Annotated in this window: 82 protein-coding genes and 1 pseudogene (2 of these 83 cut by a window edge); 40 read left to right on the top strand and 43 right to left on the bottom strand. The window is 73.7% G+C overall.

Annotation, left to right across the window (positions count from 1 at the left end; all coding sequences use genetic code 11):
* The 4 genes and pseudogenes from E6R62_RS06885 to E6R62_RS06865 all read right to left on the bottom strand — a co-directional run.
* A protein-coding gene (locus E6R62_RS06885; protein WP_136212397.1) for an MFS transporter crosses the window boundary here: on the bottom strand, positions 1-1,245 show its 5' portion. The gene continues 102 nt to the left of window position 1, outside the view; 1,245 of the gene's 1,347 nt are visible here — the first part of the coding sequence; the start codon lies at positions 1,243-1,245; its stop codon lies beyond the left edge, outside the window.
* Between the two features lie 138 nt (positions 1,246-1,383).
* On the bottom strand, positions 1,384-1,584 hold the full coding sequence (locus E6R62_RS06880) for an MbtH family protein (protein ID WP_136212396.1): 201 nt from the start codon (positions 1,582-1,584) through the stop codon (positions 1,384-1,386).
* Between the two features lie 94 nt (positions 1,585-1,678).
* Positions 1,679-12,192 (bottom strand): annotated as a pseudogene (locus E6R62_RS06870) (amino acid adenylation domain-containing protein).
* 26 nt (positions 12,193-12,218) lie between these two features.
* On the bottom strand, positions 12,219-20,114 hold the full coding sequence (locus tag E6R62_RS06865) for a non-ribosomal peptide synthetase (protein WP_136212393.1): 7,896 nt from the start codon (positions 20,112-20,114) through the stop codon (positions 12,219-12,221).
* A 369-nt stretch (positions 20,115-20,483) separates the two neighbouring features.
* Here E6R62_RS06865 and E6R62_RS06860 point away from each other — a divergent pair, with 369 nt between their 5' ends.
* On the top strand, positions 20,484-21,335 hold the full coding sequence (locus tag E6R62_RS06860) for a class I SAM-dependent methyltransferase (protein ID WP_136212392.1): 852 nt from the start codon (positions 20,484-20,486) through the stop codon (positions 21,333-21,335).
* Here the strand turns inward: E6R62_RS06860 and E6R62_RS06855 are convergent.
* On the bottom strand, positions 21,286-22,554 hold the full coding sequence (locus E6R62_RS06855; protein WP_276615543.1) for an MFS transporter: 1,269 nt from the start codon (positions 22,552-22,554) through the stop codon (positions 21,286-21,288). The genes E6R62_RS06860 and E6R62_RS06855 overlap by 50 nt on opposite strands.
* A gap of 312 nt (positions 22,555-22,866) precedes the next feature.
* Between E6R62_RS06855 and E6R62_RS06850 the strand changes: the two genes are divergently transcribed.
* Positions 22,867-24,849, top strand: a complete 1,983-nt coding sequence (locus E6R62_RS06850) for an APC family permease (RefSeq protein ID WP_136212390.1) — start codon at positions 22,867-22,869, stop codon at positions 24,847-24,849.
* A 40-nt stretch (positions 24,850-24,889) separates the two neighbouring features.
* Here the strand turns inward: E6R62_RS06850 and E6R62_RS06845 are convergent, their stop codons facing one another.
* From E6R62_RS06845 to E6R62_RS06760, 17 genes are all read right to left on the bottom strand, one after another.
* The gene (locus E6R62_RS06845) at positions 24,890-25,207 is read right to left on the bottom strand and encodes a hypothetical protein (RefSeq protein WP_136212389.1); all 318 of its coding nucleotides are present in this window, start codon (positions 25,205-25,207) and stop codon (positions 24,890-24,892) included.
* A 182-nt stretch (positions 25,208-25,389) separates the two neighbouring features.
* Positions 25,390-26,124 (bottom strand): 4'-phosphopantetheinyl transferase superfamily protein, encoded by a 735-nt coding sequence (locus E6R62_RS06840; protein ID WP_136212388.1) that lies wholly within the window; start codon positions 26,122-26,124, stop codon positions 25,390-25,392.
* Positions 26,125-26,137: 13 nt separating this feature from the next.
* Complete coding sequence (locus E6R62_RS06835) at positions 26,138-27,400, bottom strand: MFS transporter (RefSeq protein ID WP_136212387.1); 1,263 nt, start codon at positions 27,398-27,400, stop codon at positions 26,138-26,140.
* A gap of 120 nt (positions 27,401-27,520) precedes the next feature.
* Positions 27,521-27,793, bottom strand: coding sequence for a hypothetical protein (locus tag E6R62_RS06830; RefSeq protein ID WP_136212386.1), 273 nt, complete (start codon positions 27,791-27,793; stop codon positions 27,521-27,523).
* Positions 27,794-27,870: 77 nt separating this feature from the next.
* Positions 27,871-29,196 (bottom strand): glutamate synthase-related protein, encoded by a 1,326-nt coding sequence (locus E6R62_RS06825; protein ID WP_136212385.1) that lies wholly within the window; start codon positions 29,194-29,196, stop codon positions 27,871-27,873.
* On the bottom strand, positions 29,193-30,176 hold the full coding sequence (locus E6R62_RS06820; protein ID WP_136212384.1) for an asparagine synthetase A: 984 nt from the start codon (positions 30,174-30,176) through the stop codon (positions 29,193-29,195). The genes E6R62_RS06825 and E6R62_RS06820 overlap by 4 nt, the downstream gene beginning before the upstream one ends.
* 68 nt (positions 30,177-30,244) lie before the next feature.
* Positions 30,245-31,567 carry a methylaspartate mutase gene (locus tag E6R62_RS06815; protein WP_136212383.1) on the bottom strand — a complete coding sequence of 441 codons (1,323 nt, stop codon included), beginning with the start codon at positions 31,565-31,567 and terminating at the stop codon, positions 30,245-30,247.
* Positions 31,564-32,016 (bottom strand): cobalamin B12-binding domain-containing protein, encoded by a 453-nt coding sequence (locus tag E6R62_RS06810; RefSeq protein ID WP_240801516.1) that lies wholly within the window; start codon positions 32,014-32,016, stop codon positions 31,564-31,566. The genes E6R62_RS06815 and E6R62_RS06810 overlap by 4 nt, the downstream gene beginning before the upstream one ends.
* 164 nt (positions 32,017-32,180) lie before the next feature.
* Complete coding sequence (locus E6R62_RS06805; protein ID WP_136212382.1) at positions 32,181-32,387, bottom strand: MbtH family protein; 207 nt, start codon at positions 32,385-32,387, stop codon at positions 32,181-32,183.
* Positions 32,384-39,460 (bottom strand): non-ribosomal peptide synthetase, encoded by a 7,077-nt coding sequence (locus E6R62_RS06800; RefSeq protein ID WP_136212381.1) that lies wholly within the window; start codon positions 39,458-39,460, stop codon positions 32,384-32,386. The genes E6R62_RS06805 and E6R62_RS06800 overlap by 4 nt, the downstream gene beginning before the upstream one ends.
* Positions 39,461-39,656: 196 nt before the next feature.
* Positions 39,657-41,648, bottom strand: a complete 1,992-nt coding sequence (locus E6R62_RS06795) for an NAD-binding lipoprotein (RefSeq protein WP_306432409.1) — start codon at positions 41,646-41,648, stop codon at positions 39,657-39,659.
* A 251-nt stretch (positions 41,649-41,899) separates the two neighbouring features.
* A complete protein-coding gene (locus E6R62_RS06790; protein WP_206308668.1) occupies positions 41,900-47,131 on the bottom strand; it encodes a condensation domain-containing protein in 5,232 nt (1,743 codons plus the stop codon).
* Positions 47,132-47,135: 4 nt separating this feature from the next.
* Positions 47,136-48,968, bottom strand: a complete 1,833-nt coding sequence (locus E6R62_RS06780) for a non-ribosomal peptide synthetase (protein ID WP_136212379.1) — start codon at positions 48,966-48,968, stop codon at positions 47,136-47,138.
* Between the two features lie 5 nt (positions 48,969-48,973).
* Positions 48,974-50,014 (bottom strand): TauD/TfdA family dioxygenase, encoded by a 1,041-nt coding sequence (locus tag E6R62_RS06775; protein WP_136212378.1) that lies wholly within the window; start codon positions 50,012-50,014, stop codon positions 48,974-48,976.
* A 58-nt stretch (positions 50,015-50,072) separates the two neighbouring features.
* Positions 50,073-50,864 carry a thioesterase II family protein gene (locus E6R62_RS06770; protein WP_136212377.1) on the bottom strand — a complete coding sequence of 264 codons (792 nt, stop codon included), beginning with the start codon at positions 50,862-50,864 and terminating at the stop codon, positions 50,073-50,075.
* Entirely contained in the window at positions 50,861-57,274 is a 6,414-nt protein-coding gene (locus E6R62_RS06765; RefSeq protein ID WP_168713989.1) for a non-ribosomal peptide synthetase, read from the bottom strand. Before E6R62_RS06765 ends, E6R62_RS06770 begins: the two co-directional genes overlap by 4 nt.
* Positions 57,275-57,470: 196 nt before the next feature.
* On the bottom strand, positions 57,471-58,895 hold the full coding sequence (locus tag E6R62_RS06760; RefSeq protein WP_240801515.1) for a helix-turn-helix domain-containing protein: 1,425 nt from the start codon (positions 58,893-58,895) through the stop codon (positions 57,471-57,473).
* 287 nt (positions 58,896-59,182) lie between these two features.
* On the opposite strand from E6R62_RS06760, the gene E6R62_RS06755 reads away from it, so the two are divergent.
* Positions 59,183-59,368, top strand: coding sequence for a hypothetical protein (locus tag E6R62_RS06755; protein WP_136212375.1), 186 nt, complete (start codon positions 59,183-59,185; stop codon positions 59,366-59,368).
* Positions 59,369-59,385: 17 nt separating this feature from the next.
* Here E6R62_RS06755 and E6R62_RS06750 read toward each other — a convergent pair whose 3' ends face one another.
* A complete protein-coding gene (locus E6R62_RS06750) occupies positions 59,386-62,622 on the bottom strand; it encodes an AfsR/SARP family transcriptional regulator (RefSeq protein ID WP_206308667.1) in 3,237 nt (1,078 codons plus the stop codon).
* 277 nt (positions 62,623-62,899) lie between these two features.
* On the opposite strand from E6R62_RS06750, the gene E6R62_RS06745 reads away from it, so the two are divergent.
* Both E6R62_RS06745 and E6R62_RS06740 read left to right on the top strand, forming a co-directional pair.
* Positions 62,900-63,232, top strand: a complete 333-nt coding sequence (locus tag E6R62_RS06745; protein ID WP_136212374.1) for a nuclear transport factor 2 family protein — start codon at positions 62,900-62,902, stop codon at positions 63,230-63,232.
* A 186-nt stretch (positions 63,233-63,418) separates the two neighbouring features.
* Positions 63,419-64,864, top strand: a complete 1,446-nt coding sequence (locus E6R62_RS06740; RefSeq protein ID WP_136212373.1) for a glyceraldehyde-3-phosphate dehydrogenase — start codon at positions 63,419-63,421, stop codon at positions 64,862-64,864.
* 163 nt (positions 64,865-65,027) lie between these two features.
* Here E6R62_RS06740 and E6R62_RS06735 read toward each other — a convergent pair whose 3' ends face one another.
* The 3 genes from E6R62_RS06735 to E6R62_RS06725 all read right to left on the bottom strand — a co-directional run bounded on the left by E6R62_RS06735 (position 65,028) and on the right by E6R62_RS06725 (position 67,710).
* Complete coding sequence (locus E6R62_RS06735) at positions 65,028-65,372, bottom strand: hypothetical protein (protein ID WP_136212372.1); 345 nt, start codon at positions 65,370-65,372, stop codon at positions 65,028-65,030.
* Between the two features lie 172 nt (positions 65,373-65,544).
* Entirely contained in the window at positions 65,545-66,732 is a 1,188-nt protein-coding gene (locus E6R62_RS06730; RefSeq protein ID WP_136212371.1) for an aromatic amino acid transaminase, read from the bottom strand.
* A complete protein-coding gene (locus tag E6R62_RS06725; protein WP_240801514.1) occupies positions 66,733-67,710 on the bottom strand; it encodes a DMT family transporter in 978 nt (325 codons plus the stop codon).
* A gap of 128 nt (positions 67,711-67,838) precedes the next feature.
* Here E6R62_RS06725 and E6R62_RS06720 point away from each other — a divergent pair, with 128 nt between their 5' ends.
* The gene (locus E6R62_RS06720; RefSeq protein ID WP_136212370.1) at positions 67,839-68,306 is read left to right on the top strand and encodes an Lrp/AsnC family transcriptional regulator; all 468 of its coding nucleotides are present in this window, start codon (positions 67,839-67,841) and stop codon (positions 68,304-68,306) included.
* An 11-nt stretch (positions 68,307-68,317) separates the two neighbouring features.
* Here the strand turns inward: E6R62_RS06720 and E6R62_RS06715 are convergent, their stop codons facing one another.
* On the bottom strand, positions 68,318-70,981 hold the full coding sequence (locus E6R62_RS06715; RefSeq protein WP_136212485.1) for a SpoIIE family protein phosphatase/ATP-binding protein: 2,664 nt from the start codon (positions 70,979-70,981) through the stop codon (positions 68,318-68,320).
* 203 nt (positions 70,982-71,184) lie between these two features.
* Between E6R62_RS06715 and E6R62_RS06710 the strand changes: the two genes are divergently transcribed.
* The gene (locus E6R62_RS06710; protein WP_136212369.1) at positions 71,185-72,522 is read left to right on the top strand and encodes an MFS transporter; all 1,338 of its coding nucleotides are present in this window, start codon (positions 71,185-71,187) and stop codon (positions 72,520-72,522) included.
* Positions 72,523-72,586: 64 nt separating this feature from the next.
* Here the strand turns inward: E6R62_RS06710 and E6R62_RS06705 are convergent, their stop codons facing one another.
* Entirely contained in the window at positions 72,587-75,187 is a 2,601-nt protein-coding gene (locus tag E6R62_RS06705; RefSeq protein WP_168713988.1) for a YfhO family protein, read from the bottom strand.
* A 163-nt stretch (positions 75,188-75,350) separates the two neighbouring features.
* Positions 75,351-76,091, bottom strand: a complete 741-nt coding sequence (locus tag E6R62_RS06700; protein ID WP_136212367.1) for a DUF72 domain-containing protein — start codon at positions 76,089-76,091, stop codon at positions 75,351-75,353.
* A gap of 265 nt (positions 76,092-76,356) precedes the next feature.
* Here E6R62_RS06700 and dnaK point away from each other — a divergent pair, with 265 nt between their 5' ends.
* From dnaK to E6R62_RS40240, 4 genes are all read left to right on the top strand, one after another.
* Positions 76,357-78,246 carry a molecular chaperone DnaK gene (gene dnaK / locus E6R62_RS06695; protein ID WP_136212366.1) on the top strand — a complete coding sequence of 630 codons (1,890 nt, stop codon included), beginning with the start codon at positions 76,357-76,359 and terminating at the stop codon, positions 78,244-78,246.
* Positions 78,243-78,851 (top strand): nucleotide exchange factor GrpE, encoded by a 609-nt coding sequence (gene grpE / locus E6R62_RS06690; protein WP_136212365.1) that lies wholly within the window; start codon positions 78,243-78,245, stop codon positions 78,849-78,851. The genes dnaK and grpE overlap by 4 nt, the downstream gene beginning before the upstream one ends.
* 123 nt (positions 78,852-78,974) lie before the next feature.
* Positions 78,975-79,517 carry a hypothetical protein gene (locus tag E6R62_RS06685; RefSeq protein WP_136212364.1) on the top strand — a complete coding sequence of 181 codons (543 nt, stop codon included), beginning with the start codon at positions 78,975-78,977 and terminating at the stop codon, positions 79,515-79,517.
* A 1-nt stretch (position 79,518) separates the two neighbouring features.
* Positions 79,519-80,136: a hypothetical protein gene (locus tag E6R62_RS40240; protein ID WP_206308666.1), complete on the top strand. Its 618-nt coding sequence runs from the start codon at positions 79,519-79,521 to the stop codon at positions 80,134-80,136.
* A 152-nt stretch (positions 80,137-80,288) separates the two neighbouring features.
* Here the strand turns inward: E6R62_RS40240 and E6R62_RS06675 are convergent, their stop codons facing one another.
* From E6R62_RS06675 to E6R62_RS06665, 3 genes are all read right to left on the bottom strand, one after another.
* A complete protein-coding gene (locus E6R62_RS06675) occupies positions 80,289-81,308 on the bottom strand; it encodes an SDR family oxidoreductase (protein WP_136212363.1) in 1,020 nt (339 codons plus the stop codon).
* On the bottom strand, positions 81,305-81,523 hold the full coding sequence (locus E6R62_RS40690) for a CDGSH iron-sulfur domain-containing protein (RefSeq protein WP_240801529.1): 219 nt from the start codon (positions 81,521-81,523) through the stop codon (positions 81,305-81,307). The genes E6R62_RS06675 and E6R62_RS40690 overlap by 4 nt, the downstream gene beginning before the upstream one ends.
* Positions 81,524-81,733: 210 nt before the next feature.
* A complete protein-coding gene (locus E6R62_RS06665; protein ID WP_136212361.1) occupies positions 81,734-81,967 on the bottom strand; it encodes a hypothetical protein in 234 nt (77 codons plus the stop codon).
* Positions 81,968-82,121: 154 nt separating this feature from the next.
* On the opposite strand from E6R62_RS06665, the gene E6R62_RS06660 reads away from it, so the two are divergent.
* The 4 genes from E6R62_RS06660 to E6R62_RS06645 all read left to right on the top strand — a co-directional run bounded on the left by E6R62_RS06660 (position 82,122) and on the right by E6R62_RS06645 (position 85,661).
* The gene (locus tag E6R62_RS06660) at positions 82,122-83,402 is read left to right on the top strand and encodes a cytochrome P450 (protein ID WP_136212360.1); all 1,281 of its coding nucleotides are present in this window, start codon (positions 82,122-82,124) and stop codon (positions 83,400-83,402) included.
* Positions 83,403-83,436: 34 nt separating this feature from the next.
* Complete coding sequence (locus tag E6R62_RS06655; protein WP_136212359.1) at positions 83,437-83,760, top strand: plasmid stabilization protein; 324 nt, start codon at positions 83,437-83,439, stop codon at positions 83,758-83,760.
* Between the two features lie 123 nt (positions 83,761-83,883).
* Complete coding sequence (locus E6R62_RS06650; RefSeq protein WP_136212358.1) at positions 83,884-84,615, top strand: HAD family hydrolase; 732 nt, start codon at positions 83,884-83,886, stop codon at positions 84,613-84,615.
* Positions 84,612-85,661, top strand: a complete 1,050-nt coding sequence (locus E6R62_RS06645) for an NAD-dependent epimerase/dehydratase family protein (protein ID WP_136212357.1) — start codon at positions 84,612-84,614, stop codon at positions 85,659-85,661. The genes E6R62_RS06650 and E6R62_RS06645 overlap by 4 nt, the downstream gene beginning before the upstream one ends.
* 15 nt (positions 85,662-85,676) lie before the next feature.
* Here E6R62_RS06645 and E6R62_RS06640 read toward each other — a convergent pair whose 3' ends face one another.
* A complete protein-coding gene (locus tag E6R62_RS06640) occupies positions 85,677-86,861 on the bottom strand; it encodes a zinc-dependent alcohol dehydrogenase (protein ID WP_136212356.1) in 1,185 nt (394 codons plus the stop codon).
* 136 nt (positions 86,862-86,997) lie between these two features.
* Between E6R62_RS06640 and E6R62_RS06635 the strand changes: the two genes are divergently transcribed.
* The 4 genes from E6R62_RS06635 to E6R62_RS06620 all read left to right on the top strand — a co-directional run bounded on the left by E6R62_RS06635 (position 86,998) and on the right by E6R62_RS06620 (position 90,417).
* Positions 86,998-87,738 (top strand): HemK2/MTQ2 family protein methyltransferase, encoded by a 741-nt coding sequence (locus E6R62_RS06635; RefSeq protein WP_136212355.1) that lies wholly within the window; start codon positions 86,998-87,000, stop codon positions 87,736-87,738.
* Entirely contained in the window at positions 87,735-88,748 is a 1,014-nt protein-coding gene (locus E6R62_RS06630) for an iron-containing redox enzyme family protein (protein WP_136212354.1), read from the top strand. The genes E6R62_RS06635 and E6R62_RS06630 overlap by 4 nt, the downstream gene beginning before the upstream one ends.
* A 63-nt stretch (positions 88,749-88,811) precedes the next feature.
* Complete coding sequence (locus E6R62_RS06625) at positions 88,812-89,657, top strand: class II glutamine amidotransferase (protein ID WP_136212353.1); 846 nt, start codon at positions 88,812-88,814, stop codon at positions 89,655-89,657.
* 217 nt (positions 89,658-89,874) lie between these two features.
* Positions 89,875-90,417 carry an isochorismatase family cysteine hydrolase gene (locus E6R62_RS06620; protein WP_136212352.1) on the top strand — a complete coding sequence of 181 codons (543 nt, stop codon included), beginning with the start codon at positions 89,875-89,877 and terminating at the stop codon, positions 90,415-90,417.
* A gap of 60 nt (positions 90,418-90,477) precedes the next feature.
* On the opposite strand, the gene E6R62_RS06615 is transcribed toward E6R62_RS06620, so the two are convergent.
* Positions 90,478-90,999: a DUF1360 domain-containing protein gene (locus E6R62_RS06615; protein ID WP_136212351.1), complete on the bottom strand. Its 522-nt coding sequence runs from the start codon at positions 90,997-90,999 to the stop codon at positions 90,478-90,480.
* A 195-nt stretch (positions 91,000-91,194) separates the two neighbouring features.
* On the opposite strand from E6R62_RS06615, the gene E6R62_RS06610 reads away from it, so the two are divergent.
* On the top strand, positions 91,195-92,679 hold the full coding sequence (locus tag E6R62_RS06610; protein WP_136212350.1) for an MFS transporter: 1,485 nt from the start codon (positions 91,195-91,197) through the stop codon (positions 92,677-92,679).
* Positions 92,680-93,319: 640 nt separating this feature from the next.
* Here E6R62_RS06610 and E6R62_RS06605 read toward each other — a convergent pair.
* Together E6R62_RS06605 and E6R62_RS06600 are read right to left on the bottom strand one after the other, a co-directional pair.
* Positions 93,320-93,859 (bottom strand): DUF6328 family protein, encoded by a 540-nt coding sequence (locus E6R62_RS06605; protein ID WP_136212349.1) that lies wholly within the window; start codon positions 93,857-93,859, stop codon positions 93,320-93,322.
* Positions 93,860-93,949: 90 nt separating this feature from the next.
* Positions 93,950-94,123 carry a CsbD family protein gene (locus E6R62_RS06600; RefSeq protein WP_136212348.1) on the bottom strand — a complete coding sequence of 58 codons (174 nt, stop codon included), beginning with the start codon at positions 94,121-94,123 and terminating at the stop codon, positions 93,950-93,952.
* Positions 94,124-94,237: 114 nt separating this feature from the next.
* Between E6R62_RS06600 and E6R62_RS06595 the strand changes: the two genes are divergently transcribed.
* Complete coding sequence (locus E6R62_RS06595; RefSeq protein WP_136212347.1) at positions 94,238-95,332, top strand: glutamate--cysteine ligase; 1,095 nt, start codon at positions 94,238-94,240, stop codon at positions 95,330-95,332.
* An 83-nt stretch (positions 95,333-95,415) separates the two neighbouring features.
* On the opposite strand, the gene E6R62_RS06590 is transcribed toward E6R62_RS06595, so the two are convergent.
* Entirely contained in the window at positions 95,416-95,808 is a 393-nt protein-coding gene (locus E6R62_RS06590; protein WP_136212346.1) for a DUF5997 family protein, read from the bottom strand.
* 57 nt (positions 95,809-95,865) lie between these two features.
* Here E6R62_RS06590 and E6R62_RS06585 point away from each other — a divergent pair, with 57 nt between their 5' ends.
* The 7 genes from E6R62_RS06585 to E6R62_RS06555 all read left to right on the top strand — a co-directional run bounded on the left by E6R62_RS06585 (position 95,866) and on the right by E6R62_RS06555 (position 102,099).
* Entirely contained in the window at positions 95,866-96,660 is a 795-nt protein-coding gene (locus tag E6R62_RS06585; RefSeq protein WP_136212345.1) for a LysR substrate-binding domain-containing protein, read from the top strand.
* Positions 96,661-96,702: 42 nt separating this feature from the next.
* Positions 96,703-97,329, top strand: coding sequence for an alpha-ketoglutarate-dependent dioxygenase AlkB (locus E6R62_RS06580; protein ID WP_136212344.1), 627 nt, complete (start codon positions 96,703-96,705; stop codon positions 97,327-97,329).
* A 618-nt stretch (positions 97,330-97,947) separates the two neighbouring features.
* Positions 97,948-98,901 carry a hypothetical protein gene (locus tag E6R62_RS06575; protein WP_240801512.1) on the top strand — a complete coding sequence of 318 codons (954 nt, stop codon included), beginning with the start codon at positions 97,948-97,950 and terminating at the stop codon, positions 98,899-98,901.
* Positions 98,902-98,933: 32 nt separating this feature from the next.
* The gene (locus E6R62_RS06570; protein ID WP_136212343.1) at positions 98,934-99,368 is read left to right on the top strand and encodes a VOC family protein; all 435 of its coding nucleotides are present in this window, start codon (positions 98,934-98,936) and stop codon (positions 99,366-99,368) included.
* 144 nt (positions 99,369-99,512) lie between these two features.
* Positions 99,513-100,721 (top strand): T4 RnlA family RNA ligase, encoded by a 1,209-nt coding sequence (locus E6R62_RS06565; protein ID WP_136212342.1) that lies wholly within the window; start codon positions 99,513-99,515, stop codon positions 100,719-100,721.
* 5 nt (positions 100,722-100,726) lie between these two features.
* Positions 100,727-101,716, top strand: coding sequence for an AAA family ATPase (locus E6R62_RS06560; protein ID WP_240801511.1), 990 nt, complete (start codon positions 100,727-100,729; stop codon positions 101,714-101,716).
* Between the two features lie 23 nt (positions 101,717-101,739).
* Positions 101,740-102,099, top strand: coding sequence for an NTP pyrophosphohydrolase (locus tag E6R62_RS06555; protein ID WP_206308665.1), 360 nt, complete (start codon positions 101,740-101,742; stop codon positions 102,097-102,099).
* A 102-nt stretch (positions 102,100-102,201) separates the two neighbouring features.
* Here E6R62_RS06555 and E6R62_RS06550 read toward each other — a convergent pair whose 3' ends face one another.
* Positions 102,202-102,726: a hypothetical protein gene (locus E6R62_RS06550; protein ID WP_136212341.1), complete on the bottom strand. Its 525-nt coding sequence runs from the start codon at positions 102,724-102,726 to the stop codon at positions 102,202-102,204.
* A 322-nt stretch (positions 102,727-103,048) separates the two neighbouring features.
* On the opposite strand from E6R62_RS06550, the gene E6R62_RS06545 reads away from it, so the two are divergent.
* A complete protein-coding gene (locus tag E6R62_RS06545) occupies positions 103,049-103,285 on the top strand; it encodes a DUF397 domain-containing protein (protein WP_206308674.1) in 237 nt (78 codons plus the stop codon).
* Between the two features lie 90 nt (positions 103,286-103,375).
* Entirely contained in the window at positions 103,376-104,326 is a 951-nt protein-coding gene (locus tag E6R62_RS06540) for a helix-turn-helix transcriptional regulator (protein ID WP_136212338.1), read from the top strand.
* A 114-nt stretch (positions 104,327-104,440) separates the two neighbouring features.
* On the opposite strand, the gene E6R62_RS06535 is transcribed toward E6R62_RS06540, so the two are convergent.
* Complete coding sequence (locus E6R62_RS06535) at positions 104,441-105,316, bottom strand: NAD(P)H-binding protein (protein ID WP_136212336.1); 876 nt, start codon at positions 105,314-105,316, stop codon at positions 104,441-104,443.
* A gap of 85 nt (positions 105,317-105,401) precedes the next feature.
* Positions 105,402-106,250: an SAM-dependent methyltransferase gene (locus tag E6R62_RS06530; protein WP_136212334.1), complete on the bottom strand. Its 849-nt coding sequence runs from the start codon at positions 106,248-106,250 to the stop codon at positions 105,402-105,404.
* A gap of 157 nt (positions 106,251-106,407) precedes the next feature.
* On the opposite strand from E6R62_RS06530, the gene E6R62_RS06525 reads away from it, so the two are divergent.
* Positions 106,408-106,785, top strand: coding sequence for a YbjQ family protein (locus E6R62_RS06525; RefSeq protein WP_136212332.1), 378 nt, complete (start codon positions 106,408-106,410; stop codon positions 106,783-106,785).
* A gap of 185 nt (positions 106,786-106,970) precedes the next feature.
* A complete protein-coding gene (locus tag E6R62_RS06520; RefSeq protein WP_136212330.1) occupies positions 106,971-107,609 on the top strand; it encodes a bifunctional 2-polyprenyl-6-hydroxyphenol methylase/3-demethylubiquinol 3-O-methyltransferase UbiG in 639 nt (212 codons plus the stop codon).
* 224 nt (positions 107,610-107,833) lie between these two features.
* On the opposite strand, the gene E6R62_RS06515 is transcribed toward E6R62_RS06520, so the two are convergent.
* A complete protein-coding gene (locus E6R62_RS06515; RefSeq protein ID WP_136212328.1) occupies positions 107,834-108,781 on the bottom strand; it encodes a DMT family transporter in 948 nt (315 codons plus the stop codon).
* Positions 108,782-108,810: 29 nt separating this feature from the next.
* Here E6R62_RS06515 and E6R62_RS06510 point away from each other — a divergent pair, with 29 nt between their 5' ends.
* The 7 genes from E6R62_RS06510 (at position 108,811) to E6R62_RS06485 (ending at position 113,731) form a co-directional block, all read left to right on the top strand.
* Positions 108,811-110,340 (top strand): PLP-dependent aminotransferase family protein, encoded by a 1,530-nt coding sequence (locus tag E6R62_RS06510; protein ID WP_136212326.1) that lies wholly within the window; start codon positions 108,811-108,813, stop codon positions 110,338-110,340.
* Positions 110,341-110,437: 97 nt separating this feature from the next.
* Positions 110,438-111,052 carry a MerR family transcriptional regulator gene (locus E6R62_RS06505; RefSeq protein ID WP_306432407.1) on the top strand — a complete coding sequence of 205 codons (615 nt, stop codon included), beginning with the start codon at positions 110,438-110,440 and terminating at the stop codon, positions 111,050-111,052.
* The gene (locus tag E6R62_RS42025) at positions 111,049-111,183 is read left to right on the top strand and encodes a hypothetical protein (protein ID WP_306432406.1); all 135 of its coding nucleotides are present in this window, start codon (positions 111,049-111,051) and stop codon (positions 111,181-111,183) included. The genes E6R62_RS06505 and E6R62_RS42025 overlap by 4 nt, the downstream gene beginning before the upstream one ends.
* Positions 111,180-112,046: a hypothetical protein gene (locus tag E6R62_RS06500; RefSeq protein ID WP_136212324.1), complete on the top strand. Its 867-nt coding sequence runs from the start codon at positions 111,180-111,182 to the stop codon at positions 112,044-112,046. Before E6R62_RS42025 ends, E6R62_RS06500 begins: the two co-directional genes overlap by 4 nt.
* Before the next feature lie 89 nt (positions 112,047-112,135).
* Positions 112,136-112,534, top strand: coding sequence for a glycosyltransferase (locus tag E6R62_RS06495; protein ID WP_136212322.1), 399 nt, complete (start codon positions 112,136-112,138; stop codon positions 112,532-112,534).
* A gap of 52 nt (positions 112,535-112,586) precedes the next feature.
* Positions 112,587-113,072, top strand: coding sequence for an LAETG motif-containing sortase-dependent surface protein (locus E6R62_RS06490; RefSeq protein ID WP_136212320.1), 486 nt, complete (start codon positions 112,587-112,589; stop codon positions 113,070-113,072).
* A gap of 8 nt (positions 113,073-113,080) precedes the next feature.
* Positions 113,081-113,731 carry an RNA polymerase sigma factor gene (locus E6R62_RS06485; RefSeq protein ID WP_136212318.1) on the top strand — a complete coding sequence of 217 codons (651 nt, stop codon included), beginning with the start codon at positions 113,081-113,083 and terminating at the stop codon, positions 113,729-113,731.
* A 37-nt stretch (positions 113,732-113,768) separates the two neighbouring features.
* On the opposite strand, the gene E6R62_RS06480 is transcribed toward E6R62_RS06485, so the two are convergent.
* Positions 113,769-114,128, bottom strand: coding sequence for a hypothetical protein (locus E6R62_RS06480; RefSeq protein ID WP_136212316.1), 360 nt, complete (start codon positions 114,126-114,128; stop codon positions 113,769-113,771).
* A gap of 155 nt (positions 114,129-114,283) precedes the next feature.
* Entirely contained in the window at positions 114,284-114,748 is a 465-nt protein-coding gene (locus E6R62_RS06475; protein ID WP_136212314.1) for a MarR family winged helix-turn-helix transcriptional regulator, read from the bottom strand.
* A gap of 190 nt (positions 114,749-114,938) precedes the next feature.
* Here E6R62_RS06475 and E6R62_RS06470 point away from each other — a divergent pair, with 190 nt between their 5' ends.
* Positions 114,939-115,343 carry the beginning of an MFS transporter gene (locus tag E6R62_RS06470; protein WP_136212312.1) on the top strand. The gene runs 813 nt beyond the window's last position, so the window shows 405 of its 1,218 coding nt (coding positions 1-405); the start codon lies at positions 114,939-114,941; the stop codon falls past the right edge of the window.

Here is a 115,343-nt window from a genome sequence, read left to right as displayed (position 1 = left end):
CACCAACGGCGCCAGCGTGACCCCCAGGTAGACCGCCCCGGTCGCCACCAGCGACCAGGTAAGCCCCCAGTGGTCCAGCAGCACTCCCGCCCCGAGCATGCCGAGCGGGGTGGCCGCGAGGGCGCACGCGACGAGCAGGCCGAAGACCCGCCCGCGCACGTCCCGTGGAACCCGCTCGTACGCCACCGACATCATCAGCGGCCCGACGACCCCCGATCCGATCCCGGAGAGAGCCAGCAGCGCCAGCAGCACCCCCGGCGCCGGCTCGGCCGCCAGGGCGGCGCACCGCACCGCGCCCACCAGCACGAAGGCGGCCACGAACAGGGCCCGACGCGGGGCGCGGTGGCCGATCCAGCCGAAGAGGGCCGCGCCCAGCAGGGCGCCCGCCCCGATCGCCGTGACCATCGCCCCGAACAGGGAGCTGCTGTGCAGCACGCGCGTGCCGTACGCCGGGTAGAGCACTCCGTTCAGCGCTCCGTCGAGCGCGTTGGTGACCAGCAGGACGGTCGTCATGGCCCGCAACAGCCGGTCGTCGCGCAACCGCGTCCAGCCCGTGCGCAGGTCCCGCAGATACGAGGACGCCCCCCGGCCCCCGTCGTCGGTCGCCGCCGCCGGGCGGCCCCCGCGGGCGGCCGGTACCAGCAGGGCCACGAGCAGGGCGCAGACCAGCATCGCCGCCACGTCCGCGCACAGGGTCCGTACCGGCCCGACGGCGGCGATGAGCAACCCCGCCAGCGGGGCGCCCGTCATCATGCCGATCCGGCGGGCTCCCTCGACGGCGCTGGTCGCCCGCTCCGCCGTGACGCGGGCGCTCTCCATCGCCCCGGTCAGCAGGAGTTGCTTCCCGGTGTCGGCGGGCCCGCGCGCCGCGCCCACGACGAAGACCAGGCAGACCAGGGCGGGCAGCGGCAGCGCGTCCCGGGCGTGCAGCAGCGGGACGAGGGCCAGGGCCGCGGCGGTCAGCACGTCCGCGCCGGTGCTGACGGCCCGCGCGGGCAGCCGGTCCACGACGGGGCCGGCGAGCACGGCCGAGCACAGCAGCCCCAGCATCTCCGCCGCGGCCACCAGCCCGGTGCGGGCGCCGCTGCCGGTGCTGTGCAGGACGAACCAGGGCACGGCGATCAGCGTCATCGCGATGCCCAGGGAGGAGACGCCGGAGACGGCCACCAGGGTGAGCAGGGGAAGCAGCCGCCTCGGCGACTGGGCGGATTCGGCCGGGGGCTCGGCCGGCGTGGGCGGATTCATGGCGTTCTTCGGTCCTTCCTTCGCGCGCCGCGGCGCCCGGGTCCCGGGGTGACGGGGAGCCGGGCGCCGCGGTGTCCGCCGGTCGGCGGAGCAGTGGGACACCGGATCGGTGGGTCGGTGGGTCGGTGGGGCGGGTGGTCAGCCGGCCGTGGCCGCACGCACGCTGCGCGGGCGCATGTCGGTCCACACGCGGTCGATGTGCGCCAGGCACTCGTCCTTGCCGCCCTGGAAGCCCTGCGCGTGCCAACCGAGCGGGACGGGACGGTCTGCCTCCCAGAGGGAGTACTGCTCCTCGTCGTTGGCCACCACGAGGAACTGCTGGGTCGTCGAGTCGTTCATGGCTGTTTCTCCTTGTACGCGGGCACGGCGGGTGCCGTGCGGGTTCGTGAACGGGACAGGTGTTCGGGACAGGTGTGAGGCGATTCGGATCAGATCAGAGGGGCAGGACCCCGCCGAGGGCCCGGGCCACCACGTCGGCGTGCGGGGGGTCCATCACGGTGTGGTGGTTGCCCGGGACCACGGCGTGGCGCAGGGCTCCGCCGGTGCGCGGGCGCCAGGGTTCCGGGTCCACCAGCGGGGTGGCGAGTTCGTCGTGGACCTCGGCCACCGTCCACAGATGGACGTCCGTGTCCAGGACGGCTTCGGTGCGGTACGCCGCCGACGCGGCGCCGTTGGCCTCCGCGACCCGCAGCAGGCGGCGCAGTGCCTCCGAGGCCGAACCTCGGGGGAGGCTGCCGTCCTCGCGACCGCGCCGGACCAGCGCGTCGAGGAGGGCGTCCTCGTCGAGCCCGCGTGCCTCGCCGGCGTCGAGCCCGGCGGCGATCCCGTACCTGAGCAGGTCCGGATCGCCCGCCGTGGCGTCCGCCCGGGGCACGGGACCGGGAGCGGCCGTGTCGACGAGGCCGAGGAAGGCCACGGTCTCCCCGGCGGCTTCGAGGCGGGCCGCCATCTCGAAGGCGACCGTACCGCCGAAGGACCAACCGGCCAGCAAGTAGGGGCCGCTCGGCACCTCCTCCCGTACGGCGGCGAGGTAGCGCTCGGCCATCTCCTCGACCCGCTCCAGCGGCGCGTCCGGGGTGTTGTAGCCGACCGACTCCAGCCCCAGGACCCGCCGGTCGCCGGCGGGGGCGGCGGCCAGGCCGCGCACCAGGTCCCGGTAGCAGACGACGTCACCGCCGCGCGGGTGCACCAGGATCAGCGGAGGTCGCGCCGGGTCCCCCTCGGCGAGCGGGACCAGCAGCCGGGCGGCCGCCGCGGCCGCCTCCGGGAGCGCCTCGCAGAGCAGTTCCACGGTGCGTCGGCGGAACAGCAGGTTCAGCGGCAGCTCCACCCCGAACTCCCTTTGCACGGCGCCCATCAGTGTGAAGGCCTTGAGGGAATGGCCGCCCAGGTCGAAGAAGTCGTCGCGGACACCGATCGGCGCCACTTCGAGGACCTCCTCCCACAACCGCGCCATCCGCAGTTCCACCGCGTCGCGCGGCGCCACCCGCGGCGTCCGGTCCGCCGTCGCCGCCGTGGCCGAAGGAGTGGGCAGGGCCCGCCGGTCGAGCTTGCCGTTGGGGGTGAGCGGCAGCCGCTCCAGCGCGCTCAGCACCCTCGGGACCATGTACTCGGGCAGTTCCTCGCGCAGGAAGTCGCCGAGCGCCCGCAGGTCGCCCTCGGCGTCCCGCCAGGTCACGTAACCGGCGAGCACCGCGTCGACGCCTTCGCCGTGCACGGCCACGGCCGCCGCCAGCACCAGCGGGTGACCGGCCAGCGCGGCCTCGATCTCGCCGAGCTCGATGCGGTGGCCGCGCACCTTGACCTGGCCGTCGGCCCGGCCCCGGTACTCCAGGTCCCCGTCGGGGAGCCGGCGCACCAGGTCTCCCGTGCGGTACAGCCGGCCGCCCGGTGTGTACGGGTCGGGGACGAAGCGGTCGGCGGTCAGTGCGGGCCGGCCGTGGTAGCCGCGGGCCACCCCGTCCCCCGCGATGAACAGCTCGCCGAACACGCCGACCGGAACCGGCCGCATCCGCTCGTCCAGAACGTACAGCCGGGTGTTGGCGAGCGCCGAGCCGATGGGCACCGCCCCCTCGCCCGCCGGGCCCGACAGCTCGTGGGCCGTGGACCAGACCGTCGTCTCGGTGGGCCCGTAGACGTTCCACACCGTGCCCAGGGCCGCGCGCATCCGCTCGGCGAGCGCCGACGGCAGCGCTTCGCCGCCGCACAGCGCCCGCACCGCCGGGGCGCGCCAACCCGTCTCCATCAGCTGGTGCCAGGTGGCCGGGGTGGCCTGCACGACGGTGGCGGCGCAGGCGTGCAGTTCCCTGCCCAGCAGGACTCCATCCCGTGCCGTCTCCCGGTCCACGACCCGCACGGCGGCGCCGGCGGCGAGCGGTACCAGCAGCTCCAGCACGGCGATGTCGAAGGAAGCCGTGGTGACCGCGGCCACCGTGTCCCCCGGGGCGAGGGCCAGCCGGCGCGTCATGTCCCGGGCGAAGTTCGCCAGGGCGCGGTGGGGCACCATGACCCCCTTGGGGCGACCGGTCGACCCGGAGGTGTAGATGGCGTAGGCGAGGTGCTCCGGGTGGAGCGCGGCCGGCGCGGGGGCGCCGACGGGGCCGGCCGCGCCTTCGGTCGCGAGGAGCGCCTCCAGGTCGACCACCCGCACCCCGTCGGGCGTCCGGAGCCGGGCGGCGGCGTCGCCGGAGACCACCAGCACCCGCGCCCCGCTGTCGGACAGCATGTACTCGACCCGGTCGGCCGGGTACTCCGGGTCCACCGGCACGTAGGTCCCGCCCGAGCGCAGTACGCCCAGGAGGGCCGCGGGCAACAGCACCGAGCGCTCCACGCAGACCGCCACGGCGGAGTCCGGACCGACCCCGAGCCGGGTCAGTTCCCCGGCCAGCCGCCCGGCGGCCGCCCACAGGCCGCCGTAGTCCAGGCTCCGCAGGCCGTCGTCGACCGCGGGCGCGGCGGGAGTGCGCGCGGCCCGCTCCCCGACGAGTTCGTGCAGCGGCCGGTCCGCCCCCGCCTCGGCGGTGTCGTTCCACTCGTGCAGGACCCGCTGCTCCTCGGCGTCGCCGAGCAGGGCCAGCGAGCCGACCGGCGCGTCCGGTGCGTCCGCCGCGGCGGTGAGCAGTTCCAGCAGGGCGTCCGTCATCCGGGCGATGGTCTGCCGGTCGTAGAGGTCGGTGGCGAACACCGCCTCCCCGTGCAGCTCGCCGTCCTCCTCGGAGAAGTACAGCGACAGGTCGAACTTCGAGGCGCCGCTCGCCAGGGCGAGGGGTTCCGCGGCCAGACCCGGCAGCGCCGGCGGGGCCGCGGCCTCCTCGTTCAGCACCAGCATCACCTGGAACAGGGGGTTGCGGCTGAGGTCGCGCTCGGTTGGGCCTCCTCCACCAGCCGCTCGAAGGGGACGTCCTGATGGGCGTAGGCCCCCAGGCAGGTCTCGCGGGCCCGGCCGATCAGCGTCGCGAATCCCGGATCGCCGGACAGGTCGGTGCGCAGGACCAGGTTGTTCACGAAGAAGCCGACGAGCGGCTCCAGTTCGCTGCGGTCGCGGCCCGCGATGGGTGAGCCCACGGCCACGTCCAGGCAGCCCGACCAGCGCGAGAGGAGTGCCTGGAAGCCGGCCAGCAGCACCATGAAGAGGGTGGCGTCGTGCCGGCGGCCCAGCGTGCGCAGCCGCTCCAGCAGCGGAGCGGGCACGGTGAAGGGCAACTGGTCGCCGCGCCCGGAAGGGGTGGACGGCCGGACCCGGTCGGTGGGCAGGTCCAGGGGGGCGGACCCGGCCAGGCGCCCGCGCCAGTAGTCGAGCTGCCGCGCCAGCAGGTCGCCGGTCAGCCGCTGCCGCTGCCAGGCCGCGAACGCGCCGTAGGAGACGGCCAGTTCGGGGAGCGGTTCGGCGTCGGCCTCGGTCCGCGCACGGTAGGCGGCGAAGAACTCCTGCCAGAAGACCGCGACGGACCAGCCGTCGAAGGCGATGTGGTGGGCGACGATCACCAGCAGGTGCTCCCGCTCGGCGACCCGGACGAGCCGGGCCCTCAGCAGGGGTGCGGCGGCCAGGTCGAAGGGCCGGCCCGCGTCGGCCGCGGCCAGTTCGAGCGCGCGCTCCTCGGCCGTCCGCGCCGGGTCCTGCCCGGCGGCCCGGGCGGGGTCCGCCGTGGTGAGGTCGGTGAACTCCGGGGAGAACACCTCCGGCGGCTCCACGACGAGGCGCGCGTCCTCCACACCGCCCCCGCCGGCTTCGATCCGGGAGCGCAGCACTTCCTGGCGGGTGACGACGTCCCTCAGCGCCCCCAGGGCCGCGGCGGTGTCGAGCGTCCCGCTCAGCCGCATCGCCCCCGGCATGTTGTAGTCGGGCCGGCCGGGCTGCAGTCGGTCCAGGAGCCACAGGCGCTGCTGTCCGAAGGAGAGCGGTCCCGGCCCGGCGGCGGGCGCCGGGATCGCGGGCTCACCGCTGTCGCCCAGGCCCGCCAGGGCCCGCGCCAGGTCCCCCGCGACGGGGTGGCGGAACAGCAACTGCACGGGGATCTCCAGTCCCAGCAGGGTCCGCAGCCGCGAGATGGCCCGCGTGGCCCGCAGGGAATGGCCGCCGCGTTCGAAGAAGTGGTCGCGCATGCCCACGGGGCCGTCGTCGAGTACCTCCTGCCACACCTCGGCGACCGTCCGCTCCAGCGCGGTGCGCGGGGCGAGGTACGCCCGGGCCGGCCCACCCGTGCCGCGCTCCGGCGCGGGCAGCACCCGGCGGTCCACCTTGCCGTTGGGCGTCAGCGGGAGGGCGTCGAGCGCGACGAGCACCGAGGGCACCAGGGCGGCCGGGAGCACCTCGCGCACCGCGTCCAGCACGGCCCCCGGTTCGCCGGCGCTCCCAGGTTCGAACACCACGTACGCCACGAGCGCCTGGTCGGCGCCCTCGCCGTGGGCGGCGGCGACGGCGCGGGCCACGTCCGGGTGACGCAGCAGGGCGGCCTCCACCTCGCCCAGTTCGATCCGGTGCCCCCGGACCTTGACCTGGTTGTCCCGGCGGCCGTGGAACTCCAGGACCCCGTCGGAGCGCAGTCGCGCCAGGTCTCCCGTCCGGTACATGCGCGCACCGGGCGGACCGTAGGGGTCCGGCGGGTAGGCCTCGGCGGTGCGGCCCGGGTCACCCAGGTAGCCGCGGGCGACTCCCCGGCCGGCGATGAACAGTTCGCCGATCGCCCCGCGCGGGAGCGGTTCGAGCCGCTCGCCGAGGACGAGGACGCGGGCACCCGGCAGCGGGCGGCCGATGGGGATGCGGCCGCTGTCGATGTCGGCGTCCGTCACGACGTGGTAGGTGGTCGTGTTGGTGCATTCGGTCGGGCCGTACTGGTTGACCAGCCGCAGCCGTCCGGCCGGGCCCAGCGCGCGGGCCGCCCGGGCCAGTCCGGCCGTCAGCGCCTCGCCCGTGGTCATCACCAGCCGCAGGTCCGGGCAGGGCTCGGGGACGGCCTCGACCAGTGGGGCCAGCATCGAGGGCACGATCGACAGCAGCGCGGAGACCCGCTCGGCGCGCAGCAGCCGGGCCAGGGCGTCCGGGTCCGCGGCCTCGTCCTGCGAGGCCAGGACGACCCGCCCGCCGGTGGTGAGCGGGGCGAACAGGTCACGGACCGAGGGGTCGAAGGTGAGCGCGGTGCGGGCGAGCACGGTGTCCCCGGCGCCTATCGCGAAGGTGGCGGTCAGCGCCGCGAGGTAGCCGGTGATCGCGGCGTGCGGGACGGCGACGCCCTTGGGCCTGCCGGTCGATCCCGAGGTGTACAGCAGGTAGGCCAGGTGGTCCGGTCCGGCGAGGGCCGGCAGGTCCGCCGCGTCCGGGTCGTCCGCGTCGGCGGCGCCGTCCGTCGCCGACACCTCGTCCAGTTCCAGTACGGGCACGGAGTCCGGCAGTCGGGGCGTCACCTCCTCGGGCAGCCCGCCGGTCAGGAGCAGCCGGGCCCCGCTGTCCGCCAGTACCGTACGGATCCGCTCGGCCGGGTGGCCCGGGTCGACGGGGACGTACGCGCCGCCCGCCTTGAGCACGGCCAGCACGGCCACGACCATGCGGGTGTCGCGGCCGGTCATCACCGCGACCGTGGTCTCCGGGCCGATGCCGCTGTCCCGCAGCCTGCGGGCCAGCCGGTTGGCCGCCGCGTTGAGCCCGGCATAACTGGTGGAGCGTCCCGCGCAGCTCACCGCGGTCGCGGTGGGCCGCAGCCGGGCCTGCTCCTCGACCAGGGAGTGCAGGGTCGTCGCCGGGGCGTTGGTCTGCGGGGCGGCGGGGGAGTCCTCGCCGAGGAGGGCCGCCCGTTCGCCCACCGACAGCACATCCAGCCGGGACAGCGGGGCGTCCGGCCGGTCGGCGGCCGAGCGCAGCAGGCGCAGGTAGTGGGCGCCGAACCGCTCGGCCGTGCCGCGGTCGAAGAGGTCGGTGGCGTAGCTCAGGGTGCCCGTCAGCCCGCCCGGGTGCTCCGTCATGGCCAGGCTGAGGTCGAACTTGGCGGTCCCGTTGGCGGTCTCGACGGTCTCCACCCGCACCCCCTCCAGCGGCAGCGCGTCCGGCTGCTCGGGGTGGAGCTGGAAGAGCACGTCGAACAGCGGGTTGCGGCTGAGGTCGCGCTCCGGCCGGAGCTCCTCCACCAGCCGGTCGAAGGGCACGTCCTGGTGCTCGTACGCCTGGAGCGCGGTCTCCCTGACCCGGCCCAGCAGCGTGCCGAAGGCGGGATCGCCCGACAGGTCGGTGCGCAGGACCAGGGTGTTGACGAAGAAGCCGATCAGCGGCTCCAGTTCGGTACGGTCGCGGCCCGCGATGGGTGAGCCCACCGCGACGTCGTACTGCCCCGTGTAGCGGGCCAGCAGCGACTGGAAGCCGGCCAGCAGCACCATGAACAGGGTGGCTCCGTGCTCCCGGGCCACGGCGCCCAGGCGTGCGGCCAGCTCGGCCGGCACCTCGAAGGACACGGTGTCGCCGGCGCCGGAGCGGCCGGCGGGACGCGGCCGGTCGGTGGGCAGTTCCAGCGGTGCGAGCCCCGCCAGCCGGGTGCGCCAGTGGGCGATGCCCCGGTCGACGGCGCCGTCGGCCAGGCGCTGCTGCTGCCAGTGCGCGAAGTCCCCGTACTGGACGCGCAGCGCGGGCAGGGCGGGCCGTTGCCCGCGGCTCAGCGCCGCGTAGGAGCGCGAGAGCTCCTGCCACAGCACCGGCATCGACCAACCGTCGCCGACGGTGTGGTGCAGGACCAGCACGAGGAGGTGCTCGTCGGCGGCCGTCCGCACCAGCCGGGCGCGCAGCAGCGGCGCCGTCGTCAGGTCGAAGGGGGCGGCCGCGTCCGCGTGCGCCAGCCCCAGGGCCCGCGAGCGGGCCTGCTCCGGGGGCAGTTCGCCGAGGTCGGTGAGCAGCGGGACGAACACCGCCGGCGGCTCGACGGCCTGTACCGGGCCCAGGGGCCCCTCGGTGATCCGTGAGCGCAGCACCTCGTGCCGTTCGACGACGGTGCGCAGGGCGTCGAGCATGGCGGCGGTGTCGAGGTCGCCGTGCAGTCGGGTGACGACGGGGATGTTGTAGTCGGGACGTCCCGGTTGCAACTGGTCGAGGAACCAGAGGCGTTGCTGGGCGAAGGACAGCGGCGCCGGTGCGCCGGCGGGGCGCGGTGCGATCACGTCGGCGGCGGTGTCCGCCGGGTCCGCCTGCGCGCCCTCGCCGCGCGCCGGATCGAGGGCCGCGGCGAACGCTTCGAGCACCGGGTTCTCGAACAGCAGCCGCAGGGGGACGGCCCTGCCGAGTCGACCGCCGAGCCGGGACACCACCCGGGTGGCGCGCAGTGAGTGGCCGCCCAGGTCGAAGAAGTCGTCGTGGCGCCCGATGCGGTCGCGCCCGAGCACCTCGCCCCAGACCTCGGCGACGAGCTCCTCGGTGGCGGAGGCGGGAGCGGTGAACCCGGCCCGCCGCACGTGCCCTTCGGGCGGAGCGGGCAGCGCCCGGCGGTCCAGCTTCCCGTTCGGGGTCACCGGCAGGGCGTCCAGCACCACGATCGCGGCCGGGAGCATGTAGGCGGGAAGACGTGCGGCCAGGGCGCGGTGCAGGTCGTCGGGATCGGCGCAGGCGCCCGGCGCGGCCACCACGTACGCGACGAGCCGCTGCTCGCCGCAGGCGTCCGCGCGCACGACGACGGCGGCCTGCCCGACCTGTGCGACGCGCAGCAACTCGGCCTCGATCTCCCCGGGCTCGATGCGGAACCCGCGGATCTTGACCTGCTGGTCGGCCCGTCCCAGGTAGTCGACGGTGCCGTCGGGGAGGCGCCTGGCGAGGTCGCCGGTGCGGTACATGCGGGCGCCGGGCGGCCCGTACGGGTCGACGGCGAACTGGCGGGCGGTCAGCCCCGGCCGCCCCAGGTAGCCGCGGGCCAGGCCGGTGCCGCCGACGCACAGTTCACCGACCGCGCCCTCGGGTACCGGACGGCCCCTCTCGTCGAGCACGTACAGCCGGGTGTCGTCCAGCGGCGTGCCGATCGGGACGCGCCCGTCGACCCCGCGGCCCGCGCGGGCGTCCAGGGTGTGCCGGGTGGCGAAGGTGGTGGTCTCCGTGGGGCCGTAGGCGTTGGTCAGGAGGGTGTCGGGGGCCGCGGTCAGGGCCCGGCGGAACACCTCGGGCGAGGCCGCCTCGCCGCCCGTCCACACCTCCCGGACCTCGGTGAGGAGTTCCACGCACTCCTCGACGACCAGGTTGAACAGGGCGGCGGTCAGCCACAGGGTGGTGATCCCGTGCTCCCGGACGAGGTCCCTGAGGGCGGCCGTGTCGATCCGGCCGGGCGGGGCCACGACGACGGTGCCGCCGGCCAGCAGCGGCACCCACAGCTCGTACGTCGAGGCGTCGAAGGACAGCGGGGAGTGGGCGAGCACCCGGCGGTGCGCCGGTCCGAAGGCGGAGTCCCGGGCGAGCGCGGCCACATTGGCGTGGGTGACGGCGATGCCCTTGGGCTCGCCTGTCGAGCCGGAGGTGTACATGACGTATGCCAGCTGGTCCGGGACGCAGGACGCGATGTCCACGGCGGACCGGTCCGGCGCCGGCGCCGTCACGTCGAGCACCCGCACCCCGGCCGGCGCGGTCGCGACGGCCTCGTGGCCGGCCGTGGTTGGATCGGCGAGCAGTACCCGGGCGCCGGTGCGCTCCAGCATCCAGTGCAGCCGCTCGACGGGGAAGTCCGCGTTGAGGGGGACGTACGCGCCGCCCGCCTTCAGGACGGCGAGCATGGCCACCGGCACCTGCGGGGAGCGCTCCAAGAGCAGTGCCACCGCCGATTCGCGGACCACCCCGGACTCGACCAGCCGGGCCGCCAACGCGTCGGAACGCGCGTCGAGTTCGGCGTAGGTGAGCCGGTGCGTCCCGCACACGACGGCCACGGCGTCCGGGGAGGTGCGCACCCGGTCGGCGAACAGCTCGGTCAGCGTCGCCGGGGCGAGGTCGGCGCGCACGACGCCGTGCCCGGTGCCGACCAGCCGCTCGGCGGTGGCGGCGGAGGGCAGCAGCTCCGCGAGGGGGCGGCCCGGTTCGGCGGCGGCCGCGGCGAGCAGCTCCAGGTAGTGGGCGAGGACCTGTTCGGCCGTGGCCCGGTCGAACAGGTCGGTGTCGAAGACGAAGGAGCCGGTGCAGTCGTCGGCGCCCTCGGCGACGAACACGCTGATGTCGAAGAGGGAACCGCCGAAGTCGGCCGTCACCGCCTCGGCGCAGACCCCCGGCAGGCGCAGTCCGGCCGTCTCGTCCTGGGCGGACGCGAACATGACCTGCACCAGCGGGTTGCGGTCGCCGACCCGCTCGGGGCTCAGCCGCTCCACCACCCGGTCGAAGGGCACCTCCTGGTGGTCGTACGCGTCGAGGGTGACGCGGCGCACGCGCTCCAGCAACCCGTCGAAGCCGATCTCGCCCGACAGGTCGGTGCGCAGCACCAGGGTGTTGACGAAGAAGCCGATCAGCGGCTCCAGCTCGACCCGGTCGCGCCCCGCGACCGGGGTGCCCACCGCGATGTCGGTGCTGCCGCCGTACCGGCCCAAGGCGGTCTGGAAGCCGGCGAGCAGCGTCATGAACAGGGTGACGCCGTGGGCTTCGGCGAGCCGGCGCAGCCGCCGCGTCAACGACGGATCGAGGGTGAACGGCAGGCTCTGTCCGTCGCCGCTGCGACGGGTTGGACGCGGCCGGTCGGTGGGCAGCTCCAACGGTTCGAGACCGGCGAGGGAACGCTCCCAGAATCTCAACTGGCCGTCCATCAGCCCGTGTTCGAAACGCTCGCGCTGGAAGCGGGCGTACGCCTGGTAGTCGAGCGGCAGGGCCGGTGCGGGCAGCGGCCTTCCCTGGACCAGGGCGGTGTACCCGTCGGCCAGCTCCTGCCACAGCAGTCCCATGGACCAGCCGTCGGTGGCGATGTGGTGGACCACCAGCACCAGCAGGTGGTCCTCGGCGCCCAGCCGGATCAGCAGCGCGCGCAGCAGCGGGCCCCGGGCCAGGTCGAAGGGCTTGCGGACCTCCTCCAGGGCCAACCCGCGGGCCCGGAGCTCCAACTCCTCCAGCGGGCCCGCCCCCGGATCGAGGACCGGCAGCGGTACGGAGTCGGGTGCCGGCAGGACCACCGGGTGGGGCAGTCCGTCGCGCTCCTCGAACACGGTGCGCAGCGTGGCGTGGCGTTCGACCACGGCCGTCAGCGCCTGTCGCAGCGGCTCCGGGCGCAGCGTGCCGCGCATCCGCACGACCTGGGGGATCGCGTACCCGGAGCGGCCGTCGGCCATCCGGTCCGCGAGCCACATCCGCTCCTGGGCGAACGAGGCGACCGGCTCACGGGCCGGCGAACCGCTCCCGGCCGCCCCGGCGGTGCCGTCCGCCGCGGTCCCCGGGGCGGCCGACGGGTCCGTCAGCGCGGCCCGGACCCGGCTGCGCAGCAGCTCACGGGCTGCCGCGAGCCGGCTGTCGACTGCCGCCGGCACAGCCGCCGGCGAGCTCTCCTGGGTGGTCACGAGGTCTCTCCCTGGGATACGAGTGAAAGCGCTGCGTCGTCCGCCGTGGCGGCGATGTCGGCGAAGAGGGCCGTTTCGACCGCCGTGGCGAGGCCTGCGACGGTCCGGTGTTCGAAGAGGGTGCGCAGCGGCAGTTCCAGGCCGAGCGCCTGGCGCAGCCGGGCCGCGACCCGGGTGGCGCTCAGCGAGTGGCCGCCGATCGCGAAGAAGTCGTCGTGGCGTCCGATGTCCGTGCGGTCCAGGACCGCCTGCCAGACGTGCGCGACGAACTCCTCGGTCTCCCCGACGGGCGGTTCGTGCGCGGTGGGAGCGGCCGCCGACGCGGGCGCCGGCAACGCCTTGCGGTCGAGCTTGCCGTTGGGGGTGACCGGCAGCGCGTCGACCACGAGCAGCAGGGGCACCATGTACTCCGGCAGCGACCGCGCCAGTTCCGCGCGCATTCCCGCCGCGTCGAGCATCGCGCCGGCGGCCGGGACCACGTACCCGGCGAGCCTGCGCTCGCCCGGTACGTCCTCGCGGACCACCACCGCGGCGCTGCCCACCCCGGGCAGCCGGGCGAGCGAGGTCTCGATCTCGCCGAGCTCGATCCGGAAGCCGTGGATCTTCACCTGGTCGTCGGTACGGCCCAGGTACTCCACCGCGCCGTCACCGCGCCGCCGGACGATGTCGCCCGTGCGGTACATCCGGGAGCCCGCGGGTCCGAAGGGGTCCAGCGGGAAGCGCTCCGCGGTCAGTTCCGGTCGCCGCAGGTAGCCGCGGGCCAACCCGGCCCCGGCCAGGTACAGCTCGCCCGGCAGGCCCACCGGCACGGGGCGCCCCGCCGGGTCGAGGACGTAGAGCGCGGTGTTCCAGATCGGCCTGCCGATCGGCACCGGCCCCTCGTCCGCGCGCCGGCAGTCCCAGTGCGTGACGTCGACGGCCGCCTCCGTGGGCCCGTACAAGTTGTGCAGCGGCACGTCCAGTACATCGAGGAACCGGTTCTTCAGTTCCTCCGGCAGTGCCTCGCCACTGCACACCACCCGGCGCAGGGACCGGCACCGGCCGGCGCCCGGCTCCTGGGCGAAGACCGCCAGCATCGACGGCACGAAGTGCACGGTGGTGACCGCCTCGCGCCGGATCAGCTCGGCCAGGTAGGCGGGGTCCTTGTGCCCGCCGGGCTCGGCCACCACGAGCACGGCTCCCGTCAGCAGCGGCCAGAAGAACTCCCACACCGATACGTCGAAGCCGAACGGGGTCTTCTGCAGCACCCGGTCGTCGGCGCCCAGACCGTAGCGGTCCTGCATCCACAGCAGCCGGTTGACGATGGCCGCGTGTTCGACGACGACCGCCTTGGGCCGGCCCGTCGAGCCGGAGGTGTAGATCACGTACGCCGGATGCGAGGGCAGCGGTGTCCGCCCGGCGCACTCGACGCTCCCTCCGTCGGTGTCGGTGTTGTCGGTGTCGGTGTCGGCGGAGGCGTCGGGGCGCAACCGCACCGGCCCGGGGCCCGTCGGCAGCAGCGGCTCCACGTCCTCGGTGGTGATCAGCAGGACCGGCCGCGCGTCCGACAGCAGGTACGCCACCCGGTCCGCCGGGAGGGTCGGGTCGACCGGCAGGTACGCCGCGCCCGACTTCAGTACGGCCAGCAGCGCGACCACCATCTCCGTCGAGCGGTGCAACGCGACCGCCACGATCCGCTCGGGACCCGCCCCGTGCGCCCGCAGCGCCCCGGCGAGCCGCTCGGCACGCGCGTCCAACTCCGCGTACGACAGCCGCTCCTCGCGGAACACCGTCGCCGGAGCCCCCGGCGTGGCGGCCACCTGGCGCCGGAACAGGTCCACCAGCGTGGTCGCGGGCACCGGGACCGCGGTGTCGTTCCACTCCTCGATCAGCCGGTGCTGATCGGCGGAGAGCAGGTCGATCTCCCCGACCGGGGTCCCCGGCTCGTCGGCCGCGGTGACCAGCAGCCGCTCCAGCGCGTCCGCCACGCTGCGCGCGGCCCGCGCGTCCAGGACGTCGGGGCGGTGGTCCAGGTGCAGCCGCAGCCGTTCGCCCGGCAGGACGATGAGGTTGACGGTGTAGTGGGTGGCGTCCGAGCCGTCGACCTCCGTCAGCCGCACCCCGCCGACCGGCTCCCGCATCGACTCAAGGTCCAACGGGTAGTTCTCGACGACCACGGTGGTGTCGAACAGGGTGCCCAGCCCGGTGGCCCGCTGGATGTCGGCCAGCCCCAGGTGCTGGTGGTCCATCAGCCTGGCCTGCTCGTCCTGGAACCGCGTCAGCGCGGCGATCAGCGGCTCCGTCGGCCGTACCCTCATTCGGACGGGCAGGGTGTTGATCAGCAGGCCGACCAACTCCTCGATGCCGTCGAGGTCGGCCGTGCGGCCCGAGACGGTACCGCCGAAGACCACGTCGTCGCGGCCGGTCAGCCGGGACAGCAGGACCGCCCAGGCGCCCTGGACGACGCTGTTGAGGGTGATGCCCGCGGACCGGGCCCGCTCGGTGAGGCGCCCGGTCAGCCCGCGCGACAGCTCCAGCGAGATCCGCTCGGGCAGCGCGTCGAGCCGGTTCGGGTCGGCGGCCCCCAGCAGGGTGGGCTCCTCCAGGCCGGCCAGGGCGGAGCCCCAGGCGGCGGTGGCGGCGTCCCGGTCCCGGCGGGCCAGCCAGTCGAGGTAGTCCCGGTAGGGGACGCCCGCGACGGCGGCGGCCGGCTCCGAGCCGGTGGCCGCCGCGTAACCGGCGAACATGTCGCGCAGCAGGATCGCGGAGGACCAGCCGTCCCACAGGATGTGGTGGTTCGTCATCACCAGGCGGTGGCGCTCGGCGCCCAGCCGGACCAGGGTGAAGCGCACCAGCGGCGGCCGCTCCAGGTCGAAGCGGCGGCCCCGGTCGGCGGCCAGCAGTTCCGCCCACGCCCGTTCCCGCGCCTCCTCGTCCAGGTCGGAGAGGTCCGCGCTCTCCCAGGGGACGTCCACCACACCGAGGACCACCTGTACGGGCCGGTCCAGACCGCGGTCGGTGAAGGCGGCGCGCAGCGCGCTGTGGCGGGCCGGCAGGCCGCGGCAGGCCGAGGCCAGGGCCCGCGGGTCCAGGGCGCCGTCCAGGGTCAGCACGAGCTGGCCGGTGTAGGCGTCCACGCCCGTCGCGTCGTAGGAGGCGTGGAAGAACAGGCCCTCCTGCAACGGGGAGAGCGTGGTGACGTCCGTCATGGCCGGGTAGCGCTCCGCGAGCGCGTCCACCTCCGGCCGGGTCAGGCGTACCAGGGGGAAGTCGCGGGGCGCCGGCCGTCCGGCCCCGCCGGACGGCGGCGTCCAGCGGGCCAGCAGCCGCAGGGACTCCTCCCACGCGCCGGCCAGGGCCTCGGCCTCGGAGCGGTCGACCAACTCCCGCGGCCAGGTGAGGACGGCGCGGAAGGCGGGGCCCGCCGGGCCGTCCAGGGCGAGCGCGTCGATCTGCAGGCAGTGGTCGACGGGCATCGCCGGATCGCAGGCGGCGCGCAGTCCGCCCCCCTCGGCGGCGGGCCCCCAGGGGGCCTCGCCCGAGGCGTCGAACCGGCCCAGGTAGTTGAACAGGACCCGGGGCTGCGCGGCCGGGGCAAGCTCCCGCGCGGTCCCCGGGTTCAGCCGGGCCAGCAGGCCGTAGCCGGTGCCGTGGTCGGGCACGGCCGCCAGGGTGTCGTGGACCCGTCCGACCAGCTCGGCGAGGGCGTCCCCGCCGCCTTGGTGCGCCGCGGCCGGGTCGAGGGCGCGCAGGTCGAGCCGGACCGGGTACTGCGTGGTGAACCAGCCCACGGTGCGGGACAGGTCGTGTCGGCCCGTCCGGTCGTCCCGGCCGTGGCCCTCCAGGTCGAGCAGCAGGGTCCCGGGCCCGTCGCCGTCGGCGACCAGGGGGTGCCGCGCCGCCAGGGCCAGGGCCGCGAGCAGGATCTCCGCGGGGCCGGTGCGCAGGGCCGCGGGCACCACCGAGAGCAGCGGGGCGGCCACTTCCGCCGGCAGGTCCAGGGTGAGCGTGCGGGTGGAGCCGACGGTGTCGCGCACCGGGTCGGGTACCCGGTCCCACAGCGCGGGCGCCGCCGCGGGGGCGGCGGTCCCGGACTCCCCGGCCTCCGGGGCGGGGTCCAGGGTCGCCTGCCAGAAGGGGAGTTGGGCCAGCACCTCGGGGGAGTGGGCCTGGCGTCGCAGGTGCGCCGTCCAGTCGCGGAAGGAGGCGCCGACCGGGGCGAGTCGTACCGGCCGGTCCTCGGACACCGCCGACCAGGCCTCGGCGAGGTCGTCCATCAGGATCCGCCAGGACACGCCGTCCACCGCGAGGTGGTGTACGCACAGCAGCAGCCGCCCGGGCGCGCCGGCGCCGCCGAAGCGGACCGCCCGCAGCATCACCCCCGCGGCGGGGTCCAGTTCACCGGCCGCTTCGTCCCTCGCCCGCTCCGTCAGGGTGGCGCGCGCCGAGTCGTCCAGCCCGGTGGTGTCGACGCCGCGGTAGAGCCCGGCCGCGTCCACCGTCCCGGGGGCGCCGACCGAGCAGACCGTACCCTCGGGGCCCTCGGTCGTGCGCAGCCGCAGGGCCGCGTGGTGGTCGACGACCGCTTGCAGGACCCGGACCAGGCGGGCGTCGTCGGCGCCCTCGGGCAGGGCGAGCAGGACGGACTGGCTGAAGCGGCCGTAGGGGCCGGGACCGTCCAGCAGCCACCGCATGACGGGGGTCGCGGACAGTTCGCCGTACTCCTCTTCGCCGGCGGCCCCGGGGGCGCCGTCCCGGCGCTCGTTCGCGGGGTCGCCGACGGCGGCGGCGAGCGCGGCGGCGGTCTTGTGCTCGAAGACCTCGCGCAGGGTGAAGGAGTACCCGCGCGCCCGGGCCCGGCTGACCAGGCCGAGGGCGGCGATGCTGTCGCCGCCGAGCTCGAAGAAGTTGTCGTCTGGGCCCGCCGGGCAGCCGAGCACCTCGCCGATCAGAGTGCCGAGCGTCCGCTCGGCCGCGCTGTACGGGCGCTGCGGATCGGCGGTCGCGGGTGGTGCGTCCGCGGTCGTCGGGACGACGAGTGCCTTGCGGTCCACCTTGCCGCCGGGTGTCAGCGGCAGCCGGTCCAGCACCACGAAGGTGTGCGGAACCATGTAACGGGGCACTGCCTGCGCCAAGTGGGCCGCCAGCTCCGCGGGTTCCACGACGATCGCGCCGGAGGCCGGCGCCACGAAGGCGACCAGCCGTCGCCCGCCGCCCGACGCCTCGTGGACGGTGACCGAGGCCTGGCCCACCGTGGGGTGGCCGATCAGTACGCTCTCGATCTCGCCCGGCTCGATGCGGTGACCGTTGACCTTGACCTGCTGGTCCATGCGGCCGAGGAACTCCAACTGCCCCTGCGCGGACCAGCGCACGAGGTCACCGGTGCGGTACATCCGGGCCCCGGGCACCGGGGCGAAGGGGTCCGGCACGAACCGGTCGGCGGTCATCCCGGGGCGGCCCGCGTAGCCGTGGGCCAGTCCGGCGCCCGCCACGCACAACTCCCCGGCCGCGCCGGGCGGCAGCGCGCGCAACCGCGGATCGAGCACGTACGCCCGGTGGTTGACCATCGGCCGGCCGATCGGGGGCACCTGCCCGTTCGAGGGGGACACGCACCGGTGCATGGTGACGGACACCGCCGCCTCGGTCGGGCCGTAGGCGTTCCACACCTCGCGCCCGTCGCGCGCCCACCGGTCGACGGCGTCCGCCGAGGGCGCCTCCCCGCCGGTGGACAGGAAGCGCAGGGCGGGCACGGCGGCCGGATCGAGCAGGGGCAGCAGGGCCGGTGGCAGGTCGGCGACGGTGACCCGCTCCCCGGCGAGCAGCGCCTGGAGACGGTCGACGTCCGTGCGCTCCTCGTCGGTGGCGAGCACCAGCGCCGAGCCGCTCAGCAGCGCGCCGAAGACGTCGAGGACCGAGACGTCGAAGGACAGCGAGGCGAAGCCGAGGAACCGCTCGCCGGAGCCCGCGGCCGTCGCCGGGGCGACGCCGCACAGGGCCAGGTGACCGAGGACGAAGTCGGCCGCCGCGGCGTGCGGCACGAGCACGCCCTTGGGTTCACCCGTACTGCCCGAGGTGTACAGGAGGTACGCGGGGCTGTCGGGGGAGACGGCGTTGCCGGAGGAGGACGTGGCGCCCGGGCGGCGGGCGGCGGCGAGCGGTTCGCGGGGCCGCTCGCCCGTGGCCACCAGGTTCCCCAGGTCCGCCGGCAGGCAGTCGGCGACACCCGGACCCGCGACGGCCGTACGGATGTCCGCGTCCCGGACGATGTACGCGATCCGGCGCCGCGGCAGGGCGGGGTCGATCGGCACGTAGCAGCCGCCCGCCTTCAGGACGCCGAGGAGCGCCGCGACCATGGCGGGGGAGCGGCCCACGCTGACACCGACGGGCGTCCCCGGGGTCGTCGACGGGCGCAGCCGGTCGGCGATCCGTTCGGCCCACGCGTCCAGTTCGGCGTAGCCGATCCGCTCGCCGGCGCAGACCACGGCGACCGCGTCCGGGGTGCGCGCCGCCTGCTCCTCGAACAGCTCGTGCAGCAGGCGGTCCTGTGCGCTCGCGGTGCTGCCGCCGTCGCAGAGGACGGCCAGCCGCTCCTCGTCGGCGCCGGTCAGCAGGCCGAGCGAGTCGACGGGGGCCGACGGATCGGCGGCGGCCAACGCCAGCAGGAACCGGACGAACCGCTCGCGGTGGGCGGCGAGTGCCTCCGTCCCGCCCTCCGCCGCGTCCCCCTCGACCTGCACGGTGAGCGGGCTGTCCCCGCCGCGGTCGTAGACGTTGACCGAGACGTGGTCCACCGGGCCGACCGCCAGGTTGTGGGCGGTGGCGCCCGCACCGCCGAAGGAGAGCCCGTAGTCGAAGGACATCAGGTTGACCACGGCGTCCCAGGGCCGGGCCCCCGACCCGTCCGTGCCGCTGTACAGCTCCTCCACGCGGTAGCGCTGGTGCCGCAGCGCCTCCTTGACGGCCGCCGAGGTGGTGCGCACCAACTCCTCCACGGACATCGCCCCGGTGACCCGCAGGCGCAGCGGGAGCACCTTGGAGAACATCCCGGGCGTACGGCGCGCGGCGGGCGTGGTGCGCCCGGTGACGGGCAGACCCAGGACCACGTCCTCGGTGGCGCCGACGCGGTGCAGGTAGCCGGCGGCCGCCGCCATGACCAATGCCGACCAGCGGGTGCCGAACCGCCGGGCGGCGTCCCGCAGGGCGGAGGCGTCCACGGCGTCGAGATCACGACTGACCCGCACGGCCGTCCCGGTCGGGCGGGCCGGGGTGTGACCCGTGAAACTCACGGGTTCCGGGGCGTCCGCGAGCTTCGCACGCCAGAACTCCCGGTCCCGCCCGTGCTCCTCGGACCGGAGGTAGGCCTGCTCCTCCGCGACGATCGCGTCCCAGGGCGCCGCGTCCGAGCCGGGCACCGGTGCGCCCGTCGCGAGGGCGGTGTAGACCTCGGCCGTCCGGCGGGCGAGGAGGGAACCGCTCACCCCGTCGGCCACGATGTGGTGGTACGCCTGGAGCCACCGGTGGGTGTGGGGTCCCGTCCGGACGAGGAGTTGGCGCGTCACGTCCCCCGTCGCCAGGTCGATCGGCCGGGCCAGCTCGGCGCGCATCAGCGCCTCGGCCTCGGCGGCCGGGTCGGGGCGGTCGCCGACATCGGCGGTGGCGAGCCGGAAGGGCGGCCGGTCGGCGCGCGTCTGCCGTACCACGCCGTCCACTTCGGCGAACCGCATGCCGAGCGCCTCGGTCTCCGTCAGCGTGCGGCGCAGAGCCTCCTCGAAGAGCCCGACGTCCAGCGCCCCGTCGATCTCCAGGTACTCGCCGATGGTGTAGTCGCTGCGGGCGGGATCGAGCTGTTGCGCGAACCAGACGCCGGTCTGCGGCGAGGTCAGGGGCAGGAACCCGTGGTCGTGAGTGGCCATGCGGTGGTCAGTCTCCTCAGTCGGATCGGTCGATCAACGACGACGTGACGCCACTGTCCGTGACCGGTGCACGGACCTGAAAGTCCCACGAATACGCCCCTTGACAGGCCTCCGGGCCCCGCCGGCCGATCGCGGTCCCGCGAGTCCGTGACCCGGGCACACACCGGTACGCGTACGGTCCGGGCCCGGAAGCCGGCCGCCATGACGAGGGTGCATACCGACGGGGGTGCATACCGGGGCGGGGCAGATGCGACGCTCGCCACGCTCCCGGCCCGCCGCCCCCACGGCGCTTCCCGACCATCTGGCCGATACTGGGAGCAACGGGTTCAGCGGGCAGCGGGCCCGCCGGGAACGGGAGGCGGTTGCCGCATGACTCCGACCGACGGAGGAACGCCCCGACAACCCCCGGCCGCCGCCCCCGGCGCGTACGGCAAGGCGGTGTTCCAGCCCGGTCGGGCCGGCGAGGACGAGCGCATCGACCTCGGCGCGCTGGCCTACGACGACATCACCGTCGCCCGGCTGCGGTCGCTGGGCGCCGGGCCCGGCTGGAACTGCCTCGACGTGGGCGCCGGCACCGGCAGCGTGGCCCGGCGCCTGCTGGGTGAACTCGGGGTCGCCGGTGTGCTGGCCGTGGACCGTGACACCCGCTTCCTCGCCGCCCACCCGCAGCCGGGCCTCGACCTCCTGGAGGCGGACCTCGCCGACCCCGACTTCGATCCCGGGCGCTTCCACCTGGTCCACGCCCGGTTCGTACTGATGCACCTGCCCACCAGGCGCAAGGTGATGGCGCGCCTGAGCGAGCTGCTGCTCCCGGGCGGGGTGCTGGTCCTGGGCGACGCCGTCGACCCGACCTCCGACACCGCGCCCCCGAGCCCGTACACCCGGGCCGTCCAGGCCATGTGGCAGGGCCTGCACGACACCATCGGCACCGACGTCTCGTGGACGCCGCGCTACCCGCAGATGCTCCACGACCTCGGACTGGACGCCGTGGCCGCCGAGATCCATGTCCCGCCCCTCGTCCCCGGCTCCGCGATCAGCCGCTTCTGGGCCGACACCTGGGACCGCGCGCGAGAGGCCATGACCGCGACCGGACTGGTAGACGACGCGGACGTCGACGCGGCGATCCGCTACCTCGACTCGCCCGACTGCGCCGCCCTCTCGCCGGGACTGATCACCGCTTGGGGCCGCAGGCCGGGCGGCGCCGAGACCGGACCGGCCTGAGCGCCGCGCGACCGCGCGGCGAAGGTTCCCCGCCGGGCTCGCGCAGGTGCGCCCACCAGACCAGCACGGCCGCCAGGGCGACCGAGACGACCGCCGTCGACATCCCGGCATGGACGCCGAAGCGCACGGTGACGGAGCCCGCCACCAGAGCCCCGAGCGGGACACCCAGACCCGACGAGAGCATCCGGCGGGTGGTGTTCACCCGGCCCTGGAGCTCCGCCGGGGTGACCTCCTGCGAGTAGCTCATGGTGTTGACGAGAACCACGAGATAGGCCGACCCCCACAGGGCGAGGGCGACCACCGCGACCCGCCAGTCGTCGACGGACACCACGACCAGACCGAGCAACGCACCCGCCGGCAGCACCGGGAGGAGGACGCGGAAGGCGTCCATCCGGCGCCGGAGCCGGGGCAGGAGCAGTGACCCGCCGATCCCGCCCGCGCTCCACGCCGCGTAGAGGAATCCGATCCGCCCGTCCGTGCCGGGTATCCCGAGCCCGCGGTCCGCCCAGACGACCATCTGTCCGACGATCGCACCGCCGGCGAAGGACTGGAGCGTGCCGACCACGGTCATCGTGCGCAGCACACGGTGGCCTCGCAGGAACCGCAGCCCCTCACCGACGGACTCCCCGAAGCCGGCGCGGGCGGCGGCCGGCGCGCCGCGGTGCGGCCCGCGGGCCACGGCCCGCACCAACAGGGCGGAGGCGATGAAGGACACCGCGTCGACCACCACGGAGTCCGCCGGGCCCAGCAGCACCATCAGGCCGCCGGCGACCGCGGTGCCGGTTGTCCGGACGAGGGACTCCGCGCCCTGGACCAGCCCGTTGGCCCGGGCGAGGTTCTCATTGCCCACCGCCTCGGGCACGAACCCGTACCCCCCGGCGTCGAAGAAGAGGGCGAGGCAGGAGGACAGCAGCGCCACGGCGATCACCTGCGCCCCGGTCAGCACGCCGAACGCGGCGGCCACCGGGACGGTGGCCAGGCAGGCGGCGTTCAGCGTGTCCGAGGCCACCATGAGGCGGCGCCGGTCGACCCGGTCGGCCACCACCCCGGCCACCAGCCCGAAGAGGAGGTACGGCAGGGTTCCGGCCGCCGCCACGAGGGACAGCAGGAGCGGCGATCGCGTCTGCTGGTACGTCAGGACCGGCAACGCCACCGCGGTGACGGCCGAACCCAGCGCGGAGATCGTCCTGGAGAGGAGGAGAAAGCGAAAACCCCTCAGTTTCCTGAGGGGTTTCGGGGGAGGACTCGTGGGAATCGTGGGAATCGCGGGTTTCGGGGGATCATCGACGGTCTGCTGTTCCGCGCTCGAAGACATGGTGGTTTATAGGCAGACCTCGGCACGCGCCGCAACCGGTGCCCGGATCGGATTCCCGGTGGCCGGCCACGCCCGGCCGACCCGCCCCGGCCCCACGGGCGCCCCCGCCCGGGGCGCCGGGAGCGGCAGGCCGCATACTCGGTGATCGTCGCGCAGGGCGAGGCCGCGACGGCGACCGCGCCCCGCGCTCCGGGCCGGGAAGGGTTGATGGGGTACATGAAGGAAATGAACGAACTGGCCGTGCCGGAAGTGGTGGACAGCCCGGCGCTGCGACCACAACCGAGCGGAGGGCTGGCGCGGTGGTTGCTCCGCCACCGGGTACAGCCGGTCGGGCCGGCGGCCGGAGAGGGGCACAACGAGCCGCACGCCTGGTGGAAGGTGATGTGCCTGACCGGGGTCGACTACTTCTCCAGCCTGGCCTACGTACCGGCGATCGCCGCGCTCGCGGCCGGCGCTGTCTCGCCGCTGGCCACGCTGGTGATCGTCGCGCTCACCCTGCTCGGCATGCTCCCCATGTACCGGAGGGTGACGCAGGAGAGCCCGCACGGCGCCGGCTCGGTGGCGATGCTGGAGGACCTGCTGCCCTTCTGGCGCGGCAAGTTGTTCGTGCTGGTGCTGCTCGGCTTCGTCGCCACCTCGTGGGTGATCACCATCACGCTCTCGGCGGCGGACGCGTCCGTGCACGTCGTGGAGAACCCCTTCTTCCCCCAGGCGCTCCACGGCCACGAAGTGGCCATCACGGTGGCGATGCTGCTGCTCCTCGGCGGCGTGTTCCTGCTGGGGTTCAGCGAAGCGGTCAGCGTGGCCATCCCCTTGGTCGCCGTCTTCCTGCTCCTCAACGCGGTGACCATCGGTGTCGGCCTGGTCGACGTGTTCACCACCCCCGGCGCGTGGTCGGCGTGGACGGACGCCCTCGTCTCGGGCGGAGGCGGCCTCGGCGATCTGGCGGGGCCGGCGCTGCTGGCGTTCCCCCTGCTGGTCCTCGGCCTGTCCGGCTTCGAGACCGGGGTGAGCATGATGCCGCTCGTCGCCGCCGAGGGCGCCGACCCCGAGGAGCGCTTGCGGTCGCGCATCCGCAACACCCGTAAGCTCCTGACCACGGCCGCGCTCGTGATGAGCGTCTACCTGCTCGCGGCGAGTTTCGTCACCACGGTCCTCATCCCGCACAAGGAGTTCGAAGCCGGCGGCGCGGCGAACGGCCGTGCGCTGGCCTGGCTCGCCCACGAGCACGTCGGGGAAGCCTTCGGCACCGCCTACGACATCAGCACCATCCTGATCCTGTGGTTCGCGGGGGCCTCGGCGATGGCGGGCCTGATCAACATCGTGCCCCGCTACCTGCCCGACTACGGGATGGCGCCCGAGTGGGGCCGCGCGGTGCGGCCCGTCGTGTTGGTCTACACCGCCCTGTGCGTCGGCATCACCATCGCCTTCGACGCGGACGTCAACGCCCAGGCCGGCGCGTACGCCACGGGCATCCTCGCCATGATGGTCTCCGGGGCCTTCGCCGTGACCGTCTCGGCCCTGCGCCGCCGCCGGCGCGCCGCGACCGCCGGATTCGCGGTCCTGACGGCGGTCCTGCTCTACGCGCTCGTCGCCAACATCGTCGACAAGCCCGACGGCATCACCATCTCGGGGATGTTCATCGCCGGCATCGTCCTGGTGTCCCTGGTCTCCCGCGTCTCGCGCACCACCGAACTACGGGCCGACCGGATCGTCTTCGACGACACGGCGCGCCGTTTCGTCACGGACACCCTCGCCCACGACAACGCCATCAACATCATCGCCAATCGGCGCGAGGCGGGGGACCGCGCCGAGTACGCCGGGAAGGAGCGGGAACAGCGCGGCACCAACCCGGTCCCCGGGCCGGCCGACGTCCTGTTCCTGGAGATCGACGTCGTCGATCCCTCCGACTTCAGCGAGACCCTCACCGTTCGCGGTGTGGACGTCGACGGGTACCGGATCCTGCGTGCCGAGGCGCCGGCCGCGCCGAACGCCATCGCCGCGATCCTCCTCGCCCTGCGCGACACGACCGGCGTCCGGCCGCACTGCTACTTCGCCTGGGCGGAGGGCAGCCCGCTGCGGCACATGTTCCGCTACTTCCTGCTCGGCCGGGGCGACACCGCGCCCGTCACCCGCGAGATCATCCGCAAGCACGAACCCCGACCCGAGCGGCGCCCGGGCATCCACGTCGGCGACTGAGGCGAACCGGTCGGACGAGGGAGCGGACGGCCCGCCGACGTCACACCCGACGCCGGCGGAGGCGGCCGTCCGGGGCGGCGGCCTCGGGGGTCGGCTCGGCTCCGCGCAGGTGCAGGTCCCGGACCGTGGCCGCCGTCTCGCGCTGGAAGTGCTCCCAGGAGACCAGCCGCAGCCAGGTCGGGTCCGGCCGGTTGGGCACGGTGGCGCCGCGCGCCGCCCACTCCCGGGCGAGTTCGTCGAACAACGGGGCGGACCCGGCGGCGTGCGACGGCTGGCGCGGCACGAACAGGCTGCGGACGCCGTCGGCCGCAGCCCGGTGCCGCGCCGTGGTGGTGGGCGTGGAGTGCGTCGTCGTCATGCCTGCGAAAACGATTCACCCGCCCACCGGACACGCCCATCCGGGAGTGGTCGGCCCGCTCGACGGCAGAGGGCCTCGATGTCCTGCGCGAACGTCGGGAACTCGGCCCGCGCCCCGGTGGTCGCACCGCGTCCCCGTCACCGCGGGAGGTCGACCGCCCGCCCCGACGAGCCCGGAGCCGGTCACCGGTCCCGCAGGGCCACCGCGGCGCAGTGGCCGTCCGGGACCAGGGCGTCGGTCAGGGTCCACCCCGGCAGGCGGGCCGGGACCGGGCCGGAACCCACGTAGTCCGCCGCCGGATTCTCCGAGAGCCCCACCCCAAGCCCCTTGAGGTACGCCTCCTTGCGGGTCCACACCCGGGTGAAGGCCAGTGAGCGGTCCCCCGCCGGGAGGGCGGCGAGCTCCGCCGCCTCCCTCGGGTGCAGGACGTCGGCCGTCTCCGCGATCGCCTGCGGCAGGACCAGCTCCTCCACGTCCGCCCCGACCGGGGCGGTCGCGAAGGCCAGCAGGCTGATCCCCGTGCAGTGCGAGAGGGAGAAGTGCAGGGCCCCGCCCGGCAGTACCGGCCGCCCGTGTGGCTCGTCGCAGTGCGCGCAGGGCGCCCGTTCCACGACCACGTCCCGCGCCGGCATGCCCAGGTAGGCACCGAGCAGCCGGCGCAGGGCCACGTGGGCGCAGACGTAACTGTCGCGATCAGCGGCCCGGACGAACTCGGCCGCGCGGGCCAGCTCCTGGGCGTCCAGGGTGCCGGGCGCGTGCCGGGCCGCGTGCACCCGGTAGGCGGTCGTGTCCACGAGCCACAGCTGCGGACTCGCCGCCACCAACACGGCCTCGGCCGGTCGCGGTCCCGGGTCCTGTCCCGGTGCGGGGACGGACAGCGGGGTCGGTACGAGCAGGTGAGCAGTGCCCGATGTCATGGCGAGAGCCTCCTCATACGGCCGCGGGGACGGGGAGCCGCACCGGGGCGGACTCCGCTTCCTTCGCGGGGTGCCGCAGGGCCAGGACGGCCGCGAGCGGCGAGACGAACGCGATGGCCCCGCACAACAGCCAGGTGGTCTGCACGCCGAGGGCCAGGGACAGCGAGCTGAACACGGCGATGGAGATGGGGGCCGTGCCGATCCCGGCGAGGGACAGCGTCGACATCGCGGCGCCCATCCGCTCCTCGGGGGCCGACTGCTGGTAGAGCGTGACGATGGCCGGCCCGTTCAGCCCGGACAGCAGACCGACCCCGGCGGCGACCGCGGTGAGGGAGACCACCGACGGCATGAGGGCCATCACCAGGATTCCGGCGGCGAGTCCCGCACCCGTGACGACGAGCCGTACGAACATCGGGATCCGGTGCGCCATGGCGGCGCCCACCGCGCTGGAACCGAGCGCTCCCACGCTGAACGCGGCCAGGACCACACCGACCGCGCCGACTCCCCAGCCGTGTTCGGAGACCAGCAGCGGCAGCGCCACCTCGGCCGGCCAGCTGAACGCCATGTCCAGGCACAGGGCCGCCACGAACATCCAGCGCAGCCTGGGGTGGCGCGCCAACAGCCGGAAACCGTCACCGGAGCGCTTGACCAGGGAGACACCGGGCTCGGGCGTGGGGCGGACGAAGCCGTGGGTGACGTGCAGCAGGCAGCCGAGCCAGACGGCGCCGGTGACGGCTCCGACGAGCATGGCCAGCCACAGCTCCCCGACGGTGATCAGGAACGCGCCGGCCGGCGCGCCGAGGATCGGCGCGACCCGCAGCACCATGGAGTAGAGGGAATTGGCCCGGGCCAGTTGGTCCCCGCGGGCGAACATCGGCAGCAGTACGCCGGAGGCCGGACCGGCGAGGCCCAGCAGGACCCCTTCGACCAGGGCGATCACCACCAGCGGCCACAGCAGGTGGGTGGTCGCGGTGACGACCGCGCCGGCGCCGAGCACGACGACCCGGGCGGAGGTGGTCCGCAGCAGGACGAAGCGCGGGCCGAGGGTGTCCGCCACCGCCCCGCCGAAGATCAGCATGAGGGCCCGGGGGACGGTGGCGGCCAGGGTCAGCAAGGTGACCGCGCCGGTGCCGCCGAGTTGGACGGCGGTCCAGTTCATGGCGATGAGCAGCGCGAAGCTGCCGAGTTGGACGGCGGCCTGACCGCCGACCAGTGAACTCACGCGTCCCCACTCGACGGTGGGAGCCGCGGGGGGCGTCTGTACGGGGGTTTCCATGGTCGACCTGTTCTGGGTGAGGGGCGGGTGAGGGTACGCAGCCGCGTGCGCGGTTCGGGACCACGCGGGCGGTACGGGACTACGGGCGCGGTACGGGACCACGCGGGCGGGCGGCCCGGTTCAGCGGGCGCGCCGCAGGGCGACGGCGACGGCCCGTTCCGCCGCCCGGGCCAGGTCGGCGACGCGCGGCGGTCCGCCGAGGCCGCGCAGGGCGAGGTGGCCGCCGAGGTGGCCGAGGCCCGCCCGGGACAGGGCCCGTGAGGCGGCCTCGCCGGCCGCCGCGGCGCCGAAGGCGGGGGCGACCGTGACCCCGGGGAGGTCGGAGAGCCGAAACCGTGCCCGTACGACGCGGGGTCCGCGCCGGGCCGGCCGACCGCTCCGGGGCCGGGTCACGGCCCCACCCCGGACACGGCGCCGCGACCGGAGCCGGCGTCCGCCCCGGGGCCGGGCGGTCGTGACCGGGCGGCCGGTCACGACCGCCCCCCGGCCGGTACGGCCTTCGGGGCGCCGGCGGGGGCGCCGACAGCGGGGGCTCCCACGGCCGGTACGTCCTGTTCGGGGCTGCCGGGCTCCCACAGGTCCTCCGGCCCCAGGTCCGCGACCCGGTACTTGCCGACGGCGCTCACCAGGAGCCGGGTCTCCAGCGCCAGGGCCCGCGCCAGCCGGACCAGGCCCTCGCGCGGGTCCTCGTCCACCGCGAGCAGCGCCGCCCGGCCAAGGCCCACGGCGGTGGCCCCCAGCGCCAGCACCCGCACGGCCCGGCCGCCTTCCCAGATCCGGCCCGTGGCGAGCAGGTCACCGGCCGGCGGGCCGATGCGGCGCAGGCACTCCCCGAGCGGCAGCCCGACCTGGTCGAGGAAGACCGACGGAGCCCAGCCCGTGCCGCCCTCGGCGCCGTCCACCGTCACCGCGTCCGCGCCCGCCGCCCAGGCGGTGGCCGCGGCCCGCGCGATGTCCCGGCCGGGGTGGAACTTCACCCAGGTGCGGGCCAGCGGGAAGTTGTTCCGCATGAATCGCAACTGCTGGCGGACGATCTCCTCGGTGAAGGTGCCCGGGGTCGCGCACCGCAGCAGCCGTTCGCCGTCGCCCAGCAGGTCCCTTACGGTGAACCGCCCCGCCAGCCGTTCGCCTTCGCCGGCGCCGACCACCGTCATCCCGCCCAGCCCGGGCTTCGCGCCTTGGCCCACCTTCAGTTCGAAGCCGAGCCGGCCGGAGTCCCGTAGCGCCCGCGTGCCGGGGTCGCTGTAGAGGAGGTTCCACACCTCCGAGTCGGCGTCCTCGGTGGACTGCTGCACCACCACGCCGCCGACCCCGTCCGGGAGGCTGTCGCAGTACGCGGCGATCCGTTCCAGCAGGGCCGACCGCGTGCCGTCGCCGCCGCGGGAGTACCCGTGCACCGGCACCATGTTCTCGCCGATCACCATCGGGATGCCGAGCCGCGCCGCCTGCCGGCCGGCCGCCACCCCGAGGTCCCCGCTGCCCGCCCGGGTGGACCCGAACGCCGAGAGGTAGAGGGGTAGGTCCGCGGCGAAGCCACCCACGCTCGTCCGCAGGTCCACGTCCTCGAAGGAAGGCTCGCGGCCCAACTCGATCAGCTTCTCCAGCCGTCGCGGCATGAACACCGGCGGTACGAGACGCAGTTCGTCCAGCGGGTCTCCCGCCGCCCCGCGCGCCGAGGCCCCGTACAGCCGCCCGCCGTAGGAGTCCGCGGCCGGGAAGGCCTCGGCCGTGCCCGCCCGGGCCCGGGCCCGTACCGCCTGCTCGGGGAAGCCCGCCGCTTCGAGTGACCCGCTCACGGCGCGATCACCCCCGGCAGCTTGGGGTAGGCGCTGACCTGCCACAGGGCGTCGAGCCCGGTCAGGAAGCGGACCAGGCGCTGCAGGCCCATGCCGAAGCCGGCACTGGCCTCGATGCCCTCGCGGGCCAGCTCCAGGTACCAGGCGTACTTGGCCGGGTTCTCACCGCTCTCCCGCATCCGCGTGACGATCGCCGCGTAGTCGGACTCCCGCTCGCTGCCGCTGACCAGTTCGCCGTATCCGCCCTGCGCGATCAGGTCGAAGTTGCGCAGCACGCCGGGCCGTTCGGGGTCCTCCCGGTCGTAGAACCCGCGCGAGCCCTTGGGGTAGTCGTCGATGAAGAACGGGCGGTCCGCCTCCAGCGAGAGCACCTTCTCGCCCGCCCAGTCGATCTCCGCGTCCGCGCTCTGCGGGTGGCCCCGGTCGAGCAGGCGGGCCACCGCCTCCTCGTGGGTGCGGGAGTCGAACTTGCCCTGCCGCAGCTCGGTGAAGTCCCCCTCGTCGCGGCCCAGTCCGCGCAGGACGTCGCCCACCGCCGTCCACACGTGGTCCACCACGTGCGTCAGCAGGCCCGCCACGATCTCCTGCACGTCGTGGCGCGTGGCCCCGGCCATCTCCACGTCGATCTGGTGGAACTCCACCAGATGCCGGCCGGTGGAAGCCGTCTCCGGCGGCTCCACGCGCACGTTCGGTGCGATGTAGAACAGTCGCGGGAACCCCTTGAGCGAGGCCTGCTTGTACAGGATCGCGCTGGTCATCAGCTTGTACGGCTCGCCGTAGTAGTCGACGTCCAGGGCCTTGGCGCCCCGGCCGCCCGGATCGGTGACCGGGCCGACCAGCGGCGGCAGCAGTTCCACGAAGCCCTCGCCGCGCAGGAACTCGCGCGCCGCGTACAGGGCTTCCTGCTGGACCAGCATCGCGGAGCGCAACTGCGGGGAGCGCAGGTGCTCACCGAGCGGGGGAGGGGTCTGGAACTCCATGTGGACTCCTGTCGAGAACGGGACGCGTGGGGATGTGGAGGGGTGGGACGGGCCGGGCACGGGCCGGTTCACGCGGCGACCCCGTCCTCGTCGTAGCGCCGGGCCACCGCGTGGACGGCCGCGAGCAGTCCGTCCGAGGTCATCGGTGAGCGGTCGGCGCGCAGGGCGGCGGATGCGACCGGCATGGCGCCGACCGCGGACCACCGCAGCCGCCCGGCGGGGTCGACGAAGCTGCGCGAGCGTCCCGCGTTGTCCGGGTGCAGGCAGTACGGGACGTCCAACACGCCCCGCGCGAAAGCCGTGCGCAGCGAGCGCCCGAGGTCCTCGCCGAAGTCGAGGACGGCCTCCACGAAGGCCCGGGCCTCCAGGTAGACCTCGCTGTCCGTCGGGTCCCCGGTCAGGGCGGGCCGCTCGGTGAGCGCGGCGGTCGCCGCCGCCGTCTCCAGCGCCCGTACGTTCTCCCGCACCGTCGGGATGCGGTGCGCCTCCGCGGCGGTCTTCACGATCAGGCGCTGCGCCCCGGCGCGGACGGCCAACCGCGCCGAGGCCTCCAGGAGGCGGGTGGCGCCGTGGGCGGTGTGCGGGAAGACCCCCATGTAGGTGTAGAGCACGATGTGCCGGTCCACCCCGGGCGGCAGGAACTCCTCGGCCAGCCGGCCCAGGGCGCGCACCGCCTCGGTGTCCTGGGCGGGGTCGGTCTGCTGTGCGTAGCTGAGGGAGACGGACCTGATTCCATGCCGTGCGAAGAACATCCCCTCCAGCAGGCTCAGCGCCACCAGCAGCCCGGGCGGGCAGAGTTGCCCCAGCATGCAGCCGCCGAAGCTCTCCAGGTGGGGCGTGCGCGGAGGCGGGGCCAGCGCCGCCAGCAGTTCGCAGCCGCGGGCCCAGTTGTCCACGGACTCGGCGAGCGGGGTCCGCCCGTAGGGCAGGCAGTAGGAGACCGGGCCGCCCTCGGTGGCGTCCAGCCCGGCGGCGGCGAGCGCGCGGACGATGGCCTCGGGGCGGGAGGAGCCGTGGCGTACCTGGACGGGGAAGCGGGCGTCCAGGACGCCGTCGAGGAGGGAACGGGTGCGCTCGGCGCGGTGGGTGGTGATCGGGTAGCCGTTGAGCGGGGTGCCCTCGGCCAGGGCGGCCCGGGCGGCGGCGTGGGCGCCGACCCGGGTGTAGCTGTCGATGGTGAGGGTGCCGACGGTGGTGGCGACGGCGGATTTGGTCCGCTCCAGTCCGTCCCGCATCCGGCGCGGATCGCCGAAGCCCATCCGGGGCTGTACGACGAGCCGGCCGGCCGCCGCGCACGCGCCGACGAAGGCACCGAACGAGGCGGTGCCGCGGTCCGGGGCCGTGGGGAAGAGCGCGGCCACGTTCGGTGCGGCGAGCGTGGCGGCGGTCATGCGACGGCCTGCCCGCCGGTGTCGGCGCCGGCGCGGACGCGTACTTCGGCCAGGGAGCCCAGGTAGGCGCGCAGCCGCCCGACGTCGCCGTCGTCGAAGACCGCGTCGACGCCCGCGTCCAGGAGCCGGGCCCGCCGCCGCGGGTCCACCTCCCCCGCCACCCCGAGCTTCCCGCCGATGACGACGGGCGTGGTCAGCCCCGCGTCCCGGAGGGCCCGGACCGCCCCGAGGCCGTCGCGGTAGCCGTGACCGTTGACGCTGCTGACCACGACGAGGTCCGGGTCACGGTCCGCGCAGACACCGACGAGCAGCTCGTCCGGTACGCAGGGGCCCAGGTTCCGGACCCGGTGCCCGGACTCCTCCAGCAGCAGCTGGAGGTAGACGAGATTCCAGGTGTGGGAATCGGATGCCGTGCCGGTCAGCAGGATGTTCATATTCCGTCGTCGCATACGAGAAATATAGAAAGCACCGGACCCGGCGAGGGGAAGTTACGGCGGCAGTATGGAGGAAATCCGGTGGGGGTTCCGGTCGATATGGAAAACGAGAAGCCGCGGCCCGCACTGCGGGCCGCGGCTTCTCGTTCTCCTCATATCACCGATTCACTGGAACGTGCTCACGCGTACTGCGCGACCAGGCTCTTGGGGCGGATGTCCGTCCAGTTCTCCTCCACGTACGCTAGCGCGTCCGCCCGTGTCCCCTCTCCCCATACCACGTCCCAACCTGCGGGAACTTCGGCGAAGACGGGCCACAGCGCGTGCTGTCCCTCGGCGTTGACCACGACGTGGAAGGTGCCCTCGGTGTCGTCGAACGGGTTGGTCATGACAGACTCCTCAATTTTTCGGAAAGGATACGACCGATCAAAGCGAGCGGTTCCGGTTCACCCATTCTGGTATGCGGAACCCCGATCACGTGATTCTCCACGCGGCCCTCGACATAGGGAATCCAGGGCTGCGCGAGAGTGTTTTCCGTTTCCCCGTCCTCGATGGCCGCCAGGAAGAGAAGGTCGGTGGCGACCGGGCGCGGGGCGTACAGGTTCATGATTTCGGCGTGGTTGACGGAGGCGCCGATGACGGAGCGGATCTCGGCGTCGGAGAAGGCCCCGAGCACCGGGTCCTTCAGGCGGACCAGGTCGATCAGCGCGTCGACGTCGAAGGGCGCGTCCTCGGGTTCGTCCGTGGCGTCCCCGACGAGCATGTCCCGCTTCTGCGCGGGCGTCATCCGGCGGCGCACCGGTTCGGTGGGCAGCAGGTGGACGTCCATCATGGCGAGCAGATCGGTGCGCTCGCCCAGCTCCGCCAGCCGGACGGCGAGCGCGTGCGCGACGGTCCCGCCGAAGGACCAGCCCAGGAAGCGGTACGGACCGTGCGGCTGGACCTCCCGGATCAGCGGCAGGTAGTCCTCGACCATCTCCTCCACCGACTCGGGGGAGTGGCCCAGCTCGCTCAGCGCCCGCGCCTGGATCGCGTACAGCGGCTGGTCGGGCCCCAGGTGCCGGGCGAGGCCGGCGTAGGGCCAGCCCACTCCCGTACCGGGGTGGACGCAGAACAGCGGGGCCCGCGAGCCGCGCGGGTTGAGGGGGAGGAGCACCCCCATCGGGTCGAACCCGGTGGGCTCGTCGCCCAGCAGCCCCGCCACGGTCGGCGTCCGGAACAGGTCGCGGACCCCACGCTCCAGGCCCAGTACGGTCCGCATCCGGCTGACCAGGCGCACCCCGAGCAGCGAATGGCCGCCCAGACCGAAGAAGTTGTCGTCGATGCCGACCCCCTCGATGCCCAGGACCTCGGCGAACAGTCCGCACAGGATCTCCTCGCGCGGGGTGCGCGCCGGCCGTCCCGAGGGTTTCGCGGCGGGCGCGGGCGCGGGCAGGGCCTTGCGGTCGGGCTTGCCGTTGACGGTCAGCGGGATCGCGTCCAGCAGGACGGCCGCCGACGGCACCATGTGCTCGGGCAGTTCGTCCGCGGCCCAGCGCAACAGCGCGTCCTCGGTGAGGGTGTGACCGATGCGCGGGACCGCGTACGCGACGAGCCGCTTGCCGCCGGGGCCGTCCTCGAACACCACCACGGCGACCTGTCCCACCGCCGGGTGCCGGGCCAGGGTCTCCTCGATCTCACCGGGTTCGATCCGGAAGCCGCGCAGCTTCACCTGGCCGTCGGCCCGTCCGATGAACCGCAGTTCGCCGTCGGCCGTCCAGTGCACGAGGTCCCCGGTGCGGTACATGCGGCCGCCGTCGGCGCCGAAGGGGTCGGCGACGAACCGCTCCGCCGTCAGCCCGGGCCGGCCGATGTAGCCCCGGGCCACCTGGGTCCCGGCGATGTACATCTCCCCGGCGACCCCGGGCGGCACCGGGCGCAGCCGCTCGTCCAGGACGTGGACGCGGGTGTTGTCGAGCGCCGAGCCGAGGTACACCCCCCGCAGGGTGCGCCGCCCCGTGGGGAAGCGCTGTTGGTGGGAGGCGAAGGTCGTCTCCGTCGGACCGTAGGAGTGGACCACCACGGTCTCCGGGCAGTGGGTCAGGACCCGCTGGAGGGCACTGGGCGAGGCCACGTCGCCGCCCGTCCAGACCTCTTCGAGGAGTTTGAGGGTGTCCAGGCCCTCGTCGGCCATGATGTGGAAGAGGCCCATCGTGAAGTACGCGGCGGTGACGTCGTAGGTGCGGATCGTGTGGTCGAGTTCGGCGACGTCGGTCCCGTCACCCGGTGCGATGACGAGCTGCCCGCCGTTCAGCAGCGGCACCCACAGCTCGTAGGTGGAGGCGTCGAAGCCGATCGCCGAGTGGACCAGCATCCGCCGGTGGTGGGCGACGTTCCAGCACCGGTCGGTGACGAGTTCGACCACGTTGCGGTGGGTGACGCCGACGCCCTTGGGTCGGCCGGTGGAGCCGGAGGTGAACATCACGTACATCAGGGCGTCCTCGCCGACCGTGATCCCCGGGTCGGCGACGTCCGGTTCGAGGACGAGGGTGTCGACGGCCATGACCCGTACGCCGCAGACCCGTTCCCGTTCCACCGATGTCCGGCCGAGGTGCGCTTCCTGCGTGAGCAGCACCGTCGCCGCCACGTCCTCGGAGATCATGCGGACCCGCGCGTCGGGCAGCCGCGGGTCCAACGGTACGTATGCCGCACCGCACTTGAGCACCGCCAACGTCGCCACCAGCAGGTGCGGTGTGCGGTCCATCAGCACGGCCACCGCCCCGTCCCGCGCCACGCCCGCCTCGATCAGGTGGCGCGCCAGCGCGTTCGCGCGGGAGTCCAACTCGGCGAAGGTGAGGGTCTCGTCCTCGTACGAGAGCGCGATGCGGTCGGGGGTGCGCCGCGCCTGCGCCGCGAACCGTTCGTGGACCAGCCCGCACCGGGCCCGCGGGGTCGCCGTGTCGTTGTACTCGGTGACCAGGCGGAACTCCTCCTCCACGGTCAGCAGTCCCACGTCGCCGACGCGCTGCTCCGGGTCCTCGGCCACCGCCCGCAGGGTGCGGGCCAGGTGCGTCGCCAGCAGGGCCGCGGTGCCCTCGTCGTAGAGGTCCGTCGCGTACTCCAGTACGCCGACCAGCCCGCCCGGCCTGCCGTCCGCGCCCCGGGTCTCCCGCAGGGACACCGTGAGGTCGAACTTGGTGAAGCCGGAGGCCGTGCCCAGCGGCGTCCCGGCCAGCGCGGCCCCGGGCGGGGTCTGCGGCTCGGCCGGGTGGACCTGGACGATCGCCTGGACCAACGGGTGGTGGGCGGTGGAGCGCACCGGGTTCAGCCGTTCCACCACCAGATCGAACGGCACGTCCTGGTGGGCGTAGGCCGCGAGGTCGGTGTCCCGGACCCGGCGCAGCAGTTCGGAGAAGCGCGGGTCGCCGGAGGTGTCGCAGCGCAGGACCAGGGTGTTGACGAAGAAGCCGACGAGATCGGTCAGGGCCTCGTCGTCCCGGCCGGCGGTCACCGTGCCCAGCGGCAGGTCGGTGCCCGCGCCGTGCCGGGTCAGCACGGCCGCGAAGGCGGCCTGGACCACCGTGAACAGCGTGGTCCCGTGTTCCAGGGCGAGCCTCTCCAGCCGGGCGTGCGTCGCGGCGTCCAGTTCCAGGGCGGTGGCCGCGCCCCGGTGCGAGGCGTCGGCGGGGCGGGTGCGGGAGGAGGTCAGTTCCAGGACGGGCGGCGCGTCGCCGAGGGTCCGCTCCCAATAGGCGAGGTGCCCGGCGGCGGCCTCCCCCTCCAGGGCCGCGCGCTCCCACAGGGTGTAGTCGGCGTACTGCACCGGCAGCGGCTGCCAGGCGGGGGCCGACCCGGCCGACCGGGACTCGTAGGCGGCGGCCAGGTCGGCCAGCAGGGGGCCCGTGGACCAGCCGTCGGCCGCGATGTGGTGGACGAGCAGCACCAGGACCTGGGCGGGGCCCGCGTCGATCAGCGAGGCCCGGAAGGGCAGTTCACCCGCCAGGTCGAAGACGTGCCCGGCGGCCGCGTCCACCGCCGCGTCGAGCCCGGCCGGATCCGCGGTGACCAGGTCCAGCACGGGTCGGGCCGCGTCCACGACGCGCTGGTGGGGCCGGCCGTCCACGGACGGGTACACGGTGCGCAGCACCTCGTGCCGGCCCGCGACATCGGCCAGCGCCTCGGCCAGCACCGCCGGGTCCAACGGCCGTTCCAGGCGCAGCGCGAAGGGGATGGTGTAGGAGCGGCTCGGCCCCTCCAACTGGTCCACGAACCACAGCCGGCGCTGCGCGTACGACAGCGGGATCAGCTCGGGTCGTTCGGCCGCCGGTACGGGCGCCGGCGCCGGCCGCCCGGCGGGCGCCGCCTCCCGCAGCAGGCGCACCGCCAGCTCGGCCGGGGTCGGGGCGAGGAACAGGTCCCGGATGCGGGCCTCGACGCCGAGCGTGGCCCGGATGCGGTTGACGAGGCGCACCCCCATCATCGAATGTCCGCCCACCGAGAAGAAGTTCTCGTCGGGGGCCACCCGGTCGAGCCCGATCACCTCGGCGAAAAGCGTGCACAGCACAGCGGTCGCGGCCGGGTCGCCGGCCCGTGCGGTCCGGTTCGGCTCCAGCGCGCGGGCCCGCGCGAGGCGCTCCCGGCGCTCCGCCAGGTCCCGGCTCTCCTCCGCCGTGAGCAGCGCGGGCGCGGCGGCGCCGGTCGGCCCGTCGGGGTCGTCCGCCGCACGGGAGAGGGCCCGCAGGAACACATCCAGCAACAGTCGCGCGGTCGTGGCGTCGAAAAGGTCCGCCGCGTACTGCCACCACACCTCCAGTCCGCCGTCCGCGAGCTCCACGCACGAGGCGCTGAGGTCGAACTTGACCGTTTCCAGGCCGGGTTCGACGAAGCGACCGGTCAGCCCCCCGCCGAGGGTCAGGGCCGTGTCGCCCTCCTCCTGCACGGTCAGCATCACCTGGAAGAACGGGTTCACGGCCAGGCCGCGCTCCGGGTTGAGGTGCTCCACCAGCAGGTCGAAGGGGAGTTCCTGGTGGGCGTAGGCCGCCAGGTCCGCCTCCCGCGCCCGGTCCACGAGCTCCGCGTACGGGGCGCCGCCGGACACGTCGGTACGCAGGACCAGGGTGTTGACGAAGAAGCCGACGAGGTCGCAGAGCGCCTCGTCGCCGCGCCCTGCCACCGGGGTGCCGATCGCGACGTCGCTACCGGCCCCGACGGCGGCCAGGGCCAGGGCCAGGGCCGGCTGGAGGGCCATCAGCATGCTCGCTCCGCGGTCCTCCGCCAGCGCCGCCAGCCGCCGGTGCGCGCCGGCGTCCAGCCGGGCGACCAGCGTGGCGCCCTCGCCGCTCGGTTCGGCGGGCCGGGGTCGGTCGGCGTGCAGGTCGAGGACGGTGGGCATGCCGTCGAGCGCGTCCCGCCAGTGGTCCAGCGACGGGGCGGGATCGGCGAGGAGTTCCCGCTGCCACAGCGTGTAGTCCGCGTACTGCACCGGCAGCGGCTCCCACGCCGGCGCGCCGCCGGCCAGTCGGGCCGCGTAGGCCTGCCCGAGGTCGCGCAGCAGCGGAGTGACCGACCAGCCGTCGGTGGCGATGTGGTGGGTCAGCAGTGTGAGGGTGGCGGAGCCGTCGCCGGGGACGAACAGCGCCGCGCGCAGGGGCAGGTGGGCGCCGAGGTCGAAGATGCCGGCCGTGAAGCGGGCGGTCAGGAAGGCCAGTTCCGCGGGCGCGCACTCCCGTACGGTCAGCGGGATTTCGGGCGCGGCCAGGACGTGCTGGTAGGGCTCGGAGTCCACGGCCGGGTACACGGTGCGCAGCACCTCGTGCCGCTCCACCACGTCGGCGAGGGCCGCGGCGAGCGCCCGGCGGTCGGGGACGGAGTCCAGGCGAAGGACGAGCGGCAGGTTGTAGGCGGCCGACGGCCCCTCCAGGCCGGCCAGGAACCACAGGCGGCGCTGCGCGTAGGAGAGCGGGACCCGGTCCTCGGCGGGCAGCACCACACCGTCGAAGACGCGGACCGCGCCGCCGTCGGTGGTGATGTCGCTGTCGGCGGCGCCGGCGCCCACCGGCGTCTTGAGGAGTTTGCGGTCGATCTTCCCGGAGGAGGTCCGGGGGAGGGTCTCGACCAGGTTCACGGCGCTCGGCACGGCCGCCGCCGGGAGCTCGGCCCGTACACGGGAACGCAGGGCGGCCGCGGTCACCCCGGCGTCGGCGACCACGAACGCGATGAGCCGCTTGACGCCGTCGGGGGTCTCCCGCGGTACGACGGCCGCCTCCCGCACGCCCGGGTGGGAGGCGAGGACCGACTCCACGGACGCCGGGTCCACCCGGTGTCCGTTGATCTTCACCTCGTCGTCGGCGCGACCGCGGAAGCCGAGCTGCCCGTCCTCCCGTACGTGGACCAGGTCGCCGGTCCGGTAGGCGCGCCGGTCTTCCAGTGCGGCGAAGCGGGCGCCGGTCAACTCGGGCCGGCCCAGGTAGCCGTCGGCCAAGGCGCCGCCGAGCAGCCACAGTTCCCCGTCGACCACGGCGGCCCGGACTCCGGGCAGGGGCAGCCCGATCGGCACCGGACCGCCCTCGTACCGGGACAGGTCGGCGACCGTCGCCACGACGGTCGCCTCCGTGGGGCCGTAGGTGTTCAGCAGCCGCACCCGGTCCGGGTCCACGGCCCGGCACCACTGGGCGACCCGCTCGGGCAGCGCGGCCTCACCGCCGATGATCACCGTGCGGAGCGTCGGCGGCAGTTCGGCGATGCCGGCGGCGAGGGCGTGGGCCAGCTCGTGCCAGTAGGCGGTGGGCAGGTCCAGCACGGTGATGCCGTGCGCCGCGCAGCCGGCCAGCAGCCCGGGGACGTCGAGCATGTCCTCGTCGCGCAGGACGAGCGTGCCTCCGGCGCCGAGTGTCAGGAAGACCTCCTCGACGCTCGCGTCGAAGTGCAGCGGCGCGAACTGCAGGACCCGGTCCTCGGCGGTGATGCCGTACCGGACGGTGGCCCCGGCGACGAAGTGGGCCAGCGCCTCGCGCCCGATGACGACGCCGTTCGGAGTGCCCGTGGAGCCCGAGGTGTAGATCACGTAGGCGGCGCCCTCGGCCACCCCGGGCCCGGGCAGGACGAACTCCCCGTCCCCCACCCCTACGTCATCTCCCGCGCAGTCCGCGAGGATCGAGGCGTTGCGGGCCGCCGGCGCACCCGGGTCCAGGGGCAGGTACGCGGCCCCGGTCCGCAGCGCCGCGAGCAGTCCCACCACCGCGTCGACGCCCCGGGGCCGGTGCACGGCCACCAGCCGGCCCGGACCCGCTCCCGCTTCCGCCAGCTCGTCGGCGCGGAAGGCCACCGCGAGGGCGAGCTGCCCGTACGTCACCCGGCGCTCGCCGTGCACCAGCGCGACGCGCTCGGCGTCCTGGGAGGCGATCCGGTCGAGCACACCGGGTGCGGGGGTGATCGCCGGCCCGCCGTCCAGGACGGCGGAGGCGGTGGGGGCGGTCGAGGGCATCGCGGGGCCTCCAGGCGAGGGGAAGGGTGCGGAGAGGACTCCGTGGCCTCCACGCTAGGTACCCCTCGGTCCCTCGGCGGGCAGTCCCCGCGGCAGCTCCCGCGTCCGGTCCTGCCGCCCACAACTGCCGCCGGGCCGCCGCGCGCCCGCGCACGACCCGGCGGGGCCGTCGCCGTGTCTGTCGTCAGGGTCGTCGTCAGGGTCCGCCCGGCCCGGCCGGGGCCGAGGACCGTTCACCGGGCCGCGCCGGGCCCGGCAGGGCGGGGCGGGGCCCGGGTTCCGGAGCCAGCACGATGACCGAGTCCTCGGCCCCGAAGGACACGCGCTCGCGTTTGTCCGGGTTGAGCCGCACACCGTAGGAGGGACCGAGCGCGCTGTCCTCCTGGAGCCGGTACCCGATGACGCACTGCCCCCGCCGTCGCCCGGACTCCACCACCGTGGCGAAGGTGACGGGCCGCCCGCCTCGGACGAACTGCGTCGCGGGGGCCAGGTGCAGGCCGGGACCGTGGGCCGCGAACAGGGTCTCGAAGACGTCGGCGAGGGCGCGGTTCTCGGCGATCTGGGTCATCAGGAGACTGACGAGACGGCCGCCGACGATGAAGTCCGCACCGGCGCGGGCCGGGGCGAGCAGCCTGTTGCGGTCGTCCCTCATCTCGGTCACCACGGCCAGTTCGCGGCCCGAGGCCTCCTCCAGCGCCCGCAGGTGCAGCAGTGTCACCAGGGTCCGGTCGTCCCCGCAGAGCGCGCCCGCCGTCCCGTCCGCGGCGTCGTACCCGAGGACGATCACCCGGTCGAACGACAGGACACCCGACTGCTCCAGCACCCGCGGGTCGGTGATGTCCCCGTCGTGCACCCGGACCCGCAGCCGTCGCGCCGACCGTCCCCGGTGATCGGCCTCCCGGAGCGCCTCCCCGCCCTGCGCCACGACGGTCAGCACCGAACCGTGCGGCACGCTCAGGTCCAACTGGTCCAGGATCAGCGGGGCGCGCCGGTTCCAACCCAACAGCAGGACGTGCTCCGGCGTCTCGGTCACCGGATCGGGCAGCACGATCGCGTCCTCGTCGACGACGAGCGGCCGCTCCACCGGCACCGCCGTGTCGTCGTCCTCGGTGATGAGGATGACGCGGTCCTCGGCGGCCGGCACGGTGTCGGGCGCGGGGCACAGGTCGACGGCGCCGCAGGACCGCAGGACGCCGACGACGCTGGACGTGGCGTACGACAGGAGCAACTCCCCGAAGGTGCGCCCGACGAGGGCCGGTTCGCGGACCGTGTAGAACTCGTCCCCGGCGAAGTCCAGCAGTTCCTGGTGGACGAGCGACAGCCCGGGTTGCCGGGACGTCCGCGCGATCAGCCGGGCGGTGACCTCCTCGATGTTCAGCACCCGCCCGTGGCGCCCCGCGGCCAACCGCGCGGCGAGGTGGTGGCGGCCGTCGCGGACCGCCGCCACCACCGTGGGCCTGCCGCGTCCGCGTACGGCCGCCTCCAGGGAGAGCAGCGTCTTCACCACGTGCGCGTCCCCCTCCTCGCCCTCGTGGGTGAGGACCAGCACCGACCGCGCGGTCTCCGGGCTGACCAGGGCGATCACCGCGGGATCGGTGGTCACCCCGTTCCGACAGATCAGCCGGGTGCGACCGAGCCGGCCGATCGCCGTGGCGATCTCGTCCTCCATCTCCGCCTTGTCCTTCGGTCCGAGGACGGCGACGACGGCCCTGCGCTGGTTGGAGTTGGCGACGACCAGTTCGGAGACGATGGGGAAGACCTGGTCGGACCAGCCGAGCAGCACCGTGTGCCCCTCCTCCAGCACCGTCGACCGGCCGCGCCGCAGCGCCAGGACCTTGTCGTTGAGGCCGGTGGTGATCAGGCTGACGAGAGTGGAGACGAACAGCAGCGCGACCAGGGCCAGCACGACCGAGAACAGCACGTACAGCGGGTTCCCGACGGCGCCGCCGATCTTCAGGGTCTGACCGACGCTGACCCAGATCGCGACGAGCCGGCCGGGCCAGCCGCGCGGGGCGCCGGGGTCGGCCCAGACCAGCGCCGCGCTGGCGGGGACGACGATGGCCAGGCACACCAGCGTGAGCCAGCCGATCAGCACGGACGTCCCGCGGGCCATGACGGTGTCGAACCGGTACCGGACACGGGGCCACCCGGGGCCGCCGCGCTGTCGTGCCGTCCTGCGATCGGTCAACCGGGGTCCTTCGGGCAGCTCGCGACGGTTCGAACGGGAAGGGCGCCGGCCGCGGGTCGTCGGTGGTGTGTACATGCGCCACGCTAGTCGGCCCGAGGCGCCACGAAGGCGAGGGATGTTCCGGTTCCACCCATCGTGTGAGCATTCGGCGCTGTTTGCTAGTGCCCCGAGCGGTGTGAAGGCCGCGTCGGCCCGGGGGCCCGACGCCCGAAGGCGTCGGCCCCCGGGCCGCTTCCGACCAGCCCGGGTCCCTACTGCCCCACGCGCGCTCCCGCCCGGGTGCGGCGGCGCAGGGCCGGGGCGGGGGCGGCGGCCGGCGAGGTCGCCGCGAGCAGGGCCGCCAGTTTCGCCGGGGTCGGGTGACGGAAGACCTCCCGGATGGTCAGCTCCCGGCCCAGCTCCGCCCGCACCCGGTTGACCAGCCGGACCGCGAGCAGCGAATGCCCGCCCGCCTTGAAGAAGTTCGCGTCGGGGGTGACGCGCCCGTTCTCCAACACCTCCGCGAACAGCCGCAGTACGGCGGTGGTCAGGCCCTCGTCCGGCGCCGTCGGCTCCGGACGCGCCGCGGCGGCGGGGAGGTGGACCGCGGACGGCACCGCGTACTCCGGCAGCCGCTCCGCCGCCCAGGCCTGGAGTTCCGCCTCCGTCACGGCCCCCTCGGCGTGGGCGACCAAACGGCCGTCCACCGCCTCGGCCCGCGCCCCGGTCACCGCCGGGTGCCGCGACAGCACCGCCGCCACGTGCGCCGGATCGACCCGGTAGCCCCCGATCAGGGGCCGCGCCACCGGCCGCCGGTCGGCCGGGGCGGACAGGTCCCCGATCCTCAGCGACGGGTCGGCCGCGAACAGGTCCAGGGCCGCCACCAGCAGCTCCGCCAGTCGCCGCGCGCCCGAGGGACCGTAGAGGTCGGTCGCGTACTCCAGGACCCCGGACATCCCGCCGTGCGGGTTCTCCGTCAGCGCGAAGGTGAGGTCCGACTTGGCCGAGCCGGCCCGGTACGTCAGTACCTCGCCGGCCAGCGGACCGGCGTCGCCGGCCGCGGCCGGACCCGCCTGGTCGACCTGGAGCACGACCTGCACCAGCGCCTCGTGGGCGGCCGAGCGGTGCGGGTTGAGGTACTCCACCAGCCGGTCGAAGGGCAGGTCCTGGTGCTCGTACGCGGCCAGGTCCGCCTCCCGCACCCGGCCCAGGAGCTCCGCGAACGCCGGGTCGCCGGAGGTGTCGGTACGCAACACCAGGGTGTTCACGAAGAAGCCGACCAGCCCCGACAGAGCCTCGTCGGCCCGTCCCGCGACCGCCGTGCCCACCGCGAGGTCGGTGCCCGCGCCGAGCCGGGTCAGCGCGGCGACCAGCGCCGCCTGCACCACCATGAACAGGGTGGCGCCGTGCGCGTGCGCCACCCGGACCAGCCGCCGGTGGGTGTCCGGGGTCACCGCGAAACCGGTGACCGCGCCCCGGCCCGAGGGCTCGGCCGGCCGCTCCCGCTCCGTCGGCAGGTCGATCAGGGGCGGCAGGCCGGCCAGGGCGCGCTCCCAGTGGCCGAACTCCCTCTCGGTGGGCAGGGCGCGCTGCCACAGCGCGTAGTCGGCGTACTGGACCGGCAGCGGCTCCCAGCCCGGTGCGCCCCCGGCGAGCCGGGCCTCGTAGGCCGCCGCCAGGTCCGCGAGGAGCGGACCCGTCGACCAGCCGTCCGCCGCGATGTGGTGCAACAGCAGCACCAGCGTCTGCGGACCGTCCCCCTCGGGCAGGAACAACCAGGCGCGGAAGGGGAGTTCGCGGCCGAGGTCGAAGCGGTACCCGGCCGCCGCGTCGACGGCCGCCGTCACGTCCGCCGGCCGGGCCAGCTCCAACTGGGGTCGGGCGCCGGCGAGCACTTCCTGGTACGGCTCCCCGCCCTCGGCGCCGTACACGGTGCGCAGCACCTCGTGCCGGGCGGCCACGTCGGCCAGCGCCCCGGCGAGCGCCGCCGGGTCCAGTGGCCGCTCCAACCGCCGCACCAGTGCGATGTTGTAGGTGGCGGAGGGCCCCTCCAACTGGTCCGTGAACCAGAGCCGGCGCTGCGCGTACGACAGCGGGACGCGCTCGGGCCGCCGCTCCGGCGGTACCGGCGCGGGCGCGGGCCGCGCCGGCCCCGCGAGGGAGCCGAGCCGGCGGTGCAGGGCGGCCGGCGTGGGGGCCAGGAACAGGTCCCGGATGCCCGCCTCGACGCCCAGCACCGACCGGACGCGGTTGACGAGCTTGCTGGCGAGCAGGGAGTGCCCGCCGGCCTTGAAGAAGTTCTCCGCGGGGCCGACCCGGTCCCGGCCGAGCACCTCCGCGAAGAGGCCGCACAGGATCTCCTCGCGCGGGGAGAGCCCCGCCGTGCCGTGCGCCGGCTCCGGGGCCGGCCCGGAGGTCGCCGCGGCCGCGGCGGCGAGCCGGGTCCGCCGCTCGGCGATCCCCTGCCGCTCCTCCCGCGAAAGCAGCCCCAGCTCGCCGAGCCGGACGTCCGGGGAGGCGGCGAAGGCGCCCAGCGCCCGCACGTACACCTCCAGCAGCAGCCGCGCGGTGGACGCGTCGAACAGGTCCTCGGAGTACTGGACGTACACGTCCATCCCGCCGGTGCCCCCGTCCGCCTCCCGGCGCTCCGCGCAGTGGAAGCTCAGGTCGAACTTCGCGGCGCCCAGGTCGGTGCTCGTGGCCCGCCCGGCGAGCGGCCCCAGCCGCACCGCGTCGCCCGCGGCCTCCTGCACGGTCAGCATCACCTGGAAGAAGGGGTGCTCCCCGAGGGTGCGCCCGCCGTCCTCGGACAGGTGTTCCACCAGCAGGTCGAACGGCAGGTCCTGGTGGTCGAAGGCCGCGAGGTCGGCGTCACGGACCCGCTCGACCAGCTCGCCGACCGCCGGGTCGCCCGACAGATCCGCCCGCAGGACGAGGGAGTTGACGAAGCAGCCGACCAGCTCGTGCAGATCCTGGTCGGGCCGGCCGGCCACCGGTGTCCCGATCGCCAGGTCCGTGCCGGCGCCCGCGGCCGACAGGGCCGCCGCCAGGGCGGAGCGCGCCACCATGAACAGGCTCGCCCGACGGGTGCGGGCCAGCGCCGCGAGCCCCCGGTGTGCCACCGCGTCGAGCCGGGCCGTCAGGGTGGCGCCCCGCCCCGAGGGTTCGGCGGGACGCGGCCGGTCGGCCGGCAGCGCGGTACGGGTGGGCATCCCGTCCAGCGCCGTCTTCCAGTGGTCCAGCAGCGCGGACGGGTCGGCCAGCAGTTCGGCCTGCCACAGCGCGTAGTCGGCGTACTGCACCGGCAGCGGGCGCCACCGCGGTGACCGGCCCGCGCACCGGGCCTCGTACGCCTCGCCCAGATCCCGCAGCAGCGGTGCCAGGGACCATCCGTCGGTGGCGATGTGGTGGACGAGCAGGACCAGCACGCAGGTGCCGTCGCCCGGAAGGAACAGCCGGGCCCGCAGCGGGGTCCGCGCCGCCAGGTCGAAGGTTTCCCGGCCGAAGCGGGCCACCCGCTCCTCCAGGTCGGCGGGGGTGCACTCGACGGTCTCCAGCGACTCGGTCGGGGCGTCCAGGACCCGCTGGTACGGTTGCCCGCCCTCGGCCTCGTACACGGTGCGCAGCACCTCGTGCCGCTCCGCGACATCGGCCAGCGCGGCGCGGAGGGCCTCCCGCCCCGGGACGCCGTCCAGGCGCAGCACCAGCGGTGCGTTGTACGTGGCCGAGGGGCCCTCGATGCGGCCCACCAGCCACAGCGCGCGCTGCGCGGCGGACAGCGGGACGCGTTCCGGCCGGTCCGGCGCCGCGCCGAGCGCGGGCCGGGACGCCGACACCGGGCCCCGCTCCGCCAGGCGCCGGTGCAGGGCCGAGGGGGTCGGGGCGAGGAACAGGTCACGGATGCCGAGTTCCAGGCCGAGGGCGCCCCTGACGCGGTTGACCAGCTTGCCCGCGAGGAGGGAATGCCCGCCGTTGCGGAAGAAGTTGGCGTCGGCGGCCAGCTCGTCGCGGCCCAGCACCTCCGCGAACAACCCACACAGGATCTCCTCGCGGGGCGACAGGACGTCCCGCCGCGCGGGCGCCGGCGTGCCGGTCTCCGGGCGGGGCGCGGCGGCCGTCCGGGCGGGCCGCCGGGCCAGGGCGGCCGACGCCTCGGCCCCCGGCAGCCCCAGCTCCCCGAGCCGGCGCAGCGGGTCGGCGGCGAAGCCCTCCAGGGTCCGGACGTAGACCTCCAGCAGCAGCCGGGCCGTCGCCTCGTCGAAGAGGTCGGACGCGTACTGGAGGGAGATCCCCATCCCGTCCGGACGGCCGTCCGCCGTGTGCCGTTCGGCGCAATACCACGTGAGGTCGAACTTCGCGCAGTCCAGGCCGACGTCCGAGAGACGGGCGCCGACACCGCCACCGAGCGCGACCTCTCCGGCCGCCTCGCCGCCGGCCTCCACGGTGAGCATCACCTGGAAGAACGGGTGGTGCCCCAGCGCCCGCTCGGGGGCCAGGTGTTCCACCAACAGGTCGAAGGGGAGCTCCTGCTGCTCGAACGCCGCCAGGTCCGCGTCCCGGACCCGCCCCACCAGCTCCCCGACGGACGGGTCCCCCGACAGATCGGTGCGCAGGGCGAGGGAGTTGACGAAGAACCCGACCAGGTCGTACAGGTCCTCGTCCGGGCGCCCGGCGACCGGAGCGCCGATCACCACGTCCTCGCCCGCCCCGCAGGAGGACAGCGCGGCCGCCAACGCCGCACGCGCCACCATGGTCAGGCTCGCCCGCCACCCGCGGGCGAGGGCGAGCAGCCCGCCGTGCGCCGCCGCGTCGAGCCGCCCGGTCACCAGGGCCCCCCGGCCCGTGGGCTCGGCGGGCCGCGGCCGGTCGGCGGGCAGGTCGATCACCGCCGGAGCGCCGGCCAGGGCGTCCCGCCAGTGGTCGAGCTGTTCCCGGGCCAGGCTGTCCGGCTCGGCGGGGTCCCCGAGCAGCTCGTTCTGCCACAGGGTGTAGTCCGTGTACTGCACGGGCAGCGGCTCCCAGTCGGGGGCCCGCCCGCCCAGCCGGGCTTCGTAGGCCAAGGCCAGGTCGCGCAGCAGAGGACGGACGGACAGCCCGTCCGTGGCCACGTGATGGATCAACAGGACGAGGACCGGCTTCCCGTCGCCGGAGTCGAACAACCTTGCCCGCAGCGGCGGTTCGGCGGTGATGTCGATCGTCTCGCGGACGAACGCGGCCACGGCCGTGTCCCGTTCGGCCGCCGCGCACCGCACCGACACGAGTCCCGGCACGGCGGACGTGCCCAGTACCCGCTGGTACGGCTCCGCGTCCGCGCCGGCGGACAGGACGGTACGCAGCACCTCGTGCCGCTCCACCACGTCGGCGAGGGCCGCTCCGAGGGCGACGGCGTCCGGCTCCGCGTCGAGGCGCAGGACGACGGGGGCGTTGTAGGCGGCGGACGGGCCGTGCAGCCTGCCCAGGAACCACAGCCGCCGTTGGGCAAACGACAACGGGATCACGGTCATGTCCTCATCCGTCCTGGCGCACGGCGGCCGCGGCGGCGGTCGCCTCCACGAGGGTGTCGATGTGGGCGGCGAGGTCCCGCAGGCGGGGGTTGGCGTACACGGCCTTCACCGGGAGCGCGACGCGCAACTCGGCGCGGACCCGCGACACCAGCTTGATGGCGAGCAGCGAATGGCCGCCCAGTTTGAAGAAGTTGTCGTCCGGGCCGATCCGCGAGGCACCCAGGACGCTCGCCCAGACTGCGGCGATCAGCTCCTGCGAGCGGGTCATGCCCGCGGCCGCCGCGTCGGCGGGCTCGCCCACCGGGGTCGGCGCCGGGTCGGGCAGCGCGGCCCGGTCCAGCTTGCCGTTGGTGGTGGTGGGGAAGCGGTCCAGGGCCACGAAGGCCGCCGGGACCATGTAGGCGGGGAGCGCGCCGGCCAGCCGGGAGCGCAGCTCGGACGCGATGACGGAGCCGCGGTGGTAGGCGACCAGGCCGGGCGCGCCGTGGACGTCGTCCCGCAGTACGACCGCGGCCTCGGAGATCTCCGGCATCGCCGTCAACGCCGCCTCGATCTCGGGGAGTTCGATCCGGTGACCGCGCAGCTTCACCTGCCCGTCGGCCCGGCCCAGATAGGCCAGCCGGCCGCCGGGCAGGAGCCGTACGAGGTCACCCGTGCGGTACATCCGGCCGCCGTACGCGGCGCCCTCCCCGGAGTCCGCCACGAACCGCTCCGCCGTCAGCCCCGGGCGACGCCGGTAGCCGCGGCCCACCCGCGGGCCCGCCAGGTACAGCTCACCGCTCCCGCCCTCGACCACCGGGCGCAGCCCCTCGTCCAGCACCCGCATGCGCAGGCCCGGCAGGACGCTCCCGATGTGCGGCGCGTCGGCCCGGTCGACCCAGGCCGCCGTGGAGTCGACGGTGCACTCGGTGGGCCCGTACAGGTTGACCGTGCGCAGCACCCCCCGCGCGCCGCGCTCGCCGAGCCGCCGCCACAGCGCCGGGCTGATCGCCTCGCCCCCCACCAGCAGCGTCAGCGGGCGCGGGCCTCCGTCGGCGGTCAGCAGGTCGAGCAGCGGGTCGGCGTGCGAGGGCGTGATGTCCAGGTCGGTCAGGGCCCGCTCGTCGATCAGGGCGGCGAGCAGCGCGGGGTCCGCACGGGTCTCGTCGTCGATCATCACCAGCGTGTCGCCACGGCACACGCGCACCCACTGCTGTACGGAGGCGTCGAAGGACGGCGAGGCGTTCCAGCCGACCCTGCCCCCGTCGCCCACGGCGATGCCCGCGCCCTCCAACTCGGCGAGCAGCGCCGAGGCCGCGGCCCGGCCGATCTCGACGCCCTTGGGCCGGCCCGTGGAGCCGGAGGTGTAGATGACGTACGCGAGGGTGTCACCGGTCACCGGCACCGGGGCGAAGCAGCGCTCCCGGCCGTCCGGCGCGCTCAGCTCGGCCACCGGCACGACCGCCACACCCGGCGCGGGCGGTCCGTCTGCCGCGTCCGCGACGACCACCAGGTCCGCGCCCGAGTCCTCCACCAGGTAACGACGTCGTTCGGCGGGCAGCTTCGGGTCCACGGGCAGATAGGCGGCCCCCGCGGCCAGGGTGCCGATCAGCGCGGAGACCAGCGCGGCACCCCGGGGCAGGCACAGCGCGACCACGCTCTCCGGACCGATACCGCGGGCGGCGAGCCGCCCGGCGAAGCGCATCGCCTCCGCGCGCAGTTCGGCGAAGGTCAGTTCACGGTCCCCGGCCACGACGGCGGTGCGGGCGGCGGGCGCCAGCGCGAGGCGGGCCAGCAGGTCGGCGGGGGCGTCCGGCCCCTCGAAGGTACGGGGACGCTCGGGAAGCACGGCGGTCATGGTGGTCACTCCCCGACGAAAACGGTGGTGGACGGCCGGGTCTGCGGGGCGCAGTCGGCCAGCGCGACCGGCTCGCCCATCGCGACGAGGATCTTGCGGTCGCCCTTGTAGGCCTCGCGGCCGTGCGCGCTCAGGATGTTGTCCACGAGCATCAGGTCGCCCTGCTGCCAGGTCTCCCGTACGGTGACCCGGTCGTAGACGGCGTTGATCGCGTCGACCTCGGCGTCGGTGAGTCGGGAGCCGTCGCCCAGGTAGGTGTTGAACGGCAGGCCGTCCTCGCCGTACGTCTCCACGAGCACCTCGCGGATGTCCGGGTCCAGGGTGCGGCTGTTCCAGAAGGCGAAGTGGTTGAACCAGGTCTTCTCCCCGGTCACCGGGTGCGTGACGATCGCGGAGCGGCGCTGGCGGGTGATCATCGAGTCGTCCTCGTCGACCCATTCGTAGCCGACCGTGTTCTCCTCGCAGTACGCCTCGGCGACGGCCTTGTCCTGCGTCGCGAACGTCTTGTACCAGGGCAGCCCGGCCAGCTCCGAGTAGTTGCGCACGAGCAGCCAACCGGCCCGCGCGAAGCGTTCCACCAGCTCCGGCGGCAACAGACGCAGCGCCTCGCGCATGTCGCCGACGGTGGTCGCGCCGCCCTCCTCGGGGGCGATCACGCAGCCGAAGAGGAGCACGCCCGGGAAGTCGAGGGTGTAGCTGTTCTCGTTGTGGAGCCGGATCGGCTGCACCGCCGGCAGGTCGGTGGAGGAGAACACGCCCTCGCCGAAGTCGGTGCGCGGGGTGGCCTTCTCCTTGTAGCCGGCGCGCCGCTCGATCAGGGCGTCCCGGGCCGCGGCGAAGGAGGCGGCGTCCTCGACGGGCAGCCCCCGCAGCAGGACGGCGCCGCTGCGGTGCAACTCGGCCTGGATGTCGACCCGGTGGGCGGTGAGCCAGGCGATGGCGGAGGCGAGGTCGGCGCCGGCCGGGGTCCGGACGACGACGGGCTTGCCGGGCTCGCGCACCGGGTCGAAGCCGGTCGTGAGGGGTGCGTCAGCGAACGTGGTCATGAGAAGTTCCTTAGACGGTGCGGAGTCGGGAAAGTGGCGAGCGGCCCGGACGAGGGGCTCAGGCGGCGGCGGTGGCGGGCGCGCCGACCACCTCGGCCAGCACGGCGAAGAAGTCGGGCAGCTGCTGCTGGAAGTAGAAGTGGCCGCCGGGAAGGACGTACGAGGCGAACGCGTGGTCGGTGATCTGCGCCCAGCGGCCCAGGGAGGCGGCCGGCGCGACCGGGTCGGCGTCCCCGCCGATCACCGTCACCGGGCAGTCCACCCGGGCGGAGGACTCCTCGCACCGGTAGACGTCGTCGATGGCGAAGTCCGCGCGAATGGAGGGCAGGATGATCTCGCGCAGCTCCGGCTCGTCGAGGATGCCGTCGTCGGTACCGCCGCGCTGCTTGATGGCGGCCACCAGCCCGTCGTCGTCGAGCCGCTCCGGGTACACGGCGCACGGGTTGGCGAGGTAGGGGGCCCGGCAGGCGGAGGCCACCAGCGCCCGGGGGGTGCGGCCCGACGCCTGGAGGGCCCGTACGACCTCGAACGCCACCAGCGAACCCATGCTGTGTCCGAGGACCACCAGGTCGTCGGTGGTCCCGGCGGGCAGGGCGGCCACGACGGGTCCGGCCAGGTCGGCGATGTCACGCGGCAGATCCTCGGCGAAACGGGCGCCGCGACCCGGGTACTGGCCGATGAGCAGCCGTACGTCAGCCGGGAGGTACGCGCGCCATTCGGCGTAGGCGTGGGCGTTGCCGCCGGCGTGCGGGAGGACGAGCAGCGAGGTCCGCTGCGGGCCCTCGCCCGGCAGGTCCCAGACCACGTCGTCGGGTGCGGGTGTGGCGTCGGGGTACTGGTCGTGGCTCATGAGGAACTCCGTTCCTGGTCGGGGGTGCGGCGGCGCAGCGCCGGCCTGGCCCGCCGGGGCGCCGCGGGCGCCGACGCGCGCAGCGTCTCGATGCGCCGGGCGAGGGTGGCGGGTGTGGGGTGCCGGAAGACGTCGCGGAGGGTGAGGGTGACGCCGAGGGTGGTGGAGATGCGGTTGGTGAGGCGGGCGGCGAGGAGTGAGTGGCCGCCGTGGTCGAAGAAGCTGTCGTCGATCGAGAGCGCGGCCGAGGTGTTCAGCGCTTCCGTGAAGTACGTGTGGACCTGCTGCTCCAGCGGGGTGCGCGGAGTGCGTCCGCCCGCCTTCAACACCGCCTGCGGGGCGGGGAGGGCCCGCTTGTCGATCTTCCCGTTGGGGGTCAGCGGCAGCCGGTCGAGCCGGACGACGAAGGCCGGGACCATGTGGTCGGGCAGCAGGGTGCGCAGCCACAGGCGCACGTCCTGGGGGGAGAGCTCCGGGTCCGTGGCGACCACGTACGCGCTGAGCTGCGGGGTGTTGTGGTGGTCGAGGTGGGTCGACAGGGTGGCTTGGGTGATGTGGGGGTGGGTGGTGAGGGTGGTTTCGATTTCGGTGGGTTCGATGCGGAAGCCGCGGATTTTGATTTGGGTGTCGGTGCGGCCGGTGTAGTGGAGGTTGCCTTGGGTGTCCCAGTGGGCTTGGTCGCCGGTGCGGTAGAGGCGGGTGCCGGGGGGTCCGTAGGGGTTGGGGAGGAAGTGGGTTGCGGTGGTGGTGGGTTGGGTGTGGTAGCCGTGGGCGAGGCCGTGGCCGGTGAGGTAGAGCTCGCCGGTGGTGCCGGGGGGTGTGGGTTTGAGGTGGGTGTCGAGGATGTAGGCGTGTTTGTTGGTGAGGGGGCGGCCGATGGGGACGGTGGTCGGTACGTCGTTCGCGTTGTTGGTGGGTTGGATGGTGTGGGTGGTGGTGAAGCCCATGGATTCGGCGGGGCCGTAGCCGTTGGTGATGGTGAGGTGGGGGTGGGTGTGGTGGAGGTGGTGGATGTGGGTGGGGGAGGCGGGTTCGCCGCCGGTGTAGACGATGCGGGTGGTGGTGAAGGTGTCGGGGTGTTCGTCGGTGAGGTAGTTGAAGAGGCTGGAGGAGAGTTGGAGCATGGTGACGGCGTGTTGTTGGGCGAGTCGGGCGATGAGGGCGGGTTCGGGTCGTTGTCCGGGTTGGAGGACGGTGGTTCCGCCGTGGAGGAGTGCTCCCCAGAATTCGAGGCTGAAGGCGTCCCAGGAGACGGGTGAGCATTGGAGGAAGGTTTCGTCGGGGCCGAAGGTGGCGTAGGTCTGGGCGGTGAGGGTGGAGACCAGGTTTCGGTGGGAGGAGAGGATGCCCTTGGGTTTTCCGGTGGAGCCGGAGGTGAACATGACGCAGGCGGTGTCGTCGGGGGACAGTGGGATGTGGAGGTTGTCCGGGTTCCGGCCGGCGATGGTGTCTTTTTCTGTGTCTGTCGTCACGGTCGGCCAGGGGCCGTTGATGCGGGTGTGGTGGGTGGTGTCGGTGATGAGGACGGCGAGTGCGGCGTCTTGGGCGGTGGTGGTGAGGCGGGTGTCGGGGAACTCGGGGTCCAGGAGTGCGTAGCCGGCGCCGGTTTTGGTGACGGCGAGGATGGCGATGGTGAAGTCGATGCCTCGGTCGAGGAGGATTCCGGCGAGGTCGCCGCGGCGTAGGCCGGTTGCGGTGAGGTGTCGGGCGAGGCGGTTGGCGTGGGTGTTGAGTTCGGCGTAGGAGAGTTCGCGTCCTTCGAAGACGACGGCTCGGGCGTGGGGGTGGAGGCGGACTTGTTCCTCGAAGCGGTCCGTCAGGGTGTGTTCCCCGATCTCGTGGCGGACGCCGGTCCACTCCTCCAACACCTGTCGCCGCTCGACCTCACCCAACAACTCGATCTCTGACAAGGCGAGTTCCGGACCGGCCACCACCTGCTCCAGCGTCCGCCGCACCATGGAGACGATCCGCTCCACGGTGGCGTGCTCGTACAGGTCCGAGCTGTACAGCACCGCCCCGGTCAGGCCGGCGTCCTCCTGCGCGTGCAGCAGGAACTCCAAGTCGAACTTCACCGCTCCCGTCGCCAGCGGCTCCGCGGCGCCGGCCCGCACACCCACGAGCTCCGGTTCGACCGCGGGGCCGGACTCCAGCGCGAGACAGACCTGGAACAGCGGGTGCCGCGCCAGGGAACGGACCGGGTTGACCGCCTCCAGCACGAGATCGAACGGGGCGTCCTGATGCGCGAACGCGTCCAGGTCGGTGGCCCGGACCCGGGACAGCAGATCCCGGAAGGTGGGGTTGCCGGAGGTGTCGGTCCGCAAGACGAGCGTGTTGACGAAGAAGCCGACCAGGTCGGACAGGGCCTCGTCCGAGCGTCCGGCCACGGGCGACCCCAGGGGGATGTCGGTGCCGCCCCCGAGCCTGGTCAATGTCGCCGCCAGCGCCGCCTGGAGCACCATGAAGGGCGTACAACGCTCAGCCCGTGCCAGCTCGCGCACCCGCTTGAGCAACTCGGTGCCGAAGTCCACCCGGACGACTCCGCCGCGCCCGCCGGCGACGGGTGGCCGCGGCCGGTCGTGGATCAGGCCCAGTTCCTCCGGCACACCGTCCAGCGCGGTCTTCCAGTAACCGAGCTGCTCCTCCAGCGCCGGCCCTTCGAGCGCGGCGCGCTGCCACAGGGCGTAGTCGGCGTAGTCGACGGCCAGAGGGGGGAAGTCGGGAGCGTCACCGGCGACCCGGGCGGCGTAGGCCGACGACAGATCGGCGAACAGGGGGCGCAGGGACTGCCCGTCGGTGGCTATGTGGTGGAGCAGGACGAGAAGGGTGTGGCGGTCCGCGCCCGACCGGAACAGCGTGACCCGAAGCGGCAGTTCGCCGGCCAGGTCGAAGGGGTGCCCGGCGGCCGCGAGCAGCTCGGCGTCGAGGGCCTCGGGCGTGACACCGCGCACCTCGAACCAGGGCGCCTCGGTCGGCGGTGCGACGACCTGGTAGGGGGCGCCGTCGTCCACGAAGGCGAATCGGGTCCGAAGCGGCTCGTGGCGCGCCACGACGTCACCGAAGGCGGCGCGCAGCGCGGCCACGTCCAGCGCCCCCTCCAGGCGGACGGCCATCGGGACGTTGTACGAGCTGCCGCCTCCCGAGAGTCCGGCCACCAGCCACAGGCGCTGCTGGGCGAAGGACAGCGGAAGTGCCTCGGGGCGGCTCTCCGCCCGGGTGAGGGGGGCGAGCGCCGGCCGGCCGGAGCACTCGGTGATCCGGCGGGCGAGGGTGGCGGGTGTGGGGTGCCGGAAGACGTCGCGGAGGGTGAGGGTGACGCCGAGGGTGGTGGAGATGCGGTTGGTGAGGCGGGCGGCGAGGAGTGAGTGGCCGCCGTGGTCGTAGAAGCTGTCGTCGATCGAGAGCGGGGCGGGCGAGTCGAGCACCTCGCTCACGAGGGTGCGGACGATCTCTTCCAGCTCCGTACGGGGTTGACGGCCGGCGGCGATGAGCGGTGCCTCGACGGCCGGCAGGGCCCGCTTGTCGATCTTTCCGTTCGCGGTCAGCGGGAGCCGGTCGAGGACCGCGAACTGCGCGGGAACCATGTGCTCGGGCAGCCGCTCGCGGAGCCAGCGGCGCAGGACGTCCGGGCTCGGTGCGGAACCGGGCGTCGCGACGACGTACGCCGTCAGGTGCGTGTCGTGGACCAGGGTGGCTTGGGTGATGTGGGGGTGGGTGGTGAGGGTGGTTTCGATTTCGGTGGGTTCGATGCGGAAGCCGCGGATTTTGATTTGGGTGTCGGTGCGGCCGGTGTAGTGGAGGTTGCCTTGGGTGTCCCAGTGGGCTTGGTCGCCGGTGCGGTAGAGGCGGGTGCCGGGGGGTCCGTAGGGGTTGGGGAGGAAGTGGGTTGCGGTGGTGGTGGGTTGGGTGTGGTAGCCGTGGGCGAGGCCGTGGCCGGTGAGGTAGAGCTCGCCGGTGGTGCCGGGGGGTGTGGGTTTGAGGTGGGTGTCGAGGATGTAGGCGTGTTTGTTGGTGAGGGGGCGGCCGATGGGGACGGTGGTCGGTACGTCGTTCGCGTTGTTGGTGGGTTGGATGGTGTGGGTGGTGGTGAAGCCCATGGATTCGGCGGGGCCGTAGCCGTTGGTGATGGTGAGGTGGGGGTGGGTGTGGTGGAGGTGGTGGATGTGGGTGGGGGAGGCGGGTTCGCCGCCGGTGTAGACGATGCGGGTGGTGGTGAAGGTGTCGGGGTGTTCGTCGGTGAGGTAGTTGAAGAGGCTGGAGGAGAGTTGGAGCATGGTGACGGCGTGTTGTTGGGCGAGTCGGGCGATGAGGGCGGGTTCGGGTCGTTGTCCGGGTTGGAGGACGGTGGTTCCGCCGTGGAGGAGTGCTCCCCAGAATTCGAGGCTGAAGGCGTCCCAGGAGACGGGTGAGCATTGGAGGAAGGTTTCGTCGGGGCCGAAGGTGGCGTAGGTCTGGGCGGTGAGGGTGGAGACCAGGTTTCGGTGGGAGGAGAGGATGCCCTTGGGTTTTCCGGTGGAGCCGGAGGTGAACATGACGCAGGCGGTGTCGTCGGGGGACAGTGGGATGTGGAGGTTGTCCGGGTTCCGGCCGGCGATGGTGTCTTTTTCTGTGTCTGTCGTCACGGTCGGCCAGGGGCCGTTGATGCGGGTGTGGTGGGTGGTGTCGGTGATGAGGACGGCGAGTGCGGCGTCTTGGGCGGTGGTGGTGAGGCGGGTGTCGGGGAACTCGGGGTCCAGGAGTGCGTAGCCGGCGCCGGTTTTGGTGACGGCGAGGATGGCGATGGTGAAGTCGATGCCTCGGTCGAGGAGGATTCCGGCGAGGTCGCCGCGGCGTAGGCCGGTTGCGGTGAGGTGTCGGGCGAGGCGGTTGGCGTGGGTGTTGAGTTCGGCGTAGGAGAGTTCGCGTCCTTCGAAGACGACGGCTCGGGCGTGGGGGTGGAGGCGGACTTGTTCCTCGAAGCGGTCCGTCAGGGTGTGTTCCCCGATCTCGTGGCGGACGCCGGTCCACTCCTCCAACACCTGTCGCCGCTCGACCTCACCCAACAACTCGATCTCGTGCAAAGGACGGTCGAACTGATCGAGGACCTCTTCCGCGAACCGTACGAACCGGTCCTGGTGGCTCGCGACCGCCGTGATGTCGCATACCTCCGGCGCCGCGTCGAAGTCGACGCGCAGGCCACCCTCCGGCCCGAGGTCGTAGACGCCCACCGCCAAGTCCTCCACCGGACCGTTGCTCAAGTTGTGCTGCGTGGTGGGGAAACCGCAGAACCGCATGCCGGGCGTGAACGCCATGATGTTCACCAGCGGCGACGTGATCCGCCGCTCGGTCTCCGCCAGGCCCAGGTCGCGGCAGACGTCCTCGTACCGCGTCCGCTGGTGGCGCAGGCCCTGCCGGGTCTCCGCGACCGCCGAGGCCAGCAGCCCGGCCGGCGTCGCGTCCGCGCCGACCCGCAGCCGCAGCGGTACGACGTTCGACAGCATCCCCGGCGTGCGGCGGGCGAGCTCGGTACGGCGGCCGGTCACCGGAAGGCCGAGTGCCAGCTCGGGGCTTGCGCTGACCCGGTGCACATAAGCCGCCACGAGCGCGATCACCAGTATCGTCCACGGCGCTCGGTGCGCACGCGCCACTTCCTTCAACCGGTCCGCACGCGCCGGGTCCAACACGACGGTGCGCCGGACGAAGGGCAGCTCACCGGGGGCCGGCCGGCCGGTCCGTCCCTCCGCGAGGCGGGGAGTGGGCGCAAGCCCGGCGAGGTGGGTCGCCCAGTGCGCACGGTCCTGCGCCCCCTCGGGCGAGGACCGGTACGCGTCGTCTTCCGCCAGCACGTCGGCCAGCGCCCCGAAGGGACTCGGCCCCCACGGCTCCCCCGCCGAGGCCCGCTCGTACAACTCCACCAGGCGCTGGTCGAGCAGCGCCACGCCCATGCCGTCGATAGCCAGGTGGTGGAAGGCGTGGAAGTAGAACCACCGTTCCTCGCCCGCCGCGGTCGTACCCGCCCTGATCAGGACGTGCCGGGTCAGCCAGCCCGCCGCCAGGTCGAAGGGCCGGGCCAGTTCGCTCCGCATCCAGGCGTGCGCCGCCGCGGCCGGGTCCTCCTCGCCGCTGAGGTCGAGCAGCCGTAGCGACCGGTCGCCGGGCTCCGCCCACAGCTCCTGCCACAGGCCGCCGTCCTCGTCCGATCCGGTGCCCCGGATGCGCAGGACGTCCGCCTCGCGGGCCAGTCGGTCCCAGCAGCGGGCCAAGAGCCCCGGATCGAGCGCCCCCGAGATCTCCCGGTATTCACCGATGTTGTAGCGGCAGCCCGAGGTGTCGAGGCCGTGCGCCATCCAGATGTCGCGCTGCGCCGCCGACAGGGGGAGCCGCACAGCGGCCGGCCGGTGCGCGGTGCCCTGCGGGGACGCGGAGGGGGACATGCGGAGGCTCCTCGGGATCGTTGCTGCGGCGGGGTCAAGAGGCGGAGAGGTCGAGACGCGGAGAGGTCGGGAGGGGAAGAGGCGGGGAGGGGGTGTGGCGGGCGGGTCCTGACCGCGGCCCTCCTTGGGGCCGTACCTCATCCAACCCGCGGGCCGTCGGCCCCGGCGGCAGTTGCTCCGGCACTCCGGAAGCAGTTCACGCACGGGAGGCAGTCACGGCCCGCCCCCGGCACACCGCCCGCACCAGCCCGAGGACGCGGAACCGGGAGCCGCCGCCCTCGTGGGTGGCCCTGACGGCTCCGGCCAGCAGCAGCTCCCGCAGCATCCGTCCGCACTCGGGCAGGCTCCGCCCGGTCAGCGCGGTGATGTCGGCGAGCTCGAACCCGCTGCCCGGGCCTTCGCACAGGGCGCCCAGCAGCGCGGACGCGTCCTCGGGCAACCGGTCGAGCCGCAGGCAAAGCGTCCTGCGGAAGTCCTCCGCCCCTTCACCCCCGCCGAGGTGGTCGAGCAGCGCCGTCGGGTCCGCGTCGAGGCTGTGGCACAGGGCCGCGAGGTCGCACACCACCAGCCAGGACGCCGCGGCGGCCAAGGCCCCCGGATGCCCGTCGAGGCCGCGGCACACCCGTGCCGCGTACCGCAGGTCGGCCGCCCCCGGGACGAACTCCGGGCGCGTCCGGCGCAGATGCCCGAGGAAGACCCGTACGGCGGCCGGCGCCGAGGCGGGCTCGCCGGGGCCCTCGTCGGCGTCCTCGGCCGGAACCTCCAGCGGGGACAACAGGAAGATCCGCTCGCCGGGTATCCGCCACGGCTGCTCGGAGGTGACGAGCAGGCGCAGTCCCGGACAGGCGCGCAGGAGCCCGGTGAGCCGGTCGAACCGCGGCGCCCCGGCCGGTGCCCCGTCCAGCACCAGCAACACGGGTCGCTCGCCCAGCAGTTCGGCAAGATCGGCCGCCGGGTCGCCGCCGCCGTCCGTCGGCCCTTCGGGCGAGGTCGGGCACAACGCGGAGACCGCCGCGCCGACCCGCTCCGACCAGGGTCCCTCGTCCGGGCCGAGATGGTCGCGGCTCGCTCCCCGGAACGTGTGCCACAGCGCCGGCATCCCGGTCGCGTGCAGCCGGTCGGCGACCGCCAGCGCCAACCGCGTCTTGCCCATCCCCGTCAACCCCACGACGTGGACCAGCCGTTCGGATCCAGATGCCAACTCACCTGTCAGCACCGCGAGTTCCGCCTCCCGTCCCACCATCGCGTGCAGAGCGGTCGGCGGTGCGGGAGGTTCGGCCAGGCAGTGCGCGCCGGCCCGGCCCTGCTGGGCCGCGGTCTCCAGCGCCGTTCGGGCCCGGGGCCCCAGCCGCAGGGCGTCGGCCATCAGCCGGACCGTGTCGGTGCGGGGGCGTCTCGCCTTGCCCTGCTCCAAGTCGCGGATGGCCCGCACGCTGATCGTGGAGAGGTCGGCCAGTTCCCGCTGGGTGAGTCCGATCCTCAGCCGGTGCGCCCGTATCAGGGCCCCCACCTGCGAGGACCCGGGCGCTGTCGGTGTGGTCGCGGTCGCTGTCGGCACGGGCTCCGTCGGCGCGGGCTCGGTGGCTCTGGTCAGGGGCATGGCGTGCAACTGCGCGGTCATGGGCGCTCCCGGCGAAGACGGTGGGGGAACGGCGGGGCCTGAGCGGACGTGGCCTGGTTCCTGTTCCCATCGTCGGCAGCGCGCTATCCCTCGGGCATCGCGCTGCGGACGCCGGCCGCTATCACCTCCGGCATCCCCCTATCCCGGCGCGAGCGGCGCACGAGCGGCCCGTGATAACGCGGCGATAGGAGCGGGGCCGGTCCGGGGATTCCGGCTGTTCCTACGTTGGTGTCCAGAAAGAACGAAGCGCCCCGGACGGCCGGAGCGCACCGACGGAAGGAACCGACATGAGCCTCACCCACGCTCTGCGCGCCGCCCTGGTCACCGCCGCCATCGCCGGGGCCGCCGTGCTCGGCACGCAGGTCGCCCAGGCCGACAACGGCTCCACCGCGCCGGCCGGCACGACCGGCGTGACCGCCCCCCAGGCCACGCCGTCGCCCACCGCCACCGGCCAGACCAACCCCTGGGACTGACACCCGCCAGGCGGTCGTCAGACCCCGGCGGCGGTCTCCGTCGCCGGTGCGCGCACCACGATCGTCCGGGTGCCCAGCATCCGCTCGGCCTCATCGAGTTCGGGCTGCATCCGCCGCTCGCGGAAGGCCCGTACGGCACTCTCCAGCAGCTCCCGCGAGCGTGAGCGCTCGCCGGCCCCGCCGCTCGCCGCCAGCAGCCGGGCCAGATCCAGTCGGATCACCGCGGCTCCGCCCAGGTCCATGATCTGCTCCCGCACCGACAGCGCCTGGGCGTAGAAGCCCCGCGCCGCCTCGCCCCGGCCCATCTCGGCGTGCGCGGCGCCCAGATCCCGCAGCAGATGGCCCTCGCCTATCACGTCCCCGCTGTCCCGACACAGCTCCAGCACCTCGGTGAACGTCCTTACGGCGTGCTCGTGCTCACCCTGGGCCTGCTGCAACTGCCCCGCCCGGCGAAGGGTCCTGGCCTGACCGCCGGTGTAACCCACCGAACGGTAGATGCCGAGGGCCTCGTCCAGCCGGCTCTGGGCGGTCGCCGTCTGTCCGCGCCGCATCCAGATCTGCGCGCTCTGCGTCAGCACGATGGCCCGGCCCACCACGTCGCCGACCCGGTCGAAATCCCGCAGCGCCCGGTCGTACAACGACAGCGCCGACTCCTCGTCGCCCCGCATCCGCTCCAGCAGCGCCAGGTCCCGGTGACACAGGGCGAGCCCCTGGCGGTCGTCCAGTTCCCGGAACAGTCCCAGCGCCGAGGTCAGTGACGCGTGGGACTCCGCCAGCTGGCTGCGGCCGAGGTACAGCACGCCGAGCGAGCCGAGCAGGGCCGCCGTGCCGCGCGTGTTGCCGGCCGCCCGGACGGCGGCCAGGGCGAGTTCGTGCGTCCGCTCCCACTCGTCGAAGTATCCGCGCCCCTCGAACAAGGTCGTCAGGGTCGTCGCCAGGTCCCAGCACAGCTCGTGCATCTCCTGTTCGGCGGCTTGCTCGACGGCCTGGACCAGGTTCGACTGCTCGCTGTCGAGCCACTCCAGCGGGTCCACCAGCAGTTCGTCCACGCAGCTCGCCGGCGGCTCCCAACGCGGAGCGCTGCCGTGCAGGACGGTGAAGTCGCCACCGTAGATGCGCCGGTGGGCCTGCTCGGCCAGGGACATCCACCCGCCCAGCATCCGGCCGAGGGCCTGCGACTGCGCCGCCGGCTCGTCGTGGGCGGCGAGCTGCTCGCGCGCGAACACCCGGATGATCTCGTGGAAGCGGTAGCGGAACCCGCCCGTGGACTCGACACCGACGACGTCCAGCATCTGTACGTCGACCAGTGGTTCCAGCAGGTCGGAGGGGAAGGGGCGCCGGTCGTCGAGCAGGGCCCCGGCCAGCCAGCCGGGCAGCGTCGGCCCCTTCGCCAGACTCAGCAGCCGCAGCAGTCGCCGGTCCTCCGGCGCCAGCCCGTCATGGGTGAGGCAGAGGCTGGCCCGCATCGTCATCTCGCCGTGGGTGAGCTCGTCGAGCCGGTGCCGCTCATTGGCGAGGCGGTGCACCATGGACGCCAGCGTCCAGTGCGGGCGCGCCGCCAGCCGGGCCGCGACGATCCGCAGGGCGAGCGGCAGGCCGCCCACGGTCCGGATCAGCGCCTGCGCCGCCACCTCCTCGCACCGCACGCGCTCCGCGCCGACGACGCGGGCCAGCAGTTCCAGGGCGTGCTCGGTGCTCATGACGTCCAGCTCGACGCGGTGCGCCCCGGGCAGGCCGGTCAGCCGGACCCGGCTGGTGACGAGAACGGCGCACCGGTTGCTGCCGGGCAGCAGAGGCCGGATCTGGCTCTCGGAGGCGGCGTCGTCGAGCACGACCAGGACGCGGCGCGAGGCCAACAGGGTGCGGTACATCTCGGCCCGCTCGTCCTGCGAGTCGGGGATCACGGGTCCGGGGATGCCGAGCGCCCGCAGGAACCGGCCGAGGACCTCGGTTGAGGTGGCCGGGGTCCCGGTGCCGCGCAGGTCGCAGTACAACTGCCCGTCCGGGAAGCCGGTCTCGCTGAGACGGTGCGCGATATGGGTGGCCAGGGTGGACTTGCCGGTGCCGGGCTTGCCGACGATGACCGCCAGCCCGACCGCCCGGCGGCCGCCCCCGCCCAGCAGGGTTTGCCCGATGTGGCCTATCTGTTCCTCGTCGCCCACGAAGTCCGAGGTGTCGGCGGGAAGTTGCCGGGGGACCTCCTCGCGGTACGGGGAGCCCGCGGCCGGCGCGCCGGCGGCGGGAGCGGAAGCGCGGCCGTCGGGTCTCTCCCCGCCGCGCCGCGTCGCGGAGCCGTCGTCGACCGGGCCGGCGGCAGCCGCCGCGCCCCTGCCCGCGTCCCCGTATCCGTCCGTGTCACCCGTACCCGTGGCCCCGACCCGGGCCCCGCCGGCGGCGCCACCGGCCGCGCCGGGGCCCGTACCGGCGGGGGTGGAACCGTAGCCGCCGCCCGTCCCGGCCGCCGTGACCGGCGGGACCTCGCCCGACAGGATCGCGGATTCCAGGCGGCGCAGCTCCGCCCCCGGCTCCAGCCCGAGTTCCTCCACCAGCAGCTCGCGCCCGACCCGGTAGCTCTCCAGGGCTTCCGCCTGGCGGCCCGAACGGTACAGCGCCAGCATCAACTGCCCGCGCAGACGCTCCCGCAGCGGGTGCACCCGTACCAGCAGCTGTATTTCCCCCACCAGTTGGTGGTGTCGACCCAGGGCCAGCTCCAGGTCGATCCGGGTCTCCGCCGCCGTCAGCCGTTCCTCGTCCAGTTGCAGCGCCTTGCTGCGCAGCGTCTCGCTCGACACCCCGCTCAGGCAGTCGCCCTGCCACAACTCCCCGGCCGAACGGAGGAGTTCGGCGGACTCGGCCATCGCCCCCTGGCGGCCGAGGGCCCGTGCGTCCGCGACGTGGCGTGCGAACACCGCCGCGTCCACCAGGTCACCCTCGGTCTTGAGGACGTATCCGGGGGGCCGGGTCGTGATGGCCGCCGCGATCGCCGCCTTCGAGAAGAGCTTGCGCAGGCGGGACACGCAGATCTGCACCTGGGTGCGTGCGGTGTCCGGCGGCTCGTCGTCCCAGATCAGGTCCACCAGGTAGTCGGTGCTGACCACCCGGTTCGTCTCCAGCAGCAGCGCGGCGAGGATGACCTCCTGCCGACCCGGCGGTATGCGCACCGGTCCGCTCTGACCGGCGACCTGTAAGGGACCGAGGATTCGGAAAACCACCGCGTCCAAGGGGTCGGCTACGTCGCCGGGCGAAACGGTCATGAGTCTCCCAGCTGGGGGAACGCCAGAGGAACGGTGGAGCGGGAGGGTCAGTCTCCCCGAACACCTCTACGGTTGTCCATGGTGTGGAGATTTCGTGATCGTAAACCGAGGGTGAGCCGCCGCTCACGCACCGCCGGCCGTCGCCCGCGGCCCCGCGACGCGCCGGTCAGCGGCCCGCGCGCGGTGATAGGGCGGGGATAGCCGCGGGTTGCGGGCGCGGCGCACGGTGTACTCGTCGCCACCGGACGGGGTGCGGCAGGTCGAAAGGACTTCCCAGATGAACAGTCGGCACGCCGGGCGGGTTCCGCCGAGCCCCGTGGTCACCGACTCCGGAGTCGACCACGTACGCCTGGCCTACCACTACCTGGACTCGGGCGACCTCGACGGCTACGGGTCGCTCCTGCACGCGGGCCTGCTCGGCGTCGCGGAACTGGAGCGCCCCGCGATCGGGGCCCGCCACCACATCACGCGGATCGTCGCGGAAGGGGACTGTGTGGTGGCGATGGGCCGCGTCGCCCCGCAGCAGCGTGAGTTCGTGGACGTCTTCACCCTCTCCGCCGAGGGCATGCTCCGCGCCTGTCGCCGTTACTACGCCGGCGCGGTCCGCTGAGTCCCTGCCCATCGCGCGGCACCGCCGGGAGACGGGCGGTGCCGCCGGGAGCGCGCGGCGGCGCCGAAAAGCCGTACCAAGTCAGGCAAAACGGCCCGTGAGGCGCTGGCTCAGGGGCACCCGTTCGAAGGCCCGAACAGGTGGTGCGTTAGCATCTGAGCGCCGCCTAGCTCGAAAGATAAACCTGTGACTGTCAACGACGACTCGTTCACCCACTGGAAAAACCGCGAGGAGATCGCGGAGTCGATGATCCCGATCATCGGGAAGCTGCACCGCGAGCGGGACGTCACCGTCCTCCTCCACAGCCGCTCCTTGGTGAACAAGTCGGTGGTCAGCATCCTCAAGACCCACCGCTTCGCCCGGCAGATCGACGGCGAGGAGCTCTCGGTCACCGAGACGCTGCCGTTCCTCCAGGCCCTTTCCGCGCTCGATCTCGGCCCGTCCCAGATCGACATCGGCATGCTCGCCGCCGAGTACAAGTCCGATGACCGCGGTCTGTCGGTCGACGCCTTCACCGCCGAGGCCGTCGCCGGCGCCACCGGCGCCAACAAGATCGAGCGCTCCGCGTCGCGCGACGTCGTCCTCTACGGCTTCGGCCGCATCGGCCGCCTCGTCGCCCGCCTGCTCATCGAGAAGGCCGGCTCCGGCAACGGCCTGCGACTGCGCGCCATCGTCGTCCGCGGCGGCGGTGAGCAGGACCTCGTCAAGCGCGCCTCGCTGCTGCGCCGCGACTCGATCCACGGCCAGTTCCAGGGCACCATCACCGTGGACGAGGCGAACAGCACGATCGTCGCCAACGGCAACACGATCAAGGTGATCTACGCCAACGACCCCTCGGAGGTCGACTACACGGCGTACGGCATCAAGGACGCCATCCTCATCGACAACACCGGCAAGTGGCGCGACCGCGAGGGCCTCTCCAAGCACCTGCGCCCCGGTATCGAGAAGGTCGTCCTGACCGCCCCGGGCAAGGGCGACGTCCCGAACATCGTGCACGGCGTCAACCACGACACGATCAAGCCGGACGAGCAGATCCTGTCCTGCGCCTCCTGCACCACCAACGCGATCGTCCCGCCGCTGAAGGCCATGGACGACGAGTACGGCGTGCTGCGCGGCCACGTGGAGACCGTCCACTCGTTCACCAACGACCAGAACCTGCTGGACAATTACCACAAGGCGGACCGTCGCGGCCGCTCCGCGCCGCTGAACATGGTCATCACCGAGACCGGTGCCGCCTCGGCCGTCGCGAAGGCGCTGCCCGACCTGAAGGCGCCGATCACCGGCAGTTCGATCCGCGTCCCCGTCCCGGACGTCTCGATCGCCATCCTCAGCCTGCGCCTGGGCCGCGAGACCACCCGCGAAGAGGTCCTCGACTACCTCCGCGACGTCTCGCTGCACTCGCCGCTGAAGCGTCAGATCGACTTCACCACCGCGCCCGACGCCGTCTCCATGGACTTCGTCGGCTCGCGCCACTCCTCGATCGTCGACGCGGGCGCCACCAAGGTGGACGGCGACAACGCCATCCTCTACCTCTGGTACGACAACGAGTTCGGCTACTCCTGCCAGGTCATCCGCGTCGTCCAGCACGTCTCCGGGGTGGAGTACCCCACCTACCCGGCGCCGGCTGTCTGACCGCGCACGGCCGCGGCGGTCCGACCGCCGACGGCCCGCAGGGCGTCCCGTGAGGCGGGGCGGCGGACGGGGTGGCGAACGCTTCCGACAGGGAGCCCGCCGTCCCGCCGCCGTCCCGCTTTCACGTGTGCGGACCGACCGGGCGGACCGGCCCGGCGACGGGTCAGTGGACGACGCTGAAGCTGCGCCACGGCAGGCTGCCGGGAGCGGTCACGTTCGAGCTGTCGGTCGGCACGTAGATCCCCGGCGCCTTCTCGGTCTTCTGGCACCCCGGAGTCCGGTACAGGATCACGTCGAGCAGGGTGTTGTTGTACACGTGCGCCGCGCCGCGCGGCAGGCCGATGGTGTGGCAGCCCTGGACGGGGGTGTTCAGGTAGTTGATCACGACCGGGCCGTCCTCGGCGCGGAAGGCCAGGCTGCCCACGGTGGTCTTGCCCGCCGAGCAGGCGGTGGCCGTGAGCAGCAGCGCCGCCCCGGTGATGACGCCGATACGCCGGAGATGGGACATGGCTCGGTCCTCGTCTGTGCGGTGATGGCTTGCCCGTTACCGCAGCCTTGCCCGTCGCCCGCCGGGAGGCATCCGCTGCGCACCCGGTGGGATGACGGCCGAACGGGGACGGGGGCGGGTGGTGGCTTCGGGAGGGGTCCCGAAGCCACCACCCGCCCCCGAGAGGGACGGCCTACCGCACCAGCGCCGCGCCCCGGTCCTCCAGGACGCCCGCTATGCCCCGCGCGAGGCAGGGGATCCGCTCCAGTCCGATCCCCGCGATGTTCACCCGGCCGGCGGTCGTCCCGTAGATGGCGAACGTCCCGCGCAGTCGCAGCATCTGCTCGGGCGACAGCGGCAGCATCGAGAACATCCCCTTCTGCCGCGCCAACGAGGCCGCTTCGGCGTCCCGGCCGAGCGCGCACAGCTGCTCCACCAGAGCCCGCCGGTTGGCCGAGATCCGCTCCCGCATGGCGTCCAGCTCCGACCGCCAGGAGGCCTGGAGGCCGGGGTCCTCCCAAATGGCCGTCACGACCGCGGCCCCGTGCTCCGGGGGCATCGAGTACTGGGTGCGGGCCGCGTTCTGCAGGGCCGTCTCCGCGTGCCGCAGCGACTCCCGTGACGCCCCGAGGACGACGGCGCAGCCGGTGCGGTCGCTGTAGAGGCCGAAGTTCTTCGAGCAGCTGATCGCGAGGAGCATCTCCGGCACCCGCTCCGCCAGCTTCCGCGTCGCCGCCAGGTCCGCTTCGAGGCCGTCGCCGAGTCCGTGGTAGGCCAGGTCGACGAACGGCACCCAGCCGTCGCGCACGGCCAACCCCGCCAGCGCCTCCCAGGCATCGGGCGTCGGGTCGACGCCGGTCGGGTTGTGGCAGCAGCCCTGGAGCAGCACCACGTCGTCGCGGCGGGCTCGGGCCAGGTCGTCCAGCATGCCGTCCTGATCCAGCCACCGGTACGTGCGCACCGTCAGGCCGGCCGCCTCCAGGATGGGGCGGTGGTTCACGTAGGCGGGGTCGCTGATCCACACCGTCGTGCCCGGACGGGTCCGGCAGATCAGATCGGCCAGCAGGCGCAGGGCGCCGCTGCCGGCCACGGTCTGGACCGCCACGGCCCGCTCCACCGGACCGTCCGGACCGAGGACCATCGAGAGCATCGCGCGGTTGAAGCCGAGGTTCCCGGACAGTCCCCGGTACTCCTTCGAGGCGGAACGTTCCGCCAGGCGTATCTCGGCCTCGCGGACGGCCGCCATGACCGGCGTGCCGCCGCTCTCGTCGCGGTAGACCCCGAGGACGAGGTTCAACCGCTCGGGCCGTGTGTCGGCCCCGAAGGCCTCGGTGAGGTCCCACAGGGGGTCGACGGGCGGCGGGAGGAGGAGTTCGAGCATCTAGGGCAGCCTCGGGGTGACGGGGGCGGACACGGGGGCGGACAGGGGATCGGGGGCGGGGCGCCGGTTGGCGAGTACCACGCCCGCGGTGATCACGGGCACGCCGACGAGCACGCTCACCGTCGGCGACTCGTGCAGCAGGGGTACGGCCAGCAGCACGACCGCGACCGGGCTGAGGCTGCCGAAGACCGAGCTGCGCTCGGCCCCCAGCCGCCGGATGGCGAACGCGTACAGCAGGCCCGCGCACAGCCCGACCCCGAGCCCCTGCACCACCAGGAACAAGGCGATGTCACCGCCCGCGGCCGACGCCAGGCCGGTGGGCAGCACACCGGTCAGCACCAGCAGCGCCATCACGACGAACGAGGGCACGCACAGCAGCCCGATCGACCCGACCGGATCGAGCGCGACCTCCTTGAGCCCCACCGTGTACAGCGCCCACAGCCCGCTGGCCAGCAGCAGCACCCCGGCTCCCGCCAGCACGTCGGTGTCCACCGGCACCACGTAGCGCCACACGAGGGCGAGGACACCCGCCGCGATCAGCGCGAGACCCGCCGCCTGTGTGCCCCGCGGCGCGCCGCGCCCGCCGGCCATCATGAGCGCGGAGACGAACAGGGGCACCATGCCCGGTATCAGCGAGCCCACGAACGCCGCGGACGTCAGGGAACCGCCGTACATCGCGGCCAGGAAGAACGGCACGCCCGCCCCACAGACGATCTTCGCCGCGGTGGCCGGGCGCACGGCCGCGATGCTCCGGCGGCGGCGCCAGAGCGCGGGAGCCAGGACCACGACGGGTACGCCGAAGCGCAGCAGAGCGGCGTCGGCGGGCCGCAGGGACGACGTGCTCAGGGCCCGCGCGCTGAGCGCGAAGGCGGCCCAGATCGCCACCGTCGCCGCCAGGGCCAGCATGCCGCGCGCCTGGGGCGAGACGCGCGGGGCGGGCGCGGGCGCGTCCGCGGGGCGGCTTTCCGTCGTTGCCAAGGAGGTTCCTCCAGCCTGAGAGGGCCGGATTCGGCCACAAGGCAACGCTAGGGCTTCGGGCGGGGCAGGCGATTGCCAGTTCTGCCTTCCACACCTACCGTGGGGGCAGAATCTGCCAAGGAGTGACGATGGACGCGGTCGATCTCCAGATCATTCGCGAATTGCAGGCCGACGGCCGCCTGTCCAACCAGGACCTCGCCGACCGCGTGAGGCTGTCCCCGTCACCGTGTCTGCGCCGGGTGCGCCGGCTGGAGGAGGCCGGTCTCATCCGCGGCTACACCGCGATGGTCGACCAGGTCGGCTTCGGACTGCCGATCACCGTCTTCGTGCGGATACGGCTGGAGCGCCACACGGGGGAGGCGGTCCGGCTCTTCGAGGAGCACGTCGCCGGCATCGAGCACATCCAGGACTGCTACTTGATGGCCGGCAGCAGCGACTACCTGTTGCGGGTCGTCATCGAGAGCCTCCAGGCCTACGAGGCCCTCGTCCGGGACCGGATCCACGCCATCCCCGGCATCGCGTCCATCGAGTCGAGCTTCGCGTACGGCAGCGTCAAGCAGTCCCGCGTGTACCCGAGCCCGAAGTACCCGAAATGACGACGTGACGGTCACGGCCCCCCGGCGTCCGGCCCGTCCGGCAACTGCTGCTCGGACCAGATGACCTTGCCGCCCTCGGGGGTGTACCTGACGCCCCACCTGCGGCTGATCTGGGCCACCAGGAAGAGTCCGCGGCCGCCCTCGTCCGTCGTGGCGGCGTAGCGCAGGTGCGGCGAGGTGCTGCTGCTGTCGAAGACCTCGCAGGTCAGTACCCGGTCGTGCAGCAGGCGCAGCCGTACGGGGGCGGCGCCGTGCCGGATCGCGTTGGTGACGAGTTCGCTCAGCACCAGTTCCGTGCCGAAGGCGAGCTCAGACAGGCCCCACTCCTCCAGCTTCGCGACGGCGAGGGCCCGCATCCCGCCGACCGCGCTCGGCTCGAACGGCACCGCCCACTCCGCGATGCGGTCCGCGCCGAGCGCCGAAGTCCGTGCCACCAGGAGGGCCACGTCGTCGCGGGGGCGTACCGGCAGCATCGCCTTGAGCAGGGCCCGGCAGGTCTCCTCCGGCTCCCGGTCGGCATGTCCGAGCGCCGCGCGGACCAGGTCGAGCCCCTCCTCGATGTCCCGGGCCCTGTCCTCGATCAGTCCGTCGGTGTACAGCACCAGCTGGGTGCCCTCGCTCAGATCCAGTTCGGCCGACTCGAAGGGGAACCCGCCCAGCCCCAGGGGGGCGCCGGGCGGCAGTTCGGGCATCTCCACCCGGCCGTCGGGGCGGACGACGAACGGCGGGACGTGCCCGGCCCGGGCGATCGTGCAGCGTTGGGTGACCGCGTCGTACACCGCGTACAGGCAGGTGGCCCCGAGCAGGCCCGCGCCGCTGCCCGCGCCGTCCGTGCTCTGGTCGATGTACTGGACGAGGTCGTCGAGCCGGGCGAGGAGCTCGTCCGGCGGCAGGTCGAGGGAGGAGAAGTTGAGCACGGCGGTGCGCAGCCGGCCCATGGTGGCGGCGGCGTGCAGGCCGTGTCCCACGACGTCGCCCACGACGAGCGCGACGCGGCTGCCGGGTAGCGGGATCACGTCGAACCAGTCGCCGCCGACCCCGGACTGCGCGGGCTGGTAGTAGTGCGCCACCTCGACGGCGTTCTGCTCCGGCAGGTCGCGCGGCAGCAGGCTGTGCTGGAGGGTGACGGCGAGGGCGTGTTCACGGGTGTACCGGCGCGCGTTGTCGATGGTGATCCCGGCCCGGGCGACCAGTTCCTCGGCGAGCGAGACGTCCTCCTCGTCGAAGGGCTCGGGCTTGCGCGAGCGCCAGAAGTTGACCACCCCGAGCACCGTGCCCCTGGCCTTGAGGGGAGCGGTGATCAGGGAGTGGATGCCGTAGTCGATGATGGCCTGGGCCCGGGGCGGGTCCTGGGCGTACCAGCCGGGCGCGTCGGATAGGTCGGTCACCACCTCCGCCCGGCCGCTGCTGAGGCCGCGGGCCTGGGGGGTGGAGGGCAGGAAGTCGATCAGTATGCCGCGCTCGTAGAGCGGCGAGTCGTCCCGGATGCCGCTGACGGCGGTGCGGCGCAGGTCGGCCGTGGAGGTGGGCTCGTCGCCGTGCAGGACGGGCTCGGCCAAGTCGATGGTGACGAAGTCGGCGAAGCGGGGGACGGCCACGTCGGCCAGTTCCTGGGCCGTGCGTTCCACATCGAGGGTGGTTCCGACGCCGACACCGGCGTCGTACAGCAGCTTCAGACGCCTGCGGGTCGCGTCGGCGCGGGTGCTGAGGACGCGCATCTCGGTGGAGTCCCTGATGGTCACCGAGGCGCCTTCCCGGCGCCCGCGCAGCCGGGTCGGCCGCTGGTTGATCACCAGCAGGCGGTCCCCTGCCTCGTGCATCTCGTCGGTGGCCTCCCGGCCCGACTTCAGGAGCTCGCCCAAGGGCCGGTCCAGCCCCGGAAGCTCCTCGACGAGCCGGCCCTCGGCGTCCGGGGGCAGGCGCAGCAGCCGGGTGGCCTCGTCGTTGGCGAGCAGCAGCCGCCCGCTCCCGTCGGTGATCAGCACGCCCTCGCGCACGGCGTGGAGGACCGCGTCGTGGTGTTCGTACATCCGGGTCATCTCAAGCGGGCCCAGGCCGTGGGTCTGCCGCCGCAGACGCCGGCTGATCAGCGCCGATCCGGCGGTGGCCAGGCCGAGGCCCACGGCGCTGGCGCCGAGGATGACGGGGAGCTGCCGGTTCACGACGCCGGTGACGTTCTTGACCTTGAGGCCGGCGGAGACCAGGCCCACCACCTTGTGGTTCTGGTCGAAGACCGGCACCACGGCCTGGAACTCCTTGCCGAGGGGGCCGTTCACGCTTTCGGTGTGGACCTGGCCGGCGAGGGAGGGGCCGATCGTGCCGACGAACCGTTTGCCGATGCGGTCGGGCAACGGGTGCGTGTAGCGGATCCCGTTGGTGTCCATCACCACGATGAAGTCCACCTCGGCCTTGCCGCGGGTGGCTTCGGTGACGGGCTGGAGGATCTTGGAAGGATTGGGGGAGCGCAGCGCCTGCTGGAGTCCGGGGGAGTGCGCGAACGTCTCGGCGACCGCGACGGATCGGTTGCGCGCCTCGCGGTCCACGTCGTGGCGCGACTGCAGCAACAGGGCGAGGACCGCACCGGCCGCGAGCAGCACCACGATCGCCACCTGGAGGACGAATACCTGTCGGGCGACGCTACGCGGGCGATTTTTGCTCAGTGACCGCACCGACATCCCCGGCACGGGTGGCAAGGATCGGTCACGCACCCAGTTGTAGCACTGTCGGCGGCCCTCGGCGTGGTGGTCGCTCGTGCCGGGCCTCCCGAACACGCAAATTTATCTTGACGTCAAGATTCTCATCGGGCAGGCTCCCCCATGTATCTCGACATCGAGATACATGACCCGGGGGAACGGAGAATGGCATGCGGGGCGGCGCGATGACGCGTAAGGACCGACCGGGGGGCCTGTTGGCCGGGCTGCGGAGGCCGCCCGGCGGTCGGGACGCGCGGATCATGCTGCTCGCGCAGTTCCTGGACCGGTCGGGAACGGGGGTGTGGGCCGCGGCCAGTGTCCTGTACTTCACCTTCGTCGTCGGACTCGACGCCCGACAGGTCGGAATCCTGCTCGGCGCCGCCGGAGTGGCCGGCATAGCGGGCTCACCCCTCGCCGGGCACCTCGCGGGCCGGTTCCCCGTCCGCCGGCTGCTGATCGCCGCCCACCTCCTGCGCCTGGGCACGCTCTGCGCGCTGCTCGTCGTCACCCGGTACGAGCTGCTCCTGGTGGTCGTGGCCCTCACCAGCCTGGGGGACAGGGCCGCCAAGACGCTGGAGATGCTCTTCGCGACCCGCGTGGCCGGCGAACGCCGGGCCACCTACCAGGCCCTCGTCCGGAGCTCGGCGAACGCCGGCTACGCGATCGGCGCGGGCGTCGCCGCGATCGGACTCGCCCTCGGCACCCGCGAGGCCTACCAGGCCCTGATCCTGGCCAACGCGCTCTCCTTCCTCGCGGCCGCCCTCCTGGTCCGGCGCACCCGCGAGCCGCGCGACCACGGACGGGTCGCGGCGCGGACCGGTGCCCCCGCGGGCCCGCCGCCGGCCGCGTCGAGTCCGTGGCGCGACCGCGGTTACCTGGGGTTCGTGCTGCTGGACATCGCCATGAACCTGGACGACTCGATCCTCGCCGTCGGGCTGCCGCTGTGGCTGGTCACCCACACCCGCGCGCCGCACGCCCTCGTCCCGGCCTTCCTCGTCGTCAACACCGTGCTCGTCGTGCTGCTCCAGCTGCGCGTGTCGGCGAAGGTGGGTCGACCGCGCCAGGCGGCCGGAGCGGTTGCCCTGTACGGGGTCACCCTGCTCGCCTGCTGCGTGTTCCTGGCGCTGTCCACCGGAGCCGGGGCCTGGGGCGCCTCGGCCGGCCTGCTCGTCGCGGCGGTGCTCGCCACGGCGGCGGAGCTGATGCGGTCCGTCAGCTCCTGGGAGTTGGCGGTCAGCCTCGCCCCGGTCCGGGAGAGGGCGGCCTACCTGGGCGTCGCGGGGATGTCCCAGTCCGTGCAGAAGTCGGCCGGGCCGCTGCTGTTGACCGGCGCGGTGATGCCGGCCGGACCGGCGGGATGGGTGCTGCTGGGCGCGGCGGTCACGGCGCTCTCCCTCGTGCAGCGGCGCGCCGGCCTGCGCCGGCTGCGGGCGATGGAGGGCCGTACCGCCGAAGCCGAAGCCGCCGCCGATACCGCCCGGGGCGCCGCGGCGACCGTCGAGGGCGCGAGGGACCCGGCCTGAGCCGCCGTTCCCCAAGGTCGTGACGCCCGCCGCGGGAGCAGCCCCCGCGCGCGGCACCGATCGGTCAGGCCGGCCCTTCGCCCCCGAGTCGCTTGAGGCGTCCCGGCCGCCCGAACCGGCGGGCCGCGCACGCCGACAGGGCGCGTCGCCGGCCTTCCAACGGCGCCGAGGACACCGTCAGCGCGGTCACCAGCACGGCCAGGGCCACCCCGCTCACCGCGAGCCCCGCCGCCAGGCCGGGAGTACGGTACGCGCAGGTCACCCGGGTCGCCCCCGATCCCAACGGCACGGCGATCAGCCCGTCGAGCGTGCCGGGCGCCTTCGCGGTCGCCCCGTCCACCGAACACCGCCAACCCCGAACGGCGGGAACGGCCACGACGGCGGTCCCTCCCGAGGTGCGCGCCGGGAAGACGGCTTCGATCGTGTGACCGCCCGCCGTCACCCGGGTCGGGCCGGACGCCCACAGACGTGCCACCGCCGCGTCGAGGGCACCCCGGTCCAGGCAGCCCACGGGGAAGCGCGGGATGTCCTGGGCGCGGTCGCCGGTCAGCGTCAGCGCCACCTCGCCGGCGCCCGTGACGGTGCCCAGCGGCAGCAGACCGTTGTTCGTCATGGGATATGCGCCCGACAGCCGCTCGGTCGCCCCGAGCGCCTCGACGGTGCCGGAGAACCAGGGCACGTACGCGATCGCCGAACTCCCCGGGGCGCAGGAGAAGGCGAACGTGCTCCGGACGCCGCGGGGCAGCCGCCACGAGCCGTCGGCCCGGGCCCCGGCCGCCGTGCCACCCGCCGGCCGGGCGGCCGGCACGGTGTAGACCCGCGCCCCCAACACCTGCTCCTGACGGGCGAACACGGTGTCCGCGGCGGCCGCCGGCGCGCCCTGCCGCAAGGTCACCACCGGGGACGCGTCCGCCGACCGCCGGGTGAACCCGTCCGCGCCGCCGTGGTCAAGGTAGCTGCCCACGCCCATGACGGCCCGACCGACCGGATCCTCGAAGCCGACGGTGTGCCGGCCCGCCATGTACCAGCCCGCCCCCAACCCGCTCAGGGTCCGCGCGGTCCGGGCGGGCAGGTAACTGCTGTAGTAGGCGCCGCCCTGGCCGCCCAGCAGGAGCGGGTCGTTGTCGGCGAACTCGTGCGGACCGGGCTCGCTGCGCAGGTCCGGCCAACGGTTCTCCGCCCGCACCGCCCCCCGCGCCGCCAGCGACTGCGCGTCCAGCGTCCGCTTGGGCCGCCACCACTCGTCCCGGTCCCGCTGCTCGGTCACCGACACCACCGTGAACACCGTGGAGACGAACACCGTGCCGAGCAGCGCACCCGTCAGGACGATCCGCGCCGTCCGGCCGCGGCGCCGCGACAGTGACAGCAACAGGGCCAGGACCACCGCGCCGCCGGCCAGGGTCAGGGTCCAGGTGGTGGCGGTGACGTACGCGCTGGGTCCGGCCACGGCCATCACCACACCCAGCACCCCGGCGCCCGCCGTCAGCTCGCGGGGGCGCGGCCGGGCGGTCAGCGCCATCCACGCCACGGCCACCAGCATCCCGGCGAGGGTGAACGAGGCCCGGTAGGGGCCGCCGTTGGGCAGGGCCAGGCCGTGCCAGAGCAGGATCGTCGGCGTCCAGACGTAGGACAGCGCCACCAGGACGAGCAGCACGCACCAGGCGACCCGCTCCCTCCCGGGCACCCGGCGGAGGAACGGATACGCCAGGACGAGCAGCAGCGGCAGCATGCCCACCGAGATCTGGGGCGCGCTCGCGTGGAAACCGCCCGGCAGCAGATGGGCGAGGTAGTCGTGGAAGGCGGGTGGCCCCGGATAGTGGACCTCGGGTCCCGGCTGCGCCGCCCGCGAGGCCGGGAACGTCACCGTCAGCACCGGGGCGACCAGCGCCACCCCGACAGCCGTCATCGACAGGGCCCGCAGCGCGACGCGGCGCCGGACGGGCCACGGCCGCCCGTCGAGCAGCAGCCGGACCAGCAGGACCAGCGCCATCCCCAGGGTGGCCATCGCGGCGGTGTAGAAGTTGCCGGCCCAGCACACGGTCACCAGCAGCGTGCCCGACACCCAGCGCCGGCGGCGCAGACACCAGTCGTACGCGAACCCGGTCAGCGGAAGCGCCACCAACCCCCACATCCACATGGGGTCGGCGAAGCCGTTCGACACGGTCCAGCCGCTGACGCCGTAGCCCACCGCCAGAGCCGCGCGCGGCCACGGCGGGCCCGGCCGCAACCGACCCAGCCACACCGTCATCAGGGCCGTCGCCAGCCCGATGCTCAGCAGGGTGACGAGGAAGACCGGGAACTCGACCCGGTCGCGGGGGAACAGCGCGACGAGCCAGGAGAACGGATTCATCAGGTACGTGAGGAAGTCGGCGAGGAAAGGGACCCCGTACCCGCTGCCCCAGTTGAAGAGGAGGTCCCCCTCGGTCCCCCCGCGCAACAGGTCCCACAGATGGGCGTGGAACGGCACGAACTGGTTGCCCAGGTCGTTGACCGCGCGGGAGCGGGCGCCGAAGGGGTACGTGCCGTGCACGGCCATCGCCAGGCAGTAGGCCCCCATCGAGAGCGCCGCCGAGACCGCCGCGGCCACGCTCTGCGGGTCCGGTCTGCGGCGTACCCGCCGATGCTGCTCCTGGCCGGTGGTGGGAGGGGAGGTCGTCAGCACCATGGCGCCAGCCTCGCAGGTGCCGGGCGGTCCGTGTGCCGACACCACCATGACCGCCGCGCCTGCGTCCGTCCGGCGGGAGCGGACGGGTGAACGTCCGGCGCCGGCCGCTCGGACAGTCCGCGGGGCCGGGCCGCCCGGCCCGCGCACGGGACGGTTCCGCAGGTCAGGCGGGGACGGTCGCCGCGCCCACCATCCGCCGGAACGCCTCGGCGTCCTTGACGGCGGCCCCGCCCGGGTCGTTGTTGAAGTAGGCGAAGACGTCCGCCGAGGCCGGCCAGGTCTGCGTAATCCGCCCCGCCCACGAGCGCAGCGCGGCCGGCCCGTAGCGGGGCCACGGCCGCGCACGCCCCTCGTGGAACCGTACGTACCCCCAGTCGGCGGTGCGCCACAGCGGCGTCACCGGTCGCGAGTGCCGGTCCGCCCAGCACAGCGCCGCACCCCGCTCGGTGAGGACCGACCGGATCTCCTCCGTCCACCACGACTCGTGTCGAGGCTCCACCGCCACCCGCACGCCGGCCGGGAAACAGGCGAGGCAGGCGTCCAGGGACCGCGCGTCCGCGCGCAGGGTGGGCGGCAGTTGCAGGAGCACCGGCCCCAGCCGGGGCCCGAGGGCGGCGCTGTGAGTCATCAGCCGCCGCACCGGCTCCTCCGGGTCGCGCAGTCGTTTGATGTGGGTCAGGAAGCGACTCGCCTTGACGGCCATGACGAAGCCGTCAGGGGTCCGCGCGCGCCAGGCCGCGAAGGTCTCCGGGGCGGGCAGCCGGTAGAAGGCGTTGTTGTTCTCGACCGTGCCGAAACGGCGCGCGTACTCCTCCAGCCACAGGCGCTGCGGCACCCCCTGGGGGTAGAAGGTGCCCGTCCAGTCCCGGTACTGCCACCCGGACGTCCCGACCCACACGGGCATGGTCACCTCCGCTGCCGCGACGGACCGTCTGTGACGGCGCCTGCCCGGCGGGAGCCGCCCGAAACCGCCGTGCGAGCCGCCCGAAGCCGTCGGTCGGCACCGGTCCCGGGGACGCGTTGACAGGGCGTGCGGCGCCGACGTATCCAGGAGGTGAGGGTCGGCCCCGTACGCCCGGCGGCTGTCCGCGACCGTCTTGCGGGACGGGGGGAGTTCCCGTGCCGACGAGATCCGTGACCGGCCCGCGGGAACGCGAAGGGAGCGGACCATGGCCCGGTCGGTCGGCATCGACCTCGGAACGACGAACTCGGTCGTCAGCGTCCTCGAAGGCGGCGAACCCACCGTCATCCCCAACGCCGAGGGCGCCAGGACCACCCCCTCGGTCGTGGCCTTCGCCAAGGGCGGGGAGGTCCTCGTGGGCGAGGTCGCCAAGCGTCAGGCGGTCACGAACGTGGACCGCACGGCCCGTTCGGTCAAGCGGCACATGGGCGATCCGCGGTGGCGCTTCCCCGAGCACGGGGACGTGGACGGCAAGCGGTACACGGCGCAGGAGATCTCCGCGCGCGTCCTGCAGAAACTCAAGCGGGACGCGGGGGCCTACCTCGGCGAGGACGTCACCGACGCCGTGGTCACGGTCCCCGCCTACTTCAACGACGCCCAGCGCACCGCCACCAAGGAGGCCGGCGAGATCGCGGGCCTCAAGGTCCTGCGCATCGTCAACGAGCCGACGGCCGCCGCCCTCGCCTACGGCCTCGACAAGGCCACCGACCAGACGATCCTCGTCTTCGACCTCGGTGGCGGCACCTTCGACGTCTCCCTCCTGGAGATCGGCGACGGCATCGTCGAGGTCAAGGCCACCAACGGCGACACGCACCTGGGCGGCGACGACTGGGACCAGCGGATCGTCGAACACCTCGCCACGCAGTTCCGCAACGGCTACGGAATCGACCTCACCCAGGACAAGATGGCGCTCCAGCGCCTGCGCGAGGCCGCGGAGAAGGCGAAGATCGAACTTTCGTCCGCGACCGAGACGAACATCAACCTGCCCTACATCACGGCTTCCGCCGAGGGTCCCCTGCACCTGGAGGAGAAGCTCACCCGCACCGGGTTCCAGCAGCTGACCGCGGACCTGCTCGACCGCTGCAAAACCCCCTTCCACCAGGCCGTCAAGGACGCGAAGATCCAGGTCGGCGACGTGAACGAAGTCATCCTGGTCGGCGGTTCCACCCGGATGCCGGCGGTGACGGACCTGGTCCGGGAACTCACCGGCAAGGACCCGCACAAGGGCGTCAACCCGGACGAGGTCGTCGCCATCGGCGCGAGCCTGCAGGCCGGTGTGCTCAAGGGTGAGGTCAAGGACGTCCTGCTCCTCGACGTGACCCCGCTGTCCCTCGGTATCGAGACCAAGGGCGGCATCATGACCAAGCTGATCGAGCGCAACACGACCATCCCGACCAAGCGGTCCGAGACGTTCACGACGGCCGAGGACAACCAGCCGTCGGTGCAGATCCAGGTCTACCAGGGCGAGCGCGAGATCGCGGCGTACAACAAGAAGCTCGGCATGTTCGAGCTGACCGGTCTGCCGCCGGCCCCTCGCGGCGTCCCGCAGATCGAGGTCTCCTTCGACATCGACGCCAACGGCATCATGCACGTCACGGCGAAGGACCTCGGCACGGGCAAGGAACAACGGATGACCGTCACCGGCGGCTCCTCGCTGCCCAAGGACGACATCCGGCGCATGGTGCACGACGCCGAACAGCACGCCGAGGAGGACCTGCGCCGCAAGGAGGCCGCGGAGACGCGCAACCGGGCCGAGCAGCTCGTGTACCAGACGGAGAAGTTCGTCAAGGACAACGAGGACAAGGTCCCCGGTGACGTCAGGACCGAGGTCGAGGCGGCCGTCGCGGAGCTGAAGGAGAAGCTCAAAAACGAATCCGCCGAGGGCGAGGCCACCGCGGCGATCCGTACGGCCACGGAGAAGGTCGCGGCGGTCAGCCAGAAGCTCGGCCAGGCGATCTACGCCGACGCCCAGGCGGCCCAGGCCGCCGGTGGCGCGGCCGACACCGGCCGGGCCGAGGCGGACGACGGCGCGGTCGACGACGACGTGGTCGACGCGGAGATCGTCGACGACGACAAACCGAAGGGAGGCACGGCATGAACCACCCGGCCGAGCCCCCGCGACCGGAGCGCCCCGACGCCACGACGGTGGTCGTCCTGCGCGACCGGCGCGGCGCCGGGCCGCCCGCCCTCTCCCCCCGGGCTCACGGCCGCCCGGACCGCGTCGACCTCCCGGGCACACCGCCCCGGCGGGCGCCCGCGCCCGCGGGGACGTCCGAGACGGCCCGCGCGCTCGCCGAGCGCACCGCCGACCTGCAACGGGTCAAAGCCGAGTACGACAACTACCGCAAACGCGTCCGGCGTGACCGCCTCGCCGTGCGCGAGGCGGCCGTCGCCAACGTGCTGACCGGGCTGCTGCCGGTCCTCGACGCGGTGGACGCCGCCCGCGCGTGCGGCGAGGACGCCGAAGGCTTCGACTCCATCGCCCGTCTGCTCGGCTCCTGCCTGGCCGCCCTCGGGTTGGAGAGCTTCGGCGAACCCGGCGACCCCTTCGACCCCCGCGTCCACGAGGCCGTCACCTCCGCCCCCGACCCCCACCGCACCACCCCGTCCTGCGCCCGGGTCCTGCGCCCCGGTTACCGCGTCGGCGGCCGGCTGCTGCGCCCCGCCCAAGTGGCGGTGGCCGAACCGGCCTCCGGCGACTGACCTCGCGAGCGCCGGGGAGACGGAACGCCCCTGAGGCGACCGCCGGCGGGTTTGCGGTCCCCGCGGGCGGGCACGCGCCTACGACGACGCCGATGAGAAGCACGGCCCCGAGTGGAGGCCCCCATGTCGACAAGCACGCTCATCGTGATCATCGTTCTCGTGGTGGTGGTACTGATCGCCATCGCGGTCGCGGTCCGCCTGGCCTCGCGCAGACGGCACCTGAGGGAGCGGTTCGGGCCCGAGTACGACCGCACGGTGGAGGACGAGGGCGGCCGGCTGGCCGCCGAGCGTGAACTGCGCGCCCGCGAGCAGCGCCACGCGGAGCTGGACATCAAGGAACTGCCGCCGGCGCGCCGGACCCAGTACGCCGAGGAATGGCAGGGCGTCCAGGAACGCTTCGTGGACCGCCCCGAGGGGGCTGTCGCCCAGGCGGACGAATTGGTCACGCGGCTCATGAGGGAACGCGGTTACCCGACCAACGGGTTCGGCGACCAGGTGCGCGACCTCTCGGTCGAGCACGGAAGCACGCTGGAACACTACCGGGCTGCCCACGCGGTCAACGCGCGCAGCAGCGAAGGACAGGCGACGACGGAGGAGCTCCGCGGGGCGATGGTGCACTACCGCGCCCTGTTCCACGAGCTTCTCGGCGATCAAGGAGGCCGATGACATGCAGGACCGCGACGAGACGGCCGGCCGGCCCGACGAGGGCGGACTGACCACCGAGCGCCTCGCGCATCCGGGAGCAGACGAGCGGAGCACCGCCGTCTACCCGGGGGAGGCGACGGGCGACCGCAATGTCGGCCCGGGCACGGGCGTGGGCGAGGACGCGCGGGAGGACGTCGGGGAGTACGGGGTCGGGGAGTACGGGGGAGACGAGCGGCACGGAGCGGACGCGGGCGGCACGACGACGGACGACCTGCGCGGAGGCGACCGGGCGGGAGCGGACACCTCGGACACGGCGGGCGGGACGGCCGTCGGTACCGGGAACGGCACGGGCGCCGGGGGCGACAGCGGCAACGAACCGTTGCTCGCCGGCCGCGACGCGGAGGACTTCCGCACGAGGTGGAGCGAGATCCAGGGCCGCTTCGTCGACGACCCGCAGGACGCCGTGCGGTCCGCGGACACCCTCGTCGCGGAGGTGATGCAGACGCTGGCGGCCACGTTCGCCTCCCACAAGGAGGAGTTGGAAGGCCAGTGGAGCAAGGGCGAGGAAGTGGTGACGGAAGACCTGCGCATCGCGCTCCAGCGCTACCGCTCCTTCTTCAACCGCCTCCTCACGACCTGACCGCCCTCACGGTCGCCGGCCGTCCGACGGGACGGGGCACGGCCGGCGGCCGGGTGGCCCCATCGGACAACGGTCGGCCGGTGCACGAGGTGCGCCGGCCGACCGCTCGTACGCTCCTGCGGGGGGCACCCCGGGCGGGGGACGGCGGGTCCTCAGTCGCCGGCGCGGCGGGCCCAGGCGAGGGAGGCGGCCCCGGCCCCGCACAGCGTCGCCGCGGCGAGGGCGCCCCTGTGCCGGGTGGCCCACCACTGGAAGCTGTGCTGATGGGACGACGCGGCGAAGCGGCCGTGCGCCCCGAAGTCCCGCCGGGTGTCGGCCGGTTCCCACAGGTTCGCCGGCTCGTCCGCCGGGCGCGGGGTGTCCGTCTGCTGGGAGTCGAAACCCGTACGGGCCAGGTACCGGTCGAGCAGCCCCGGCGCGACGGCGTTCGCCATCAGGGTCGCCGCGGTACTGCCGCCGACCCAGTACTCCCGCCGCCGCGGATGGTCCGCCGCGTACACGATGGCCCGGGCGGCGAGTTCGGGCCGGTAGATCGGCGCCACCGGCCGCGCGCGCCGCGGCAGCCGCGACAGCACCCAGTCGAACTGCGGGGTGTCCAGGGCGGGGAGTTGCACCATCGTGGTGCGCACGCGCGTGCCCGAGGCGAGCAGTTCGCACCGCAGCGCTTCGTGCCAGCCCTGGATGGCGTGCTTGGCGCCGCAGTACGCGCTCTGCAGCGGAATGCCCCGGTAGGCGAGCGCGGAACCGGCGTGGACCAGGGTGCCGCGATCGCGCGGGAGCATCCTGCGCAGGGCCGCGTGCGTGCCGTAGACGTACCCGAGATAAGAGACCTCGGTGACCCGGCGGAACTCGTCCGGGTCGATCTCCGTGAAGGGCGCGAACACGGATGTGAAGGCGACGTTGACCCAGATGTCGAGGGGGCCGAGTTCGTCCTCCGCCCGTTGCGCGGCGGCTTCGACCGCCTCGGGGTCGGCGACGTCCGCTTCGATGGCGAGGGCCCGCGCGCCCCGTTCCTCGGCGTCCCGGACGGCGCCTTCGAGGCCCGCACCGCCGCGCGCGATCAGGGCGAGGCGGTCGCCGCGGGCCGCGAACGCCCGGACGACCGCGCGCCCCACGCCGCCGCTGGCGCCGGTGACGACCACGACCCGGCCCCGGGCGGCGGACCCGTTCATGGCCGCTCCCCTTCCCGCTCGGACCCCTCAGCGGCCTCGTCCCCGCGGGTACGCGCGCGGTGGCTGGTGTCACACCAGGGGTAGATCCGACTCCGCCGACAGGTGCACACGGCCACGACCGGGCGCTCCGAGCGGGCCGTGGAACCGTCCCGCCGGGGGCGTTCCACGGGTCCCTCGACCAGCTCGGGGCCGTCTGGCTCGGTGACGTGCCGCACCGGGGCGCCGCCGGCGGCCGTCGTCGTTCCGGACGCCCCGGACGCCCCGGACGCCGCGACCGCCCCGGACGCCCGGTCCGCCCCGGATGCGGGGCCCGCCTCGGTTACCTCGGATCGCTTCGCGTTCATACGCTCCGCCTTGCCGGTCAGCGGCCGTCGAAACCCGTCCGGCACCCGTTCGGCCGCGAGTGCCGGTGGTTTCCCTCCGGTCTACGGGCCGTCCGCCCCCCGGCCCTCCCCGCCCTCCTCCGTCCGCCCGTCCCGCGGGGAGTGCCCCTCCCCGGGCCGCCGTCGGGTCGATTCCTCCTTGCTGCGGCCGCGGGTACCGCCCTCCTGACCGGGCGCCTCGTCCACCTGCTCCTCACGCCCGATCCCGGGCCGCTGGGCCTTGTCCTCCATCCCACCGCCCCCGTCCGTGCCACCCGTCCGAGCCGTCCCGCTCATCGCCGTCCTCCTCCTCGTCGTCGCCGTCGGCGTCCTTCGCGGACGCCTCCTCGTCCCCGTCTACCCCCGGGCACCCGGCCCGCACCCCCGGCCTACGCCGAACGGCAGGAGTGCCGAGCGGCGAAGAGGGTAGGCGCCGCGTATGTTCGCTTCCGTGATCGACAGCACCGCCTCACTGCTGGCCCGCGGCTACGCATGGCTGCCGGGCCTCCAGGAGCGTGCCGGGGGAGAACCGGTCGTCACCCGGTTGATGGGCCGGCGGACGATCGTCCTCGACGGTCCGGGAGCGGTGGAGTTCTTCTACGACGAACAGCACGTCCTGCGCGAGGGCGCCCTCCCGGGCCCGGTCCTCGACACCCTGTTCGGCCGGGGCGCGGTGCACACGCTCGACGGCGACCGCCATCGCGTCCGCAAGGACCTGTTCGTCTCCCTCCTGATGTCCGAGGGCGGCATCGCCGCGCTCACCGAACGGTTCACCGCCCGCTGGCCGCGCGCCGTGGCCGGCTGGGAGGGACGCGAGGTGGTGCTCTTCGACGAGATGAGCGCCGTCCTCGCCGGAGCCGTGTGCGACTGGATGGGACTGCCCCTCTCGGAGGGGGCGGCGCGCTCGATCGGCGAGGACTGCGTGGCCGCCGTCGACGGATTCGCCACCGCCGGGCCCCGTCACTGGAAGGCCCGCCGGGCCCGGGCCCGGCAGGAGCGGGCGCTGTGCCGGGTGGTTTCGGAGCTGCGCGCGGCGGCCGCCCCCGTGCGGACCGAGGGACGGCCCCGCTCGGCCCTGGCCACGGTGGCCTGGCACCGCGACGCCGACGGGCGCCTGCTGGACCCGCGAACGGCGGCCGTGGAACTGCTCAACATCATCCGCCCCACCGTGGCCCTGTCCTGGTTCGCGGTCTTCGCCGCGCACGCCCTGCACAGCGCGCCCGTCCACCGGGACCGGCTCCTGGCGGACGACGGGACCTACGCCCGCGCCTTCGCCCACGAGGTCCGGCGCTTCTACCCGTTCGCGCCCTTCGTCGCCGGCCTCGCCGCCCGTGACCTGCGCTGGCGGGACACGCCCGTACCCGAAGGCAGCCTCCTCCTGCTCGACCTGTACGGACGCGACCACGACCCCGACGTCTGGCCGCGGCCCTGCGATTTCGACCCCTGCCGCTTCATGGGCCGGGAACCACCGCCGAACGACCTCGTGCCCCAAGGCGGCGGAGACGCCCGCACCGGGCACCGCTGCCCGGGCGAGGACATCACCGTCAGCCTGCTGTCGGCCGTCGTCACCGGCCTCGCCCAGCTGGACTGCGACGTCCCGGAGCAGGATCTGACGATCCCGCTCCACCGGCTGCCCACCCGGCCGCGCAGCGGATTCGTCATCTCCCACGCGCGCACGGCGGTCCGCGCCGACGGCGTGCCGTCCCGCAGCGTGTGGGCACCGCACCGGTAGAACCGCGAAACCTCGACGAGAAGAAGGAGCGACCATGCCCGCCGGATCCAGTCCCAAGCGCGAACGACAGTACGAGCACATCAAGGACAGCGCGCAAGAACGCGGCGAGAGCCCCGAGCGGGCCAAGGAGATCGCCGCCCGCACCGTCAACAAGGAACGCGCACGGGCGGGGGAGTCGAAGACGGCGAGCAAGACCTCCCTGGAGGACATGTCCTCGTCCGAGCGCGGCGGCCGGCATTCCCACACCGGCGCGCAGGGACCGACGTACGACCAGCTCTACCAAGAGGCGAAGCGCAAGAACCTGCACGGCCGCTCGTCCATGAACAAGGCCGAGCTGAAGGAGAAGCTGGGCAAGTGAGCCCCGGCCGCCGCCCGGGCCGCACCAGGCCCGGAACGCCCCACCCCGGCGGGACCGCCGGCCCGCGTGCGCCCCGCCCACGGGCACCGGCCGCCGCCCCGCCGGCCGTACGGGAGGAACCGCATGAACCGCGCCGCCTTGTTCGATGTCGACGGAACCCTCGCCGACACCAACCACCTGCATGTGACGGCCTGGTGGGAAGCCCTGCGCCAAGCCGGACACGACGTGCCGATGCACGCCATCCACCACGCCATCGGCCTCCCCGGGGAGGACCTGATCGCCCACCTGCTCGGCGACGACCGCGACACCGACCAGGACGACGCGTTGAAGGCCGCCCACGACACCCTCTACGGCACCTACTTCGACCGGCTGCCCGGCTTCGACTCCGCCGCCGAGCTGCTGCGCGCACTCGCCGGGCGCGGCTGGCGGGTGGTGCTGGTCACCTCGGCCGGGAGCACCGAACTGGAGGCGCTGCGGCGGGCCATCGGCGCCGACGACGCGATCACCGCCACCGCCAGCGCGGACGACGTCAGCGAGGGCAAGCCGGCGCCCGACCCGGTGCACCACGCCCTCGACCTCGTCGACGCCCCCGCCCACGCCGCCGTGTTCGTCGGCGACAGCGTGTGGGACATGAAGGCCGCGACCCGGGCCGGCGTCACCTGCGTCGGCCTGCTGTGCGGCGGCATCGCGCGCCGCGACCTCGAAGAGGCCGGGGCCCGCGAGGTGTACCGGGACCCGGCCGAGCTGCTCGCCCGTCTCGACGACAGCCCCTTCGATCAGGTCGCGCGGGAGCGGGCGGCCGAGACGCCGGCGACCTCCGGGGAGCGTCTCTCCGCGGAAAGGGGACAGGCATGACCGCGACACCCTCGTCCGGGTCCGGCGCGCCGGGCGGCGGCCTGCGCGTCGTGGTCGTCGGCGCCACCGGCAATGTCGGCACCAGCGTGGTGCGGGCCCTCCTGGACGACCCCGCCGTGGGCTCGGTCCTCGGCCTCGCGCGCCGGCTCCCCGACTGGCGGCCGGTCGGAACCGACTGGCGCCCGGTGAACATCGAACCCGGCGGCGCGGACCTGGTGCCCCTCTTCGAGGGCGCCGACGCGGTGGTCCACCTGGCCTGGAAGTTCCAGCCCACGCACGATCCGGCCGAGACCTGGCGGACCAACGTCCTCGGCGGCATCCGCGTGTTCGACGCCGTGGCCGCCGCAGGGGTCCCCGCGCTCGTCCACGCCTCCTCGGTCGGCGCGTACTCGCCCGGCCCCAAGGACCGGGCCGTGGACGAGACCTGGCCCACCCACGGCTGGCCGCAGGCCGCCTACACCCGGGAGAAGTCGTACCTGGAGCGGGTCCTGGACACCTATGAGAGCGTCCACCCCGACATCCGCGTCGTGCGGATGCGGCCCGCGTTCCTCTTCAAGCGGGAGGCCGCGTCCGAACAGCGCCGGATCTTCGCGGGCCGGCTGCTGCCCGGCCGGCTCGTCCGCCCCGGCCTGATCCCGATCGTCCCCGACCTGCCCGGACTGCGCGTGCAGGCGCTGCACACCGACGACGCGGCGACCGCCTACGCCGCCGCGGTCACCCGACCCGTACGGGGCGCCTTCAACCTCGCCTGCGACCCGCCGCTCGACGCGGCACGGCTCGCGGAGATCCTCAAGGCCCGGACCGTGCGGATGCCGGCCGCACCGGTGCGGGCCGCGCTCTCCGCCGCCTGGCGGCTGCGCGCCGTACCCGCGTCACCCGACCTGTTCGACGCGGTGTTGCGGCTCCCGCTGCTGGACAGCGCCCGGGCCCGCGCGGAACTCGGCTGGGAGCCGCGCCACACCGCGGTGGAGGCGGTCGAGGAGTTCCTCGAAGGCCTGCGCGAGGGCGCGGGAATGGCCACCGCGCCCCTCGCCCCGAAGCCCTGAATCGGGAGCCCTGAATCAGGGCTTCAGCAGGGTCTTGATCATGCCGTCCTCCTTGTCCTGGAACATGGCGTAGGCCCGGGGTGCCTCCTCCAGCGCCATGGTGTGGGTGGCGAAACCCTCGACGCCCAGCGGGTCGGAGTCCTCCAGGAGCGGCAGGATCTCGTCGACCCAGGCGCGGACATTGGCCTGCCCCATCCGGAGCTGGATCTGCTTGTCGAACATGGTCAGCAGCGGCATGGGGTCGGCCGCGCCGCCGTAGACGCCGGACACGGATACGGTGCCACCCCGCCGGACCAGGTCGATGGCGGTGTGCAGCGCGGTCAGCCGGTCCACTCCGGCGCGTTCCATCAGCGGCCTGGCCACGGCGTCCGGCAGCAGCCCCGTGAAGCGCTGTGCGGCGGCGGCCAGCGGGGCTCCGTGCGCCTCCATGCCCACCGCGTCGATGACCGAGTCCGGGCCACGGCCCCGCGTCAGGTCGCGCACGGTCTCCACCAGGTGCTTGCCCTGCTCCTTGAGGTCCAACGTGTGGACCCCGAAGGCCTTGGCCCGCGCCAGCCGGGCCGGGACCAGGTCCACCCCGATGACCAGCTCCGCTCCCTGGTGCAGGGCGATCCGGGCGGCCATCTGTCCGATCGGCCCGAGACCGAGGACGGCGACGCTGCCGCCGGGCGGGACGGCCGCGTACCGCACCGCCTGCCACGCGGTCGGCAGGACGTCGGACAGGTACACGAAACGCTCGTCCGGCGGCCCTTCGGGCACCTTCACCGGCAGCCGGTCACCGAACGGCACCCGCACGTACTCCGCCTGCCCGCCGGGCACCTGCCCGTAGAGCTTGGTGTAGCCGAACAGCGAGGCGCCCTTGTCGTACTCCCGCACCTGCGTCGTCTCGCACTGCGAGTGCAGGCCCTGGTCGCACATGAAGCAGTCGCCGCAGGACACGTTGAACGGGATGACCACCCGGTCCCCGCGCCGCAGCGTCGTCACGTCCGCGCCCACCTCCTCGACCACCCCCATCGCCTCGTGGCCGAGGATGTCGCCGGCGTCCAGGAACGGCCCGAGGACCTCGTACAGGTGCAGATCGGAGCCGCAGATCCCGGTGGACGTCACCTTGACGACGATGTCCGTCGGGTCCTTGATCACCGGATCCGGAACGGTCTCCACCCGTACGTCCCGCGTGCCCTGCCAGGTCAATGCGCGCATGGTCTTGCCTCCGTCGAAGAAGTGGACTCTGCCCTCCGCGCCTCCCCACCCCACGCGGCCGCACACCTGACGGATACGTGTGGTGTGCCCGGGACGGGGTAGCCGCCCGTTGACCGACCGACAACGGAGGTGCTGGATGTCGCTGAGCCTCGGATTCCCCCAGGCGCGTCACGAATTCGCCCGCCTGTGGACCCTTCCCGGGGTCTACGCGCCCCAGGAGGACACCTGCCTCCTGGCCGAAGCCGTACGGGACGAGGTCGCACCGGGCATGGACGTGCTGGACATCGGCGCCGGCAGCGGGGCACTGGCCCTGTACGCGGCGCGCCGGGGGGCCCGGGTGACGGCGGTGGACGTCTCCTGGCGCGCGGCCCTGACCGTACGCCTCAACGCCCTGCGGATGCGGCAGCCGATCACCGTACGCCGGGGGAGCGTGGCGACCGCCGCGGCCCTCGGCCCCTTCGACCTCGTCGTCAGCAACCCGCCCTACGTGCCCGCCCCGGACCCGGGCCTTCCCACCCGAGGGCCCGCCCGGGCCTGGGACGCGGGCCACGACGGGCGCCAGATCGTGGACCGCATCTGCGCCGGCGCCCCCGGCCTGCTCAAACCGCACGGCACCCTGCTGATCGTCCATTCCGCCCTGTGCGGCACCGAGACGACGCTGGAGCAACTGACCGCCGCCGGGATGCGGCCCGAGGTCGCCGACCGGACCCGCATCCCCTTCGGCCCGGTCCTGCGCTCCCGGCTCCCGTGGCTGCGCGAGCGGGGACTGCTGGGCCCGGAGGAGACGACCGAGGAACTGGTCGTGATCCGCGCCGTCGCGCCGGCCGCCCCCGCCCCCCGCGACGCCCAACGGCCCCTGAGGAGGATTCACCAGTGACGGCGAGCACCACCCGCGCCCACGCGTCCACCGCCCCCCGACTCCCCGTCCCGCGCGGCCCCCTCTCGGCCGCGGTGGCCGAGGCCCTGCTCGACCCGACGGCCCCGCCCCCGGACCCCGCCGCCGCACACACGGCGGACCCGTACGGGGACGACCTGCACCTGGCCCTCTACCAGCTCTACGAGCTGCACTACCGGGGCTTCGAAGGCGTCGCCGACACCCGGGAGTGGGATCCGGGACTCCTGGAGCTGCGGCGCGCCCTTGAACGGCGCTTCCTCACCGCCCTGCGCGCCGACGCCCCCGCGGGCCGCACCGTCGACGAGGCCTTCGGCGAGCTGCTGCTGGAGCCGGTCGACCACTCCGGGAGCGTCAGCGGGTACTTGGAGCGCGACGGGGAACTGCGGCACGTGCGCGAGTACGCGGCCCTGCGTTCGCTCTACCACCTCAAGGAGGCCGACCCCCACGTATGGGTCATCCCGCGCCTGCGCGGCCGGGCGAAGGCCGCCATGGTCGCCATCGAGTACGACGAGTTCGGCGCGGGGCACGCCGACCGGGTGCACGCCGAGCTGTTCGCCCGTCTGATGGCGGACCTGGGACTGAACACCGACTACGGCCACTACCTCGACGCGGCGCCGGCCGAAGCCCTCGCGATCGTGAACCTCATGTCCCTGTTCGGGCTGCACCGGGCGCTGCGCGGAGCGCTCGTCGGCCACTTCGCCTGTGTCGAGGTCACCTCCTCGCCAGGCTCCCGCCGATTGGCGGCGGCCATGCGCCGCCTGGAGGCGGGCCCCGCCGCCGAGCACTTCTACGACGAGCACGTCGAGGCCGACGCCGTCCACGAGCAGCTGGTGCGCCGCGAGGTCATCGCCGGTCTGATGGAGGACGAACCCGGCCTGGAGGGCGACATCGCCTTCGGCGCCGACGCCACCGTCCTGCTGGAGGACCGCCTCGGGGACCTGCTGCTGGACCGGTGGCGGCGGGGCGCGAGCGCGCTGCGGACGCCCCTGTGACCGCCGGGCCCGCCGCCGCCCGCCGCGTTAGGCTCGAACCATGTGCTGAAAGGGGTGCCGCCCATGTGCCGCTGGCTCGCGTACTCGGGATCACCGGTCCTGCTCGACACCGTCCTGTACCGTCCCGAGCACTCGTTGATCAACCAGAGCCTGCACTCCAGGCTGGGCGTGGAGACGACCAACGGCGACGGCTTCGGGATCGGCTGGTACAGCGAGCACGGCGACGGGACCCCGGCGGTGTTCCGTGACATCGGACCGGCCTGGAACGACCGGAACCTGCGGGAACTGGCGGCCCACGTCAGCTCGCGACTCTTCTTCGCCCACGTCCGGGCCTCGACCGGATCCGCCATTCAGCAGACCAACTGTCACCCTTTCCGGCACGGTCGGTGGCTGTGGATGCACAACGGGGCGATCACGGACTTCCACCGGCTCCAGCGGGACCTCTGCATGGCCGTCGACCCGGCCCTCTTCCCCTCCATCGAGGGCTCGACCGACTCCGAGGTCATGTTCTACCTGGCCGTCACCTTCGGTCTCGACCAGGACGTGCCCGGCGCGGTGGCCCGGATGGCCGGGCTGGTCGAACGCCTCGGCAAGGAGCACGGGGTCGACGAACCGCTCCAGATGACCATCGCCGTCAGCGACGGACACAAGCTGTGGGCGTTCCGCTACTCCAGCGGGCGCAAGTCCCGCTCGCTCTTCTACAGCAGCAGGGCCGACACCGTGCGCGAGCTCTACCCGGAGCTGCCGTATCTGCGACAGGTCTCCGACGAGACCCGCCTGGTGGTGTCCGAACCCCTCGGCGACCTGCCCGGCGTGTGGAACGAGCTCCCCGAGGCGAGCTACGTCGTCATCCCGACCGGCGAGGAAGAGGAGGAGGAGTACCTCCCCTTCATCCCCGAGCCTCCCTGAGCCCGCCGCCGGGCGGGCCCGGCGAGCCGCGCGGGCTGCGGCCGCCCGGCGGGGACCCTGCCCCCCCCGGAGTTCCGACGCCATCCCCGGGAGGCGCGAAGACGTGCTCCCGCCGGACAGTCGCGCGCGAGGGCATCGGGGCCCCTGGGATGGGTAGCAGCCGAGAGCCGGAGGCCGCCTCCGTCGGACGGCCGGCGCACGAGCGGGAGGTCGGGACATGGCAGGAAGCGCACTCGTCGTCATCGACATGATCAACCGGTACGAGCACGCCGACGCGGAGCTGCTCCTGCCCTCCGCCCGCCGGGTGGTGCCCCGCATCCAGCTCCTCCTGGAACGCGCCAGACGCGGCGGCACCCCGATCATCTACGTCAACGACAACTTCGGGCAGTGGCGCTCCCACCACGGGGAGATCCTCCAGACGGCTCTCGACGGACCGCACGCGGACCTGGTGAAGCCCTTGTTGCCCGACGAGGACTCCCTCTTCGTGCTCAAGGCCCGCCACTCGATCTTCTTCGAGACGCCACTGGGCTACCTGCTGGGACAACTGGAGGTGGACCACCTGGTGCTGTGCGGGCAGGCGACCGAACAGTGCGTGCTCTACTCCGCGCTGGACGCGCACATCCGCCACATCGACGTCACCGTCGTCCGGGACGCGGTGGCACACCTGCACCGGGACCTCGCCGACGCGGCCCTGAAGATGATGGAGACCAACATGTCCGCCCGCCTCCGCGGCGCCGACGCCGACGACCTGCCCCTCTGAGCTGCTCGGGGGGCAGGTCGCCTCCCTCGTCCCGCTCTCCTACCCGCTCCTCCCGCCGTCCTACTCCGCGTCCTGGAGCCGGCCGCGCAACAGATGCAGCAGGTCCGCACCCGTCAGCGCCGCCAGCGCACCGACCGTGAAGCGGGTGAGGGCCGGTTCGAACACGTACCCGGCGCCGAACCCGGTGGTCACCCACAGGCTCAGACAGAACGGGCAGGTCAGCAGCTCGCCCACCGCGTGTCGGGTCCCCGATCCGCGGACGTCCTCGCTCAGCTCCGCCGGCCCCGACGTACCCCGGTAGCGGGTGAAGGGGGCCCGCAGCGGGCTGGTGACGGGGTCCTTGGCAAGCGTGTGCGCCACCCAGTGCGTGGCTCCGCCGAGCAGTACGACGTCGACGGGGGACAGTCGCGGCACCGGCCGCCGCGCGGCGCGGGCCGCCGCCAAGAGCCCCGCGACACCCGCGCCATAGGCCCCCATCAGCGCGAGGTACCCCTTGAGCGGCCGTTCCTCCTCACCCGCGTAGGCCCGCTCCTCGTGGTCGGCGCGGCGCCGGACGCCGCTCAGTGCTCGGGTGGGATCCATGGGAAGACTCCTCGTCGCCGTACGTGGTGTCCGTCGACGCCTACCCGGCGGGGGCCCGCGCACGCCCGTGGCCCGAGGGCCCACTCGGACGGGCGGCCCCGTGGCATGCGGGCAGGCCGAGAAGCTCACGGCGGGTGGGGGCGGACCGACTTTACGGCGGGTTTACAGCAGGGGGCCCAGGGCAAACGCCGTGGCATGGCTGATCTTGTGGAACAGGGGACCGTCACGACCAAGGTTCCCGCGCGGCTGGACCGGCTCCCCTGGTCCCGTTGGCACTGGATGATCGTGATCGGGCTGGGAACCGTGTGGATCCTGGACGGTCTGGAAGTCACCATCGTCGGCAACATCGCCAGCCGACTCTCCGAACACGGCAGCGGTCTCGCCATCACGGACGCCCAAGTCACCGGAACGGCGGCCGCGTTGTACGTGGCCGGAGCGTGTTCCGGCGCCCTGGTCTTCGGCAGGCTGACCGACCTCTTCGGGCGCAAGAAGCTCTTCCTCGTCACGCTCGGCGTCTACCTGGCGGCGACCGCCCTGACCGCGTTCTCCTTCTCCTCCTGGTGGTTCTTCGTCTTCCGGTTCCTCACCGGATTCGGCATCGGCGGGGAGTACGCCGCGATCAACTCGGCGATCGACGAGCTGATCCCCAGCAAGTACCGCGGCCGCGTCGACCTCGTCATCAACGGCAGCTTCTGGCTCGGCGCGGTGGCCGGGTCGCTGCTGTCCGTCCTGGCCCTGGACACCGACCTCTTCCCGATCTGGCTGGGCTGGCGGCTGACCTTCGCCTTGGGCGTGGTCCTGGGTCTGGTGATCCTCCTCGTGCGCCGGCACGTACCCGAGAGCCCGCGGTGGATGTTCATCCACGGCAAGGCGACCGAGGCCGAGGAACTCGTCACCGACGTCGAGCGGCGCGTGGCGCAGGAGAAGGGCCGGCCGCTGCCCGAGGCGGGCGACGCGATCACCGTCACCCAGCGGAGCGGCACCGGCTTCGGGGAGATCGCCAAGACGATCTTCCGGTCCTATCCGCGGCGGGCCGTCCTCGGCCTGTCCCTCTTCATCGGCCAGGCCTTCCTCTACAACGCGATCACTTTCGGGTTCGGCACCATCCTGGTCCAGTTCTTCGACGTGCCGTCCGGTCACACCGGCTACTACTTCGCCGTCATCGCCTTCGGGAACTTCCTCGGACCGCTGCTGTTGGGCCGGCTCTTCGACACCGTCGGACGCCGCCCGATGATCACCGGCACCTACATCCTCTCGGGACTGCTGCTCTTCGTGACGGCGTGGCTCTTCGGCGCGGGGTACCTGAGCGCGGGAACCATGACCGCCTGCTGGTGCGTGGTGCTGTTCTTCGCCTCCGCGGGAGCCAGCTCGGCCTACCTGACCGTGAGCGAGATCTTCCCGATGGAGACGCGGGCGATGGCGATCGCCTTCTTCTACGCCGTCGGCACGGCGGCCGGGGGAATCTCCGGCCCCCTGCTCTTCGCCGACCTGACCTCCAGCGGCGTGGTGTCCGACGCGGTGATCGCCTTCTGCGTGGGGGCGACGCTGATGGTGGCGGCCGGGGTGGTGGCGGTCTTCCTCGCCGTCGCCGCCGAAGGCCGCTCGCTGGAGCAGATCGCCACCCCGCTCTCGGCCCGGACCACCCCCTCGGCCCCGGCCGCGGAACCGGCGGCCGGCTGAGCCCCCCCGCGTCCCGACACGGCCCCCGGAAGCCGCCCAGCGGACCGGGGGCCGTTCGCGTACCACGGTGACCGCCGAGCGTGGCCGCCCTCCCGGTCGCGCCTCCGAAGCCGCGCCTCCCGAGCCACACCGCCAAGCGACCCCCATGAAGCAACATGAGGCAACACGTACCCGACCGCGCGTACGAAACCATGCGGAAACCGTTCGGACCGGGTCTACTCGGAACGTCGGAACCACAGCGGGCGGTGCGGTTGGAGATCGCCTCCCCGGGCAAGCGGAGGGACGCGCGGGCCGCACCGAGTGGCGCGCACGAGACGGAAAGCCGAGGTGAGCCGTATGGACGACCGGACCACGGAGCCGCTACGCACCGGCCGGAACCCGGACGCGCCAGGGCCGGACACACCGGGCCACGACCCGAAGACCCCGCAGCCCGAGGGACCCGGCCCCACCCCGGGGCCCGGCGCCGTACCCCGCGACCCGAGGCCCGCCCGGCCCGACGAGACACCGCCCGATCCCGCCCCCGCGACGCCGCCGCCCGGTGAACGGCCGCCCGCCCAAGAGCCCCCGGACTAGATCCCCCCGTCGAAGCGGCCGAGACGGCGCCCGGGACGTCCGCGTCGGACGCCCCGGGGCCCGGGCGCTAGTCGCGCTCCGTCGTGTGCCGGTGGCGCACCCACAGCGGGAGCGCGAACCAGCACAGCAGGTACCAGGCCAACACACCCGCCACCAGCCACGGGACGAGCGCGTCGTGGGTCGCCACGCGCAGAATGAGAAGCAGCGCCGTGCACAGGGTCATCAGCAGCAGCACGATGCCCGTCATCGTGAGCCGCGAGGCCCAGGTCACCGCCTGCGGCTTGATGCGGCGGCGGAACACGATCCGATGGAAGGCGACGGGGCCGATGAGGGCGCCCGTGGCCAGCGAACCGAGGATGACGGTGATCAGATAAATGGTCCGGTCCGTCTGTGGGAGATGTTGGAAAACGGGGGTGAAAGCCACCGTCAGGAGGAAACCGAACAGGATCTGCACGCCGGTCTGGGCCACGCGGATCTCCTGCACCAGTTCGCCCCACTGGCGGTCGGCGCGCTGTTCGGGGCTCTCGTGGCGCCCGTCGTCCCGTCCGCTTCCTCCCCGGTCCTGCGCGCCACCGGCGGCCTTGCCTCCGGCGTCATCGATCGGCATGGAACCTCCTGAGGGAACGGAAGGTGCCCCCCGGCACCACGAGGGTGCTCGGGAGGCACGGGAAAAGCGGGAAGGGCCGAAGGAAAGGAGTCAGTCCTTGAGGGTGTCCTTGATCTTTTCCTTGGCCTGCCGGGCATCGCCCTTGGCCTGTTCGGCGCGGCCTTCCGCGGTGAGTCGTTCGTTGCCGACGGCACGGCCCGCGGCTTCCTTGACCTTGCCCTTGGCCTGCTCGCCCTTGGACTTCGCCTTCTCGTCACCGGACATGGCTTCCACTCCATCCGAAAGGGAAATGCGGACTTTGAAGCGTCTGACCACGAATGGCCGCCGCAAACCCGGGGCGTCGGAATTCCTCCCGGAATCGACGGGCGGCCGACGGACATGATCACTGTCGGGGTCGAGGAAGAGTACGTCCTGTTGGACCCTCTCACCCACCTGCCGATGCCCCTCGCGGAAGAAGTGCGCGCCGCGGCGGGCCTGGGGTCGTTCGTGGACGAGGGGGAGGTCCAGGACGAGCTCCTCCAAGCCCAGATCGAGGTCGCCACGCCCGTCTGCACCGACCTCGGCGAGGTGGGCGGCCACCTGCTGCGTCTACGGCACGCGGTGGCCTCCGCGGCGGAGGACAAGGGGTGCCGGGTCGCGATGACCGCCACCGCGCCGCTCAAGGACGGCACGCCTCCCGCGGTCACCCAGAAGCCGCGCTACCTGCGGATGCGGGAGGAGGCCCGGCGGCTGGTCGACGAGCAGCTGATCTGCGGGATGCACGTCCACGCCGCGGTCCCGGGCCGGGAGATGGGGGTGGCCGTGCTCAACCGGATTCGCGTCTGGCTGCCCACCCTGCTGGCGATGTCCGGGAACTCGCCGCTGTGGGACGGACGGGACACCGGCTTCGCCAGCTGGCGCACGATCGTCTTCGGCCGCTGGCCCGTCAGCGGACCCCCGCCCTGCTTCACCGACCTCGCCGACTACGAGAAGCGCATCGGGGCGCTCCTGGAGTCGGGGGTCATCACCGACCGGGGCCAGCTGTACTGGCAGGCACGGCTCTCGGACCGGTACCCGACGATCGAGGTGCGCTGCCTGGACGTCCAGCTGGAGGCGGACGACGCCGTCCTGTTCGCCGGCATCGTGCGGGCGCTCGTCGCCACCGCGATCGCCGAGGAGAACGCGGGCGCCCCGCCGCCCGACTGCTCCCACGAACTCCTCCAGGCCGCGAACTGGTACGCCGCACGGCACGGGCTGAACAGCGCCCTCGTGGACCCGCGCGGGCTGCCGCACAGCGCCGGTGACGTGCTGTGCCAGCTGACCGCCTACATCGGCGAGGCACTGGAGGAGTCCGGTGACCTCCGGGAGGTCAGCGCGCTCACACACCGGCTGCTGCGCGAGGGCACTCCGGCCGATCGCCAGCGCCGTGCGCTCGCCGAGGGAGGCATGTCGGCCCTGGCCGACCTGATCACGGCCTCGGTCCCCGACCGCTGACGGCGCCGCCGCGGGACATGAGGGAGGGGCCCGGACCGAAGTCCCGGGCCCCTCCCTCATGCGTGGCCGCGGCCCTCGCGCGGTCAGTTGTCCTTGGCCGCGCGCTCCGCCTGCTTCTCCTTGATCCGCACCGCTTCCTTGCGGACCTCCGCCTGCGTGGCGCGCTCCTTGACGAGCCACTCCGGCGCCTCGTCCTTGAGCGCGTCGATCTGCTCGGTGGTGAGCGCCTCGGTGATCCCGCCCCGGGCGAGACCGGCGATCGAGACGCCGAGCTTGGCCGCGACCACGGGGCGCGGGTGCGGGCCGTTGCGTCGCAGCTCCTGGAGCCAGGCAGGCGGGTCGGCCTGGAGGGCGTTCAGCTCGGTGCGCGAGACGACACCCTCCTGGAACTCGGCGGGTGTGGCCTCGAGGTACACACCCAGCTTCTTCGCCGCGGTCGCGGGCTTCATGGTCTGGGCGGTCTTGTGCGACGTCATGTCCCCAGGGTATCGAGCATGTGCGCTACCTCTGACCACGGCCGGTAATCTGGCCGGGTGACAGGCTCGGAAGTACCTCCCCAGTTCCGGCTCGCCTACGTTCCAGGGGTGACGCCCACCAAATGGGTGCGGATCTGGAACGAGCGACTGCCCGACGTCCCGCTGACCCTGGTCCCGGTGTCCCCGGCCGAGGCGTCCGGCGTCCTGCGGGCCGGCGGCGCCGACGCGGGCCTCGTCCGGCTGCCGGTCGACCGTACGGAACTCAGCGCGATCCCCCTGTACACCGAGACCACCGTGGTCGTGATCCCGAAGGACCACGTCGTCGCGGCCGTCGAGGAGATCTCCACCGGGGACCTCGCCGACGAGATCGTGCTCCACCCCCTGGACGACACCCTGGACTGGGAGAGCCTGCCGGGGCGGCCCGCGATCGAGCGCCCCGAGACGACGGCGGACGCCATCGAACTGGTCGCGGCGGGGGTCGGCGTCCTCGTCGTCCCGCAGTCGCTCGCCCGGCTGCACCACCGCAGGGACCTCACGTACCGGCCGGTCACCGGCGCGCCCGAATCGCGCGTCGCGCTGTCGTGGCCCGAGGCGGAGACCACCCCCGACCTGGTGGAGGAGTTCATCGGGATCGTCCGCGGCCGTACGGTCAACAGCACGCGGGGCCGCCGGCAGGGCCCGGCCGGGACGCCCGAGGCGTCCAAGGGCAAGCGCCCCGACAAGGCGGCCGGAGCGGCCCGCAAGACGGCCAAGCCGGCTTCGGGCAAGAACGCCCGCGGCGGTTCGGGCGGCGCCAAGGGCGCAAAGGGCGCCAAGGGCGCCGGTCGCGCCAAGCCCCGCCGGGGCCGCTGACGAAATCGAGCAGGTGTTCGGTACCGGGAGTAGGCTGGAGCCATGCACGCGCTCCAAGGGTCCCTCTTCGACCAGACCGACGAGATCCGGCTCGGCCCGCTCTCCGGGGTGCGCCGGACCGACCTGGGGGCCGGCGCCTGGGTCGACCACCTGCCCGGCTGGCTGACCGGCTCCGACGCGTTGTTCGAGCGGCTCGCCGCCGACGTCCCCTGGCACGCCGAGCGGCGCCGGATGTACGAACGCGAGGTCGCCGTCCCCCGGCTGCTGTCCTATTACGGGGCCGGGGTGGAGCTCCCGCACCCCGTCCTCGCCGAGGCCCGCACGACGTTGAGCCGGCACTACGCCGACGAACTGGGCGAGCCGTTCGTCACCGCCGGCCTGTGCCTCTACCGCGACGGCCGCGACAGCGTCGCCTGGCACGGCGACCGTATCGGCCGCTCCGCCACCGAGGACACCATGGTCGCCATCCTCTCCGTGGGCGACCCGCGCGACCTGGCGATCCGCCCCCGCGACGGCGGCCCCACCCTGGTCCGGCTGCCCCTGGGCCACGGCGATCTGGTGGTGATGGGCGGCTCCTGTCAGCGCACCATGGAGCACGCGGTGCCCAAGTCGACGCGGGCCGTCGGACCCCGCATCAGCGTCCAGTTCCGCACCCAGGGCGTCGGCTGACACCGTAGGTCCGCCCGCGGGTACCTCAGGCTCCGGAACCCCACCCCCTCGACTCCCCAAGCCCGGGACCTCATCCCCCTGACCCCGGACCCGCGGGCCCTCATGCCCCTGACCCCGGACCCCCAGGGCCCGGACCCCAGGCCCCGGACCCCAGGCCCCGCACCCCCGGACCCCCGGGTCCCCGCACCCCCGGACCCCCGGGTCCCTGGGCCCCGGGCCCTGGAGGGCCTTGGCCCTCACCCCCGGGTCCCTCGCCCCCGGTCCCTCGCCCCCGGTCCCTCGCCCCCGGTCTCGGGGCCGGACCCCCGGGGCCCCGGGCCCTGGAGGGCCTTGGCCCTCGCCCTCGGTTCCCGGACCCCCGCGCCCTGGAGGCCTTGGCCCTCGCCCTCGGTTCCCGGACCCCCGCGCCCTGGAGGCCTTGGCCCTCGCCCCCGGCCCCCGGACCCCCGCCCCCTGGAGGCCTTGGCCCTCGCCCCCGGGTCCTGGACCTGGGGCCCCGGACCCCAGGCCCCGGACCCCGGCCCCGGGACCGGCAGCCCGAGGCCCACGGCGTGAGCCCCGCCCCCCGGCGGGGCAGGCCGGCTGGCGGGCCGTCCGCGACTGGTGTCCGCTGGAGACGTGAGCCCCCTGCCCGGACGCCGCTGGTGGACCGACCTGTCGCCCGCCGCCGGCGCCGCCGTGATGGCCTCCGGCATCATCTCCGTCGGCCTCGCCCTGATCGGGCACGACCTGCTCTCCCTCGCCGCGCTGGCCGTCGCCGCGGCGCTCTGGCTGGTGCTCGCCGCCGGCTTCGCGACCCGGCTGCTCGCGGATCGGGGCCGCTTCCGCGCCGAAGCCGACACCCCGCCCGCCCTCACCGCCGTGGCCGCCACCGCGGTCCTCGGCGCCCGCCTCTCCGAGCTCGGTCGGCAGGGCGCAGCCGCCGTCCTGCTGGCCCTGGCGGCGGCGCTGTGGCCCGGACTGTTGTCGACGGTCCTGCGGTCCTGGCCCCGGCGCCGGTTGTCCGGCGCCGCCTTCCTCGTCTGCGTGGCCACCCAGGCACTCGCCGTCCTCGCGGCGGCGCTGTCCACCGCCTGCCACCAGGACTGGCTCGGCCGGGCGGCCCTGGCCCTCTTCGGACTCGGGCTGCTGCTGTACGGGGTCGCCCTCGCCCGCTTCGACCTCCGCGAGGTGACCGGGGGAGCGGGTGACCACTGGGTGGCCGGCGGGGCACTGTCCATCAGCGCCCTCGCCGGATCGAAGCTCACCGAGTCACCCCTCTGGACGGGCGCCGGGCACACCGCCCTGCGGACGCTCACCCTGGCCCTGCTCGGCTGCTCGCTCGCCTGGTACGTCGTCCTCCTCGCGGCCGAGCTGCGCAGCCCCCGCCCCCGCTACGACATCCGCCGCTGGTCCACCGTGTTCCCCCTCGGCATGACCGCCACCGCCTGCCTCTCCGCCGCCGCGCCCACCGGCGCCGGCTGGCTCCGGCCCGTGGGCGAGGTCCTCCTGTGGGTCGCCGTGGCCGCCTGGTTCCTGACCTTCGCCGCGTTCCTCGCGGCCCGCCCCGGCGAAGACCCGGAAACCACGTAGCGGGGGAGCCCGGTTCCCCGTACGGTCCCGCCATGGCGTACACATTCCAGGTCACCGTCGACTCCTGTGCCCCCCACTCCCTGGCCGACTGGTGGGCCGACGCCCTCGGCTGGGAAGTGGAGCCCGGCGACGAGGAGTTCATCCGCCGCATGGTCGAGGAGGGCAAGGCCGGCGAGGACGACACCACCCTCCACCGCGGCAGGCTCGTCTGGAAGGCCGGAGCCGCCATCCGTCACCCGGAAGGGCTGGAACGGGCGCCCCGCGTCCTCTTCCAGCTCGTACCGGAGACCAAGACGGTCAAGAACCGCGTCCACCTCGACGTCCGCACCGGCGACGACGACCCGAAGGCCGTGGTGGAACGCCTCGTCGCCAAGGGGGCCACCCTCCTCCACGAGAACCGCCAAGGCCCCTTCGCGTGGACCACGCTCGCCGACCCGCAGGGCAACGAACTCTGTGTCTCCCACTGACGCCCATGAGCCACGCCCCATGCGGCGCGCCCGGTGTCCGACGCCCAACCCCGCGCCGCCGGCAGGCAGGCCGGCCGGTCATAATTGAGTACCGGGCCACTCTCCCGCACGTGAGAATGAACCATCTCAAACCGGGAGGACCCCATGAGCCAGGCGTTCCTGACTCTGCATGACCTGCTGCCCGCGCAGGAACTCCAGGCGGCCCTCGACGCCGGCCACGTGACTCGCAAGGCGCACCCCGAACTGCCGCTGTCGATCTACACCTACACCCGCACCGCCCAGTACGAGCGGGTCTGGAACCAGGTCACCACGCGCTGCCGGGGCCTCGTCGCCGACGACGCGACCGGACGGATCGTCGCCCTGCCGCTGCCGAAGTTCTTCAACGTGGGCGAACACGAGTCGGGTCAACCGTACGCGCCGGCCCTGCCCGACGAGCCGTTCGAGGTGTACGACAAGGTCGACGGCAGCCTGGGGGTCGTGTTCCACTACGCGGGCCGGTGGCGGGTCGCCTCCAAGGGCTCCTTCAGCAGCGAGCAGGCGAGCTGGGCGCAGCGTCGGCTCGACGCGGGCGACACCGCTCGCCTCGTACCGGGCGTCACCTACCTCGCGGAGATCCTGTACCCGCTGAACCGGATCGTCGTGGACTACGGGGACCGCCGCGACCTGGTGCTCCTCGCCGCCTTCGATCGGGACGGCACCGAGGTGCCGCTCGCCGAAGCCGCCGGACACTGGCGGGAGATCGGCTCGGTCGTCACCGTCTGGCCGGCGATGCCGCTCGCCGAACTCCTCGCGCTCACCGAGTCCAACACCCTGCCCGGCGGCGCCCCGGCCACCGGCACCGACGCCGAGGGTTTCGTGCTGCGCTTCGCCTCCGGCGTCCGTGCCAAGGCCAAGATCGCCGAGTACGTGCGCCTGCACAAGGTGCTCACCGGCGTCACCGAGCGCGACATCTGGCGTGGCCACGGCATCCAGCGCTTCGCCGGTCTGCCCGCCAAGCAGCTCGCGCAAGGTCTGGGCTGCACCGTCGCGGACATCGAGGCCTCGGGCGGCAAGCCGCTCGACGCGCTGCTGGAGCAGGTGCCCGACGAGTTCGACGCATGGGTGCGCGAGGTCGTCGCCCGCCTGGAGGAAGCCGCCGGGCGGCGCGAACGCGCCATCGACGAGGCCTTCGGGACGCTGGCCCACCTGGCCGCCGACCGCGGCGCGTTCGCCCGCGCCGTGAAAGCACTGCCCGACAGTCGGATGCGTGCCGCGCTGTTCCTGCGTCTGGACGGCAGGCCGACCGAGCTCGTCACCTGGCGGGCCGTACGTCCGGAACCGACCGACCCCTTCACCACCGACGAGGAGAACTGAGCACCGTGTCCGCAGAACCGGCGGCCCCCACGACCCCGGCGGCCCCCGACACCGCCCCGGCGACCGCCGCTGCCAGCACCCGACCCGTCGTGCACGTCATGACGGGCCTGCCCGCCTCGGGCAAGACCACCGCCGCGCGGGCCCTCCAGGCCGAATCCGGCGGCCGGATGCGCCGGGTGAACCTGGACGACCTCCGGGTCATGCTGGACGGCGCCGACCACGGACGCGGCCTGTCGTACGCGCACGAACAGACCGCCCTGGACGTCCAGGACGCGGCGCTGCGGGCGGCCGTCGAAGGCGGCTTCGACGTGGTCGTCGACAACACCCACCTCACCCCGCACATCCCCAAGCGCCTCAAAGCCGCCGTCGCCGGCCTCGCCACCTTCGTCGTCCACGACTTCACGGACGTGCCCGTCGAGGAATGCGTGCGCCGTGACGCCGCCCGCGAGCGGCAGGTGGGCGAGGAGGTCATCCGAATCCTGGCCGCCAAGCACGCCAAGTCCCGCAAGGGGGGCTGGAAGCTGACCGCGGAGTGGCTGAACGACCAACCCCCGGTCGAGCCCTACGTCGCCGATCCCGCGCTGCCCGCCGCCGTGATGTGCGACATCGACGGGACGCTGGCGCTCACCGGAGACCGGGGCCCCTACGACTTCTCCCGCTGCGGACTGGACCTGCCGAACGAGCCGGTGCGGCGCGCCCTGGACGCCTTCCGGCGCGCCGACGGGGACGTCATCGTGCTGCTCTCCGGGCGGAGCGAGGAACACCGGCCGCAGACCGAGGACTGGCTGGAGCGGCACGGGGTCCCGTACGACGAGCTGTGGATGCGGGCGACCGGCGACCAGCGCCGCGACGACGTGGTGAAGGCGGAACTGTTCGACGCCCACGTGCGCCACCGCTACGCCGTCCGCGTCTCGCTCGACGACCGCGACCGCGTCGTGGCCGTCTGGCGCCGGATGGGCCTGCCGACCTGGCAGGTCAACTACGGCGACTTCTGAACCGGTCCGGGACGGGTCTGACCGTGGACGTATTGATCGTGGACGGCGCGAACGTCGTCGGGTCCGTGCCGGACGGCTGGTGGCGCGACCGGCGCGGCGCCGCCGAGCGCCTGCGCGACCGGCTGGCACGGCGCGGGGCGGGCGAGGAGATCGTCCTCGTGGTCGAGGGCGCGGCCAAGGGCGTCGCTTCCGTACCCGGCGTACGGGTGGACGCCGCACCCGGGAGCGGCGACGACCGGATCGTGGAGCTGGTGGCCGCCTACGCGGAGCGCGGCGACGGCACCCGCCCGGTCGTGGTGACGGCGGACCGGGAACTGCGCGCGCGGGTGCGGGCGTACGGAGCACGGTGCGTCGGCCCGCGCACCGTCCACCCGGCCGACTGACGACGGACCGACGACGGACCGACGACAGCCGGGAGGCCGGCTCCTCCGAGAGGAGCCGGCCTCCCGGCGAGCGGCTCGGCGATCAGTGGCCCGGCGCGCCGGTCAGCGGCACCACGGCACCGTGTCGAGGTTCTTGACGTAGCGGGCGGCCACCCAGCCGTAGTCCCGGTCCTTCTTCGAGGCCTTCTTGACGGCCTTGCCCTCACCGTCGCGGCCGTCGTTGAAGTCGTCGCGACCGTCCTCGCGACCGTCCTCACGACCGTCATTGAAGTCGTCGCGGCCGTTGTTGCCGTCGTTCCACTCGTCCCGGTCCTTGCGGTTGTCGAGCAGGTACCAGAGGTCGTTGCCGTTGACGCTCTCCCCGCGCTGCTTGCATTCGAGCGCGATCCTCCGGCCCGACTCGATCTTGCCCAGCGAGTACGAGCGGGTGCTCGGCTTGCTGCGGATCGTGAGCCGGCCGGACGAGACGACCTTGCCCCAGACCTGCCGCTTGACGCTGCCGTGCTCGTGGTGTGCCGGGATCTCGGCCATCGGGTCCTCGTCGGCGATGGCGGCGCCCGCGCTGACGAGGCCGAGCACCAGGCTTCCGGCGGTAAGTGCGAGGACGGTCCTGGTGGGCTTCAGCATGAGCCGACTCCTCTACGAAGACAATCGCCCGACCGCGCCACGCGGCTCGGGCCGGCGACCAGGCGGTCGCCACGGACGACTATGGCGAGGAGACGCCTCGACACCCCGGCGACGCACCGCCGTTTAGCCCGATTTGCCCAATCGGTCATCTTTGGGGTGGATGGTTGCCTCATGGGGTGATCCATGGGGGAACGGCGGCGGGGAGGCACCCTTTCGGGGGACTTCCACGGCTGCCCGTGCCGGCTAGCATTCTCACAACTGCTTGTCGTGCAATCCCATATGCGATTGCCCGATCATGCGCGTCGGAACGAGGAGAGGTCTCATCATGCAGTTACGCAATGGTGTCGTGGCGAGCGAGATTCCCGGTGCGGTCTGGGTCAAGAGCAGCGCCAGCGTCGGCAACGGAAACTGTGTGGAGGTCGCCGCGCTGACCGACGGCGCCGTGGCGATGCGCAACTCGCGTTTCCCCGACGGCCCGGCCCTGATCTTCACCGCCGGGGAGATCGAGGCGTTCCTCGACGGCGTCAAGCGCGCCGAATTCGATCAACTGACCGGATGAGGTCCAAGGCTTAGGCCAAAGCTTGGACGGGCGGGCGTCCACGCCCCATTCTGACGATTGAGATCCGCCCGGGTCACATTGGAGTTCCGCATGCCCGCGCTGCCCGAACCCCTGCACGATCCGCTGTCCGCCCCGCCGGGCGGCGCCCTCCCCGATCCGCTCGCCCCGGTCCTGCCGCTGGAGCGGGAGCAGGGACGGGCGGCGGCCGCCCGGGTGTTGGGACAGGAACTCCGGGGGTGGCGCGAGGCGCGCGGTCTCACCCTGAAGGACGTGGCACCCGTCATCCGCGGATCGGTGTCGAAGATCAGCCGACTGGAGCGGGGCGAGAGCCCGCCCAAGGCACGGGACGTCCTCGACCTCGCCCGCCACTACGGGCTCGACGGCGAGGAGATGCGGACCGTCGAGCGGCTCTTGGAGCACGCCCAGGACTGCGAGTGGTACGAGCAGTACAGCGACGTGACCCCCACCTTCCTCAAGCGCCTGATCCAACTGGAGGGCGAGGCGCAGGAGATCTGCGTCTACGAGAACCTCGTGGTACCGGGGATCCTCCAGACCCCGGCCTACGCCCGGCACATGGTCAGGGCGGTGATGCCCAGCGCGTCCGACGACGAGATGGACCGCGTCGTGCAACTGCGCACCCAACGCCAACTGCGTCTGATGGAGGGCGAGGTGCCGCGTCTGACGGTCCTCCTCGACCAAGGGGTCCTCCAGCGCCGCTGCGGCAACGCCGAGGTGATGCGCGAACAACTGCGCCACCTGCTCCGTGCCGGGGACATCGCCAAGGTCAACATCCGTGTCCTGGAAATGTCCTGGGGCTACTCGGCGGCCCCGCCCTACCCCATCACCCACCTCAAGTTCGCCGACGGCGGACCGGGCGAGCTGGCGTACGTCGAGCACATCAACGGCGCCAACTACGTGACCCGCCCCCGCGCCCTGGACGACCACCGCAACGCCCTCAGCAATCTCCGGAAGGCGGCGGCGTCGCGTGAGCGCAGCCGCGAACTCGTCGAGGAAGCGCTGCGGCAGTACCTGGAGGACTAGGCCGTGTCTTTGGGATCAGGCCGGCCCTGCGGCTGATCCGGTCTGATCCAAAAGACACGGCCTGGGACGCGGGGCCTTCCGAGCGTGCGCCGTGACCGGTTGGGCCGGGCCCCGTCACCTGCGCAGGAGCGGAAGCAGCTCGGTACGGGCCCACCCGTCGAGCCGTGTCGGGGTGGTGGTCGTCAGATCACGGGGCTGCTCGGGTACCAGATCGCGCGATCCGGCGGTCATGCCGACGATGCCCTCCACCGCCGCCGGCGACAGCCCGGCCGCGTGAAGGGCCTCCCGCACCGCGTCGTCATCGACGGGTTCGAGCCGGACCTTGCGTCCGAGGACCCCGGTGAGGATGCGGGCGACCTGCTCGAAGGTGAGATCCTCCGGCCCGTGCACGGCCTGCACCACCCGGCCCCGCCAGGCGTCGCCGAGTAAACGGGCCGCGACGACGTCGCCGATGTCGCGCGGATCGACCCACGGCATCGGCCGGCCCGGGTCGAACGCCGTGGTCAGGACGCCCCGCGCGAGTCCTTCGAGGTCGAGCAGCAGATTGGTGAAGAAGTACGCGCAGCGCAGGTGCAGCACGTCCGCTCCGGTGGCGTCCAGTCGCTCCTCGATCCCGGCCAAGGCGTCGATGTGCCCGACCCCGTGCCGCTTCTCCGCCCCGATGCTGCTCAACAGCGCCACCCGGGCGATGTCACCGGCACGGGCGGCCTCCACCAATGGGGCCGCCGTCGCCAGCGAGGTCGCGATCGGGTCCGGCGCCGTGTGCGGGGTGGGATCCACCCAGAAGACGGTCCGCGCCCCCTGCACCGCCGCGCGGACGAACCCCGCGTCCGTGAGGTCGCCTCGGTGCACGTCGACCCGCGCACGGGTCTCCTCGTCCAGGCGGGCCGGGTCTCGGACCAGGACGCGGGGGCGCACGCCGGCCTGGAGCAGCAGTCGCACGACGCGCGATCCCACGTGTCCGGTCGGTGTGGTGACGACGATGGTCATCGAGCCATGCCCTTCATGCCCTTCGTGGACCTCCCCCGGCCTGCCACGCGGTCCGGGACTCCCCGCGTGCCCCCGGTGACTCAGCTCATTCGGCCGGTTGTCGGGCCGGCGGGAGGAGGCGGCCCACGCCGCCCCACTCGACCCAGTCCTTCGGCCGGAGCCCGCGCGGGGGCGGCGAGGAGTCGGGGCGCCAGTCGACCACGTCGACGAGGTCCGGTTCGAGTATCTCCAGCCCGTCGAAGTACCGCCGCACCTCGTGGGTCTCGCGTACCCGCCCCCAGTTCCCGTGCGTGGTGACGTCCATCAGCCGCGTCACGTCGTCCCGCACCACGGGGTCGTCGCTGACGAGTTGGCAGATGACCATGAAGCTGCCCGGCGGCAGCAGGGCCGCGGTCTTGCGCACGACGGCGGACGGGGAACGGTCGTCGTCGGAGTCCGGGATGCAGTGCAGCACGGACACGAACAGCGCCGCGATGGGACGGTTCCAGTCGAGGAACCCACCGGTGGCCTCGCGGATGCGCTCGGTGTCACGCATGTCCATGGGCAGCACCAGGGTGCCGGAGTTGTCGTGCAGCGTGGTCTGGGCGTGCGCGAGGACCATCGGGTCGTTGTCGATGTAGGCGACCTTGCAGTCCTTGTCGATGCGCTGGGCCACCTCGTGGACGTTGTCCTGGGTGGGAAGGCCCGAGCCGTGGTCGAGGAACTGCCTGATCCCGTAGTCCTCGACGAGGATCCGCACGACGCGGCTGAGGAACGCCCGGTTGTTGCGGGCCAGCAGCTGGGTGCTGGGTGCGATCTCCAGCAGCCGGGCGCATGCCTCGCGGTCGCTGGCGTAGTTCTCCACGCCGCCCAGGAGCCAGTCGTACATACGGGCGACGCTCGGGGTGTGCATGTCGATGAACGGCGCCTGGGACGGATTCGGCCCTAACTCCATGTGCCCTCCTTGATGGCCCTGCGGGGCCCGCGGCGTGGGGGTGGCCCATGCTAGAGAGTCGCGGGGGGCGCGCGCCAGCCATTCCCGCGCCGCGGTCGACCCGCCGTCACGCCCCCTCGGGATGCGGGCGTCCGCCCCCGGCGCGACAGTGGGTGCCATGAGTATCGACGACTTTGGCGGAGGCCCAGGGGCCGAACAGACCGGGGTCATGGTGGTGACGACCAACGACGCCCCCGGATACCGGGTCGAGCGGGTCGTCGGGGAGGTCTTCGGACTCACCGTGCGCTCGCGCCACCTGGGCAGCCAGATCGGCGCCGGCCTGAAGTCCATGATCGGCGGAGAGCTCCGGGGGCTGACCAAGACCCTCGTACAGACCCGCAACCAGGCGATGGACCGGCTCATCGAGCAGGCCAAGGCGCGCGGCGCCAACGCGGTCCTGGCCATGCGTTTCGACGTGACCGAGGCCGCCGACGTCGGGACCGAGGTGTGCGCGTACGGTACGGCCGTGGTGCTGGCGCCCGACACGAGAGCCTGAGCCCGCCACCGACGCGCGCACCCCCATCGCCCCGTACCCGCGACAACGGGACGTCCTTCTCGCCCCGGGCGCCCCGGTACGTCAGACTCGGGCCAGGAGCGAGGTGAACGGGAAACCGTGGACCTCGATGGCCGAGCCCAACGTCGGCCGGCCGCCGTGGGGACGACAAGGAGCGGGGCATCACGATGAGTGGAAACGAGTCGGCGGCCGCGGTGTTCGACGCGCTCGCGGAGCGCTACGAGGAGGCGTTCGGGCGGGTGCCCGCCCAACTGGAGGCCCTGGACTGGCTCACCGGCCGGCTGCCCGCCGGTGCGCGCGTGCTCGACGTGGGCAGCGGCACCGGCCGGCCCACCGCCGAGCGGCTGGCGGCGGCGGGTTGCGCGGTGACCGGCATCGACGTCTCGGCCGCCATGGTCGCCCTCGCGCGCGAGCGGGTCCCGCAGGCGCGCTTCGAACAGGAGGACGTGCGCACGTACTCGCCCGGGGAGGCCGGCTTCGACGCGGTGTGCGCCTTCTTCCCGCTGCTGATGATGGAACAGCGGGAAGTCGCCGCCTCGTTGGAACGGATGGCCTCGTGGGTGGCGCCGGGCGGTTACCTCGTCCTGGCCACGGTGCCGGGTGACATCAGCGGCCTCGCCATCGAGTGGATGGGACACCAGGTCACCGTCAGCAGCCTGTCCGCGCAGGAGTACACGCACCGGATCGAATCGGCCGGTCTGGAGCTGCTGCACCACCGCACGACCCTGTTCCATCCCGAAGGCGGCCTCGCCGACCCGGAGGAGCACCTGTTCTGCTACGCGAGACGCCCCGACGCGACGCCCTGACCCTCCTGTCCCGCTCCGTTGACCGACCGCGGGGTTCGGAAGCGGCCCGGCGCCATGCCGGCGCGGCGGCCGGCCGGCGGGCCGAAGCATCCGGGGTCGTCGCCACCGAACCGCCGGACGCCCCCGGCGACCGGCCGGGTGGCGCCACCCGGGTCGGTGCGGGGCGGTGAGGGGCGGTGCGGTACGGGGGCGTCAGCGGATGGTGATGCACGGCTCCGCGACCCTCAAGGGGACGTGGGCGCCGGCTCCGGTTCCCGCGCGGGCGTGCCGGTCGACCGCAGTCCGATGGCAAGCCCGGCGATCACCACGGCCAGCCCCAGCCACACCGTCGGCCCCGGGGCCCCGCCGCCCGTCACCGCTCCCGCCCCGGCCGCGGCGAGCGGCGCGAACCCGGTCAGCAGCCCGGCGCGCCCGGCTCCCACGGCGGCCACCGTGCGGTACCAGAGCAGGAAGGCCACCGCCGTCACCATGATCGCCAAGTAGCCGACCGCCGTCCACTGCCGCGGTCCCGGCGCCGCGAGGGAGGCGGGCCGCTCCACGAGCAGGGCGAGTCCCGTCAGCATCACCGCCCCCAGCCACACCGTGTGGAAGGAAACCCCCCACGCGCCGTGGCGGCCCAGCACCGGCACCGCGAGCAGCGTGAACCCCGCCTCGCAGGCCAGCGCGAGCGCGGCCCAGCCGACCCCGGCCGCGTCGGTGCGGCCGGTCCCCTCGACCAGGACGGCGCCGGCGACGACGACGGGGGCGGCGAGCAGCACCCGCCGACTGGGCCGCTGCCGCTCCAGCAGCGGACCGACGAGCCCGAGCAGGACCGGCACGGAGGCCACCGCGACCGCGATGACGGCCGGCTCGGCGTGCGCGACGCCCCGCACCACGGCGACGTTGAACAGGACCAGTCCACTCGCCGCGATACCGGCCAGCCACAGCCATTCACGGCCGCGAGGACGCCGCACGGGTACCCGGGCGGCCCGGGTCAGGGCGAAGAGGATCACGGCGGCGACCGCGTAACGGACGGCTTGGGGCGCGAAGAGCGGGGCGCCGACGAGGCAGCGGGAGACGGTGACGCTCCCCCCGACCAACACCATGCCGATGACCCCGGGAAGCAGGTCACGGAGGGGGGAGGAGGGCGAGCGAGCGGGGACGGGCGCGGACACGGAGGCGGATTCGTTCATGCCGTTCAGCCTCTGCCAGTATTGGACCCATGAGCAGTGCCGAAGAGGGCCGTCTCAAGGGGTCCAGAATTCTCAAGGGGCCCCCAAACGCCGGCTCCGACTTCCTGCTGCTCGACATCGGCGAGGCGCCGCCCCGAGGCCGCACCGATTGGCTGACCTCCCGCATCCGCTCCGCCATCGCGGACGGCACCCTGCCCGTCGGGAGCCGACTCCCCGCGGGCCGCGTGCTCGCCGCCGAACTGCGGGTCTCGCGCGGCCTGGTCACCGAGGTCTACCAACGCCTGGCCGACGCCGGGCAGGTGGCGGGCCGGGGCCGCGCGGGGACGGTCGTCGTCGCGGCCCCCGCCCCCGCGCCGTCCGGCGCGTCCACCCGGTCCGGCGGCCCCGTCGGACCCGCCGGGCTTCCGGCCGCCCCCGTCGACCCGTTCGCGCCCCTGCCGGGCGTCGCCCTGATCGACGCGCTGCGCGCCGTACCCTGCCGCATCGACCTCTCGCCGGGGGTACCGGACCTGACCGCGTTCCCCCGTACGGCCTGGCTCCAGGCGGAACGCCGGGTACTCGCCGAACTCACCCCGGCCGACTTCGGCTACGGCAACGCCCAGGGAGCGCCCGCGCTGCGCGAGGCGGTCGTCGGCTGGCTCGCCCGCAACCGGGGAATCCGCGCCGACCCGGGCGAGGTGGTCATCGTCTCCGGCGTCGCGCAGGCCCTCGCCCTGCTGGCCCGCGTCCTGCGCGAGGACGGCGTACGCCGGGTGGCGGTGGAGGACCCCGGTTCCCTCGGGGCCCGGCGGCAACTGGAGTACGGGCGGCTGGAGACCGTCCCGGTGCGGGTGGACGAGGCCGGGCTCGACATCGCCGCCCTGGCCGCCGGCGGCGCGGACGCGGTCCTGCTCACCCCGGCCCACCAATTCCCGACCGGCGTCGTACTCGATGGTGAACGCCGCCGGGAACTGCTGGCCTGGGCCGCCGCCGGGGGACTGGTCATCGAGGACGACTACGACGCCGAGCACCGTTACGACCGCGCCCCCGTGCCCGCCCTGCGGGCACTGCTGCCGGAGGCGGTCTGCTACGCCGGCAGCGTGTCCAAGCTGCTGGCCCCCGCGCTGCGGCTGGGCTGGCTGTTGGTCCCGCCGCGGCTGCTGGACGCCGTCGTGGAGGAGAAGCGGTACGCCGACCTCGGCAGCCCGGTCCTGGCCCAGCTCGTGCTGGCCCGGCTGATGGACTCCGGTGAGCTGGAACGCCACCTGCGCTTCGTCCGGCGCCGCCACCGTCGCCGCAGGGACGCCATGCTCCGGGCGGTCGGGGCCCGGCTCCCCGGAGCCCGGGTGCACGGCGCGGCGGCCGGGCTGCACCTGATGGTCACCTTCGACGGAGCCGACTTCACCGACACCGCGCTCGCCTCGGCCGCCCTGGCCCTCGGGGTCAAAGCGCATCCGCTGTCCTGGCACCGCGTCGAACCGGGACCCCCGGGCCTGGTCCTCGGGTACGCGGCGGGCGCGGTCGGCGACATCGAGGAGGGAGTCGCCCTGCTCGCCCGCGCGCTTCGCCGGATCGGTTGAGCACGTCGTCGCTCCCACACGTCTCGCACCGCCAAGGTCGTCCGCCGTGACCGGAACCGCTTGACCTTGTCGCGGCGACAACGTTTGTACTGGGGCCATGAGAATCGGAGAGCTCGCCGAAATCGTCGGCCTCACCACCCGCGCCGTGCGGCACTACCACCGCGTCGGGCTGCTGCCCGAGCCGCCGCGCCGGCCCAACGGATACCGTGAGTACACGCTGCGCGACGCCGTCCGACTGGCCCGCGTCCGACGCCTGACCGAACTCGGCCTGCGCCTGGACGATGTCAAGGACGTCCTGGCGGACGACGCGGGCAAAGGTCTCGTCGACATACTCACCGAACTGGACGCCGACCTGGGCCGCCAGGAGGAGGACATCCGGCAGCGCCGCGTCCGCCTCGGCCGGCTGCTCGACCAGGCCGAGCGGACCGGGCGATTGCCCGTCGAGGCCCCGGTCTCTCCCGAACTCGCCGCGTTCTTCGACGACATGGCCCGCGCCGCGGCGCGGTTGCCCGGACCGGAGCCCGCGGCCACCGCGACCGGCTCTCCGCGATGGGGCGCGGCCTGGGCGCCGACGCCGAGGCCGTGCGGCGCCTGTACGCGGTGTACGCCCGGATGGACGCGCCGGCCGGGGCGGACGAGGCGGATCCACGGGTGGAGCAGACCGCCCGGGCCATCATCGAGAGCATCCCGGACCAGGTGGTGCGGGCGGTGATCGCCGCGGAAGCCGAGGGGGGATCAGGTGAGGAGGGCGGTTTCACGGACGCCCTCTTCGCGGAATTCACCGCTGCCCAGGCGGCTGCCGTGCGCCGCGCCATCGAGCTGCTCAAGGAACGTGCCGGGTGAAGGCGTTGCGCAAGGCAGTGCGTTGGGGGTTCGTCGCGCTCGCACCATGCGAACTCGTGATCGTCATCGGTGCGATCGCCGGGGTGCGAGCAGCCCCGGCGTTACGGCCGGTGGTGGAAGCGGCCGTGCTCGCCCTGACGGCCGGGGCGACCGCGCTGTTCCTCTTCGACTACCGCCGGCACCGCCGTGAGGGCCTCCGTCGCCACTTCGCATGCCGGGCCGCTATCGCGGACAGCGTCCCGGCGTCCGTGCGCAGGCTGATCCGTCACGAGATCACTCTCGCGGCCGACTTCTGGCGCTGGGTGACCCGCCGCGGCCCGCACGGCGTACACGCCGGCGACGTCCCCGTCGCATACGCGCCGGCCCAGACGGCGACCATATATGGCTTGCTCTTCGTCTGCGTCGTCGAGACCGTCGCCCTCGCTTTTGTGATCCCCTGGCCCTTGGTGCACGCCACCACCCTCGTCCTCGACGTCTGGGGCTGCTACTTCCTTCTCGCCCTGCACGCCTCGTGCGTGGTGCGCCCGCATGTGGTCGGAGCGGACGGCTCGCTGCGCCTGCGCTACGGCGCCCTGCTGGACATCCGCATCCCGGCCGGGCGCATGGCCTCCGTTCGTCCGCGCCTGGGATTCCCGCAGGGCAAGCCGGCAGTTGTGGACGCGAGCGGCGTGGCCGACGTGGCCGTGGCCGGACTGACGACCGTCACCGTCGAGCTCACCGAGCCGGTGCGGTACGTACGCGTCCTCGGCAAGCAGGACGAGGCCCGCGCCTTCCGCTTCTACGCAGACGACCCCGTCCCCGCGGTCGCCGCGCTGAGGGCGGCCGGCGGGTCCGCCCCCGGCTCCCGCACCTCGGGTCCGTAGCCGACGCCGAGGGCGTTCCCCACGGGGCCGTCGCCCGAGCCGCGTGACCCCGGCACGGGGGGTCGGGAGGCGAACCCTATGCTCATCGCATGCACCGCACGTCGGCCCCCGACACATCCGTGATCATCGCCGTCCACAACGCGATGAGCTACCTGGGCGAGTGCCTCGAATCGATCGTGGGGCAGACGCCGGGCGCGGAGCGGGCGGAGGTCATCGCGGTCGACGACGGATCGACGGACGGCGGCGGCGCCGGACCCGACCGCTACGCCGCCCGGCACCCGTGGATGCGGGTACTGCGCCAGGCGGACTCCGGCGGGGCGGGCGGGCCGCGCAACCGGGCCCTGGACGTGGCGCGGGGCCGCTACCCTTCACCGGCTACGGCAACCTCAGCCTCGAAGTGGCCCGTCGCATCCCCCTGCCGGCCGGGCGAGAAATTCTTCGGGGACGGCGGCAACCTCGTGGGCACTCGCGCGTCGTGCGGGTTGTAGGGCGTACTTCCGCGCCCTCGTCCCGACCGCACCACCGTGGAGACCAACCGTGATGAACCTGAAGCGCGCCACCCTGTCCGCCGGCCGGGCAGCGCTGGTCACCGCTGCCGCCGCCGGGGTGGCCGTCGCACTCGGCGGCCCGGCCTTCGCCCGGACGACGCCGTCCGCCGCCCCGACGGTCGTCGCGAGCGGCACCCCCGCCCCCGCCACCTCGACCGCCCCGGCGGTCAGCGGACCCAGCGCGTCCCCGACGTCGCCGGCCGGCGGCAAGCCCAGCGCGTCGCCCACGTCGCCGGCCGGCGCCACGCCCAGCCCGGCCCCGAGCGCGTCCGGGGGCGCCGCCACCCCGACGGTCGCCCCGGGCAGCGGGAACCCGAGCGCCGTGCCGTCCGCCCAGCAGTCCGCGGCGCCCGCCGGCTCCGAGCTGGCGCACACCGGCTCCTCCTCGACCACCATGGCCCTGGGAGCCGGGGCCGCCGGGCTCATAGCGGTCGGCGCCGGAGCCCTGTACACGGTGCGGCGCCGCGCCGGCAACTGAGGACGCACGTGTTCGCACTCGCCCCGACGGGGAGCCCCTTCGCGTCCAGCTTCGGCCGGACGCGAAGGGGCTTGTGGTCGTTCCTGGTCCGCCGCGACGTCAGCGCGCCGGCCACCTCCGCCCACCCGTCCTCGCACCCCTGGGAACGCCAGGGGTCCGCCGGCCCGTCGCCGGCGCCCACCCTCACCGACCTGTACCACGCGCACCGGCTGGGCATGGTCCGGCTGGCGGTGCTGCTCGTGGACGACCTGGCGACCGCGGAGGACGTGGTCCAGGACGCCTTCACCGCCCTCTACCGACGCCACGGGGAGCAGCTCGGGGGCGTGGACAACGCCCTGGGCTACCTGCGCACCGCCGTCGTGAACACCTCGCGCTCCGTGTTGCGCCGCAGGCGGACGGCGCGCGCCTGGATTCCGCCCGTGACGGCCGACGTACCGTCGGCCGAGGCGTCGGTCGTACTCGACGAGGCGCATCGGGAGGTGCTGGCCGCGCTGGGCCGGCTGACGCCGCGCCGCCGGCAGGTGCTGGTGTTGCGGTACTGGGCGGAGCTCAGCGAGGCGGAGATAGCCGAGACCCTCGGGATCAGCAGGGGCGCGGTCAAGTCGAACGCGAGCCGTGCGCTGGACGCGCTGGAACGGATTCTGGAGGGACGGATATGACGCACGACGGCCGACGCCCGGTCGAACACCGGCTGCGTCAGGCCCTGGGCGCACGGGCGGACACGATCACCGTCCGCGACCTGCGGCCCGCCGAGCCGCCGGGGGCGTCGAAGCGTCGACCGCCGGCGGCCGTGTGGCTGCGGCGGGTGACGTGGTCGGCCGCCGGGCTGGCCGGGGCCGCGGCGGCGCTGGCCGGGTACCTCGCGTCGGCTCCCGAACAGCGGCCGGTCCGGCCGGTGCCGCCCGCGGCGCCCGCCCGGATCCCGTCGCCGACGCCGAGCGCGCAGTCGCCCTCGCCCGAGCGCGACGCGGCGCCGTCGCCCGTTCCGACGCCCCCCTCGTCGGGGCTGCCGACCGGGGGTACGGCACCCCCGGCGCCGACGCCCACGGCCACCACGACCGGCAGTGGCTCTCCTTCGGCGTCGCCGTCGCGGTCGATGCCCAGCGCCCCGGCATCGGCCTCGACGCCCCCGACCGGTGTCGGGAAGCCCTCTGCGACGGCAGGCGGCGGGCAACCCTCGACCGCCGGCGCCGGGAAGCCGTAGCGCCGGTTCAGCCGACGGCGGCCGTGCGGGTGTTCTCCACGGCCGCCACCAGCGGGGCGAGCTCGGGAACCTCCGCCGCCGCGTCCAGCGCCTCGCGCAGGGCGGCGTCGTTCGTCGGACGGGCCTCGGCGAGCAGGGCCAGGCCCGCCTCGCTGACGTCGGTGTAGATGCCCCGCCGGTCGGTGTCGCACAGGTAGCGGCTCAGCAGCCCGCGATCCTCCAACCTGCTGACCAGGCGGGTCGTCGCGCTCTGGCTGAGCACCACCGAGTCCGCCACCTGGTGCATCCGCAGGTGCCCGCCAGGGCCGCTGTGCTGGCGGCTGAGCACGTCCAGCAGTGAGTACTCCCGCACGCTCAGCCCGTGGGCGCTCTGGAGCGAGCGTTCGATGTGAGCCTCGATCCGCCCGTGCAAAAGGGAGAGGGCGCACCATCCCTGGGCCAGGGCGGTGAGGGCGCTGTCGGTGGCCGTCATGGGCCTCTCCTCCGGTGCGTCATTGAGGTTGTCCCACCAGGATAGGCGACGGACGCAATAGCCCGCGTTTGCAAATATCCGGCGTCTGCAATTAATGTGGACGCATGTAAGCGGCGCCGGCAATCCATTCGGCCCCCAGCGGCAAGGCGCCGCCGACCGCACCACCCCTCCCCGGAAGGCACAACCCCTCATGCCTCTCGCACTCCTCGCCCTCGCCATCGGGGCCTTCGGGATCGGCACCACCGAATTCGTGATCATGGGCCTGCTCCCCGAGGTAGCCGCCGAATACGGCGTCACCATCCCGACCGCCGGGTTCCTGGTCACCGGCTATGCCCTCGGGGTCGTCCTCGGCGCCCCCCTCATGACCGTCCTGGGCACCCGCGTCCCGCGCAAGCGGATGCTGATGCTGCTGATGGGCCTGTTCATCGCGGGCAACGTGCTCTCGGCGCTCGCTCCCGCCTTCGGCGTCATGCTCGCCGGTCGCGTCGTCGCCTCCCTCGCGCACGGAGCCTTCTTCGGCATCGGCTCGGTCGTCGCGGCCGGACTCGTCGCCCCGCAGAAGAAGGCCGGCGCCATCGCCATGATGTTCACCGGT

Origin of the sequence: Streptomyces sp. A1136 (assembly GCF_004795055.1) — a bacterium.
In the GTDB taxonomy this organism is placed as follows: Bacteria; Actinomycetota; Actinomycetes; order Streptomycetales; family Streptomycetaceae; genus Streptomyces.
Note: the sequence above shows the minus strand (reverse complement) of the source record. Positions and strands in the feature narration are given on the sequence as shown.

What these genes read in the sequence shown, in the direction of transcription:
- E6R62_RS06715 (WP_136212485.1), bottom strand. Translation starts at nt 70,981, where the DNA reads ATGTCGGTGCGGTCACTGAGCAAAAATCGCCCGCGTAGCGTCGCCCGA.
- E6R62_RS06610 (WP_136212350.1), top strand. Translation starts at nt 91,195, where the DNA reads ATGGCTGATCTTGTGGAACAGGGGACCGTCACGACCAAGGTTCCCGCG.
- E6R62_RS06765 (WP_168713989.1), bottom strand. Translation starts at nt 57,274, where the DNA reads ATGTCCCCCTCCGCGTCCCCGCAGGGCACCGCGCACCGGCCGGCCGCT.
- E6R62_RS06710 (WP_136212369.1), top strand. Translation starts at nt 71,185, where the DNA reads ATGACGCGTAAGGACCGACCGGGGGGCCTGTTGGCCGGGCTGCGGAGG.
- E6R62_RS06475 (WP_136212314.1), bottom strand. Translation starts at nt 114,748, where the DNA reads ATGACGGCCACCGACAGCGCCCTCACCGCCCTGGCCCAGGGATGGTGC.
- E6R62_RS06495 (WP_136212322.1), top strand. Translation starts at nt 112,136, where the DNA reads ATGCACCGCACGTCGGCCCCCGACACATCCGTGATCATCGCCGTCCAC.
- E6R62_RS06865 (WP_136212393.1), bottom strand. Translation starts at nt 20,114, where the DNA reads ATGGCCACTCACGACCACGGGTTCCTGCCCCTGACCTCGCCGCAGACC.
- grpE (WP_136212365.1), top strand. Translation starts at nt 78,243, where the DNA reads ATGAACCACCCGGCCGAGCCCCCGCGACCGGAGCGCCCCGACGCCACG.
- E6R62_RS06780 (WP_136212379.1), bottom strand. Translation starts at nt 48,968, where the DNA reads ATGACCGCCGTGCTTCCCGAGCGTCCCCGTACCTTCGAGGGGCCGGAC.
- E6R62_RS06640 (WP_136212356.1), bottom strand. Translation starts at nt 86,861, where the DNA reads ATGCGCGCATTGACCTGGCAGGGCACGCGGGACGTACGGGTGGAGACC.
- E6R62_RS06565 (WP_136212342.1), top strand. Translation starts at nt 99,513, where the DNA reads ATGAGCCAGGCGTTCCTGACTCTGCATGACCTGCTGCCCGCGCAGGAA.
- E6R62_RS06705 (WP_168713988.1), bottom strand. Translation starts at nt 75,187, where the DNA reads ATGGTGCTGACGACCTCCCCTCCCACCACCGGCCAGGAGCAGCATCGG.
- E6R62_RS06520 (WP_136212330.1), top strand. Translation starts at nt 106,971, where the DNA reads ATGAGTGGAAACGAGTCGGCGGCCGCGGTGTTCGACGCGCTCGCGGAG.
- E6R62_RS06515 (WP_136212328.1), bottom strand. Translation starts at nt 108,781, where the DNA reads ATGAACGAATCCGCCTCCGTGTCCGCGCCCGTCCCCGCTCGCTCGCCC.
- dnaK (WP_136212366.1), top strand. Translation starts at nt 76,357, where the DNA reads ATGGCCCGGTCGGTCGGCATCGACCTCGGAACGACGAACTCGGTCGTC.
- E6R62_RS06665 (WP_136212361.1), bottom strand. Translation starts at nt 81,967, where the DNA reads ATGAGCGGGACGGCTCGGACGGGTGGCACGGACGGGGGCGGTGGGATG.
- E6R62_RS06850 (WP_136212390.1), top strand. Translation starts at nt 22,867, where the DNA reads ATGAAGGAAATGAACGAACTGGCCGTGCCGGAAGTGGTGGACAGCCCG.
- E6R62_RS06650 (WP_136212358.1), top strand. Translation starts at nt 83,884, where the DNA reads ATGAACCGCGCCGCCTTGTTCGATGTCGACGGAACCCTCGCCGACACC.
- E6R62_RS06815 (WP_136212383.1), bottom strand. Translation starts at nt 31,567, where the DNA reads ATGACCGCCGCCACGCTCGCCGCACCGAACGTGGCCGCGCTCTTCCCC.
- E6R62_RS06510 (WP_136212326.1), top strand. Translation starts at nt 108,811, where the DNA reads ATGAGCAGTGCCGAAGAGGGCCGTCTCAAGGGGTCCAGAATTCTCAAG.
- E6R62_RS06770 (WP_136212377.1), bottom strand. Translation starts at nt 50,864, where the DNA reads ATGAGCCACGACCAGTACCCCGACGCCACACCCGCACCCGACGACGTG.
- E6R62_RS06675 (WP_136212363.1), bottom strand. Translation starts at nt 81,308, where the DNA reads ATGAACGGGTCCGCCGCCCGGGGCCGGGTCGTGGTCGTCACCGGCGCC.
- E6R62_RS06600 (WP_136212348.1), bottom strand. Translation starts at nt 94,123, where the DNA reads ATGTCCGGTGACGAGAAGGCGAAGTCCAAGGGCGAGCAGGCCAAGGGC.
- E6R62_RS06730 (WP_136212371.1), bottom strand. Translation starts at nt 66,732, where the DNA reads ATGCTCGAACTCCTCCTCCCGCCGCCCGTCGACCCCCTGTGGGACCTC.
- E6R62_RS06835 (WP_136212387.1), bottom strand. Translation starts at nt 27,400, where the DNA reads ATGGAAACCCCCGTACAGACGCCCCCCGCGGCTCCCACCGTCGAGTGG.
- E6R62_RS06750 (WP_206308667.1), bottom strand. Translation starts at nt 62,622, where the DNA reads ATGACCGTTTCGCCCGGCGACGTAGCCGACCCCTTGGACGCGGTGGTT.
- E6R62_RS06845 (WP_136212389.1), bottom strand. Translation starts at nt 25,207, where the DNA reads ATGACGACGACGCACTCCACGCCCACCACCACGGCGCGGCACCGGGCT.
- E6R62_RS06570 (WP_136212343.1), top strand. Translation starts at nt 98,934, where the DNA reads ATGGCGTACACATTCCAGGTCACCGTCGACTCCTGTGCCCCCCACTCC.
- E6R62_RS06615 (WP_136212351.1), bottom strand. Translation starts at nt 90,999, where the DNA reads ATGGATCCCACCCGAGCACTGAGCGGCGTCCGGCGCCGCGCCGACCAC.
- E6R62_RS06700 (WP_136212367.1), bottom strand. Translation starts at nt 76,091, where the DNA reads ATGCCCGTGTGGGTCGGGACGTCCGGGTGGCAGTACCGGGACTGGACG.
- E6R62_RS06505 (WP_306432407.1), top strand. Translation starts at nt 110,438, where the DNA reads ATGAGAATCGGAGAGCTCGCCGAAATCGTCGGCCTCACCACCCGCGCC.
- E6R62_RS06720 (WP_136212370.1), top strand. Translation starts at nt 67,839, where the DNA reads ATGGACGCGGTCGATCTCCAGATCATTCGCGAATTGCAGGCCGACGGC.
- E6R62_RS06525 (WP_136212332.1), top strand. Translation starts at nt 106,408, where the DNA reads ATGAGTATCGACGACTTTGGCGGAGGCCCAGGGGCCGAACAGACCGGG.
- E6R62_RS06490 (WP_136212320.1), top strand. Translation starts at nt 112,587, where the DNA reads ATGAACCTGAAGCGCGCCACCCTGTCCGCCGGCCGGGCAGCGCTGGTC.
- E6R62_RS06860 (WP_136212392.1), top strand. Translation starts at nt 20,484, where the DNA reads ATGACTCCGACCGACGGAGGAACGCCCCGACAACCCCCGGCCGCCGCC.
- E6R62_RS06645 (WP_136212357.1), top strand. Translation starts at nt 84,612, where the DNA reads ATGACCGCGACACCCTCGTCCGGGTCCGGCGCGCCGGGCGGCGGCCTG.
- E6R62_RS06775 (WP_136212378.1), bottom strand. Translation starts at nt 50,014, where the DNA reads ATGACCACGTTCGCTGACGCACCCCTCACGACCGGCTTCGACCCGGTG.
- E6R62_RS06625 (WP_136212353.1), top strand. Translation starts at nt 88,812, where the DNA reads ATGTGCCGCTGGCTCGCGTACTCGGGATCACCGGTCCTGCTCGACACC.
- E6R62_RS06805 (WP_136212382.1), bottom strand. Translation starts at nt 32,387, where the DNA reads ATGACCAACCCGTTCGACGACACCGAGGGCACCTTCCACGTCGTGGTC.
- E6R62_RS06535 (WP_136212336.1), bottom strand. Translation starts at nt 105,316, where the DNA reads ATGACCATCGTCGTCACCACACCGACCGGACACGTGGGATCGCGCGTC.
- E6R62_RS40240 (WP_206308666.1), top strand. Translation starts at nt 79,519, where the DNA reads ATGCAGGACCGCGACGAGACGGCCGGCCGGCCCGACGAGGGCGGACTG.
- E6R62_RS06840 (WP_136212388.1), bottom strand. Translation starts at nt 26,124, where the DNA reads ATGACATCGGGCACTGCTCACCTGCTCGTACCGACCCCGCTGTCCGTC.
- E6R62_RS06595 (WP_136212347.1), top strand. Translation starts at nt 94,238, where the DNA reads ATGATCACTGTCGGGGTCGAGGAAGAGTACGTCCTGTTGGACCCTCTC.
- E6R62_RS06790 (WP_206308668.1), bottom strand. Translation starts at nt 47,131, where the DNA reads ATGACCGTGATCCCGTTGTCGTTTGCCCAACGGCGGCTGTGGTTCCTG.
- E6R62_RS06655 (WP_136212359.1), top strand. Translation starts at nt 83,437, where the DNA reads ATGCCCGCCGGATCCAGTCCCAAGCGCGAACGACAGTACGAGCACATC.
- E6R62_RS06590 (WP_136212346.1), bottom strand. Translation starts at nt 95,808, where the DNA reads ATGACGTCGCACAAGACCGCCCAGACCATGAAGCCCGCGACCGCGGCG.
- E6R62_RS06755 (WP_136212375.1), top strand. Translation starts at nt 59,183, where the DNA reads ATGAGCCTCACCCACGCTCTGCGCGCCGCCCTGGTCACCGCCGCCATC.
- E6R62_RS06550 (WP_136212341.1), bottom strand. Translation starts at nt 102,726, where the DNA reads ATGCTGAAGCCCACCAGGACCGTCCTCGCACTTACCGCCGGAAGCCTG.
- E6R62_RS06800 (WP_136212381.1), bottom strand. Translation starts at nt 39,460, where the DNA reads ATGCCCTCGACCGCCCCCACCGCCTCCGCCGTCCTGGACGGCGGGCCG.
- E6R62_RS06530 (WP_136212334.1), bottom strand. Translation starts at nt 106,250, where the DNA reads ATGGAGTTAGGGCCGAATCCGTCCCAGGCGCCGTTCATCGACATGCAC.
- E6R62_RS06685 (WP_136212364.1), top strand. Translation starts at nt 78,975, where the DNA reads ATGTCGACAAGCACGCTCATCGTGATCATCGTTCTCGTGGTGGTGGTA.
- E6R62_RS06880 (WP_136212396.1), bottom strand. Translation starts at nt 1,584, where the DNA reads ATGAACGACTCGACGACCCAGCAGTTCCTCGTGGTGGCCAACGACGAG.
- E6R62_RS06735 (WP_136212372.1), bottom strand. Translation starts at nt 65,372, where the DNA reads ATGTCCCATCTCCGGCGTATCGGCGTCATCACCGGGGCGGCGCTGCTG.
- E6R62_RS06635 (WP_136212355.1), top strand. Translation starts at nt 86,998, where the DNA reads ATGTCGCTGAGCCTCGGATTCCCCCAGGCGCGTCACGAATTCGCCCGC.
- E6R62_RS06540 (WP_136212338.1), top strand. Translation starts at nt 103,376, where the DNA reads ATGCCCGCGCTGCCCGAACCCCTGCACGATCCGCTGTCCGCCCCGCCG.
- E6R62_RS06580 (WP_136212344.1), top strand. Translation starts at nt 96,703, where the DNA reads ATGCACGCGCTCCAAGGGTCCCTCTTCGACCAGACCGACGAGATCCGG.
- E6R62_RS06760 (WP_240801515.1), bottom strand. Translation starts at nt 58,895, where the DNA reads ATGACCGCGCAGTTGCACGCCATGCCCCTGACCAGAGCCACCGAGCCC.
- E6R62_RS06605 (WP_136212349.1), bottom strand. Translation starts at nt 93,859, where the DNA reads ATGCCGATCGATGACGCCGGAGGCAAGGCCGCCGGTGGCGCGCAGGAC.
- E6R62_RS06810 (WP_240801516.1), bottom strand. Translation starts at nt 32,016, where the DNA reads ATGCGACGACGGAATATGAACATCCTGCTGACCGGCACGGCATCCGAT.
- E6R62_RS06620 (WP_136212352.1), top strand. Translation starts at nt 89,875, where the DNA reads ATGGCAGGAAGCGCACTCGTCGTCATCGACATGATCAACCGGTACGAG.
- E6R62_RS06820 (WP_136212384.1), bottom strand. Translation starts at nt 30,176, where the DNA reads ATGGAGTTCCAGACCCCTCCCCCGCTCGGTGAGCACCTGCGCTCCCCG.
- E6R62_RS06745 (WP_136212374.1), top strand. Translation starts at nt 62,900, where the DNA reads ATGAACAGTCGGCACGCCGGGCGGGTTCCGCCGAGCCCCGTGGTCACC.